This window comes from Weissella bombi (genome assembly GCF_900094835.1).
Lineage (GTDB): Bacteria > Bacillota > Bacilli > Lactobacillales > Lactobacillaceae > Weissella > Weissella bombi.
On the sequence record NZ_FMAO01000002.1, the window covers coordinates 57,672 to 173,014 of the forward strand.

A 115,343-nucleotide genomic window follows, 5' to 3' on the forward strand; every position below is an offset into this window, starting at 1 on the left:
CGAGATTTGGCAGTCACGTTAATTGTTAGCACACGAACTGTGCAAAATGCGATTAATCAATTGGTTGCTAATGATTTAATTGTGACAAAACGTGGCCAAGGGAACTTTGTTACTGAAGATTTAACCAAAATTAATGTTATAAAGGCTGATAAAAAGATTGCGATTACCCAAAAGTATATTGATAATGTGATGCACGTTGCAGAAGTTAATGAAATACCAGAATTAGTCGCACATGCTATTGCCGCATATGACGCACAAAATAGGGAGGCATAATGCTACAAGTTAATAATTTACATTACACAAAAAGCCGTCATGTCATACTACGAGGAATAAGTTTTAAAATTCCAACACACCGTACCGTAGCTTTATTAGGCGAAAATGGGGTTGGAAAAACTACGTTGATGCGGTTGATTGCAGGGTTAATTGAACCTAATCCACATTCAGATATTATGATTGATGGTGTGATGGGTGCAAAAATTAAATCAAAGTTGTCTTATGTGGCAACGTTAGACTGGGCGAATAATTATGATCGGGTTAGTGATATTGTGGCGTATTTTAAGCAAGGATATCCAGACTTTAATGAAGCTCGGATGGATGAGTTAATTAAATTTATGCGTATTGATCGTAATCGTCGTATAGCAAAGTTATCAACTGGAACGATTGAAAAATTATTGATAGCTTTGACTATTTCACGAGATACTGCCGTTTACTTGTTAGATGAACCATTTGGTGGTGTTGATGTTTTAGCGCGTAAAAAGATTATGCAGTCGCTATTGCATTGGCTACCAGAAGATGCCACTGTTTTGATATCAACGCATTATATTCAAGAAATTGAAAGTTTAGTTGATGATGCCATTATCTTGAAAGATGGTCGTTTGTTGACGTATCAATCTGTTGAAAATATTCGACAAACAGAAGGGTTATCATTGGAGCAGTATTATACGCAGCTTTATATTGAGGATAATGGAGGTCGTGAGTGATGCTAAAAAATACACGACTTTTTAAAATTTTTGCGAAAGATTCATTGAACCATGCACTGTTTATCATGGGAATTGGTGCCATAGTCGCAATTTTAATTTTTATTTGGCAATTATTACCATTTGTACCACATGATAATTTTACGGTTAATGGTGATGGTGTGACAGTGTTCAAGGATCGTGTCGTAGTTTATGAAGGCGTCTGGGCATTTATAGTTGGACTTGGTTTAGGGTTGCGTATGTTTATTTCTTCATCTAAATCATGGAATAAGTCCAAATATGTTTTGTTGCCGGCTCGAATCGATCAATTTATGGTCTGGAACTTAGTTGGTCGCTTTGTTGTAAATATCTTTGCCATATTTATTGTTGGTGTCGTTTTCTTAGGCTTGGAGTGGCTGATGAATTCGTCTTACCACGACAATATTGTTGATGTACTAATGTCGGTGAAGTTATATCATATCGGTGTTGGCTTTGATAGCTTGATTGCATTATATTTATTCGTCAATTTAGCAGTTGTAACCAATAACTGGTTAATGGGCTTTGTGAGTGACAAATGGCAACAACGTGTTAAAGTATTTGGTCTTATTTTAATGATTTTTATTATGGGGTATGGATTATCATGGTTGCCTGATAATGTATTTATGGACATCCTAATTGATCTAGGAATGCTAGGGTTAATATGGTATTTGTTAAGATATCATAATGAAGCAAGATAATAGACAAAAAAATCTCATTACGCACTGTGCGTAATGAGATTTTTTTATGTAATTTAATTAAGCGGCACCAATATGTGTTAATTTGTGGTCTAAATGACTAAAAATGATGTGGTCAGCATAACCTACAAATAATCCTTGGAAGAAGAATGAGAATAGGGTACCGATGTTAAGGGCAACGATTTCACCAGAAGCTAACCAAACCACCAAAGAAATAATCATTGGAAATGAAAAGTTAAATGTTTGTGAGATGGCAGCGTTGCCTTTGAAAAACATGAAACGGGTTAAATTAGTTAAATCATCCATTGGATGCAAAATGAATTGTAGTCGTTGCGTGATTGAAACGCCCATGGCAACGAAAATAATACCAATGCAGTCAATGATGGTTCGCCATATAATTGGTAAATGACCTAATGAAGATAGTTGGGTGGCGACGATACCGATGACGCTACTAAAAACAATTAAGAATAGTAAGTTACCAAAAATGTGGGGCCAGTCAATTGATTTTTGTAGAATACAAGTAATGATGGCGGCAATAACCCCATAAATTAGTAAAAACACGCTGATTGAAATGCCAGTGACGTTGGCAAGATTTGCAGCAGACGCAGTCCATGGTGCTGATCCCATGTTGGTAGCAACGGTAACACCATTGCCGAATGCGTTAAAAATTAAACCAGCGATAAAATAAATAAAAAGTTCAGATGCGGACAATTTTCTTAATTGTCCATGATTGTTATACATAACATACCTCTAATTAATAATAAGTTCCTTTTTCATTCTAACAAACTTTACTATCTCTGACTGATGAGTTTTAAATCTTAATATTTACGTAAAGGGATAATTTGGTTAATGTTCGGAAAAAATAAGATAAAGTTCGCTTTTTGTGAATGAAAATAGACGTTTTACGAAAAAAATAAGATATTCTTTGATTTTTGACGGCTGTTTATACTACAATAGGAAAGTTGTTTAAAAATTGAATTATTAATTAAGGGGTCTAGTTTCATGTTTGAACGTTATTTCAAGCTTTCTGAATCTGGAACGTCAGTTAAAACAGAATTTCTTGCTGGTTTAACAACGTTCCTTTCGATGGCTTATATTTTATTCGTTAACCCTTCAGTTCTTAGCGCAGCGGGGATGGACAAGAGTGCCGTCTTTGTTGCAACAGGGCTAATTGGTGCTATTGCCACTGTCTTTATGGGGGTTGTCGCAAAGTATCCATTTGCGATTGCGCCTGGTCTAGGAATTAATGCCTTTTTCGCATACAGTGTTGTCATTGGTATGGGTGTTAGATGGCAAACAGCTCTAGCTGGTGTCTTTGTCGCTGGTGTGATTTTCTGGATACTAACTGTTTTTAAAATCCGTGAAATTATCATTAATGCTATTCCAGCTGATTTGAAGGCTGCTATTGCTGGTGGTATTGGTTTGTTTATTGCCATGATCGGTTTGGTTGATGGTGGTATTATTTCAGCTAATAAGTCAACAATTATTGGCTGGGGTGATTGGAGTGATCCTAAAGTTTTGCTAACCATCGCCGGTGTGCTAATTACTTTTGCTTTGTACGCACGCAAGGTTCCTGGTGCAATCTTTATCGGTATGGTTGCAACATCAATTATTGGTTTGGTAACTGGTTTGATTCCAATGCCTTCATCATTTGTTGCTGGTGTACCAAGCCTAGCACCAACCGCAGGTCAAGCAATCTTTGGTTTGAAAGATGTGTTTACCTGGGACATGGTGCCGGTTATACTAACGTTCTTGTTAGTTGCCTTCTTTGATACGGCTGGTTCATTAATTGGTATCGCTCGTTCAGGCGGTTTCTTGGTTAACAACGAATTACCACGAGCAGGTAAAGCTTTGATGGCTGATGCAATTGGTATGTTGGGTGGATCATTATTAGGAACTTCACCAACTACAGCCTTTGTTGAATCATCTACTGGTATCGCCATTGGTGGTCGTACAGGATTAACATCAGTCTTTACAGGATTGTTCCTATTATTGTCATTGTTCTTCTCACCATTATTGGTTGTTGTTACATCAAATGTTACAGCAGCAGCTTTGATTATTGTTGGTGTGTTGATGGCAAGTAACTTTAAAGCGATTAATTGGGATGATTTCCCAGTTGCCGCTGCATCATTCTTAACAATTATCGGAATGCCATTATCATATTCAATTTCTGATGGTATTGCACTTGGATTTATTGTTTATCCATTGTTGATGATCGTTACGGGTCGTGCAAAGAAAGTTCATCCAATTATGTATGGACTAGGATTATTGTTTATTTTGTTTGTCTTTATCTTGCAAACAAATGGGTAATAGTTTCATGTGAAACATTTAAAAATCGATACATGTTTTCGTTATGAAAAACATGTATCGATTTTTTGTGTTTAAGAACAAAAAAACCACTGAACGGGTAGTGCGACCGCTCAGTGGTTAATATGTAGAATAGTCTTTCTTATCAATAACTACATTATATCGGGTATTTTAAATAATGACCAATAAAAGCTATTGGTCGCTTAATTTAATTCGTGCTCGCTTGTTTGACCAGCGATAATTGTTAACATATCATGCATTGAAATTTCGACCATATTACGGATAGCGTTATCTGTATAAAAGCCAATGTGTGGTGTAATAATCGCATTGGGCATTGCTAAAATGGTTTTAAGATAATCATTGTCAAAATCACTATCAGAGAAATCATTGCTGAAAATGTCCGCTTCGCCTTCAATTGTATCTAATCCAGCAGCAGTAATCGTGTGATTTTCTAGGGCAGTAATTAGAGCTGGGGTATCAACAACACCGCCACGTGAAGCATTGATGAAAATTGCACTAGGTTTCATTTGCTTAAACACAGATTCATCAAATAAATGATACGTACTGTCGAGTAATGGTGTGTGTGTTGTGATAATGTCGGCAGTTTTAAATACCGTTTCATGATCAACATAAGTTAAAACACTGTTTAATTCAGGTCGATGAATAGGGTCAGCAGCGATAACTGTTGCACCGAGTGCTTTGAAAATGCGAGCCACTTCACTACCAATTTTACCAGCACCAATGATACCAACTGTTAAGTCATGAATTTCACGAGCTTGAAGACCTTCCCAGGTAAAATCATGTGCTTGGTTGCGTTGTTGTGCAGTATTTAAATGGCGGAGTAACCACATTGCCTGTGTTAACACCATTTCAGATACGGAACGTGGTGAATAGGCAGGTACGTTGGTCACTTTGAGGTCGTTTTTGTTTGCTAAATCGAAATCGATGATGTCGTATCCAGTGATACGGAGTGTGATTTGTTTAATACCAAACTCATGCAATTTTTCATAAACAATCGGGTCATCAATAAGATTATCTTGTTCAGTTGAGATACCATCATAACCCTTAGCTAAATCGACTGTATCAGGGTTAAGGGTAACATCATTCCAGTCAATGTGAACATCTGGACGGTGTTTTAACCACTCTGTGACAACGATTTTTTCATCATCCATAATGTTATACATTAAAATTTTGATCATTAAAATTTCTCCTCAGTTAAAAAGTTAACTTTTCAAAAGCATTGACAGCCGCTTCTAAGGTTGGCATATCTTGCGTAACGGCAATGCGGACGTAGCCACTACCAGCGGCACCGAAAGCACGACCTGGGATAACTAGAACACCAACTTGTTCTAATAGGTAATTACTGAAGGCAACGTCATCCATACCACTTCCTGAAATGTCAGCAAAGAGATAGATGCTGCCGGCAACAGGTAAGATACTTAACCAAGGTAATTTATTTAATTCCGTCGCAACATAGTTTAGTCGCTTACCAAATTCCTCTTGAAGTTCTGGTGTGAATTCATCAATGTGATTTAAAGCGTAAGTACCAGCCGCTTGAGAAGTACTTGGTGCAGAGAATGTGATACCTTCGTTTAATAAACCAGCAGCCGTGATAACATTTTCAGGACCAGCTAAGTAACCAATTCGGAAACCAGTCATTGCGAACACCTTTGATAATGAACCGGCAACTAATGTATGTTCAGGTGCTAGTTTTTCAAGTGGAATAAATTCATGGTCACCGTAGACAAATGGCCAGTAAACTTCATCGGCAATTAGATAGAAGTCGTGTTCCTTAGCCAAATCAGCTAAAGTTTGTAGTAATGCTTGGTCGTAAACAGCACCAGTTGGATTATTAGGTGTGTTTACTAAGATAGCCTTGGTTTTATCACTGATAGCGGCTTTAATAGCTGCTTCTGTTGGCTGAAAGCTATTTTCAGCGGTACAACTAACAATGACAGCTTTACCACCATTAGCTTCAATTTCTGTTTTGTAGGGTGAAAAGTAAGGTTCAAAGATAATAACTTCATCGCCAGGATTAAGAATGGCACCAAAAGCTAGGTAAGTTGCGTGACCGGCACCAACTGTTGCACGAACGTTTGCCATTTCATAATGGATGCCGAATTTGTTTTGGTAGAAATCGATGATAGCTTTTAGATATTCTGGGTCACCATCGCTAGCTGAATAATGGGTATCACCAGCTGTTAAGCTGTCTTTAGCCGCATCTAGAATGGGTGCGGGCGTTGTCATATCTGGATCACCAATTGATAGGTTAATGATATTTTTCATTAAAGCAGCGGTTTTTCCAATTTCTGACATGATATTTTCTGACGGTTGACTAAATAAATTAGCTAGACTACGTGACATGTGAAGCACCTCTTACTTTCTCATTATATTTTAATGTTATTATACATGTAATATGTGTGTTGTACAGATAAATTTATATATGTTTTGCTAATTGAAAAAATTGCACAAAAATAACCGCTTATCAATATACGATAGCGGTCATTTTGTTATTAAGGATTAACGATAAATTTAGCTGAATTACCTTGATCGACTAAGATAACGTTGTCAGCAACAATTTTAGCCATTGCATCACGTGCTTCAACCGTTGCGTTTCCAATATGAGGCGTTAAGATGACATTCTTTAATAATTTGAAACCGTCATTAACGTCTGGTTCATTTTCATAAACATCCAAAGCTGCACCAGCAATTTTGTCTTTGGTAAGGGCGTTTAGCAATGCTTTTTCGTCAATGATTGGTCCACGACCAACATTAATGATTGCTGCAGTAGACTTCATTGCTTCGAAAGCTTCTGTACTAAATTGATGGTAATTTTCATCAGTTTGGGGTGCATTAATCGTAATAAAATCACTTGTAGCAATTAATGTATCAAGTGGGGCGTACGTTACTTTCATTGAACGTTCTTCAGGATCAGATAGTGGTGTGCGCTTGTAGTATTGCACGTGCATTCCTAAAGCATTTGCTTTACGAGCGACATCACTACCAATATTTCCTAAACCGACAATTCCTAATGTTTTACCGGCAATTTCATGCCCTAGGAAGTACAAAGGTGCCCATCCAGGGAAACCCTCGCGACGCATTTTTTTATCACCTTCAACAATGCGGTGACTAAGCGCTAGAATAAGCCCAATTGTAACCTCAGCAACAGCGTTGGTTGAGACCTTAGGCGTATTAGTAACGACAATGCCTTGTTCTTTAGCATAGTCAGTATCAATATTATTAAAACCGGCACCAAAATTAGCAATTAATTTTAGATTGGGTGCAGCGTCAATAATTTCACGATCAACTTTAGTAGAAAGGGGTGTAATCAAAAAATCGCTGTCTGCTACATTTTCCAATAATGTGGCGTGTGAAATTAGGTCGTTACCGTTATACACAGCGACCTCAAAACCAGCATCGATTAATTTTTCTGTGGCAATCTCAGGTAATTTGGCTGATAAATAGACCTTACTCATGATATTCTCCTTTATATTTGGTTACGCTTACATTATCTCTTTATTTGGTAGAAAGTTCAAATAAGTTATTTGATGGTTTTCTGGCTTTTTTTGTTACATTTAGATACAATAAAACTTAAAAATGCATTTGGGGGATGACATGAACACACGTTATATACGATTTTTAATAAGAATAGTATCCGTGATTATGTTGATCTTGTTAGGCTGGTTAATTGTTCGTTTATATCAAATCGGTATGTTTAATGATACGGATACTTTGATTAACGTTTTGAAAAAGTATGGTATCTGGGCACCCATTATCTTTATTTTTATACAGATTATTCAAGTCGTGATTCCAATTTTACCAGGTGGTGTGTCGTTGGCAGCCGGCGTAGTTATGTTTGGGCCTTGGTTAGGATTTTTGTACAATTACATTGGTATTGTTTTGGGTTCAATGATTCTGTTTTGGTTGGGACGACGTTATGGACGACGGATTATTGATATATTTGTCAGTGAAGATACGTTAAACAAATATATTGGACGCTTGGATTCTAAAGGTTGGCATTGGACGTTTGCGTTACTAATCTTTTCACCGGTAGCACCGGATGATGCTTTGGTATTGCTTACAAGTCTAACTAAAATGACTTGGCGTGAATTCACATTAATTTTGCTGATTGGTAAGCCACTTTCTATTTTTATATATAGTTTGGGGATGTTATATGGTGCTGATTGGTTATTAAGAATATTAGGTAGTTAAAAAGAGGTTGGAATTTTTTCCAACCTCTTTTTGTTATTTATTCTTTAACCGTTTGATTAAGTTCCTTGGCTTTATAGTAATCAGGGAATACTTTGGCACTTTTGACACCCCAGTAATAGAAAATTAATGAGACGACAACAATAACGACAAAGTCCCAAGGATAGTGAATCCAATTGATACCATTAAATTCGTGACTACCAATGAATGAGATTATTGAAATAAAGATTAGATAAACGATTAACCACAAAGCTGATTTGAAAGCTTTAAGGGTATCGTTGTGCTTTGCTTTATATTCATAATAAAAGTAAATTGGTAGTCCTAACATGATGACAATGATAACTTCTACTGTGGTAGGCCACATTGACCAATAAATGGCTAATGAAGCTAATACGAAAGCTAATGGTGCCATAATTGATATGAAGCGTAATTTAACTGGACGTTTGAAATCAGGAGCTAAGTGCCTGAAAGCAACAGTTGTAACTGGACCAGTTAAGTAAGCAATTAACGTTGAGGCACAGACAACAGTTGCCAGTACTGACCAAGAACGGAACACTGAGACCATCAACATACTGATAACTAAATTAGTTAACATAGCAGCATGTGGCATATGGAATCTACCACTTAATTTACCTAAGAATTTAGGCACATGCTTGTTACTTTCCATAGCAAATAGGACACGTCCAGTAGAAGCAGCAAATGATACACCAGTACCAACTGGCGAAATAAAGGCATCTAGATATAATAGAACAGATAACCAATGAATACCTAACAAGATAGCTAAGTCAGCGAATGGTGAACTAAAGTTAATCCCACTCCAGCCATGTTTTGCTAAGGTTGCCGGATCAATTGCTGTAATAAATGCACTTTGAATAAGAACATAGATAATACCACTAATTAACAATGATAAGAAGATACCACGGCTGATATTCTTTTTAGTATTTTTAATTTCACTTCCCATATTGATAACAGTTTGAAAGGCATTAAATGAGAAAACAATTCCTGCGGTTGCTGTTGCTGAGAAAATAGGAGCAGAACCATAAGGCATGAATTCATGTAATGAATGTCCATAGTTACCAGTATGAAAACTTGAAAGTGTCAACATAATAACGGTAAGTGTCGGAATTCCAATTTTGAAAATTGAAATAAAGTTAGTGAATCGTGTTAATAATGTCACTGACCAAAAATTAATTAAGGTGAACAAGAGCATGAATCCAAAAACTAGAAATAGTCCGGCAGTCGTAATTTCACCATTACTAAAGAATTGTTTTGTCCAATTAGCCCATGACCAAGGCCATGAACTCATATATTGGACTGCTGCAACAGCTTCGATTGGAATTAATGCAATCAAAGATACCCAGTTTGACCAAGACGATATGAATCCTAGTAAAGGTCCGTGTGAGTATTGCGCATAACGACTCATACCACCAGCCTCAGGGAACATTGTTCCTAACTCAATGTAGTTGTAGGCGATAGAAGCGATGACGATACCACCAATAACCCATGAGATGATTGCGGCTGGTCCAGCAACGCGGGTTGCCTCCCAAGATCCAAATAGCCAACCTGAACCAATCAGTGATCCAAGCGTCAGCATAACAAGTTGAAATAAGCCAATCTTTTTTGTTTTCTTTGACTTCATAAATCCTCCTTCTGGTAATAGCAACTATTGTAACAAAATTAGGAAATAATACCAAATTGAAGAAAATTTACACAAAATTTACCTACTTAAAACATATATATTTAATATTTTTCAATGAAAATAAATGTGAAAGCGCTTCTGTAAAGATAGAATTACTAGGTGATATAGTATCAATAAGGCATAAATAAAACATAAAATTTATTGTAAAGATTATTACAAGTAATTTATTAACAAAATTAATGTTTTGTGTTACAAAGGTTCGCTATATGTCGAACCTTTGACATTGTTACTGTAAAAGTATTTGATTTTTAAAAAATAGTGACTAAACATTAATAATTTAAAGGCGTTATGTTACGAGAAAATTGTTGCGTATTGATTCAGATTTCTTGATAATATAATTGTGTCTTTATTATTTTTTGAGAATCAGATTAAGGAGATCAACCATGATTTTTAAAAATCGTCATGATGTAACAATTACAACGGCAAAGTTGGCCGTGTTGTTAGTACCAGTGATGACATTATCAGCTGGGATAACATCGTTAATGGCTGCTAAGTCATATGAAATAATTAGACTAGCAAATGCCAATGGTAAGGCAATCGAGGAAGAGAAGAAACTGCATGATTAATCGTATCTTTACGTACCTAAAAAGCGACGTGATGTTTACTGTTAGTATGTTATTAGCAGTCATAACGTCCTTTTTTGTGGTACCAGACTTTGGTGCTGTTAATTGGCACACCATTTTTAGTTTAATGACAATGATGATTTGGGTAAGCTTACTAGAGAATGCAGGTGTGTTACACGCTGTGTCGGTCTGGTTAGTTAGCAGAAGTCATCATGCGCGAGCGTTAATGACCAGTGTGACATTGTTGTCATTCTTTGGTGCGATGTTATTGTCAAATGATATTGCTATCTTAACGTTAATGCCAATTTATTTGCGTTTAGCATCTGATTTATCAAATCAATTAAAAATTATTGGCTCGACTTTGATTGTTATGGCGGCCAATTCAGGGGCAATCTTGTTCCCGTTTGGTAAGTCACAAAACTTGTTCTTGTTTGGACACTATGGTGTTAGCGTAGGTGAGTTCTTTAAGTGGTCAGGAGCATTGACAGTAGCGTCGTTGATTCTGATGTTTATTATTACAAGATTCATTAAAGCAACACCGCTATCAATTAATTTAAAACCTGCAGAACATATTGAAAATCGATCACTAGTTTTCTTGATTATCACAGGTATTATTTTAATTGTTACAATTTTTGGTTGGTTACCATTTAATGTAATTGTGCCAATTATGTTGATTGTGTTCTTTATTTATAATCATAAGATATTTAAAATGGTCGATTATGGCTTGTTAACAACATTCTTTTTCTTTTTTGTTGCTACTAATAATTTAGCAAACATACATATTGTGCAGAGTTTGATTAGTACTTTATTTGATACACCATCACACGTGTTATTCGGTAGTTTCTTGTTGAGTCAAATTATTTCTAACGTACCAGCAACGATTTTGATTTCAACATTTACGGATCATGCACACGAATTGTTCTTAGGAACTAACATTGGTGGGTTAGGAACGATGATTGCTTCAATGGCTAATTTAATTGGGTTTAGAGTTTATCGTCAAATTGAACCAGATTCATCATCATCATTTTTGAGACTATTTATGGTTTTGAATTTTGTGATGGCTGCAGTATTGTTAGTTTTGTTTGGTCTCTAATTAATAAAAAAATTAATCGGTTGGGTGCCACTTGGTTTACCAGCTGTAAATAGAAGCAAGTTACTGATAGATAAGTTGGTAACTTGCTTTTTTTAGATATAACTATCTAATTTTGAATAAAACAATTATAATAAAGAGGAGATTTTTGGTTTTTATGGTGAGTCGGAGAGAAAAATGCATAAAAAACTAGACGAACCAGATATTGAAGCTTTGGCAAAAAAGGACATATTTGAAAAAGTAGCTGCCGGGGATTGGTACCAATATGGTAAGGAACCACAACTACAGGCAATTGTTAAAGCAAGTACTCAGGCTTTCCAACGCATTGATCAAATTGCTGTGAATGATTTTGATGAAGCGTTACGCCAAGTACATGAGTTAGCCCCAAATGTGGCCGATGATGTTGAGTTTTATTTTCCAATAACGAATATTGAATATCCTGAAAATTTGTATATTGGTGAGGGAACATTTATTAACGTGAACTTTACTATCTTAAGTGCTGGTAAAGTGACGATTGGTAAAAATTGTTTCTTAGGACCTAATACACAGTTATATACACCTAACCATCATCCGCGAAACAAAGAGTTACGCCGTGAAGGTTGGCAGTATGATTTACCAATTACCATTGGGGATGATTGCTGGTTTGGTGGGTCTGTTATTGTCTTACCAGGTGTAACGATTGGGGACAATGTAGTTGTTGGAGCTGGTAGCGTTGTGACGCATGATGTACCTAGCAACACGGTTGTTGCAGGTAATCCTGCTAGGCCGATTCGACATGAATAATAAAAAAGAGGTAATCTATCCCGTTTTCACAGGGTGGATTACCTTTTTTTATAGTGTTTTTTTACTTAAACAAAATCTTGGCCGACAAAACCAGTTTTGTCATCTTCAGTAATTTTGCGTAATACGTGACAAGGGTTACCAACAGCAACAACATTACTTGGAATATCGTGTGTGACAACACTGCCGGCACCGATGACAACGTCATCACCGATAGTTACGCCAGGTAATACGGTTACGTTTGCAGCTAACCAGCAACGATTTCCAATGGTAATTGGCTTTGCAATGCAACCACCAATTTCACGTTCGCGCGCATCAAAAGAGTGATTACTGGTATACAAGCCAACCTTAGGGCCGAATAAAACACGGTCACCAATAGTCACTTTGGCACCATCTAGGATTACAGAATCATAGTTGGCGTAGAAGTGATCACCCACGTGGATATTGCGACCAAATTCACAACGGAAATTTGGGTTTAAGTCGGGGTGAACACCAACGCTACCAAATAAATTTCGAATTAATTGTTCTTTTTTATCTGAATCCGTTTCGCTGTTAATTTCGGTTGTTAATTTAGTTGATCGGTCACGAGCTGATACTAAGATTGGATCTAGGTCATTATATGTTTGACCGGTCGCCATGTAGGCAAATTTTTCATCTAAATTCATTAATGTCCCCCCCTTTTGGATTAAATGTTTCACATGAAACATTAGTTACTACGTGCCGGTAGTTCAACTGATGCTGATGCCAGAACATGTCCTTTTACGGCACGACGGAAGTCATTTAAAAAGTAACCGTCATCTAGGTCTAGTTGAGTATCTACTGCGAGTACTTTAAGTGTGTAATCATGTGTTTTATCAGGTGGTGTTGGACCAACATAATTTTGCGTTAGTGCCGGATTGTCTTGACGATATTGGGCATACTTTGAATTAGTGCCGTGTGTATATGAAACATCACTGTGTACTAAATCTTCAGGTATATCAGCTACAGGTAGGTTAGCTGCTAACCAGTGAATCCATACAAATCCCGCTACTGGGACTGAGTCGTAATCAACAAAGACAACGGCTAGTGACTGTGTTCCGTCAGGTACTTCGTCAACCGTAATTGGAAAGTTTGTAACTGGCGTATCGTTTAGTCGGTTTTCTGCTGGGGCAAATTTAGCATATTTGTCCGGTAAGAAGTTGTTGTCATCTAGTGATACATTAATTTTCATAAAAATAGCCTCCATTCTTTAGTCATCAAGTTTAATCTATCATGAAGATAAACGGCATGCAATTTATCTTCATTAGTTACTTGATTCATTAAATTTAAATTGTCCTTGTACTGAATCGCTAATAAGGTAAGTCATTTTGTCACCACGAACGATCATTTCTGAAATTTCTATGGGGATGTCACTTTGATTGGCAGCTACTTTATTAACAACAAAAACAGGAGTGGTTGCTTCTATATGAAGTAATTGTTGTTGTTCATCATTGGGAAGGCTAACGTTTAATTCTTTTTGCGAGTGTTCTACTAAGGTGTTATAACGCGTTGCCAATGTTTTATAAAGGGACATTTTTTCTGAGACTTCTGTTAATAGATTTGGAAAAAATTTAGCAGGTAACCAAGCTTGGTCGATCATTAACGGTTCTTCATTTAATGTGAGTACGCGTTTAATGAATAATAAATCTTCATTATGGTTAATACCTAATTTTTCGGCGATGTTTTTATCGCGCACAATTTCACGCTTTAAGATGATGCTTTTGTGGGTACTGCCTTGGGCTGAAGCAAAATCACTAAAGCTAGCAGGACCCACCATTTTACTACGCACTTTAGCATCGGGATTAGCGAAAGAACCTTTACCTTGTATTTTAATAACCCAACCCTCTTCAGTTAGTAAGTCTAAGGCTTTTCGGATTGTAATACGACTCACGTTATAAATTTGGCATAGTTCATTTTCGCTAGGCAATTTTTCAGACTGTGAAAGAGTGCCGTTAATAATGGTTTGTTTTATTTCGCTATAAATTTTTTGATATAGCGGCTTCATAACACCGATTGTTTCGCTCATAGAAGTGCTCCTGTTGTGTTGACATGATGGGTAAAAGAATTTTCAAATGTATTATACATCCGCCTTCTTGTTATAACAAGTGGACGGATGTTTGTCTATTACGAATTAATTAATCATTAATCCTAATGTTCGCGTTTTAATCGTCTTGTTTCACGTTAAATTAGAAAATGAATAGAAAAATGAGTTTAATGTGTTGACTTAATGAGCGATAAACTTTATATTAGCATATAACATCATATAACAAGTGGTGAAATAATTATTCAAGTTCAAGGAGAATGTCATGAAGGATCAATTTAAACAAGAGATTAAGACAGTCATTGAAGCAACACAAGCCAAGGGAGATATCGACAGTATTTATTTGGTTGCCTGTGGTGGCTCACATGCATTTTTGCAACCAGCCGAATATGTATTAACTAAGGAAACAACAATTCCAGCAACCGTTTTGCCATCACGTGAATTTATTACACGCGAACCTAAGGCATTGGGTGAGCATAGTTTGGTAGTTAGTTGCTCACATTCTGGAACAACACCTGAAACAGTTGCCGCAACTAAGTATGCCCGCGAACAGGGCGCTTTGACAGTTGCCTTCGCCTTTGCAGATGAATCACCACTTGAAGAAGAAGCTGAATACACAATTCATTATGCATGGGGCCCAGAAACTGATGCCTCAGACTTAAACACAGGTGTTTTGTACGGTTGGTTGTTTGCTTACCTAAATGTTATTAACCCAAGCGAAAAGTATGACCGCGCTTTGAAGGCTTTGGATGTTTTGAATGATGTTACAACAAAGACACGTGAACAATACACACCAATTATTGCAAAGTGGGCTTCAGAGTTGAAGCGTGAGCCACTTGTATACTCAGTTGCTTCAGGAATTAATGCCGGTCAAGCATATTCATTTGCGATTTGCTGGTTACAAGAAATGCAATGGGTAAATAGTGCTTACATTCATTCTGGTGAATACTTCCACGGACCATTTGAAATTACAGACTTTGATGTACCATTCATCATGTGTGAAGGATTAGGCAAGGCACGTGCAATGGATGAACGTGCTGTAGACTTTGCTAAGAAGCACAGTGACAAAGTATATGTTATTGATAACAAGGACTTTGACATGTCATTAATTGACGAAGATTTGCAAGATTACTACTCACAAATCGTATCAGGTGTCGTTTATCGTTTGATTGCAGAGTCATTTGCTTACGAACGTGGTCACTCACTAGATGTTCGTCGTTACATGTGGAAGCTAGAGTACTAAAAGTGGTGGCGCCCATGAAATTAATTACGGTAGGAGATAACGTTGCCGATACGTACGTTGATAGTCACATTTTTTATCCAGGTGGTAATTGTGTGAATGTAGCAGTTGATGCTAAAAAGGCCGGTGCAGAAGCCGTTGGTTATATGGGGGTGTTTGGTAACGACAAACAAGCTGAACATATTCAAGAAGCTTTGCGTGATGAAAATGTTGATTTGATTAATTGTCGTCAAATATATGCACCCACTGCACAACCAAGCGTCTTTATAACGGCAGATGGTGATCGTCAATTTGCTGCTGGACCTAAAGGGTCGGCACAACATTTGGTTAAATTACGATTAACACCGGAAGATGTGCAAAATATTTCAGAATATGATGTTTTGCATACTGGAATTGACGCTAACATCGACCAGGAACTTGTGACTTTAAAGTCATCAGTGAAAATTGGTTATGATTTTTCGGATGTTAAAGATGAAGAATATTTAGCTGAAGTATTGCCAAACGTTAATTATGCGTTTTTCTCAGGGTCAGAAATGACAGATGAAATGGCAGAAGAGTTTGCTAAATCATGTTTAGCCCAAGGACCGGATATTGTGGTCGTAACACGTGGCGGACAACCAGCATTGGTAATGAGCAAGGATGCTTATTGTTATCAAGAACCGCAGTTGGCTGACATTGTCGACACAATGGGTGCGGGTGATAGTTTTATTGCCGGATTTTTAGTTGCTTATACTGATACACATGATTTACAAGCAGCTGCCTTGGCGGCTAGTCAAAGTGCGGCTAATACTTGTGGTGTTAGTGGTGGTTTTGGTCACGGGCAAGCTTATTAATAATTAAATAAAGAAGTTCGAATCGTACAGCGAAGAGTTGTGCGTATCGAACTTAAGCATCAGGTCGTCAACTTATTGAGGGTCTGATGCTTAAGTTCCATAAGGGCAGTTCTATGCTGATGTCCGTTAGAAAGGGGGATGTGGTTAACATGACTTATAAGAAAAAAGTATTAATTACCGTGGGAACACTCGTTGTTGTTGCCGGAGCTGCAGGTCTAGTCGTTAACCACGCACGCAACATTACGCGTGGTAGTACAGAAAAATTCACAATGGTGCAAACGTCACCGATTGATTCTTTGGATCCAATATTAGGATATAACCCAAGTTCAGGAACGGTCGTTGGTAACACATATGAAGGTTTGTACTCGGTGGATGACAAAAATAAGGTGCATTTGGCGTTAGCATCTAAAGTAGAAACTTCTAAAGATGGTAAAACTAAGACTTTTACAATTAGAAAAAACGCTAAATGGAGTAATGGCGCACCAGTAACGGCTGATGATTTTGTCTTTGCTTGGCGCCGGTTGGCTAATCCTAAAAATGCATCCGGGTTTAACTTTCAACCAGGAGCAGCTGGGTTAAAAAACGCCGATGATATTGTTGCTGGTAAGAAACCTGTATCAAGTCTAGGTGTTTCGGCTGAGGGAAAGAAAAAACTTGTACTACATTTAGATCGTAAAGTACCTTATTTGAACAAGTTGCTATCATTTAATGCATTTGCACCTGTAAACGAGCAGTTTTATAAAAAAGAAGGTAAAAAGTTTGCCCAAAGTGACAAGAATTTGATTAGTGCTGGTCCTTATAAGGTAAAGGATTGGAAGCTAGGTGATAATGAAATCACTTTGGTTAAGAATAAGGGTTACTGGGATGCAAAGCATGTCCAAGCTAAGACCGTTAAAATGAATATCATCACTGATCCGGAAAAGGCAGCAATTGCATTTAAGGATGGTAGTGCTGATTACACACCAATTAGTGGCCAATTAGCAACGAAGTTCAGAGAAGATAAAGCCTTTAAAACTGAATTAGGTCCTTTCACACAATATTTGATGATTAATTTGAAGAAAAAGGGCTTGGACAATGCAGATTTGCGTAAAGCCATTAATAGTTCTATCGATAAAAAAGTTATTACTAATCATATTTTGAAGGATGGTTCTGAACCAGCTAAGTCGATGATTATGAAGGGCTTGTATAGAGATACAGCTAATAATGGTAAGGATTTTGCGGACGAGTCGGCAAAAGGTTATACGTATTCACCAACTAAGGCGAAAACTTATTGGCAAGCTGCAAAATCAGAAACCGACTTACGTGCATTTACCATTACGTATGACGATAGTGATCCATCATATGCTAACGTAGCTGCTTATATGAAATCACAAATTGAAAAGAACTTACCAGGTATGAAAGTCACGCTACAACAACTATCTAAGAAGACACGTGTCGATAAGATGGAATCAGGTGACTTTGAAACCGTATTAACACGTTGGGGTCCTGATTACGCTGATCCATCAGCAATCTTGAGTATGTATCAGTCTGACAATGTCAGCAATTACCCTAAGTTCAACAGCCCGGAATATGATCAATTACTAGCAGATGCGGCAACAAAGTATGCAAATGACACTGCTAAGCGTAATGATGCGTTGCAACAAGCTAATAATTTATTGATTGATAGTGCATCATCTGCACCATTGTATCAATCAGGTGCACCCGTTTTGCAACGACAAAATATTCATGGCTTAATTCAACATATTTCAGGTGTACCTTATACGTTTAAGTATGTCACTTTGAAGCGATAAATTTTATTGCTGGTATCACATGATTAAAGAAATATTGCGAATGGTAACTTGTTAAAAGGCGGCCGGATGCTAATAATAGGTCGCCTTTTTGTTATATAACGGATTACTTTTTGAGAAAAAGGGGTTATTGTATGAAAAAATACATCTTAAAGAGAATTTTGATTGCTATTGCCACACTTTTCTTGATTACATTTATTCTATTTTTGATGGAGAAAGCCATGCCGGGTTCACCATTTAATGATGAAAAAATGACTCATGAACAAGTGCAAGCATTGTATGCAAAATATGGCTTAGATAAACCTGTTCTAGTACAATTTTGGAACTATATTAAGAATATGATGATGGGTGATTTTGGTGTTTCATATTCTCTCCAGGTAAATACACCAGTTACACAAATCATTGCACAGCACTTCCCAGTGTCACTAACTATTGGACTACTCGCTACCGTTGTAGGTGCAATTTGTGGCTTTGTTATGGGAATTGTAGCTGCTTTGAAGCACAATACGATGATTGATAGTCTAATGACAGGAATTTCAGTTCTTGGTGTTAGTTTGCCAAACTTCGTTGTTGCTTTGATTCTATCAATTATCTTTTCATTCCAATTGTATTTGTTGCCAGCTGTCTATTCAGCGGACCGGCCGTTTATCTCTATTATCTTGCCAATAATTGCGTTGAGTACGTTTACGATGGCGAGTGCTGAGCGGTATGCACGATCAGAAATGATTGAAATCATGCATTCTGATTATATTCGTCTAGCTGATTCAAAAGGAATTTCACGTCGACAATTGGTATTAAAGCACGTCGTCAGAAATACATTGATTTCCGTCATTACGGTTTTGGCACCATTAATGATTGACCTAATCGCCGGTAGTATGGTGGTTGAAAAAGCGTTTGCGATTCCTGGTCTAGGAACCACATATATTTCAGCTATCCAAGCCAATGATTACAATGTTGTCTTGGGAATTACATTCTTCTATGCAATTTTGTTTATTGGTATTATGCTGTTTGTTGATATTTTGTACGGAATTATTGATCCGCGTGTCAGATTGGATAAGGGGTGATTGAGATGATAAAAAATATGCAATCAACTACCAATAATAACGACTTTTCTTTAGCTCACCGTGAGCAAAAGGTTGATCATTATTCTGGTGAATCACTATCATTTATCCAACTTGTTTTTAGGAATTTTGCTAGAAATAAAGTCGCATTAGTTAGTGTATTGGTCATTATTTTAATTGCGTTAACCGCATTTTTAGGACCACAATTAAGTCATTTTAATCCTAATACGCCAGATCCACAGAACTCTAATTTAACACCAGGTCAAAATGGGCATTGGTTTGGTACTGATAACTTAGGACGTGATATCTTTACACGTGTGGCAGCAGGGACGGGTATTTCCCTTGAGGTAGCATTTGTTGCGATGATTATCGATTTAATTATTGGAACAACATATGGATTAATATCAGGTTACTTTGGCGGCAAAGTTGATATTATTATGCAACGTGTTACTGAAGTGTTAAGCACGATTCCAATGATTATTATTGTGACATTGCTTGTTTTGGTTATGAAACCAGGACTAATGAGTATTATTACCGCCATGATGTTAGTCGGGTGGATTAATATGAGTCGTATTGTTCGAGCGCAAGTATTAAAAATTAAGAATGAAGAATATATTCTGGCAGCCAAAACGATGGGGATGCCAAATAGTAAGATTATTTTTTCAGAAGTTTTGCCAAATGCCATGGGTCAAATTGTAACAACGTTTATGTTTTCAATTCCAAATGCTATTTTCTTGGAAGCATTCTTAGCCTTTATTGGGCTTGGTGTGCCAGCACCATTGTCATCACTAGGAACGATGATTAATGATGGTTATACACAAGCGATTGTTTTCCCACACATGGTTATTTTCCCAGTACTGTTTTTAGCATTAATTATGTTGGGATTTAACATTATTGCTGATGCCATTAGAGATGCGATTGAAGAAAGTTGAGGTTGGTTATTTATGAAAGAGACAATTTTAAAAGTGAAAAACTTGGCTGTATCATATACGACTTACCGAGGCAAAGTTAGATCGGTTAGAGGGCTAAGTTTTAAATTAAAAAAGGGTGAAACCTTGGCATTGGTTGGTGAATCTGGTTGTGGTAAATCAGCCTCAGTTAAGCCAATTATGGGAGAACATGAAGCTAACCAAGTAATTGAAAGTGGTGAGATCACTTTTACTTATGATGGACCACAAGGTGAAGAAACCGTTGATTTGTTAAAAATTGACGATGAGAAAATGCAGCAGGAAATTAAAGGTAAGCAAATTGCCATGATTTTCCAAGACCCAATGACATCACTGGATCCAACGATGAAGATTGGTAAGCAGATTGCGGAGGCAATTAAGACATCAAGTAGTGATTTATCATCAGAAGAATTAACGGATAAGGTACGTGAGTTGATTGATATGGTTGGTATCGGTCATATCGATACGGTTATGAATCAATATCCGCATCAATTATCTGGTGGTATGCGTCAACGTATCGTTATTGCCATCGCCTTATCTAGTGATCCTAGCTTGTTAATTTGTGATGAGCCAACAACGGCTTTGGACGTTACAATTCAAGCACGTATTCTTAATTTGATTAAGAAGTTACAACGAGAGCGTGGGCTATCAGTTATTTTTATCACTCACAACTTGGGGGTGGTTGCCAACGTTGCTGATCGTGTTAACGTTATGTACGCTGGTAAAATTATTGAAACTGGTAGTAGCGAGGATATTTTCTTCGATCCAAGACATCCATATACTTGGGGCTTGCTGTCAGCGGTTCCTGATGTCCATGATAATGAAGAGAAATTGCCAACCATTAATGGAACGATTCCAGATTTAACGAAGGAAATCGTTGGGGATGCTTTTGCACCACGTAATCCATATGCGTTAGAAATTGATTTTAAAGAAGAGCCGCCAATGTTTTCTGTGAATGAGCATCATGAAGCAGCAACTTGGTTGTTAGATGAACGAGCACCTAAAATTGAGATGCCTGAATTACTACAACAACGCATTATGAGAATGCGAGGTGAAGTTTATGACTGATAATATTTTGGAAGTACATCACTTAAAACAATACTTTCCAGTATCTAGGCAAGAAGTTGTGAAAGCGATTGATGACGTTTCTTTTAATATCGAAAAAGGTGAAACGTTTGGCTTGGTAGGTGAATCAGGAAGTGGTAAAACAACGATTGGTCGAGCAATTATTCGTTTGCATGATCCAACTGAAGGAAAAGTTATTTTTCAAGGTGAAACCATTTCAGGTAAGTTGAACAAGAAGAATCAAGAGATGTTGCGTTCAGATATGCAAATGATTTTTCAAGATCCAATGTCATCATTAAACCCACGTAAAAAGATTAGCGATATTATCAAAGTTGGTTTAGATATTCATCGTCGCGATTTACGTGAACCTGAAAAAATGAAATTGGTGTATGAGGTGTTACGTACAGTTGGTTTGGATGAATCCTTTGCGGTACGTTATCCTAAAGAGTTGTCTGGTGGTCAACGACAACGTATTGGGATTGCACGTGCAGTTGTCATGAATCCACAATTAATTATTGCTGATGAGGCGATTTCAGCACTGGACGTTTCAGTTCAAGCACAGGTTGTTAATTTGTTAAAGCAAATTCAAAAAGATACAGGTAGTGCTTTATTGTTCATTGCGCACGACTTGGCAATGGTCCGCCATATTTCAGATCATATTGGTGTTATTCATCTAGGACATCTAATTGAATTGGGTACGACGGAACAAATCTTTGAGAATCCGTATCATTCATATACGAAGAGTTTGCTAGAATCGATTCCAGTAGCAAATCCGGTTACAGAAAGAGGTAAGCAACCAACAACTTATAGCGCAACTAAAGCTGATTATGAAAATCAATCAATGGTTGAAGTTGAAGCAGGTCACTGGGTGTTAACTGAAAAGTAAAAAGATTAAGCTTAAAGGCCGTCAATCGAGTTAGATTGACGGCCTTTATGATGTGCTAATTTATTTTAAAGTAACTTCTTCGCGAGCATGAATCAACTCAGTAATCAGTTCATTAGCGGGCGTTGGAATACCTAATTCTCTACCCATAACGGCGATTGCACCATTTAGATAATCTATTTCAGTACGACGCCCTGAGGCAATATCCTGGTGCATTGATGGATAATGGTCACCAGCTTGATCTGGTGCGAGCGCAGCATTAATGGTCGTTAAAGCGAGTTTCTCGGTTAGTGGAATGCCCTTGGCTTTTGCTACATCTTGGAATTCAAGAACTACCTTATCTTTTAAAGTAGCGACATATTCGCTCTTATTTAGGTCCATTACTTTACAATCTAGTAGGGTACAGAAAGAATTTAACACGCTGTTAAGACAAGCTTTTTTCCAAATTGATAGTAAAACGTTGTCACTTTCACGTGGATTTAACTGAGCTTCTGCTAATGTGTCATTAATCGCTGTTAATGTTTCATGTGAAACATTTTCAATTGATTGGAATTCAATGTAACCTGAACCGTTCAAGATAACGGAACCTGGACCTACTAGTTCACTAGTCCATAGAGTAGTACCTACTAGTAATGGTGACTTTGGTGCAAATTTTTGAATTGTTTCAAGGTTACCGATACCGTTAGATAGGCAAAGGATTGCCGTTTCCTTATCTAGTAAGTGAGAAATCTTTTGCAACATATCTTCAAGTTGCATTGCTTTGGTGAATAATAAAATCAAATCATAATGATCGTGAACATCCTTAGGGAAGGCAGCCGGAATTTGAACAAACTGTTGTTTACCGTTAGTTTCCACAGAAAGTCCTTTATCGTTAATTGCTGCAATATGTTCTGGCCATAAGTCTAGCAAAGTAACGTCATTGCCTGATTGTTGAAGCATGTAGCCAAAACGACTACCCATTGCACCACTACCTGCAATTGCTATTTTCATGATATCCTCCAATTTATTTGGTTGTTTCACCAATAAGTAATTTAGAAATAAAATATACAGAACTGCCTTTTTAATGATAATTATAACATCTGTTAGATAATGTTCTTTCAAAGCCGTTCAAATATACATTATGATAGTTAATTTAAATTAAAGTTGGAATTTTTTATTAAAAAATTATTTTTAATAATTAGCATAAGACAACCGTTTGTACTGTTAACAAAACCATTTATGACTAGATAATTACCATTCAATATTATTTAGAAATTTAATGGTAATAGATACTATATAATGATGACATTAACTTAATAAGTTAAGGGAAAGGGGGAAATAAATTGAAAATTAATTTTTTTATAGATGAGGAACAGCCAGAACATATTGATTTTCATGTAAGAAAAGTAACTGAGGAAATGAAAGATATAGCAGCAACACTTAAACAAAGCGATATACAAATTTGGGGTTATCGAGATAGAGAAGTGGTGCCTATAAAAATTGATGATGTAGTTAGAATAAAAACGGAATCAGGTGAGGTTTATATTCAAACAGATCGGGATATTTATAAGGCGAAAAAACGAATATATCAGTTTCTTGAATTGTTGCCGAAAAAATTTATTCAAATTTCTAGTGGCGAAATTATTAATTTTGAGTTTATTGATCATTTAGAATTAAGTGGTAACGGGACTATTAAGTTAATTTTATTGAATAAGAATGAAGCGTACGTATCACGCCGATTTGTAGCAAAAATTAAAAGGAGTCTGGGAATATGATTAAGCGAATAATAAAAAATATTTTCATTGGGATACCTATAGGAATTACATTTGGTTTGTTAGTTTCATTGTTTTATTCATACCAAGTAGGTGACGGATTTTATCAACCATCTCAACAGATGTTCATTACGCATTTTTCTAATCAGGTAAATGCATTAACTGTATCAATAGTACTGTGGGGGTTGCTTGGTTCACTTTTTTCAGTTACTGTATTAATTTTTAGTATAGATAGTTGGAGCTTGGCTCGACGAACATTGATACATTTTGGATTAACAGTTTTAGGATTTTTGATTATTGCATATTTAGCTGGTTGGTATTCATTAAGTTTGAGACAAATCTTTGGTGAAATTATGACATTCGTTATTATTTATGTTTCAACATGGTTATATAGTATGTTTCGCACAAAGAAAAATATCGATGCTATAAATCAGAAAATTAATAGTAGTAGATAAGCTGTTTATTTTTAATTTACTTATTGACAACTTTACCTATTCAGATTATCATTAATGGCAAGTTAATAAGTATTTGCTAAGAAAAGATGAGTAATCGATGAGAAACCTTTTGCAGAGAGTCATGGTAGGTGTGAAATGACAAGGAAGTCATGATGAAGATGGTCTTGGAATGCAAACAAACGGTGAGTTTAAGAATGAGCCGTTTGCGGTTCTGCCCGTTAACGCGGAAAGGTATAGCAAGTATTGTGTACCTGATGAGAATATTGTCTGTGAAGATGATGTTGTAAGTGGGTGGTACCGCGTGAAGTTGATATTGTTAATAACACGCCCCTAGAAAATGACGAGAGTTGTTTTCTGGGGGCGTTTTTTGTATAGAAAAGGAGTAATTGATATGGTTAGTCAAACAGCAACAAAGTTACATTATGATATTGTCGGAAGTTTTTTACGACCAGATAAATTAAAGCAAGCACGTGAAGATTTTACATTAGGTAAGATTGATCATAGTCAATTAACAGCAGTAGAAGATGAAACGATTCGCGATTTAGTCGCTAAAGAAATTGATGCTGGCTTAAAAATAGTTACTGACGGTGAATTTCGTCGGAGTTACTGGCATTTAGATACATTTTGGGGATTTGCTGGTATCAAGCACACACAACCGGAACATGGTTATTTCTTTCATGATGAAGAAACGCGTGCCGATTCAGCACAAGTTGTTGGGAAAATTTCATTTGATCCAGAACATCACGATTTAAAGGCTTTTAAATTCTTACGAGATTTAGTTGCCGATGAAGATGATGTAACAGCACGTCAAAGCATTCCAGCTCCTGCTCAGTTTTATGCAGAATTGGTACGTGGTGATGAAAATGTTGCCGCACTTAAAAAGGTTTATGATAATCAAGATGATTTGATTGCTGATATTGGACAAGCGTACCATGATTTAATTATTGCTTTGTACGATGAAGGTTGCCGTGATGTTAAAATTGATGATTGTACTTGGGGAATGGTTGTCGATCATGATTTTTGGCAAAACATGACCAATGGTGATTTTGATTTGAACGAGTTACAAGATATTTATTTGCAATTAAATAATGCCGCTTTGACGGATTTACCAGCTGATTTACGCATTAGCACCCATGTTTGTCGTGGTAATTATCATTCTACATGGGCTTCTAAGGGTGGATATGCACCGGTTGCTAGTCATTTATTGGCTGGAGAAAACGTCGATGCATTTTATCTAGAATTTGATGATGATCGTTCTGGTGACTTTGCACCATTGGCTGAAGTACCGGCTGGAAAGCAAGTTGTTCTAGGTTTGGTTACAAGTAAGCGACCAGAATTGGAAGCTAAACAAACGTTGATTGATCGCATTAAAGAAGCGACAGAATTTGTACCATTAGAAAACTTATCACTTAGCACGCAATGTGGTTTTGCTTCAACTGAAGAAGGAAACAAGCTAACAGAGCAACAAGAGTGGGATAAAATTCGTCTTGTCGTGGAGACTGCACAAGAGGTTTGGGGTGCTTAAGGCACTTATCTTAAAAAAAGAAATTAGAAAATATAATTATTAGTCAACCATTGGTGTAATAGCTTTTGTGGTTGGCTTTTTTTATTATGCGTGTTGCTTACTAATACAAAAAAATATACAAATTTGATTTAAGTGTTACAATTAGTCGTGTACGATTGATTATAACAATTTAGGAACTTAAGCATAGGTTCTAAGCTATTTTAGAGGAGGATTTTATGACTGATTTTGATTACGATGTTGTATTTATTGGTAGTGGACATGCAGCTTTTCATGGTGCGTTTAAATTGTTAAAAGCTGGTAAAAAAGTGGCTCTAATTGAAGAAAGTAAGCTTGGTGGTACTTGTCCTAATTACGGTTGTGATGCTAAATTACTTTTGGATGGTCCTTTTGAAGTAATTCAAGATAGTCAAAATTATCAAGGATTTGGACTTGATACAGCGCCTCAGTTAAATTGGGAAGATTTGATGGCCTATAAACACGAATGGATTGATCGTCTACCAATTATGATGAAAGAGCTTATTCCTAAGGTTGGTATTGATGTGTATGAGGGACATGGTAAGTTGCTTGATGCTCATCGAATTGACACCGGAGATAAGAAGATTACGGCTGACAATATTGTTTTAGCAACTGGTGCGCATGATTCTGTATTACCAGTGACTGGTAAAGAGTATATCCATGACAGCAAAGATTTCTTATCTATTCCACATTTACCAGAATCAATTGTTTTTATTGGTGCTGGATTGATTTCTCTTGAATTTGCATCGATGGTTATGAAAACTGGTGCCAAAATAGAGGTTATTGAATTTTCTGATCGTGCTTTAGCACAATATGATCAAAAATATGTTGATAAAGTGGTCGCAAGACTTGAAGCAGAAGGCGTTAATTTTCATTTTAACGAGGCTGTTAACGGCGTACAAAAGAATGATAATGGTTATGTTGTTACAACTGAGTCAGGTTTAGAGTTTGCCACTGGTTATGTCTTTGGAGCTACGGGTCGCCAAGCTAATACGCAAGGATTGGGCTTAGATGAGGTTGGCATTGCTTATACCAAGAATGGTATTTCTGTTGACGATCATTTACGGACAAGTTTGAAGAATGTTTATGTTAGTGGGGATGTTATTGATAAGCAAATTCCTAAGTTAACACCAACTGCAACTTTCGAATCGAATTATATTGCGAGTCAAATTTTGGGTGAAGATGATCAGCCAATTAATTATCCAGCCGTACCATATGTCGCTTATACATTGCCACGTATCGCACAAATTGGTGTAACACCAGAGCAAACACAAGCTGCATCCGATAAATATGAAGTTAAGGTTTTGCCATATGGGCAAGGCTTTGATACTAGACATGATACTGATGCTGAAATGACGGTTATTTTTGAAAAAGAAACTCAAAAGGTTGCGGGAGCTGTCATTTATGGTGGTCAGGCAGCTTCATTAATTAATATTTTGACGTTCGTTGTTGATAAAGGATTAACTAATGATGATTTGGAGCAAATGATTTTTGGGTTCCCAGATGTGACTTATTCGGCCTTGACGATGTTAAGCCCTAATGGTTTTATGGGTTAATTGATTTGTAGAATAAGTTTAAAAAGCAAGTTACCAATATAATGGCAGCTTGCTTTTTTAGTTTACTATGTGCTCAGAATAAATAATATTATCTGGGGTTGGTTATTCATAATGTGAATGATGTATGTTTCATGGTATATTTATTTAAATGTAAAGATTATTTTCATGAAAGGAGACGATTAATTATGGTAGCACACGAGATAGATTTAGCAAATCAACTATGTTTTTCAATCTATAATGCTAATCGTCTTTTTGCGAAGTTTTACCAACAGGCACTAGACGAATTTCAGTTAACTTATCCGCAATATTTAGTTATGTTAGCATTGTGGGAGAATGAACCGATTAATTTACGCGAACTTGGTCAAAAATTGCATTTAGCAAGTAATACATTAACGCCATTACTTAAACGATTAGAACAAAATGGTTGGTTAACACGGGTACGTCCAACAGAAGATAAGCGTCAGTTAGTTGTTAGTTTGACACCTAAGGGGCAACAATTAAAACCTTTAGTAGAAGAACGTTTAGCTGAATGTGTTAAAGACATGGGCGGATTTGATACTGATGAGTATCAAAAGATGCTAGATGATAACCAAAAATTAATTACGACTTTATTGAAGTTGGTATAAGATAAACTTTTAAAAAAGCAGGCGTTGGGACAAAAAAAGATGTCTCAACGCCTGCTCTTTAATTTGTGTCGATTTAAATAACATTATGCTTATTAGCAAGGATTTTACGACGATAAATAATAATAATAACTAATGAAATATCTAATAATAATAGATAAATTGTAAATGCGACATTACTAAATGACCAGTTAGCGGTTGCCGCTATAATACCGGTTATTGTAGAAATGATACCACCCATGTAATAGATGGGTGTTTCAGAATTTGGGTAGTGCCAAGCCTTGAGAATAGTTGGTAAGGCAGCAACGGCATCACTAATAATTGAAAAAATAATTGCTAAGATGGGATTGCTTGTAATGTACCAAATAATTAACGCAATGATGGCGATGAATCCACATAAATAATCAACAGGCTTAAGTTGCCAATAAGACCCTTTGTTAAACATTGCTGTAATGAATACTAAAAGAGGCATGAATCCAGACATGAAGACAGGCAAAATAGCCCAATCTAGACCAGTTGCGGTAATAGTCGCAAAAAATGATATTAAAGGTGAAATAGCCCAAAGTAACCAAGTGATTTTATTAGGCTGAACCTTTCCCTGAACGGTAGCAATAAGATAGAATGATCCAAAAAAAGCGGAACATAGGGCACCAAAAATAACTAAGTACTGCACAATTAGTGACCTCCATCTAATATCATGTCGATATGTGGAATATTATCTTCTAGATAAACATCTGAAACGGCTTTGAAACCAAATGATTCGTAAAATTGACGTAAATAGTTTTGTGCACCAATCTTAATCATTTTATCTGGATAGAGACGATTGATTTCAGCGATAGTTGCTGAAACAATTTGGCGACCGTAGCTATTTTTACGGTAAGCTATTGGTACTAAAACACGACCAAAGCGTACATAGTTATCGTCATTGTCTGCAATAATACGCGTGTATGCTAGTAGGTGATTTTCAGATTTTAAATAAACATGTTTGGCATTAAAATCAGCGTCATCAATTTCTTGGTAAGCACAATTTTGTTCAACAACAAAGACCTTTGTCCGCTCTTGCATAATGGTTAGTAGCTCTGATGGTGTTAGTTCAGTTGTGTTTTTAATAATTAATTCTGGTTGTTGCATCATAACTTTCCCCTTTATTTATTAGCGACTTTTTATAGCCGCTAATTCCTAATGTTAACATATTCATGAAAATATACTGCTAATTATTAGAAAAAAATGATTTTTCTGAACAATTAGCTTGACGATTATCAATAAATTCCGTAATCTGTAAAGAAAATAAACAAAAGAGTGGGGAACTTTCTGATGAAGAACGTATATTTTAATCACGACGGTAATGTTGATGATTTAGTATCATTGTTATTATTGTTGCAAATGCCAGATGTTAATCTGTTAGGAGTAGGCGTTACCGATGCTGATGGGTATGTTGATCCTTCTGTTTCAGCATCACGCAAGATTGTTGATTTGTTTGGTACTGAAGGCCGTAAGCCTTTGGATATTGCTAAGTCAAATTCACGTGCTATTCACCAATTCCCGGATGCATGGCGTTTGAGCTCATTTTCATTTGATGATTTCCCAATGTTAAATGAACATGGTGCACCTAAGACACCTGTCGCAGCAAAGCCTGGTCATTTGGATATGATTGATAAGATTAAGGCATCAGAAGAAAAGGTAACGCTTGTTATGACTGGTCCTTTGTCAGATTTGGCACGTGCCTTAGAAGTGGACCCAAGTATTACTGAAAACATCGAAAGCTTGCACTGGATGGGTGGTGCACTAAATAGCAAGGGTAACGTTGCTGCACCAGGTGCTGATGACACGATGGAATGGAATGCTTACTGGGATGCAGAAGCAGTAAAGCGTGTTTGGGATTCTGATTTGAAGATTGTGATGGTTGGATTAGATAGTACTGATCAAGTACCATTGACATCAGAATTACGTTTGCGTTGGGCAACACAACGTCAACACCGTGCATTGGACCTAATTGGTCAAGGATATTCATTGGTACATTCTTTTGAGGCTAACTCAATTTATTATCTATGGGATGTTTTGACGACACTAGCTAGTCGTTATCCGGAATTGGTTGAATCAATTCAAGTTAAGACAGATGTTATTACAGAAGGTGAGTCAGAAGGTCGCACTTATCAAACAGATGAGGGTCGTGAGATTACATTCATCACAAGTGTTGATGCTGATGCATTCTACGATAAAATCGATGAATTAGCAATTTCTGCTGATTAATAAATAAACAAACAATTGAGATTACGATAATCCATATGGGTTATCGTAATTTTTTTGCATGTTACAATGGACTAATATGAATATTCAAAAGGGGAAATTGATAATGGATAAGCAAACATTTATGTCGAAAATTGCTGGGGGATTGATTGTTTCATGTCAGGCATTACCAGGAGAACCATTGTATACAGAAAAAGGTGGTGTTATGCCACTATTAGCGCTAGCTGCACAGCAAGGTGGTGCAGTTGGAATTCGCGCTAATTCTGTACGGGATATTAAAGAAATCAAGGAGCAGGTCGATTTACCTGTCATTGGTATTATTAAACGAGATTATTTACCAGAAGAACCTTATATTACGGCTACAATGCGTGAAGTTGATGAACTTATGACAGTACAGCCAGACGTTATTGCTTTTGATGCAACGTTGCGTCCACGGCATGATGAATTAACAATTAGTGAATTCATCGGTCAAATTAGAGCAAAATATCCGGATCAATTATTAATGGCTGATACGGCAACATTTGCTGATGGTATCAATGCATGGAAGGCTGGTGTGGATTTTGTTGGTACGACATTGGCTGGTTATACGGCTGATAGTGAAGTAATCGATGGACCTAACTATAAGTTTATTCAGCAGTTAGTAGATGCTAGTATTGATGTTATTGCAGAGGGTAAAATACACACACCGGCTGAAGCAAAGAAGATTCAAGATATGGGTGTTGCTGGTGTCGTTGTTGGTGGCGCTATTACAAGACCTAAGGAAATTACAGAACGCTTTATTCAGGGGATGCAAGCAGAATAAAACGAAATATACTGGTTTAATTTTAAAAAGGGCCGGCAATCTAACCATTTTGGTAGATTGCCGGCCCTTTTTAATAAAAATTTATTTGAAGTAAATGTCATGATGTAATTCGCATCTAGGATTAAATTCATGATGACAGACAGGACAAGCGTTTTGCGAGTAAGCTTCGAAATCCATAACATGGTAACAATTACCACATAAAATTGCTGAATTGCCTTGGTCAGTAGGCACAAATTGATGATCTCTTAACGCGTCATGACATGAGTAACAGGCAAAATATTGTTGGCATTGTGCACAAGCTAGCGCAACAATATCTTGTTCAGAATGATAATGGCGGCAACGACCGCTACCATCTAAATCTAAACCGTATATTTTATATTTATTGGACATAAGTTTTAGTTACTTCACCGCTGGTAAATGATTTTGTAACGCCATCTTCATCTTCAATGACTAAACCACCATCGTCAGCAATTTGTTTTGCAGTGCCTTGGATGGTTTGGTTACCAAGTTTCAAGGTTACATGTTTACCAATGACATTTGATCGGTGACGATATTCTGTTAATAGGGCAGCAGAGTCACCATGATAGTATGCATCGAGAATGTTTTTAACGAGTGTTGCTAGCAAAAGATTGCGATCAACTGAAGCAGTTTCGTCGATACCACGTGCAATATCTGTTAAATGATCAGGGAAATCTTTAGTGGTGAGATTTAGGCCGGTTCCCATAATAAAAGCAGAGGCTGAACTTGATTCAAGCTCAATGTTAGCTTCTGTGATAATACCACCGACTTTTTTCTTACCGATGAACAAATCGTTAACCCACTTTAAGTCAATATGTGCATTCGGGAAAAAGGTTTCCAAAGTTTGTGCGATAACAACAGCCATATTAGTTGTAATTAGGCCAACTTGATCCCAATGATTAGTCGTGTTAGGCAAAATGACAGTGAAGTAAAGACCGCTGGCGGCCGGCGTATAGAAGGGACGTCCTCGGCGTCCATAACCTTCTGATTGGGCTTCGGCTGCGAAAAATACGGGCTTATCAATTTGATGGGTTGTTAGATATTGTTTTGCTAAATGTTGTGTAGAAGTAACTTCTTGTTCGATAAACATGTCATCGACTAATTCTTCATCTAAATAATAATGAACAATGTCTTCATCCAAAAAAGGTGTACCAATGTATTGATACCCAAGATTTTTGCGACTCTCAATTTGGTGATTTTTCTTTTTTAATGAATTGATTGCTTTCCAAATACTTTCGCGACTAATTTCTAAGTCTGCAGCGAGTTGATCACCAGATAACCAGTCACCTTTATGTGTTAGTAATTCAAATAAAACTTGTTGTTTTGTTGTTGTCAAAATAATACTCCTTTAGATTAGCCCCTGTAGATGGGGAAGCTTTCTCAAGCGACGTGCTAAGAAAACAGATAAACCTGCTTTAATAATATCACCTGGTAGGAAGGTAATGTTAGAAAGTAGTGCCGCTGACATTGGCATGTGTGATTGGATAGCTAACCAGATTGAGCCAATCGTATCAATGAATAATACACCGGCGACGATAACGACAATCAGCTCTAGCCACCATGATAAATCTTGATGACGATTTAAAATATGCAAAATAGTTCCTAAAACGAGTGGCGCTAAAAACCATCCCAGAATGTACCCACCAGTTGGTCCCATGAAAACGGCAAAGCCACCACGACCACCAGATAGGATTGGTAGACCAAATAGTGCTAATAAAAGAAATAAGCAAATTGATATGAAACTATACTTAGGACCTAATAATTCGATAGTTAATAAAATGCCGAGATTTTGAATAACAATAGGAACCGGAATAAAACCTAGAGGGATTCCGGGAAAGAAACCCAGAACAATTATAATTGCAGTCATCATGGCCGCTAAAGTAAGCATTTTGGTTCGTTGATTTGTCATATGTTAATTAACCCAATCTTTAAATTTTAGAACAAGTTCATTATAGATTATAGTAACCCTTAATTCAATGATAGGGTTACTATAAAGATAACACGAACTATTTTTAATTAAAAAGCGGATAAAGTTAATTATTCGTTGGTAATTTTGATGAAATAAGTGCTTATTTTTGATATAATTCCATATATTACAAAAATAAGCATAGATTCTGGGGTGAATATTATCTATAAAACAGTATTAAAAGGTGGGTATTATACTGCCATTGATAAAAATCAAATTGATTATCAAGCAGATAGTTTAATTTGTATTGATGAAAACGGTCAGATAGCTAATATTGTTTGTCCGATGGACGAAGATTATGAAACTATCCAACTGGAAGCGTCACAACAAGATAATTTAGTAGTGTTAGCTGAAGATCAAGTAATCTTACCTGGTTTTGTGGACTTACATGTTCATGCACCACAATGGCCCAATGCCGGGTTAGCGTTAGATCGGCCGTTGTATGAGTGGTTAGATCAATATACTTTTCCGCTAGAAGCTAAATTTAAAGATGCAAATTACGCCCATTTAGTTTATGACAATTTAGTGGAGACTTTATTAGCAAATGGTACGACAACGGCACTATATTTTGGTTCTGTTGATAATACCGGAAATGTCGAGCTAGCTAAGGCTTGTTTGACACATCACCAGCGTGGCTTTGTCGGAAAAGTTGTGATGGATAATCCAGAACAAACACCGGATTATTATCGTGATGAATCTGCACAAACAGCATTGGATGAAACAGAAGCATTTATCCATGAAGTTGAACAATTAAATAAAGACCAAGCTATTCCTGTTACGCCAGTTATCACACCACGCTTTTTGCCATCTTGTACAGATGAAGTGTTAGTGGGGTTAGGTAAGCTAGCTGCACAATATAATTTACCAATTCAATCACATTGTAGTGAAAGTGATTGGGAAAATGGTTATGCACTTGAAACGCATGGAAAGCGTGATGCAGCAGTATTAGATGAATTTGGTTTATTAACTGATAAGACTGTTTTGGCTCATGGTACGTTGTTAAACGATGAAGACCTTGATCGTTTTAAGAATCGTGGTGTGGGTATTGCGCATTGTCCTATTTCAAATGTGTATTTTGGTAATGCCGTTATGGCAACGCATAAAATTTTAGAAAAAGATGTCAAAGTGGGGATGGGAACTGATATTTCAGGTGGTTTTGATCCAAGTATTTATCAAAATATTCGCCAAGCAATTATGTCGTCTCGTATGCTTGAAGATGGTGTAGATAGCCAATTATCTCCTGAAGTACGTGGACAGAAGTCGTCAGCAATTACAGCAAAAAACGCTTTTTATATGGCAACTGTTGGTGGTGCAAAAAGCCTTAATTTACCTACAGGACAAATAAAAGAGGGCTATGCCGCTGATTTGCAAGTAGTTCATACAAAATATCCTACTTTTGGTCATCAAAAACCAGAGGAAACATTCGAAAAAGTGATGTATCAAACGACAGCGTCAGAAATTGATCATGTTATGACGCAAGGTGTATTTGTTAAATAAATGTTTCACATGGAACATTCGAAATTAAATTATAGAAAAGAGAATAATTGATGTCTGAAAAAGATAGCGGATTACTAATTGGTGCAAATGATAAGGTACCAGTAGCCGAAGCAGGACTATTAGGATTGCAACACGTTTTGGCAATGGATGTGTATGTACCGCCGCTTATTATTGCAGGATTGTTGTCGATGAGTGCTACCAAAACGAGTGGCTTTTTACAAGTAGCATTTTTAGCATGTGGAATTGGAACACTATTTCAAACATCATTATTTCTAAAAATGCCAATGTCACAAGGTCCATCATATGTACCGATTGGCGCAATTGTTGGTGTATTTATGGCTAATGGTGCTGGGCATGGCGGTATGGCGACTGTTATTGGATCAAGTATCGTCGCTGCGATTTTGTTAATCCTGTTAGGGTTCTCTGGCTTTTACCAAAAGATAGTTAATACTCTTGTACCATCAATCGTTGGTGGAACGATTATTACTTGTGTAGGGTTATCATTAATACCTTCAGCTTTGAACGATAATATTTTTGAAGCGAGTGGTAATATTTATCAAAATATTGAACTAGCAGTTATTACAATGATTGCGTTATTAGTTTCAATTGCTATTGGAACGTATGTACCAAAGTTGCAAAAGATTTTTAAGATTGGTTCAATTGTTATTGCTTTGGCAGTAGGGACAATTGTTGCAAGTTTTAAGGGACTAATGAATTGGTCATCAGTTGCTAATGCAGATTGGTTTAGTTTTCCAAAGTTTACAGCGTTGCATTACGGTATTGATTTTAATTTATCAGCAATTATAACGTTCATCATTATATTTATGGTGTTAACGACGGAAACTACTGGTACATGGTTTGCTATGAGTGCCGTAACGAAAGAAAAGATTAGCAACAAACAATGGAATCACGGTATTATCGGTGAAGGAATGAGTTGTTTGGTTGCAGCATTACTTGGTAGTACACCGATGACAGGTTACTCAACTAATGCTGGTGTTGTCTCAATTACGGGTGTTGCTAGTCGACGTGTCTTTGTTGCAGCAGGATTCTGGTTCATTTTGTTAGGATTTTTTGGTAAGTTATCAGCATTACTAGCTGCAATTCCATCAGCAGTAGTCGGTGGAGTATTCGCTATTATTGTTGTGATTATTATGTTGAGTGGTTTAAATGTTATTGGTGATTTGAATATGACTGGTAATAAAGGATACGTTATTGGCGTACCAATTGTCATGACTTTGGCGCTTGTATTCTTACCAGATAAGGTGGTTAATGATTCACCACAAATGATTCAATATTTGCTAGGATCACCAATTACAGTTGCTGCACTTACAGCAGTTATTTTGAATTTGATACTAAATAATAAAGGAACCAAAACGGTCAATTAATTAGAGATGAAAAGGAGTAGATTTTTCTACTTCTTTTTATTTTGTAGACGTATTATTCATGTTATTTTTATGAAAAAATGGGGTATAAAATGGTTAAAATTTTTATTGCTTTTAACGGGTGAAATCATTTGTATACAAGTATTTTAAATGTTAATATGTCAATGTTGAAAGCGCTTTCTTTTGTTGCCGGGATGCCATATAAGAAAGCATAAATTGGGAGGAGTTATATTATGTTTAATTTTTTAAAGCCGTTGCCTGACGCAACGACCCCTGTGCCACCAAATAAGGTCGAATCGAGTTATAAAAAATGGCAGTTTCGTGTCTTGTTATCGACATCGATTATTTATATTGGCTATTATATTATTCGTTTAATTTTTACGGCACAGCAGAATGAAATTCGGGCAGCTTATGGTTTTTCTTTAACACAAATGGGATTTATCTTATCGATGTTTGGAATTGGCTATGGGGTTTCCAAGTTGATCATGGGAACTTTAGCAGATCGTTCAAATGCTAATCGATATATTGCATTCGGTCTGTTGGCTAGTTCAGTTATTAATGTCGTGCTGGGATCGACTAAAAGTTTTACATTAATTCTCTTGTTAATGTTGATGAATTCGATTCTGCAAGGAATGGGTGCTGCGGCAGCTCAACGAAGTATTTCGTTGTGGTTTGGTAAAAATAAAAAAGGTTCTTTCTTAGCCCGTGGGACGGCTTACTCAATTTGGTCAAGTGCTCACAATTTTGGAGCCTTTGCTGCTGTTGCAAGTATTAACTTATCAGCATTGATGTTTGGACCAAGCGTTGCCTTTTCATTTTACACGGCGTCAGCAATTTCTGTTTTAATTGCAATTATTTCATTATGGTTAGGTTCAGATCGACCAGCAACACAAGGTTTGCCAACAATTGAAGAGTATTCAGGTGAAGCAGTGGTTGTTGAAGGTGAAATTGTTCAAAGTGAGCTTACTGATGATTCTGTTTTTAAGGTTTTTATTAAGTATATTTTGAAGAATAAGCTAGTGATGATCATTATTCTAGTATCGTTGTCATTGTATGTGGTCCGTTTTGGAATTATGTCATGGATTCCGGGTTACTTAACAGAACACAAAGGATTCAGTCAGAGCGAAGCTAAGTGGTTATTTGGAATATTTGAATTAGCATCGGTACCAGGTGTTATCTTGTTAGGATATATTTCTGACCTATTGAAGGGTCGACGTGCATTAGCAATGATTGGATCTTTGGTGTTGTTAGCAATCGATTTGACAGCTTATTTCTACGTAACAAATCATGCAGCTTTAATTGTTATCTTGCTATTGTTGGGAAACTTGATTTATGCGCCAATCACAATTATTGGATTGATGGTTAATGAAGCCGTTCCTAAGTTCGCCGTTGGTATGTCAACAGGTGCGATGGGATTTGCACAATATGTATTTGGTGAAGTTATCGGTACATTAGGTGTTGCTTCAATTGCACAAACATATGGTTGGGCAGCCGCAGATGTTGTTATCTATCTATTTACGGCGATTGCAGTTGCTGGAGCAATTTACATTATGATTAAGCAAAATAGTATGCTTAAGGAAGTTTAAATGGGTTATGAGAAGCGATATAGTCGCTTCTTTTTTTACATAAAAAAACGAGGATCAATGAATTTTCATTAATTCTCGTTTACATTAAGCTAGTTATTCATCAGGTAATTGATACCTTAGATAGTACGTATTATCCTTACTGAAGTAATACATGTGACCATCAATGTAGTGGTATCCCTGAACGGCACGACCATCATTTTCTACGTAATAGGTATGTCCGTATGCTGATACCCAGCGGTTAGTTTGTAGGACACCGCCTTCATAGTAGAAGAAGCCGTTATCATGGTTTCTGAATCCAGTGTACAACTGACCATTTTCAATCCAGCGCCAGCCGACACCTTCAATATTTAAATAACCATTAGGAACGGTTTCACGAAGATAGAACGTATTGTCCGAACCAAAGTCGTATGCACGACCACTAATCCATTGGTAACCTTGAACAGCACGTCCATCGTTATCAACGTAGTAAGTTAAACCATAAGCGTGTTCCCATTGATTATTCTGGCGAACACCGTTGACGAACCAGTAATATGAACCAGCGTAGTAACGAAGTCCCGTAAATGGTTGGCCATTTTCTAACCAGTTATAACCACCATTAGCTGTAGAAACTTCGGGCGAATAAACGTACCCAGTACGAGTGTCTTTTTGTGTACTTGTTGTTTGGATGCTTGCAGTAGTATCTGCAGAAACAGGCGTTGTTGTTGTGATAGCTAGTCCACCAAGAACAGCACCACCTACTAAGGCGGATACTAATGAAGCTTTACTAAATCGTTGCATTCTCATTATGTGTACCTCCTTTGTATATTAATAATTTTAGCGTAAAACGTTGGATAATGTTACTAATATGTATCGAAAATGTGTCTAAATCATTACTTTAAACGCTGCAAAATGGTGTTAAGTTAGTCTGAAAGCATGTTTTATTAGAATTTTTTTGATGACACCGTATTGGTGTGTTGATAACGAATTATACAATACTACTTGCATCGTAAAATTTATGGTGTTAGAATGCTTTTAAATTAAAAAATAATTAGAAATATGAAAAGAAGAGTAATTATGATTGCGTCCTTAACAGAGAGCCTCATTGGTGAAAGCAGGCAGGACTCGGTCATTTTGAAGATGAACTTGGATGATTTTCAAGAAGTTAACGCAACTTGAACGGGTGGCACCGTTATGACGCCAATGAGGCACCATATTGATTATGGTGTGAATAGGGATGGTAACGCGAATATTCGGCCCAAAGGCAATATAATTTGTCTTTGAGTCGAATATTTTTTTATTTTAAAAGGATATTTCGGGGGATTAAGAATATGACAGTAGCAACAACAAATCAAGTTAAGTTTCCAAATCGTTATGATATTGTAGGAAGCTTTTTAAGAACAGATGCATTAAAAGCAGCCCGTCAACAATTTGAAGCGGGCGAGATTACTAAGGCACAATTAACTGAAGTACAACATGCTGAGACTAAGAAAATTGTTGATAAGCAAGTTGCACTAGGTTTGAAGGATGTTACTGACGGTGAATTTAATCGTTCTTGGTGGCACTTGGACTTTTTGTGGGGCTTGGAGGGAGTTGCTACATACGACTATCATGAGAGTTACAAGTTTAAGGGTGGCAAAACACGAACTGATAATGTGGAATTAGTCGGTAAAGTTGCTTATAATCCAGATCACCCATTTTTTGATAGCTACAAATTTTTAGCATCAATTACTCCTGAAGGTGTAACGCCTAAGCAAACAATTCCTTCACCAACAATGTTGTTCCGTGATAATCGTAGTGACAATTGGTCAAAATATTATGATACGTATGATGAGTATTTGACAGATTTGGCAACAGCATATCACCAAACCGTTCAACATTTTTATGATTTGGGTGCCCGTTATGTGCAATTGGATGATACGACTTGGGCATTTTTGATTAGTAAGTTACATGAAACTGAATCAGATGCAGAGGAACATGAAAAGTATGTCAAAATGGCAGAGGATAGTGTGAAGGTAATTAATGGTGCTTTAGCTGATTTGCCTGATGATTTAACAGTGACAACTCATATTTGTCGTGGTAATTTTCAATCAACATATTTGTTCGCTGGTGGGTATGATGACGTTGCATCATACTTGGGGCAATTAAACTATGATGGTGTCTTCTTGGAATTTGATGATGATCGTTCAGGTTCATTTGATTCGTTAGGTGAGATTTGGGCAGGAGATACAAATAAGCGTATTGTGTTAGGCTTAATTACATCAAAGCGACCTGAAATTGAAGATCAAGATGCTATCATTGCACGTGTGAACGAAGCTGCTAAGATTGTTCCATTAGAAAATCTAGCGCTATCAACACAATGTGGTTTTGCTTCAACGGAAGAAGGTAACAAGTTAACGCAAGACGAACAGTGGGATAAGTTGAGTTTCGTTATTGAAACAGCTAATAAAATTTGGGGTTAATGATGTAATGTAAGCGCTTAAATAATGTGTATGGAACTGGTATAATGAATGTAACGATTAAATATTAGGCAGACTGGTTTTGGGGAAAGGATGAGTATAATGACGTTAACACCGCGAATATCAATTGCAACTATGATGACGGTTTTACCATTGAAAGGTGAAATTTTCTTTAAAAAGAATGAAGAAGGTTTTTTTACAACGTCTGACTTAGGTCCCAAATTAGTCATCACGCTTAAAAATCCTGCTGAAATTGAACAAATGCTGACAGAATTTAATTTTATGATTGATGAACATTCAGTTGATGCAGATAATAATGAATTAATTCGCTATACTGATTTATCATTAGTTGAAGCGTAAGGTAAATGCTAATTGATAGTTTTTGACTGTCAATTGGCATTTTTTATTTGAAAGTATGTGGGGATATATTTTCATATAGTGTGGTTCGGGTTATATTTATAGTTAAGAGAAAATAATAGGAGTAATGAAACATGACTGGAATTCAAAGGCAAGAAGCCATTAAAGCGGCTTTAAGTAATCCAGACGCTGTAATTAGTGCAAATCAGTTTGCGAAACAACTCATGGTATCGCGACAGACAATTGTGGGAGATATTGCCTTATTACGCGCTAGGGGTGAGCAAATTGTTGCTACACCACAAGGATACCGTTATCAAGTTAAACAACAACACAGTACAATGATTGTTGTGCAACATAATGCACAACAAATTGAAGCTGAATTAATGGCATTAGTTAATGCAGGCGTGACAGTTGCGGATGTCCAAGTTGATCATCCAGTTTATGGATTGTTAAAAGGTGAATTGGCAATTCAGTCTGTTGCAGATGTTAAGCAGTTTGTTTATCACTTGAGTAAAACAAGTGGGGAACCCTTGTCATCGTTAACTAATGGAGTGCATATGCATTGTCTTGAATACGAAGATAGCGCTAATTTAGAAAAAGCAAAAATTGCGTTGCAACAATTACATATTCTTTATGAAGCCTAATTTAGGTTGACAAGACACCCCTTTGGACTTATGATATTAGTCATTAAAGGGGTGTCTTTACACCTTGGATAGGAGTAATTGATTATTAAGTAATCAATATTGTGAAGTGGTGTGAGTAAAATACATAAATTGTTGACGGTGACCGGGTTAGCTTGGTTGTTTGATGCCATGGATGTTGGATTATTATCATTTATATTGGTGGCCATTCAACAAGAATGGCACTTGTCTGCTGTACAAGTCGGTTGGGTTGGATCTATTAATTCAATCGGATTAGCTGTTGGTGCAGTTGCTTTTGGTATTTTGGCTGATCAAAAAGGTCGTAAAAATATGTTGATGATGACGTTATTGATTTTCTCAGTAGCGACTGGTCTGTCGGCATTTACATTTGGTCTTATTGGATTTATGGTGTTACGCTTTTTTGTTGGTGTTGGTTTAGGTGGCGAATTACCAGTTGCGACAACGTTGGTTTCCGAACACGTTGAAAAAGAAAAACGTGGTCGTACAATTGTCTTGTTGGAAAGCTTTTGGGCCATTGGTTGGTTGATTGCTAGTTTGTTAGCATACTTTGTTATGCCACAATTTGGTTGGCGTATTACGTTAATTATTTCAGCATTAACGGGATTTTATGTTTTGATTCTACGTCGTCATTTGCCAGACGATAAGCATAAAAAGACGGTCAAAGCACCAAAGGAACCAATTAGTGCTAAGTTGGCAAAATTGTTCCATAAAGAACATCGTAATCAAACTATTATGTTGTGGGTAGCATGGTTCATGATAATGTTCTCTTATTACGGTATTTTCTTGTGGTTACCAAGTGTGTTAGTTGGTAAAGGATTTAGTACTGTTAATAGTTTTGGATATGTTGTCATTATGACGTTAGCGCAACTACCGGGATACTTTACGTCAGCATGGTTGGTTGAAAAATGGGGACGTAAACCAGTCATCTCTGTGTTCTTGCTAGGAACGGCTATTTTTGCAGCAGTATTTGGTTTCTCAACTAATTTGACGATGATTATGATTTCCGGTATGTTATTGTCGTTCTTTAACCTAGGAGCATGGGGTGCTATGTATGCTTATACACCTGAATTATATCCGGCAGCAATTCGTGCAACGGCGAATGGTTTTGCTGAAGGCTTTGGTCGTTTAGGCGGTGTTCTTGGTCCATTGTCAATTGGGTTCTTCATTGGACACGGCATGTCATTTGCAAATATTTTTAGTGTATTTAGTGTTGCCCTAGTCATTGCGATTGTTGTTATCCTATTTTTAGGTAAAGAAACTCGTGGACAGGCAATTGATTAATTGAATATAAAATAAACGTCTATTCCTAAAATTACTGGGGATAGGCGTTTTTATGCGTATTATTGTTAATTAGTGCAGACTTTTTTCTATATTTAAAATATTTAGTTGACCTTAACGTTACGTTACCCCTTATTATGGTTTTATCGCGAAAGGAATGTTTTGGGTTATGACATATACAATTAAAACAGTAGCTAGATTATCAGGCGTCAGTACAAGGACGTTAAGGTACTATGATGAAATTTCGTTATTGAAGCCGGCAACGATTAATTCATCGGGGTATCGCTTGTATGGGGATGAAGAGATTAATCGATTACAACAAATTTTATATTATCGTGAATTGGATTTTAGCTTAGAAGAAATCAAATTAATTTTAGATAATCCTAACTTTGATATAAAAAAGGCACTACAAATACAATATCAGCAGCTCTTGTCCCGTAAGGAACGAATTGAAAATCTATTATTAAATATTAAGAAGACGATGCAGTACTATCAAGGAGAAATTGAAATGACAGCTAGTGACAAATTTTCAGCATTTAAAGTAGAACAAGTTACACAGAATGAACAACAGTATGGAGATGAGATTCGTTCAAAATATGGTACCGATCAAGTGAATAAGGCTAATAAAAAATATTTACGATTAACACAGGCAGATATGGATGAAATGAAATTAGTTGAGAAGCAATTGTTTGAACAATTGGCAGTCTATATTGAAAACCCTGATGTGCAGGGAAAGGTAGCGCAGAAAATATTTGAATTACACAAATTGTGGTTGAGCTTTACGCTTCCAGAGTATTCTTCAGAAATGCATAAAGGTATTGTAACTATGTATGTTGAAGATGAACGTTTTAAGATGTATTACGATGAAAAAGAACCAGGAAGTGCAGAAGCTTTGTACCATATTATTCAGCACTATGCGAATTGATAACTTCTAGATGTTGTTTCACGTGGAACAATAAAGAAAGCCACAAATTACCAAGATATAGTAATTTGTGGCTTTTTCACACTCTATTTTATTCAGTTGGATAAATCTTTTTCAGATTATTAATATCTTGTTCTGACAGTTCCGTGACACCTTGATCGACAGGGTACATAACGGAAGTTTTATCTTTTACATGATCTAACCCAAGCGCGTGTCCAATTTCATGAATTGCGGCTGACAAACGTGGTGAATAAGCAGTGTTTAATGTTGCTTTACCGTGATTATAGTCAATATTAACGAAACCAGTTTGTGAGTAAATTTTGGGTCCACCAACACCTAGTTCTTGGACGTTACTTTCGCTTTGAGCAGTCTTATTGTAAACGCCTAATGTAAGTGTGTTTTTTGAATTGTCTTGTTCTTGGGCAGTGATTTTTACAATACCAGTAGCATTGTAAACGTTGATAGCTTGCAAAAATATTTGTTGGGTCTGCTCAGGGACGTTGTTATCAAACTTGTAAGTGTAGACGTTAGATAGTTTTTTACCACTTACAATTGATTCAATACCGTCATTAGTAGAGGAGCTTTTGTCAGGCTGGGTAGTTGTTTGTTTTTTAGTAGCAATCGGAAGCTCATCTGCCCAGGCTTTTAAGTCGGAAACTAGGGCAGTTAATTGACTATTAATTTGTTGGCTAACCGTTGGCGTTGTTACCCAATTGTAGCCAACTATAGCAACAATGATGAGTATAACTCCTTTAAAAAGTTTCATCTGGTTACCCTTTCATTGAAATGTGTTGTTTTTAATAACTTGCATTATAGTATATCAAGTTAAATATAAACTTATAAATTATAAGTTTATAACATATTATTAAAATGAGAAAATGATTAAGATTATTAAAAGTTCTATTTACAAGACACTAAATTAAAAATATTATAATAAAATAATATTTTTATGAGAAAGAGGGCGTTTATGGAATTTTTAGGGGCATTTTTAATTGTCATGATATTTATGTTTGTGGGTGAATGGGTTTCATCTTTAACTAAAGCATATGTACCATCAATCTTTATTTCGGCAGTATTATTTACAATTGGCTTTTGGACGATATTACCTAAGGACATTGTTGCTAAGGCATCATTTGGAAGTCAATTCGTTGGTGTCTGTATCCCAATCTTATTAGTTCATTTAGGAACGATGATGAATATTCGCCAGTTGCTGAATCAATGGCGTGCAGTAACCATCGCTTTAGCAGGAACATTAGGAACAATCATCTTAACATTAACTGTTGGAACTGTTTTGTTTGATTGGCATACAGTTATTGCGGCAATTCCACCATTAACTGGTGGTTTAGTATCAGCATTGCTTATGACTGATGGGTTAAAAGCAGCTGGATTATCAACATTAGTTGCATTGCCGGTTTCAATGTTCATTATGCATAGTATGATTGGTTATCCACTAACATCAGTGATGTTGAAAAAAGAAGGTCGTCGCTTATTGCGTGAACACCGTGGTAATCCACAGGTAGTGGCTGCTGAAAAGGAAGTTGTTGATACAGAGCCGAAAGCATTATTTAAATTACCAGCAAAGTATAATACTAGTGCTTTTATGTTAGCTAAAGTTGGTGCAGTTGGTTTGCTATCAATTTGGGTGGCTGGTTTGATGAACGATGCGATTAATGCAAATGTGATTGCACTTGTTCTAGGTGTTATTGGTCATCAAATTGGTTTTCTAGAAAAAGAAGTTTTGAATAAGACTAAAGTCTTTAATTGGTTGATGTATGGTTTGATGGCATACGTGTTGTCACAACTAAGCGTGACAACGCCAGATATGTTGGGTACAATTCTAATCCAAATCGTGGTACTGATTATACTTGGTATTTTTGGAATGTTCATTGCTTCATGGATTTTGTCAAAGCCAATGAAGATGAGTAAAGAAATGGCGTTTGCTTCTTCACTAACAGCGTTGTTTGGTTTTCCGGCCGACTATGTGTTAACGAATGAGGTTATTGGTCATTTGACAACTGATGAAAACGAACGAGCTTACTTAACCAGCCATATGATGCCAAAGATGTTGGTTGGTGGTTTTGCAACCGTATCGGTAGCATCAGTAATTATTGCGTCAGTATTTTTGAAGTTATTGTAAATTTTGGGGGTAAATATGAAAGTCTTATATAAGAATGCAAATGTTTTTACAGGAAATAATACAGATTTTGAAGAGGGTATTGATTTTGTTGTTGATACGGAGACTGGGGAGTTTGTATCAGATACAGATGTTGATCAAGAAGTAGATTTAGCCGGTAAGTATGTTATGCCTGGGATGATTAATGCGCACACGCATATTGTTGCAGATCCATATGAAAAGATTGCAACATTAGGTGATAAAGATGTTACTGCAGCAACATCAACATTCTTAGCATTAAAGAATTTAAATGCATTGTTGACGGATGGTGTAACTTATATTCGTGATGTTGGTTCAGTATTCGATGTGGATATTGAATTATCAGCACTTGAAGAAAGTGGTGAATTAGTTGCACCAGGTATTATTGCTTCTGGAAATCCGCTAACGATGACGGGTGGTCATTTTAGTAATGGTAGTTACGAAGTTGATGGTGTCGACGAAGTTAAAAAGTTTGCACGTTTGGTAATGAAAAAGGGTGCACGCAATGTGAAGATGATGGCTACTGGTGGTGTATCATTTAGTGGTGAAACACCTTGGGATGTTCAGATGACAGAAGAAGAGTTACGAGCAGGTGTTATTGAAGCCCATCATAAAGGTCGGACAGCTTGTGCCCATGCGCAAGGAACTGAAGGAATTCAAAACGCATTACGAGCAGGTGTCGATTCAGTTGAACATGCTATCTTCTTGGATGATGAAACAATTCAAATGTTCTTAGATAAGGGTATCTACATTGTCCCAACTTTGACTGCACCATGGGCAATTAATCAAAATGCTGATGAATTACCTGACTTTATGGTAAAGAAGTCATTAGCTGTTGAAAAAGCTCACCGCAAGAGCATTGGTGAGGCAGCTAAAGCCGGTGTTAAATTGGCAATGGGAACTGATTCAGGAACTGCTTACAATAATTTTGATAAGAATTCATCAATTGAATTAGCAATGATGGTTGATACTGGTGCAACCAACTTGCAAGCTTTGCAGGCGGCAACGATTAATGGTGCTGATTTGTTAAAGATTAGTGATCATGCCGGATCGATTGAAGCTGGTAAGTTAGCTGACTTTATTGTGTTGGATGATAATCCAATGCAAGATATCAAGGCTTTGCAAGCTGATAAGGTTGTTTACAAAAAGGGTCATGTTGTTGCTTAAACTGGATCATAGCGTCTCTTTTACTTGACCTCAAGTGAACTTAATGGTTTATGATAAACATATCATGACATTTAGGGGGATGAATAAATGACAATTCCAAATATTACGCTTAATAATGGTGTTGAAATGCCTCAAGAAGGATTTGGGGTTTATCAAATTGCAGACTACGAAGATTGCAAGCAAGCGGTTAAGGATGCATTATCAGTTGGATATCGGGCTATTGATACAGCGCAAGCCTATCATAATGAAGAAGCGGTTGGTCAAGCAATTGCTGAAAGTGAAGTTGATCGGCAGGATATTTTTATTACAACTAAAGTATGGATTACTAATTATGGATATGAAGCAACCAAACAATCAGTGCTAGATTCATTAGATAAGTTACAGACTAATTATTTAGATTTAGTCTTATTACATCAACCTTATAATGATTATTACGGTGCTTATCGTGCTTTAGAAGATTTGCAGGCTGAAGGTAAGCTTCGTGCCATTGGTGTTTCAAATTTTTATGCAGATAGGTATGTTGATTTAGTAAAATTTAATCGAGTTGTACCACAAGTTAATCAATTGGAAACGCACGTATTTTATCAACGTGAAGAAGATAATGAATATTTAAAGAAATATGGTACACAAATTGAATCTTGGGGCCCATTTGCAGAAGGACGTAATAATTTCTTTGATAATGAGACGTTGCAAAGGATTGGTGATAAATACCATAAATCAGTTGCGCAAGTTGCTTTACGCTTTTTGACACAAAAAGGTGTTGTGATTATTCCAAAATCAACGCATAAGGAACGTATGCAAGAAAATCTAGATATTTGGGATTTTGAATTATCATCAGAGGATATGCAGGAAATTCAAAGTCTGGACACAAAGCAAAGTTATTTCTTTGATCATGAAGATCCAGAAACGGTTGAATCAATTACTGCGTCAACGTTGTAAGCATAATCTATCTATGATTTAATAAACGTATGAAAAAATTATTAGGTAAGGTTAAACAGTTCGTTAAGGATCTTTGGGAAACAACAACAGAGTCATTTATCATTAGCGTGGTCGCATCAGCATTTGTAGACTTGTTTAATTATTTGAAGAAAAAATTTTAGTATATAGTTAAGGACCATCAAAACGTATCGTTTTGATGGTCCTTTTAGTTTGCTATTAGCTATAGAACATTTTTAGATTAATGTCTTGGTCATAGTTACCAAATCCTTTACCAAATATTGTGCAGCCACCTTGATTAGCCGCATCATTTTTAATAGCAAAGCGTATCTTAAACGTTTGGCTAGAAATATCAATGTCTGATAAGGAAATAGGTGTAAATGGTTGTCCATCTAAATAAGTTCCGTGGTCGGTAATACGAAGAATTTTTTGGGTACCATATTGATTAACGTTATCAGGAACCCAGTCTGGTGTGTATTTACCACGAGTATCAGAAAAGTCACCTTCACTAGTCCAAGTACCAATTTCGACATCATTTACATAAAAAGTAATGTCTGAAGGCCAGACATTATTTGAAAATGGAAATTCGGAACCTAATTCTACGGAAATATCTAGCATTTCAAGATGCTCGTTCTGTGCTAAGTAATTGGGTGATTGGTATTCGATAAAACCGTTTGAAAACCAAATCATGCCAGCCTGAATACGCTTTGGATCCATAAAGTAGGCGGGATTGTCGACTTTACCAATGTAATCATTTGGTCCGGCTAGACCACAAGATGGTTCTACAGAAAATTCTGTGTAATGTCCAACAGGTATGTTGGTTTCATGAACGTCAAAAGAGGGATAAATACGTTCAGGGAAGCGGACATAAATATTATCAACTTTTAAAGCTGATATTTTATTGTGTCCACTTTTTTCAAACGCAATAATACCGGCATCCGCTAAAATTTGTAAATGCTTTAATGTGATGGTATTGCTGACGTTTAGCTCACTAGCAATATCTTTTACATTTAATTTATTGTGGGACAAAATTTGAATGATTTTTAAACGTAGTGGATTGGCTAATGCCTTGTAAACGGGTAAAGAATTATCGGATATATCTAGCTGCATAATAAGGTCTCCTAAGATAACTAAAAGGTTTTTATTATATTTAATAATAACATAATTGTTGTTTTTGATAAACGTTAGGACTAATTTCCCCTAAAACGATTAACGTATATGTTTATCGTTCAATAAAAAGTCAAGTTAAATTAATAAAAAAGTGTTGTAAGCGCTTACGTTCTGATTTAGAATGTAATTGTTGAAAAGTAAATCACAAGATTAAAAAGGTGGTACAAAAATGACTAGCAAGTATATTAATCCGCTAATTATTCAACGAGCGGATCCTTATATTTATAAACACACAGATGGTTACTATTATTTTACAGCATCTGTGCCAGCTTATAATTTAATTGAAATTCGCCGGGCGAAAACCATAAATGGTTTGGCTCATGCTATGCCAAGAACAATTTGGCGTAAACATGATAGTGGTGAAATGAGTCAATTAATCTGGGCGCCCGAAATTCATTATATTAATGATAAGTGGTATATCTATTTTGCAGCAACCGATACAACAGAGTTCGATGATCAAGGAATGTTTACACATCGGATGTATTGTATAGAATGCGATAGTAATGACCCAATGATTGGGGAGGAAGTTTGGACTGAAAAAGGACAAGTCTTAACGGATAAAGATACGTTCTGTCTAGATGCAACAGTGTTCGAACATAACGATAAACTATATTATGTTTGGGCGCAAAAGGATAAGGCGATTAAAGGAAATTCTAACTTGTACATCGCTGAAATGGTTAATCCTTGGACGTTGAAAACAGACCCTGTTATGTTATCTAAACCTGAATTTGATTGGGAAACTAAGGTTTTCTCTGTTAATGAAGGACCTGCGGTATTAAAGCGCAACGGTAAGATTTTTATTACTTTTTCTGGTTCAGCGACTGATGAAAATTATGCGATGGGAATGTTATGGATTGATGAACATGAAGATGTTTTGAATGTTGATAACTGGCATAAACTTGATCATGCAATCTTCCAATCAGATATGGAGAATGGACTATATGGTCCAGGACATAATTCATTCACGGTTTCGGAAGATGACACAACTGATTTACTTGTATATCACGTGCGTAATTATTTAGATATTAAAGGCGATCCATTATATGATCCAAATCGTCATACTATGGTTCAACCATTTTCTTGGGATGATGAAGGTTTTCCAGTGTTTGGTAAGCCAACGCCGTTTTCATTTGATTAGTGTATGACAGGGGGGTCATAAGATGAGTAACATGGTAAAGGAAAGTCGTCACTTTTGGGGATTTGCACTTTCAGAATTTAGTTATTTCTTTGTTTGGGCAATTACATATGGATTCCTAACATTATGGTTAGAAAAGGTTGCTCACGTTACTGGTTCACAGGCAGGAATTATTTTTTCATTGATGGCAGGTATGTCATTAATATTCCAACCAATATTTGGGGTGGTTTCTGATAAGCTTGTCTTCAGAAAGAACCTACTACTAACAATTTCGATTGCAGCTATTTTAACTGGACCATATTTCCAATGGCTATTTATGCCGATTTTCAATGTTAGTCCAATTTTGGTTTCAGTTGTTACAGGTGTTTTCTTAGCATTTATCTTAAACGGTGGTGTTTCAGTAATTGAGCAATATGTTGAACGTGCTTCAATAGCAAATAAGTTTGAATATGGTCATGCTCGTATGGGTGGATCTGTTGCGGGAGTTATTGCTGCCATTGTTGCTGGACGTCTGTTCTTGTGGGAGCCAAATGCAATTTGGTGGGCTACTTCAGCAGCGGCAGTGTTCTTGACACTATTGTTGATATTCTCAACTAAAATTAATTTTAAAAATGCAGCAGCCGTTATGGGAGACAATAAAGATGAAAAGATGACAAAGAAAGATATCTTTTCAATCTTTAAGTTACGTAACTTTTGGATTTTAGCCCTATTTTACATGGGTGCTTCAGCTTTGTTTGATGTGTTCGATCAACAGTTTATCGTTTTCTTCAAGTCATTCTTTGAAACCGATGCGCAAGGAACAATGGTTTATTCATATATGGGTTCTGCGCAAACAGCATTAGAATTGGTTTTGATGATTCCAATGCCATATATTATTAACAAGATTGGTGCACGTAATGGATTGATTATTTATGGTTTCCTAACTTGCCTACGAATCCTTGGATCTGCACTATCACCTTCATGGATTTGGATTGTGTTCTTCCGTTTGTTAGCAGGTCTTGAAATGCCACTATTGCTTGTTTCAATTATGAAGTATATTTCTGAAGCATTTGATATTCGTTTGTATGCAACAGTTTATGCATTGGCTTCAAACTTTGCTAAGCAAATTTCTGTATTTATCTTCTCTTCAGCTGCCGGTTCAATGTATGATGTTATTGGTTACCAACACACGTATCTAATTTTGGGTGGTATTGTTTTCGTCATTACGTTAATTGCTGCTATCTTCCTTGAAAAAGGTCATAGTTTAACGGCAACCAAGGATAATGATGGTGGTGGCACCGTCGCAAATGAATGACGACCGTCAATCTAAAAGGGGGAATATTTTATAATGAAAGCAACATTATCAGTAAATGTGAATGATCAAATTTCTAAAATTGACCCTAGATTATGGGGGTCATTTATAGAACATGTTGGTCGCAGTGTTTACGAAGGTATCTATCAACCAGATCATGAGACGGCTGATGAAAATGGCTTCCGTAAAGACGTTATTGATGCCGTAAAGAAACTTAATGTACCGGTAATTCGTTACCCGGGTGGTAACTTTGTTTCGGGTTATAATTGGCAAGATGGCATAGGACCTAAAGATCAACGTCCGGTTAGACTTGATTTAGCTTGGCGTAGCATTGAGACAAATCAGTTTGGACTTCATGAATTTATGGACTGGTGCAAAAAGGTTAATGCAGCACCCGATATGGCGGTTAATCTTGGAACACGTGGCATCGATGAAGCACGTAATTTAGTTGAATATTGTAATTTTCCTAAAGGGACTTATTGGAGTGATTTAAGACGCCAAAATGGGGCAGAAGAACCCTTTGATATTAAGCTTTGGTCGGTTGGTAATGAGAAGGATGGTGATTGGCAAATTGGCCATCAAACAGCACATGAATATGGGCGCTTGGTCCATGAAACGGCCAAAGTTATGCGTTTAGTCGACGATAGCGTTGAATTAGTCGCTTGTGGTAGTTCTAATCATCAAAACGAAACATACGGTGATTGGGAAGAAACAGTGCTAGAACACGCTTATGACGATGTTGATTACCTATCGTTGCATCAGTATTATGATAATTATGAAGACAACTTAGCAGAATTTTTAGGTAAATCAGTTGATTTTGATAATTTCATTTCAGAAGTCGTTGCTATTTGTGACGCTGTTAAAGCACGTAAGCATAGTGATAAACAGATTAATTTAGCATTTGATGAATGGAACGTTTGGTATCATTCAGTGGGTGCAGATGATGAAAGTGAGCCTTGGGGACAAGCACCACACTTGTTAGAAGATCATTATGACTTTGAAGATGCTTTGTTACTAGGCAGTTTAGCAATTTCGCTAATGCGCCATGCAGATCGAGTTAAAATTGGATGTTTAGCACAACTTGTTAATGTAATTGCACCAATTATGACTAATGAAGATGGTGTTTGGTATCAAACCATATTCTATCCATTTATGCAGGTATCAAATTATGGTCAAGGAGTCGTATTGACACCTAATCAAACGGTATCAACGTACCAAGCTAAAGATTATCAGGTTCCTTATATTGATTCCATAGCAGTTTATAATCCTGACACAGCAGAAATTGTGGTATTTATTGTTAATAAAGCCCAAGAACAGATGGATTTTAAACTAAATATTGATAATGCGGAATTAGGACCTGTTGTCGCAGCTACGCAATTTGCAGGTTATGATATTCACCAAACGAATGAAGATCAGTCGATGGATTTGCAAATGCTAGAAGATGTGACTGTTTCTGGTAATCAAGTTAGTGCAACATTAGAACCACTTTCTTGGAATATGATTCGAATTAAGAAAGAGGCTTAGTGGTATATTAGCCGATAGCCCTTTTGAACTAAAAAATTTTATATAAAACAACGATAAAAGAAAAGACGTTGGGACAAAAGAAAATGTCTCAACGTCTTTTTTTAAATGTATTAATTATAAGTCTGTAAGCTTTATAGCATAAATGCGTACCAAAAGTCTGAAGCCTTAATGATGTTATGCATGAATTAAAGGAGCAATCATTAATTCCTTTCCTTTAGCGTAATTTGCTTCACGTTCGCTTTGTGGCATCATGCTACCACCGGTTGCCCAGACAATGTGGGTAGCATGATTAGAATTAAATGCAGGCATATTTTTGATGGTTGGTGCAATACCTGTAAATCCAGCAGCAGCTGAAGGTTCAACGGTAATACCTTGCGTGTCTTGTAACTGCGCAACATAGCGATAAATATCGTTGTCTGGGAAGGTAACACTACCAAATAGCAGTGTACGCATGATTTTACCAGCTAAACGTGATGGCCGACCAACAGCGAGACCGTCAGCAGCGGTCAGACCATCTAAACCAATGTCGTAAACTGAAATACGATTATTTAATTGTGTCATCATACCAAGTGTGACTGATGGCACGTGTGTTGGTTCGCAGAAAATAGCGTGCACGTTTGGACCTAAGATGGTTTTTAACCCAAAAGTAACACCGCTTGGACTACCACCAACGCCAGCTGGTAAATAAACGATAACGGGATGCTCTTGATCAACCTTAATCTGCTGATCTTTTAGTTGTTTTTGTAGACGTACGGCCGCAACAGCGTAACCTAAGAACAAGTCGTTAGAGCCTTCATCGTCGACGAAATGGCAGTTGGGGTCTGCTGCGGCAGCAGCTCGCGCTTTTGGCATGACGGATGAAAAATTTGTGTTAAATTCTTTGACGGTCACGCCGTTTTCACGTAACTTATCTTTTTTCCATTGCCGTGCATCATGAGACATATAGACTGTGGTTTTAAAGCCGAATGTGGCGGCGACGATGCCAACGCTTAATGCAAGGTTACCAGTTGAAGCAACAATCACACTATAATCAGAAAATAATTGGCGGAATTCAGCGGAAGCTAAGATACTATAATCATCCATGTAAGCTAAGTTACCATGCGTAATTGCAATTTTTTCGGCAAATTTCAGTACTTCATAGATGCCACCACGTGATTTAATTGAACCTGAAATTGGCAGTGCATTATCGGCTTTTAAATATAGACTACCAGCAAGATCTTGTTGGTTTTGTTGTTCCCAAGTTTTTTGCATTTCATTTAATGAAATTAGGGGGGATTCGATGATGCCGTTTGTCGCAGCTGTCTCTGGGAAAACCTTCGCTAGGTATGGGGCAAAGCGTTCGAGGCGAGCGACAGCATCAAAAATATCGGCTTTTGAAAAAGGCAGCTCAGCTTTCTGAGCATAGTCTGGATTGCGCCAAAAGATTGGTTGTTGATTGATTAAATCTTTGATTTGGGGATGTTCTGTTACCAACGTTTCTAAATTCATGTGCTATCAATCCTTTCGCCTTTAAATTTAGAATTATTATAACGCGAAGCAATAATGCTCGGTCAAAATGTGTTAGGTAACGTAACATGTAGAGATTTATTTATAGCTATTTTATTTTCATTTATTATTGTAGAATTATGATAAAACTTAATGAAAATGGAGGCAATTCGCATGAAGTCGAGTCGTCGCATGGGAAATGTTTCGCGTGTTGTTGTAAAAATTGGTACAAGTTCTTTAATGCATTCAAATGGTAAATTGAATTTACAGGCAATTGATCAATTGAGCTATACCTTAACTGGCTTAGTTAATGAGGGTAAGCAAGTTATTTTAGTTAGTTCAGGTGCTATTGGAGCGGGTATGGGTCAACTAGGATTGACAACTCGACCGGAAGAAATTACCAAGCAGCAAGCATTAGCTTCGATTGGGCAGAGTGAGTTGATGACGGTATATCAACAGCGTTTTGCTACTTACGGTCAAAAAATCAGTCAGGTGTTGTTGACACATGACGTTCTCGATTATCCACAAAGTCGTGAATATGTTCATAATACAATTGAACAATTACTAGATTGGGGGGTTATCCCCGTCGTTAATGAAAATGATACGGTGGCAGTTGATGAGTTGGATCATCGGACAACTTTTGGTGATAATGATCAATTATCAGCGATTGTGGCGGTTCGATCACACGCCGATTTGTTGATTATGTTGTCAGATATTGATGGCTTTTATACCGGCAATCCTCATAAAGACCCACATGCGCAATTGATTAAGGAATTACACCAAGTAACTGATGATTCATTAAAAAGAGCTGGTGGTGCGGGTACGGTATTTGGTACAGGCGGTATGGCAACGAAGTTAAAAGCAGCGGCTAATATTTTAAACCACAACCAAATGATGGTTTTAGCGAATGGTGCCAATCCTTCAATTATCTTCAATATTATGAATGGTGAAGAAATCGGTACGTTATTTATTGCGGAAAATAACAATGAGGAGTCGGATGATGACGGAATTATTAAATAAAATTGGTCAGCAGGCAAAAGCAGCATCTCAGGTGTTAGCACAATTGTCTACGACAACTAAAAATCAAGTTTTACGTGCAATGGCTGATGCTTTAATAAACAAGACGCCAGAAATTTTGGCAGCCAATCAAGAAGATTTAGCTGATACAACAGGTTTGGCAGATAAATTTATTGATCGACTAACGCTAACTGCAGATCGGCTTGCAGGTATTGCAGATGGTGTTAGAAAAGTGGCTGATTTGCCAGAGCCAATTGGTAATGTTGAGCGTGGTTGGACAACGGAATCGGGATTACAAATTAGTCAGAAACGGGTACCGCTGGGCGTAGTTGGCATTATTTATGAAGCACGACCAAATGTGACAGTTGATTCAGCAGCTCTTTGCTTTAAGTCGGGGAATGCCGTAATTTTACGTGGTGGTAAGGAAGCATTACAGACTAATATTAAAATGGCAGCAGTTTTGCGTGCTGTTTTAGCTGAATTTGATTTGCCACAAGATGCTGTTCAGATGATTACAGAAACATCACATGAACTAGCCCAACAATTTATGCGCTTGAATCAGTATGTGGATGTTTTAATTCCACGTGGTTCATCACGATTAATTCAGACGGTTGTACAAAATGCAACGGTACCAGTTATTGAAACGGGTGCTGGTAATTGTCATATTTATGTTGATGAAACGGCTAATTTACATATGGCCGAAGACATCATTGTTAATGCGAAAACGCAACGTCCTTCCGTCTGCAATGCAACCGAAAAATTATTAGTTAATGCAGCAATTGCACCTGAATTTTTGCCACAAGTTGCACAAGCTCTTGCTGATGAGCATGTCGAAATTCGTGGTGATGAGCAAACTTGTCAAATCTTGGGTGACCAAGCAAAACCAGCTCAGAAAGCAGATTGGGATACTGAATATAATGACTATATTATTGCGATTAAAGTGGTGAATACGTTAGAAGAAGCGATTGATCACATTAATCAACATAATACAAAACATTCTGAGGCAATCATCACGACTAATTATGAGCACAGTCAACAATTTACCCAACAAATTGATGCAGCTTGTGTTTATGTTAATGCTTCAACACGTTTTACAGATGGTTTTGAATTTGGTTTTGGTGCTGAAATTGGTATTTCAACGCAAAAGTTGCATGCCCGTGGACCAATGGGATTAAAAGAACTCACAACAACGAAATATGTGATATTAGGTCAGGGACAAATTAGAGAATAAAAAGACAGTTTGCTACTAGATAATTCTAGTGAAGTGCCATAAAAAAGTTAGACATGTAAATAATTCTTAACTACCTAAGACCTGTTTCCGGTATGCAATCGGAGGCAGGCCTTTTGTTTTTAATGAAAGTTGTATATTTATAGTCATAGAAAAATACCCGATAATCGTTAGATTGTATATCTAAAAATTATTGGGCACTTCATAGTGGTCGGCTGTTTTTTATTTTTGCTGGATATTAACAAGAGGTTAACGATATTAAAATATAAATTATTACTTTATGTGACACGGAAAAAGAAACTTACAGGGTGTATTCATTCCACAACGTTATTGCTTTACAATAAAAGATTATTGTTTTACAATAATTTAAGTTAATCAATTGATGATAAGTTTTTTAAAAACAATAACGAGATTATCTATCATCTGGATCAAATCTTATTATTATTTAAATTTGAAAAAAGCTTATGCAAATTTAAGTTAGTGATAGCAATTAATTAATAGGAGGAAGTTTTATGCCAGAGCAAGCGAATACCTCTCGTTTTGGAAAACTGAATACATTTGATCTAAAAGTAATTGGGATTATACTCATGGTAGTTGACCATTTTCACGAAATGTTTGCATCTTTTGGTGCGCCGGCATGGATTGACTGGTTCGGTCGTCCTGTCGCAACTATTTTCTTTTTTACAAGTGTTATCGGTTTTTCACATACACATAGTAAAAAAACATACATGCTGCGTCTCTACATTAGTATGGTGATCATGACGCTATTAATGAATGCGACTCAAAGAATTATCGGGTTCGATGAGGTGCAATTGATGAATAACATATTCCGTGACCTTTTTGTGGGAACTTTGTTTATGGCGTCTATTGATCAATTTGCAGCTATGAAAAATGGGCAGGCAGTAAAACATTGCTTACTTGGGATTTTAATTTTTGCTATCCCGTTCATTTTTACACTCATTATGATTCCGCTTTTATCTATAGATGTAACTGGATTTGCTAATCAAATGATATTACTATTTGCTAGTGCATTTAGTCCAGCTATCATATTGGCGGAGAATGGTCTGATGATTTTGCTAATTCCTGTGATGTATATTTTCCGAAACATTCGTTGGGCACAAATGTTAAGTATTGCCGTGGTTGCTTTACTATACGGTTTGAGTGGTAGTACACAATGGATAATGATTTTTGCTATTATTCCGCTGTTATTATATAACGGGGAAAAAGGTCGTGGCATGAAGTACTTCTTTTACATCTTTTATCCAGCCCACATTATTATTTTGTATCTTATTGCCGCAGGAATACGGTTTCTATAAAATGGATATCTATTGGTCACATGGTACTGATAATAAAATAATTTAATTGAATAGCTTAAATATCAAGCAACTAAGTTTTTTATGAATTTGGTTGCTTTTTTATATAGAATTATTAAACAAAAAAATACCAACAGCTAATCTACAAGATTAGTTGTTGGTACTAAATATTTTAGAAGTTATTTGTTTTATTCCCACTCAACAGTTGCAGGTGGCTTAGCTGTAATATCGTAGACTACGCGGTTAACGTGGGCAGTCTCATTTACGATACGACGAGAAATCTCTTCTAAGACATCCCATGGTAGCTTAGCAAAGTCAGCTGTCATACCATCAACAGATGTGATGGCACGAATGGCGATGGTGTGATCGTAAGTACGTTCATCTCCCATAACACCAACTGAGCGAACGCCTGGCAAGACTGTGAAGTATTGCCATACTTCGCCGTCTAATCCTTGCTTAGCAATTTCATCACGCAAGATAGCATCAGATTCGCGAACGATTTCTAGCTTATCAGCAGTGATTTCACCAAGAACACGGATTCCTAGACCAGGACCTGGGAATGGTTGGCGCCAAACAAGTTCGTGTGGCATACCAAGCTTTTCACCAAGTGTACGAACTTCATCCTTAAACAATTTATTCAAAGGTTCGATTAATTGGAATTGGATGTCATCAGGCAATCCACCAACGTTGTGGTGTGACTTGATGGTTTGAGCCGTGTCAGTACCTGATTCGATAACGTCAGTGTACAACGTTCCTTGAGCAAGGAAGTCAATACCATCAAGCTTAGCAGCTTCTTCGTCAAAGACGCGAATAAATTCATTACCAATGATTTTACGCTTCTTTTCAGGGTCAGTTACACCAGCAAGCTTATTCAAGAAACGGTCTTGAGCATCAACTTTAATGATGTTTAGACCGAACTTATCACCAAGTGCTGCCATAACTTCGTTTGCTTCGTTCTTACGAAGTAGACCGTGGTCAACGAAAATTGATGTTAATTGGTTACCGATGGCTTTGTGCAATAGGACACCAACAACTGATGAATCAACACCACCTGAAAGTCCAAGCAAAACACGCTTGTCGCCAACTGTTTCACGAATCTTTGCGATTTGTTCATCAATGAAATCATCCATTGACCAGTCACGGTTAGCGTGAACGGCATTGTCGATGAAGTTTTCCAAAATCTGCATACCATAAACGGTATGACGGACTTCAGTGTGGAATTGAACACCATATAATTGACGCTCTTTATTTTCCATCGCAGCAATAGGTGTGCTATCAGATGTAGCAACTGCAGTAAAGCCTTCAGGAACAGTACCAACATAATCACCGTGTGACATCAAAACGGTTTGTGTCTCAGGTGTGTCGGCGAATAGGGTGCTGTTTGCATCCAAAACTTTAATCTCAGTTTCACCATACTCAGATGTATTGTTAGCAGGTAGTACTTCACCACCAGGCAACATATGTGCCATAAGTTGCATACCATAGCAAACACCTAAGATTGGAATGTTTAGATTAAAGATTTCTGGATCAACAGAAAAAGCACCATCAGCGTAAACTGAATTAGGACCACCCGAAAAGACTAGGCCTTTAGGTTGAAGTTCTTTAATTTCAGCTGCGGTGATAGTGTGTGGCTTTAGTTCAGAATAAACACCCAACTCACGAATGCGTCGTGAAATTAGTTGATTATACTGAGAACCAAAGTCCAATACAAGAATACTATCGTGTGTATCTGTGTTGGCCATGATATCCTCCATTTAATTTATAATTCTATTATACGTAGTTTATGATAATTTTCAATGTACTTTTATAGTAACGTTCGTACTTGACGATAAGCAGGATTGGTAAAATTATCCTATTTTTTCACATATTAAACTAATTTTTATTAATGGTTTTATCATTCAATAAATTGTCGTTAAATAGGCTAAAAAATAGTCTTGCATTCTCGGTTTGAGACAGCTATAGTAATTAACATTATTATATTTTTAAGAACTCTTAAGTGAGTGGTTGGGTCGAGGGATTAATACTTGGAGGTATTTAAAGATGGTTTCACGTCGGCTAATGGTTGTTGGTGGTGTTGTAGTGGTTGCACTTGCAGGAATTGGTGTTGCATCAATGAATGGTAGCAAGTCAGCTACTAAGGACCAATTTACGGCAGCTATGGTATCAGATACGAATGGCGTTAACGATAAAGGATTTAACCAAAGTGCATGGAGTGGTTTGCAAAAATGGGGTAAAGCTAATAATTTAACCAAGGGTAAAGATGGTTACAATTATTTCCAACCTAAGACAGTTGCTGACTACGATACACAACTAACGCAAGCTGCTACTGCTAAATATGATTTGGTTGCTGCTATTGGAAATACGTTTAAAGATTCTGTTGAAACAGTTTCTCAAAAGCAACCAAAAACTAAGTTTGTTTTGGTTGATGAGCAAGCGGATAAGAAATACAAAAATGTCGCTTCCGTTAAGTTCCACTCTGAACAATCTTCATACTTAGTCGGTGTTGCTGCTGCTAAAAAGGCTCAAGAAGTTGGTGATAAGACAGTCGGCTTCATTGGTGGTATGCGTAATTCAGTTATCGAATCATTCTTGGCTGGTTACCAAGCCGGTGTGAAATCAGTTGATCCAAGTATTAAAGTAGATGCAACTTTTGCAGGTACTTTTTCAGATCCAGCTAAAGGACAAACAATAACAAAGGCTAAAATGGCAGAAGGTGAACATGTTATCTTCCAAGCCGCTGGTGGTGTTGGTAATGGTGTGTTCCAAGCTGCTAAAGACCAAAGTTCTACTTTGCCATCTGGTTCAAAGGATAAGGTTTGGGTGATCGGTGTTGATTTAGATCAAACTAACATGGGTGACTACAAGACTAAAGATGGTAAGCAAGACAACTTGACGCTAACATCATCATTGACGGGAATTGGCCGTGGTTTGCAATTAGTAACAAAGCAAGCACAAAAAGGTAACTTCCCAGGCGGTAAGACTGTTTACTATGGTCTAAAAGAAGGCGGCGTTGGTGTTGTAACCAAGAACCTAAATGATGACGAAAAGAAAGCTGTTAACGATGCTAAGCAGCAAATTGTTGACGGTGATATTAAAGTCTCAGCTATTCCAGCTAAGTAATAAAATAAAGTTAGTTGGGAACTCCTATGAGTTTCCGATTTTTTATATGAAACAAAATGAATTTTAATAATGTTGCGAAATAAAACTTTCGAAAAAATTTTTATAGTTCAGTATAATGGAGCATAAAGCAATTAATTTATGTAATGCATAAGGAATGTTAAAGATGAATTTAAGAAGAAATACAATGAGTGTTAAGAAAATTCGCCAACTGATTGGTGATGATGGTGAATATGGTTGGATTGCTAATCAATTAACACAAATTGCGCAGATGTACCAAGTGTATGAATCGGCACAAAATGAAATTGCAACTAAGTTAGAAAATTTGGATGCGGAGTTTGAATTAAATTATAATCACAATCCAATTCATCATATTGATGGTCGCATGAAAGATCCACAAAGTTTAGTGGGAAAAATCAAAAAGAAAAATTTGTCACCTAATGTAACGGCTGTAAAAAATAATATTTTTGATATTGCTGGATTACGAGTTATTACTAACTATATTGATGATATTTATACAGTTGAAAAGTTATTATCACAACAAGATGATGTTGAAGTCATTAAACGTAAGGACTACATTGAGCATCCTAAAGCAAGCGGCTACCGTAGTTTACATTTGGTTGTTAGAGTACCAGTTTTTAAGGCACATGATGTCGAATCAATTCCGGTGGAAATTCAAATCAGAACGATTGGTATGGATATGTGGGCAAGTCTAGAACATGAATTGCGTTATAAAACGGATGTTGACCGTGCGGAAGAATTTGCGGATAATTTAGTAGATAACGCTGATGCATTATTTGCTATTGAACAAAATTTCCAAGACATTCATCATGCATTATAATCAAAAAAGAAAGAGCTATTGTAGAACGAAATATGGAAAATAAACAAAAGAATCGCACACATGATTATAAAAATAAACATGTTTCACGTGGAACAAAGAAACAAAATACAACACCAGTAAAAGTTGAAATTGGTGACCATCTATTGATTACCATTAAGCGACTAGGTATTAATGGTGAAGGAATTGGTTACTACAAAAGAAAGATTACATTTATCCCGGGAGCATTACCAGGGGAAGTTGTAGAAGTTGAAGTAACTAACTTTACGAATAAGTTTATTGAAGCAAAAGTGCTTAAGTTTAAGCAAACGTCTAAGCAACGTGTGACACCAGTTGATAATCAAGAAGTTGGTGGTGTTGAACTAGCCCATTTGTCATATGAAGGACAATTGAAGTTTAAACAGGACGTTATTCGCCAGGCTTTGGAAAAGTACCGTCCTGCAGGCTATGCTCACTACAAATTATTGCCAACAATCGGTATGGATGATCCAACTGGTTATCGAAATAAAGCGCAATTCCCCGTACGTGAGGTAAATGGTAAGTTAGCAGTTGGTATGTACAAACGTCAATCTCATAAATTGATTGATTTGCCAGTCATGACAACTCAACATCCGGCTACATTGAAGGTTGTGCGCACTGTCCGTGATATTTTGGCTGACATGAAGCTGTCAATCTATGATGAACGCCGAAACCGTGGTTCAATTAAAACATTGATTGCACGTGTTTCAGAGTCAACTGGTGATGTGCAATTGACGATTGTAACCAATGGTCGTTCATTACCTGAAGCTGACGAATTAATTGCACGAATTCATGCTGCGCTACCAGAGGTAGTTTCAATTCATCAGAACATTAATCGTGGTGATTCTTCATTAATTTGGGGTGATGATACTCGTCAAATTTGGGGAGAAGATTACATTACGGAAGAAATTAATGGTAAGACTTTTAAGTTATCACCGCGTGCTTTCCTACAATTAAATCCACGACAAACACAACGTTTGTATCAGGAAACAATTAAGGCTTTGGATTTAACTAAGGCTGATAAGTTAATTGATGCTTATTCAGGAGTTGGGACTATTGGTATTTCATTAGCTGATCATGCTGGTGAAGTACGTGGTATGGATACGATACCTGAATCAATTGATGATGCAACTGAGAATGTTATTGATAATAATGTTTCTAATGCGACTTATTATGTTGGTGCTGCTGAAGAATTAATTCCTCAGTGGGCTAGTGAAGGTTGGATTGCGGATGCTTTGGTTGTTGATCCGCCACGTACAGGGTTGGATAGTGCATTACGTCAAACTATTTTGGCTACTAAACCAGAAAAGTTTGTGTATGTTTCATGTAATGCCTCGACATTAGCTCGTGATTTGGTTGATTTGGCAAAGGTTTATCGAGTTGATTACATTCAATCAATAGACATGTTCCCACAAACGGCTCGTTGGGAAGGTATTGTAAAGTTTACTAAGAAATAAAAGTTGACGATGATGCTATCATATTAGTATGTTGGTTATCGAGCATAAAGATAAGATGAGAGAAACGACAATGCTAACATAGTGTAGTATTGTCGTTTTTTACATCAATTTGTCAGGCTATAATAAAGGAGAAGATTATGAAACAACGTAAGGGATTATCAACACGTTCAGTTGTTGCAACTGGTATTGGAGCCGCTGTATTTTTAATTTTATTTAAATTCGTTGCTATTCCAACAGGGATTCCTAATACCCAAATCAACGTTGCTGAAGCTTGGTTGTCATTACTTGCAGCTATTTTCGGCCCAGTTGTTGGTGGGTTGGTTGCCTTTATCGGTCATGCCTTGAATGACGCAATTTCTTATGGTTCTGTTTGGTGGACATGGGTTATTGCTGATGCGCTATTTGGTGTTATTTTAGGATGGGCTGTAAAGAAGATGAATTTAACCAATGGTGATTTGACCACTAAAAAATTGGTTGGGTTTAATGTTTGGCAATTAGTTGCTAATCTGATTGCTTGGAGTGTCATTGCGCCTTTAGGGGATGTGTTAATCTACAGTGAACCTGCTACCAAGGTGTTCTTACAAGGTTTTGTATCAACTGGTATTAATTTCGTATCAGTTGGTATCTTAGGAAGCTTGTTACTTGTTGCTTACAATAAAACACAAGTTAAGCAAGGATCATTAAAAGAAAAAGATTAAGCAATTTTGAGTGGGGTAAACCTACTCATACATATAAAAAATAGTAGAGGTAGTTGGCTAATGACATTAGCAATTAAAATGAGCGATGTAACATTTAAATATGACTCACAATCAGAGCCAACTTTACATCACATTAATTTAAATATTGAACAAGGAGAGCGTGTGCTGTTATCTGGACCATCAGGGTCTGGTAAGACCACTTTAGGGCAATTACTTAATGGTTTAATTCCGCACGCTTACCAGGGAGAAATAACTGGTGACATTACCATTAATGGGCATAACATTAAGGATATGTCTATTTTTGAGCGTTCTTTTGATATCGGTACGGTGTTACAAGATACTGATACCCAATTCGTTGGCTTAACGGTTGCTGAGGATGTGGCTTTTGCTTTGGAAAATGATAATGTTGCACATAATGAGTTGTTTACTAAGGTACAACAATGGGCAGAAATTATGGAGCTAGAGGATTTGTTGCGTGCAGCACCGCAAGAATTATCTGGTGGACAGAAGCAACGTGTCGCAATGGCGGGCGTTTTGATTGATGATAGTCCTATTTTATTGTTTGATGAACCGTTAGCAAGTTTAGATCCAGCAAGTGGACATCGTATGTTAGCTTTGTTGGATGAGCTACAAGAAAAATACCATCTGACTGTTATTATGATTGAACATCGTTTAGAAGATGTTTTACAGCACCGTTTAGATCGTGTTGTTGTGTTGGATAAAGGTATGATCACTTTTGATGGTACGCCTGATGAAATTTTAAAAACGCAAGCGTTAGCGCAATATGGACTAGCAATGCCGGGCTATCTGCAATTATTAAAATTAGCTGGTGTTTCATTTGATGGGCTTGCTAATATTACTGATCCGGCACGAATAGCGGGACCGGATGTACAGGAAAAGTTACAAGTGTTAGACAACAGCGTAAATCAACAAAATCAGAGGGATAGCTCAGTTGCAGAGCCAATTTTAACCATACAACAATTGGCGTTTAAGTACGGTAAGCGGGCACTATTTGAAAGTGTTGATGTTACCTTGTATGAGGGTGAATTAGTTGCTCTGGTTGGTAAAAATGGTTCAGGAAAGTCTACACTAAGTAAATTAATTGCCGGATTTATAAAGCCAACAGCAGGAACGATGACATTAACAGGTATTGGTGATTTGTCAGGCCTATCAATTAAAGAGCGCGCTGATTATATCGGCTATGTTTCACAGAACCCCAATGAGATGATTACACAGTCGATTATTTATGATGAAGTTGCGAGCGGTCTACGTTTGCGTGGTATGTCTGAAGAAGAACTTAAGCCACGCGTTCACGATTTGCTTAAATTGGCCGGGTTGTATGGTATGCGTGAGTGGCCAGTGACAGTATTGAGTTATGGTCAAAAGAAGCGTTTAACAATTATTGCAGTTTTGGCATTAGCACCGAAGATATTAATTTTGGATGAGCCAACTGCTGGACAAGATTATGCAAATGCACAGGCTATTATGAATTTTGTGCAGGATTTGAATAAGCAATTTAATACGACAGTAATGATAATTACGCATGATATGTCATTGATGTTATCGGCAGCGGAGCGGGCCTTAGTATTAGTGGATGGACAATTGTTGGCTGATCAATCACCCGCAAGCTTGTTAAATAATCAGCAGTTAGTTGAACAGGCTGATTTATCAATAACAACAGTGCATGAGTTGGCGCAACAATATGGATTAAGTAATCCAGCTGCATTAACGGCATTAATTGGGAAAGGATAGGTTATGAATAATATATTTGGTTATCAGCCGGGAAAGTCTATTATTCATCAATTAAGTGGTGGTACTAAGCTGTTGCTATTTTTATTGCTTACGATTAGCGGTATGCTAAGCTTTGATGTTCGTTACTTAATTTTATTGATGATTATTGCTGTTGTTGGTTTAAAGGTTGCCGGCATTCGTTGGAGAAACGTGTCGACTATTGTTAAATTTGTAGCTGTATTTGCGGTTATGAATTTATTGTTGATTTATTTATTCGCACCACAATATGGTGTGAAATTATTTCATAGTCAAACCATTTTATTTGGGTCGGGTCGATACGCATTAACGTTAGAGCAATTATTCTATGAATTCATTGTATTAGCAAAATATTTCTTCAGCTTGCCGTTAGCATTGATATTTTTACTAACGACTAATCCAAGTGAATTTGCAGCTGGATTGAATAAAATCGGTTTATCTTATCGTATTTCATATGCAGTTGCTTTGACGTTGCGCTACATTCCAAGTGTGCAGCAAGAATTTGTGATGATTAGTCATGCGCAACAAGCTCGTGGATTTGATATGTCATCTAATGTACCGTTAAGGCAACGTATTAAAGGTGCTTTTGGTATCATGATGCCACTTGTTTTTTCATCGTTATCAAAAATTGATGAAGTCAGTCGTTCGATGGATTTACGACGCTTTGGTAAAGAGAAAAAACGTAGTTGGTATTATGAGCAAAAGTTTAAAAAACAAGATTGGTGGTTTTTATTAGGGATCGTTGTACTTGTCGTTATTGAAATGCTACTGATCAAAGTAACGGGTAGTCGCTTTTGGTATCCATTTTCATAATCACTAAATATAAAATGTGAGATAAATGAGATTATTTTAATTTAATGATTGACTTTTCATAATACGCGTTTTACCATAATATGAGTAAACACGATGAATGGGTGAGTAGTTTGTGATGGATACGCAAAGCGAGTTGTAGATAGTGTAAGGCAACCGATTCAGCAAATGAATTTTGGCCCGGGAGTGAATGGAATTATGAGTAGTTAATATAAGTAATTTCCGGTGTGCGCGATATAGCATGTAAGTAATTCATGACTTAGTGAGCAATTTGCAGTGATGTAAATTGAAACACGGGTGGTAACGCGATTTCAATCGTCCCGTCGTTCCGTATTTTTTATGGAGCGACGGGATTTTTTTATTTAGAGGAGCAATATGACAATGACAAATTGGGGGTCTTTGCAATTGCCAGATGGTGAAATTGCATTAGACGAGCAAACAAGAGCCGAATATGGCGCAAATGATTATACACAAGAAATTACAACCAAGGTGTTACCAGATGCAGTAATCTTTGCATCTTCAATCGCTGATGTTCAAGCAACGGTAAAATTTGCGGCTGCAAATCAAATTGCGGTCGTACCACAGGGTGCTAAGACATCTATTGTTAACAGTGCGGCTGGGTTGGCCGGCAGTGTAGTTTTAAATCTATCACGAATGAACAAAATTTTAGCGATAGAACCAGAAAATCAGGTTGCTATCGTTCAACCGGGTGTGTTGAATGGTGATTTGGACACACAAGCACGTCAGGTCGGTTATTTTTACGCACCTGATCCAGGTTCAAAACCAATTAGTTCAATTGGTGGTAATATCGCCACCAACGCTGGTGGTATGTCTTCGTTAAAGTATGGTACGACGAAGCAGTCAGTGTTAGGACTAAAAGTGGTTCTGGCAAATGGTGAAGTCGTTACATTTGGTGGTAAAACATTTAAAAATAATACAGCATACGATTTAACGGATTTGATGATTGGTTCAGAAGGAACTTTGGGGGTTATTGTCGAGGCAACAGTCCGCTTATTACCAGTTCCTTTGGGACAACCAGTTACAGGATTGGCAACTTTTCCAACTATTCATGAGTTAATGCAGGCGGTTCAAGCAGTTCAGGCTAGTGGGGTGAACCCATCAATGCTAGAAATCTTAAATCGTGTATCGATAGAAGCACTTGATGAGTATGAAGGCAGTCATTTGGGAAGTCATGGGGAACAAGCATTGTTGGTTTTCCAAATTGATGTTGCTGCAGCGGATGCTTTAAGCACAGTTGAACAAGTATTACATACATATGGTGCAACGAAGATTGATGTTACTGAAGACCAACAACGTACTAGTGAAATTATTAAAATTCGCCAGGATATTTTTGCAGCTGGTGCACAGTATGGTCGTTTAATTGTTGAAGATGTGGCAGTTCCATTGGGACAATTAGCCAAGGTAGCAGACAAAGCAGAGGAATTAGCAAGCAAGTATGATCAACGATTATTATTGTTAGGTCATGCGGGGGATGGTAATTTGCACCCAGATATTATCTTAGAAGATAAAGATGGGGCTTTACCAGAAGAAACGCAACGATTTATTGATGAACTATTAGCGTTTGTCATTGAAGTAAAGGGGACTGTTAGCGCGGAACATGGTATTGGTAGCTTGAAGAATGCATGGGTACCAAAACAATTAGATGCAAGCGTTAGAATTCTACAAAAGCAAATTAAGCAAGTCTTTGATCCATTGGGGATTTTAAATCCAGGACGCAAAATTTAAAACAAGTAGGGGTAAAAATATGGGCGTAAATAAACGAGTTGCAGCAATCCAGCCGAATGCTATTCGAGCATTTGATGATCAAACTAGTGACGTAGAGGATATTTTAAAACTAACACTTGGGGAACCTGATTTTTCTGTCCCACAACATGTTAAGCAAGCAGCAATTGATAGTATTAGTAGTGATGATTCACATTATGCACCTTCTAAGGGAAGTGTGGCTTTGCGTAAAGCAATTCGTCATTTTATGATAGATCGTTACGATTTGTCATACGATGCTGAGACTGAAATCGTTGTAACTTTGGGTGCAACGGAAGGGATTTATGACACATTAACAGCCTTCATTAATGATGGTGATAAGGTGTTGTTACCAGCGCCTAATTTTTCAATGTATGATCAAACCATTGCTTTAGCCGGTGGGGATGTTGTTTATGTCGATACATCAAAATCTGATTTCTTATTGACCCCTGAACAATTGCAAGCAGCAGTCGATCAATACGGTGATCAGTTAACGACTGTGTTGTTGAACTATCCTTCTAACCCAACTGGCGTGACTTATACGGCAGAACAATTAGCAGCATTAGCGGATATTTTGCGGGGAACAGATATCACTGTTATTGCGGATGAAATTTACTCAGAGTTAACGTATGACGTTGAGCATTATTCAATTGCAAAGTTATTGCCAGAACAAACAGTCATCTTGAATGGTGTTTCTAAGTCACATGCAATGACTGGTTACCGAATTGGATTCATTGTTGGACCAGCAGAATTAATAGCACCAGCAGCAACGTTGCATCAGTTTACGGTAACGTCTGCTTCAAATCCGGCAATGGCCGCTGCAGCCGAAGCGTTGGGCTCAGCACAAGGAAAGTTGGATTCTAAGAGGATGCGTGATGCATATCGTGAACGACGTGATTATCTAGTACCAGCTTTGCGACAATTAGGTTTTGAAATACCACAACCTAATGGAGCTTTTTATGTCTTTGCGAAATTACCAGCTAATGTTGACCAAGATGATTATGCGTTTGGTATTGATTTAGCTAAGCGCGGCAAGGTTGCCGTTATTCCGGGTTCAATTTTCAACATTGGTGGTGAAGGTTACATCCGTATTAGCTATGCGGCATCAATGGAAACGTTACATGAAGCAGTAAAGCGCATTGGCACATTTTTGGCAAATTACTAAACATATTAGAGGGGTAGTATCATGACACGAAAAGTGGGATTATTGGTTTAGGTCATGTTGGAGCAGCAGTTGCACATAGTTTGTCTGCACAAGGTGCAGTAGATGAATTTGTTTTTATTGATAGTGATAAAGCCAAAGTAACCGCTGAAGCGTTGGATTTTGAAGATGCAAAGGCGAATTTAGAATATAACGCTAATTACGTTGTTAATGATTGGGATGCTTTGGCTGATGCTGATGTCGTAATTTCTTCAGTTGGTAAGATTTCATTACAGGGGACAGTTAAAAATAAGGATCGCTTCGTTGAATTGCAATTTACAAAGCACCAGATAAAGGGCGTTTCTGAAAAATTAGTTGCATCAGGATTTAAAGGTATTTTGGTTGTCATTACGAATCCAGTTGATGTTATCACAACAATGTATCAACATTTTACTGGTTTTCCAAAAAAACGAGTTATTGGAACAGGAACCCTTTTGGATACGGCGCGATTGCATCGCGCTGTTGGACAAGCATTGCAGGTCCATCCAAAGTCAGTACAAGGGTACAATGTTGGTGAACATGGGAATTCACAGTTTACAGCTTGGTCGACAGTGAAGGTTAAAGGACAACCCATTACCTCATATGATTTGCCATTATCAGAATTAGATGAAGCTGTTAAAACCGGTGGCTTTACTGTGTACGATGGTAAGAAATTTACTAGTTATGGTATTGCTAGTGCAGCTAGTCGACTAACGAAGGCTATTTTGACTGATAGTCATGAAGAATTACCAGTCTCTAATTAATCGACCAGAATATGGTGTTTATGTATCATATCCGATGATTGTTGGTCGTGCAGGGATTGTTGATGAGGTTAAATTGAATTTATCAGCTGATGAACAAGATAAGTTAGATGCATCAGCAAAATTAATCCATGACCGATATGATGAAGTTATTGCTGAATTGGAAAATGAGTAAATTGTATAAATATACAATTTTACGAATAATTAAACAATAAAAAGAACCACCAATTTACCATTTTAATGTGGTAGATTGGTGGTTCTTAAATATGTTCCAAAAGACTGAATCCTAAATGATGTTACAACCGGATTCAAGACGTCTTTTGTTACACTCTGTTTTTAAACGTGCTCCAAAAGACTGAATCCTAAATGTAACAACATTTAGGTATATCACAACCTACGCGTTGCTACGGTCGTAATACACCTAAACGATGTTACAACCGGATTCAAAGCGTCTTTTGTTACACTCTGTTTTTAAAATTCAGTTTGTGAAGCTTCTTGGTGCATACCAGCAACACCTTCTAGTTGATCAAGTGCAGACATTTCTTCATCTGTTAGGGTGAAGTCAAAGACATCCGCATTTTGCTCAATTCGTTCAGCGTGTGTAGACTTTGGTAATGGTAGGAAACCATGTTGTAGTGACCAACGTACCAATACTTGGGCTGCTGACTTATCATGCTTTGCGGCAATATCATTAATCTCAGTTACTGATAGCAAAGAACCAGTTCCTAATGGTGAATATGCTTCTGTTAGAATGTCGTGCTCATTGTTAAAGGCAACAATGTCCTTTTCCAAATCAGAAGGGTTCACAAATAGTTGGTTAACCATTGGGGCGATTGTTGCTGTCTTTAGCAAAGCTTCAACGTGTTCGATTTGGAAGTTAGAAATACCAATGGCACGGATTTTACCTTCTTTGTATGCGTCTTCCATGTAACGCCAAGCTTCAGTATTAGCCTTGTCCCAGTCACGACGGTTAATCAATGGGTTAGGCCAGTGAATTAGGTACAAATCTAGGTAGTCTAAGCCAAGTAGCTTCAATGACTTATCCAAAGCGATTTTAGCAGCTTCATAACTGTGGCTATCATTCCACAACTTTGAAGTAACGAATAATTCTTCACGTGGGATACCTGAGTCTTTAATGGCCCGGCCGACTGAAGCTTCGTTACCATAAGCAGCAGCAGTGTCGATGTGACGGTAACCGGCCTTTAGTGCATCAAGCACACTTTGATAGGCAACATCCCCATCAGGCGTTTGCCAAGTACCAAATCCTATAACTGGGATTTTAACACCGTTATTTAAGGTAAATGTATCGGTTAATGATGAAATGGTCATATACTTACACCTCTTATTAAATATATTTCAGTTAGTTTTAGCTGATAATTCATTTTCTAGTATAACAAAGAATAATGATAAACTAAAATTATATAGTTTATATACTTGATACAGTTGGGTATAATATTAAGGATAATAAAGTGAGAAAGGAAAGTGAAATGTCAAAAGTTACAAAGGAAGCAATTTTTGAAGCAACGCAAGCTGTGTTGATGGAAAAAGGCTATGAAAAAGCACGTCTTGCTGATGTTGCGCGTAAACTGACAATTACGCCAGCTGCGTTGTACAAACATTTTGCCAACCGTGACGCCTTATTCCAAGAAATGGACGAGGATTGGTTGTTACATGTTGATGCACCAATCTTAGCGGCTAGTGAACGTGCACCAGAACAAGATCGGGTGCAGGCACTACATGATTGGTTATGGCTACTCTCAACGCGTCGTCAACAAAGTTTTGCTGACGCTCCAGAAATGCTAGCTTTTTATAAATATGAGTTGGGGAAACATGATAGTTTGATTGAACCTCGACTTAAAGAATTTGCGTCTGCTGTTGAAAAAATCATGGCTTGGGACACGTTCCGTCAGCAACGTGGTCAAACTGTTATGCAGACATTTACTTATTTTTATCATCCGTTTTTTGCAGGTCGTTGGGATGATAATTTCTTTAAAACAATTTTTGAAACAACATGGCAAGAGATGTTACCCGTTGTTCAACAAGGATTGACGCAACAGCCTGAAGAATGACAATTTAAAACCCAACCAGAATTTACTGGTATAAGGTGTATGTACCCTGAAAGTTAAAGTGAAAATTTAACTTTCAGGGTATATTTGTCTAGAACGGCTAATTGTTTTCGCTAATATATAAAAAATCGCTTATCTTTACGTTTTATTTGGTAAAACTTCATGATAATATACAAAAAATAAATGTATTTCAAAATGAGGATGAAATTATGGCGAAATATAAATTGTTAAAACAATATATTTACACAGTTGGTGGTCAATCCCTACCTAAGAATATAATTGCTGATCAAGAATATAATCGTCGTATTAATGGAAACTCTACAACAGTGACGCAAATGCGACCTAAAACAATGAACGATGAAGAAGTTTTTAGCACAACGTACCCAATATTTTTTGTTGAGACTGTTCGAATTAATGAATTAATTTCAAAAATGTATCGTAATTCAAAGCAAATTATTCTTTTAGAAGATATATTACCAGGGGTAGCTAAGACTAGTTTTATTAACACATTACTAATTAATGAAATTCATTATACAAATGAAATAGAGGGTGTAAACACAAATCGTGAAGAAATAGGAACAATTGTAGGAAATAATAAAAAAAACACGAAAACAAAAAGATTAGTTTCCACCGTAAATCTGTATATTGATACTATCAATGAAGAATCAAAAAGGATATTACAATTAAGAGATTTTAGAGCTATATATGATGAGCTTTTACAAGGCGAAATTACAGATAAAGAAAAACCAGATGGACGATACTTTAGAAATGGATTTGTACGTATTGGGAATTCGTTAGAAACGGTGTATATTCCGCCCGTTAATGAAGAGGAAATATTTACGGCATTAACAAGTTTAATTGCTTTTATGAATTCTGATAATATAGATCCAATTTTAAAGGCTTTAGTAACGCATTTTATGTTTGAAAATACGCATCCATTTTATGATGGTAACGGTAGGATGGGGCGGTATTTACTCTCCTCATATATCTCTTCAAAAGTAGACATATATTCAGGTCTATCGATTGCAACGGCTATTAGGAAACATAGTGATAAATATTATCGTACGTTTAAACAAGCTGATGATATGTTTAATCGAGGCGATTTGACAATATTTTTAGAGGACATGTTAAGCATATTAGTATCTGGACAGCAGGATGTTATACAAGATTTAAGGGGCAAAAAAGAGAAATTAGACACAATAAAACATAATCTTGCACAACGAGAACAGCTTTCGGATTTAGATAAAGGTATATTATTTATAATTTCTCAATCACAGTTGTTTAATATTGTTGAATCAACATCAATCAAGGATAACGAGATAGTAGAGATTATTAATAAAAGAAAAGTGGCAGTGAATAGGATAAAAGGTGCTATTAAAAATCTAACTAGTGATGGTACATTAGTTGAAATTTCAAAAAATCCTTTAAAACATATTATTAATAAGAAAATTTGGCATGAATTACTTAATTAAGTAAGTTCTCCGGATTATATAAAAATACCCCGGCAGTAAAAATTTAACTTTCGGGGTATTTTTTAATCTTTTAATTACTTACTGTTAGGCTTCACCTTGATCAAATTTAAACGCGTTTAAGAAGCGGTTAATACGCTCAGTAGGTTTGTTAAAGAATTCATCTGGCGTGCCATCAAAGTTGATTTTACCGTCTTCTAAGAATAGCATCCGATCAGCAGCGTGACGTGCAAAATCCATGTTGTGTGTCACGATAATCATTGATTGATTATCATTGGCTAAGTCGTTTAGTACACGTAGAACCTGTGCTTCTAGTTCAGGGTCCAATGCCGAAGTTGGCTCATCCAATAATAAGTAATCGGGCGCCATTGCCATTGCACGCGCAATAGCAACACGTTGGGTTTGTCCACCAGACAATTGATAAGGATAACGATCAGCCGTGTTATCTAAATCAACAGCAGCTAATAATTCGTGCGCATGTTTAGTAGCTTGTGCCTTCGATTGTTTAAGGACATGTACTGGTGCTTCAATCATGTTTCCCATGATTGTTAGGTGGTCAAACATACGTGGTTGTTGGAAAACCATGCCTGTTTTACGACGAACCCAAAGCAAAGTGTCGGTTGTTAATGGTTGGCTCAAGTCGATAGTACGATCGTCGATAGTGTATTGACCACTATCTGGACGTTCCAATAAATTTAATGAGCGTAACAAAGTAGATTTACCAGAACCAGATGGCCCAACAATAACAGTTGTTTCATGCGGGTTAAAGGTAACATTGATGTCTTGAAGCGCATGATGCTCAGTATAACGTTTATCAATATGTTCTAATTTAAGCATTATTTTTACCTCTGTTCTTTCACAAAACGGTCAGCCCAACGTTGGATATAACGTTGTGGGAATGATAAGATGCTGACAAATAGGGCGTAAATAGCGGCAACAAGTAGATACATTTGCAAAGGCTCAAAGTTAACCGCAGCTAATTGCTGTGACAAGTAGAACATTTCAACAATTGTAACAACTGATGCCAATGACGTATCTTTAACCAAAGAAACAAAAGAATTTGCTAATGTGGGAATTGAAATACGCGTTGCTTGCGGCAAGATAATACGCAAAAAGATTTGACGATCAGTCATTCCCAAGGCAGCACCAGCTTCACGTTGCGTATCAGGTATTGATGAAATTGCTGCGCGAATGGCTTCGGATGCATAGGCACCAGTGTTTAATGACAAGACCATCACGGCGGCTGACCAGCCTGATGGAGATAACCAACTAATACCTAATTTTGGTAAGCCGTAGAAAACAACGAATAATTGCACAAGCATCGGTGTTGAACGGAACACCCAAACATAAAAGCTAAGAATAAATTTTAAAATTCGCCAACCAATTTTACCTAATCCGGTAGCGTGAGGGACATAAGAACGTAAGACTGCGACTGCGGCGGCAATCACAACGGCAATAACAAAAGAAATTAATGCTAATGGAATCGTATATTTGATTCCAGCAATAATTAATTGTGGTGCATAAGTTGCAATGAATTGAAGCATGAGTCATCCTTTCAAAAAATGAACATAAAAAAAGTGCTAAACGATCCTGATAAACTCAGATGCCTAACACACTTTTTGCAGTTATTAAAATGGTGTACACCAAGATAACCTACCGCAAAAAATGCGCTAGGCATGCACAAGCAATATAGTTATTTGATGAAGCTTGTAACATAATGGGACTCCTTAAAAAATAAAATATATTATTAATCTCCTTTATTTTAGGAGTCTTACTAATTAAATGCAAGTAAATTTTTATCGGTTATTAACGTGTTGACAAAATGTTAGTAAACAGAGTATGATTTGCGTCAGTAACTAAGAGAGGTGACATTTATGGCTTTGGGGATGCGATGTTAAATTAACAGGTGATATGACGTTGAAAAATGACAAAATAAACATCAGTTAAGGAAGATTAAAATGAATAAATATACAAAAATTGCAGCAACCGCAGCTGTCGCATTGACTGTTGCCAGTACCGGTGCATATGCAGTAGTTCCAAGTGTTTCTGCTAAGGCAACACCAGCATACGAAAAGAATTTGCACAAAAAAGGTACTTTGACAATTGGGCTAGAAGGAACATATTCACCTTATTCATATCGTGATAAGTCAGGTAAGCTAACTGGTTTTGAAGTCGATTTGTCAAAAGCAGTTGCTAAGAAATTAAAGTTGAAGCCTGAATTTTCACAGACAAAGTTTGATTCACTTGTTGCTGGACTAAATGCACGTAAGTACGATGTTGTATACAATAACATGGGTAAGAACAAAGAACGTGCAAAGCACTATGTTTTCGCAGCACCATATATGTATACTAAGACAGTAATGATTACGAAGCCGGATTCAGATATCAAAACGGCTACTGATTTGAAGGGTAAGAAGTCAGCACAATCAGCTTCTTCAAATTTTGGTCAAGCTGCTAAGAAGGCGGGAACAAACGTTGTTTCAGTGCCTGGTTTTGCAGAAGCAATTGACTTGGTTAACTCTGGTAAAGTGGATGTGACACTAAACTCACAAGATTCATGGGGTGTTTATAAAAAGAAGCATCCAGAAACAAAGTTGAAGGCTAAGACAACAGATGTCTTGGGCGATACTTCTGCTTCACCAATGTTGAATAAGAAGGATAAGGCTTTAGCTAAGAAGATTACTAAGGCACAAAAAGAATTGAAGAAAGATGGTACTGTTGCCAAATTATCTGAAAAGTACTTTGGATCTGATTTGACGAAAAAACCATAGAATAACGTTATAATATGGTCCTAAGGTAAAATTACCTTTAGGACTGTTTTTGTATTTATAGGGGGAGAATTTTATGTCAATTGCTAAGAAAATTATTGTGCGTGGTCGTGTGCAAGGGGTTGGTTTTCGCTATACGACAACACAGTTGGCTAAGGAACTTGGTGTAACCGGTACTGTATGGAATGAAAGTGACGGTTCAGTTCATATTGAAGCTCAAGCTGAGGAAAGCGTACTAAAGGAATTTATTTCTAAAGTAGATGATTCACCATCACCATATGGTCGTGTTGATTCATTGAACGTAACAGATATTGCAGTGAACGAAAACCGTAATAAATTTCGTGAAATATAAACCAGTATATTAACCAGTTTGTAATGTTACATTGCACGACTGGTTTTTTTAATGTAAGCTGAGTTGTTAAGAGTTTTTAGGAGGTTTTGAAGAATGACTGTCAAAACGTGGTTAAAATTTGTTGAGGTGCAATCACTAGTAGCAAGTGTCTTACCACTAATATTAGGTAATTTATATGCCGCAATTACCTATCAAGAATTTAATGTCGGTTATGCAATTTTATTTGCAATTGTTGTATTTTCATTGCAAATGGTGGCAAATGTTTGGAATAACATTCAAGATTTTAAATCTGCGACCAGCGATGAATGGAAAAATGGTGTAAATAACATCGTTGGTAATGGCGGTATTTCACAACGTCAATCGTGGACAACGTTAGTGATTTTGATTTTGATTGCAGCTATCGGTGGACTATGGTTAGCATTCCAAACGGGATGGCCTTTGTTTATCATGGGTGTCGTTGGCTTTATTGTGACGTATTGGTATGCAGGAACACCGCTACCATTGTCACGGACACCGTTTGGTGAATTGGCGTCAGGGTTAACCATGGGATATTTGATTTTCCTAAGTGCAACATATATTAATATTGCGCCAACATTCAATGGTGAATTGGTTATTCATGCTATTATTGCTTCAGCCATTGCATGGTGTGCAATTGGTGATATTATGTTTGCTAATAATATTGGTGACTATGAAGAAGATGTTGCTGAGGGCCGTCATACATTGGTTTGGCATCTCGGAAAAGATCGAGCTGTTAAAGCATTCGGTTGGGTTTACATTGCAGGTTATGTCATGTTAATCATTGCCGTGGTGTTTGGCATTTTGCCTTGGTTATCATTAGTTGCTATTTTATCATTGCCAATTGTAATGAAAAACGTACGTGCTTTTCAAGCTAATCCCATTAAGCCTAATTTTCCATACGCGATTAAAAATGCCGTGGTTATTTCAATCACTTTGGCAATTGGTCTAGTTTTAGCTTTGATCTTTAAGTAAAACATTGTGAAAAAAGTGTTGCTTTTGAAATGATTTTAAAAGAGTATCAGACTACTGTAGAAAAAGCAGTTAGTTTGGTACTCTTTTTTTGCACACAAATGTTGGTTGTGCCCTGTGGAAAACTTGTGTATAAGTTTGTGGATAAAATTAAATTAAACTTAACAATTTTGTTATTAATTTCACAAATAATATGTTGTAGCATTAATGATGCTAGAAACTTTTTGGTACCATATTATCTGGTATAATTAGAAAAAATGAAAGTGAGGGTGTGAAGTGTTAGCAAACCTAAAACGTTCCAAACTACTTTTTTGGACGCTTGAAATATTAGCTATCGCGTTACTGATTTTAGTTGTTACACAACTACGCTTTATTTTAGAACCCATTAGTCAATTTATCGGGGCAGTTTTTGTACCGTTAATTATTTCGGGTTTTTTATATTATTTATTGAATCCTGTTGTGGTATTTTTACAAAAAATCCCGTTGGGTAAAGTAAAGCACGTTAGTCGTGGTTGGGCGATTACAATTGTGATGTTGCTGTTGGTTGGTATTTTAATAGCATTAATATTAATGTTATTACCAACATTGGTTGAACAAATTACTGGGTTGATCCGGAATATTCCAGGCTTAATCGATACAATCCAACAGTTAGTTAATGATATTAGTAAAATTAATGTCGCTAAAGAATACGGTATTAAGCTGGATTTTGATAAGATACAAGATGAAGTACAAAAGTTTGGTCAGACAGTAGTTGCTGGTATGGCAACCAGTTTGAGTTCCGTTATTGGTAAATTAACAAACGTTACAGTTACGGCAATTACCGTACCTGTTATGACAATTTACATGTTAAATGATGGTCACAAACTATCACCATTTATTCAAAAGATTTTCCCAAGTAAGCAACAAGATCGTATTTCAGATGTTTTGTCACGTTTGAATCGAACTATTGCACAATACATCAGTGGACAAGCCATAGAAATGTTATTCGTAGGATTCTTTACGACGATTGGTTATTTCATAATTGGTCAAAATTATGCGTTGTTGCTAGGTGTGTTTGCGGGAGTAACCAATATTATTCCATATGTTGGACCTTATATTGGGTTAGTACCGGCCTTATTTGTCGCAATTACTGACTCACCTTTACAAGCACTTTGGGTAATTGTTGTGGTCTTGATTGTACAGCAAGTAGATAGTAACCTAATTTATCCACGAATTATGGGTGCTTCATTAAATATTCATCCATTAACAATCATTGTGCTATTATTGGCAGCCGGTAATATTGCTGGAATTGCGGGGATGATTTTGGCAGTTCCATTCTATGCAATTATTCGTACTATTACGGTATATGCATGGGAACTTTGGCAAGTACATCGTAGAGATGATTCAGAATCAGATGAAAATGAATCTGAAATTGATGCAACTGTTTAATGAATTAAGAAACTAATGAAATCGGCCCTTGTGTGTGGTATATTCCATATACGCAAGGCCGTTTTTATTTAGTATCAATTTTAATGAGGGAAAAGATTATGGTAGATGATTTACATTTAGGACAAATAATCAAAAATAATAACTTATACAAAGAATTAATTGGTGGAAAATTCGGCATTGAATTGGAAGCACATCGTGTATCTAAGGAAGGCCGTTTGAGTAGAATTAATCATTCGGCAAAACTTGGGTCAAGACGTATGCATCCTTATTTACAAACGGATTATAGTGAAACACAAGCAGAGTTAGTAACGGAACCGGTGGGGTCATTTGAAGAAGCACGTGATCGTTTATTACAATTACAATGGGTTTTACGTCATCACATGACAGATGACGAATCAATTTGGCCATTAAGTATGCCGCCTCAATTAAAAAAGGATGATTTACAGTGGTTAGATGAAACGTTTGAACGTTCATGGGTGCAAGATTACCGAGATTGGTTGATGCATAAATATGGATCAACACACGAAATTATGACGGGATTGCATTTAAACTATTCGTTACCTGAGGATTTGGTGCAACATTTGTTTACTGCAAGTGGTGCTGATAATTTTAATGTTTTTAAAGATCGGGTTTATTTTCATTTAGCACAGCAAATTGTGGCACACCAATGGTTGTTTAACTATTTATTTGGCGCAACACCATTTAACTTAAATGATACAGATTCAAGGACGCCGCAATTTAGTCATCCAGTGCGTTCATTACGAACCAGTGAATATGGTTTTGTTAATGATCATGGTGAAAAGCTAGCTTACAGTGGTGATTATGAAAAGTACAAGCAACAAATTCAGCAATTATTATCTGAAGATAAGTTGTTCTCGGAACACGAAATTTATGGCCCAGTGCGTTTTAAAAAAATAGCAGCAGATAATCCAAGTGTTGATTATTTAGAAATTCGTTTGGTGGATACTAATCCATTTGATATTGCTGGTATTTCTGAGAATGAATTAAATTTGATTCATTTATTATTGATTTATTTTGTGATAAATGATGAAGAGTTGAGTGATAGTGTGTTGCAGGGGCAAGATGATGTTGCCAATGCAGTATCGTTAGAAAACCCAACGGATACATTAGCGAATAAACCAGCAGCGCTTAAAATTATGCAAGATATTTCGCAATTGGCTGATCACTTTGGTATGCGTTTTAATGATGGATTATCATTAGTTACAGATCGAGTGCTAACACCAAGTAAAACACCTGCAGCTAAGATGATTGCTGCTGCACCTGATGTGGCAACTATGCAAGAGTGGGCAACAAACTTAGGAAATGAACGTACGGCTTACTTCGAAGAAAATGAAACAGCATTATTCCATGAATATTTTGGCGAGAATCCATTAGGCGTTACTGTTAAAGATGCTTTGACCGTTGGTGTGCGTGTTGTGTCATATGATGGCAAGACAGTATCTTTACGGTTAGGTAGCCATGTTGAAAATTTGACGGAACCAGATGATATTTATCGTATTTTTCCGGAATTAAACATTAACTAACTTTAAATAAGTGTTATCATAACAGATGATAGTTAATAACTGGAGGCACTTAACAGTGAGAAAACAACATCCATTTAATTTTGAAAAGTGGTATCAATTTTTAGTTAATGCAGAAGGTGTTCAAATTCCTTGGGTTGAAGGTGAACACATGACAACACATCCTGTTTATGATGACCAAATGGTGTCTTTAGTACGATCATTTGAATGGTCGGATTATTATGATCAAAATTATGACCGTACTTTACATCAAAAGGGACTAGATCAGTTGCGTGAGGAAGAAGTGGATATGATTGCGCGGACGAGTCACGATTTTCGAGAATTACGGGCGGTTACTTCAGTGATTATTCACGAAGAACGCCATCTTGAAGGTATGTGGGCGGCCATGCTAGAAAAAGGAATTCTGTTGCGCTTGTTGCAACGATTGGAGAGTCAGACACCAACAGATTTTCTAGGTCCTAATTACTAGGTGAAGATTTGACTAATTTTTGTTTTATTTAGCTACAAAAAATATTAAGATAAAAACTGTGATGTAGTGAAATGATACAAATTTCGCTACATTGCAGTTTTTTTAATCTGCATAAAAATTTTAGAATTGTTAAAATTAAATTTTCTGAAATTTTGAAAAATATAAAAATTCTTATATACTAGATAATATGTATTTTTTAAATATCGTAAACATGATGTAGTTATGGAAAAGGGAGTGTGAATATGTCACAACAAAAAGGGTCCCCGCAGAAACTAGACAGAGGCTTAACAGGTCGTCATGTTGAGATGATTGCCTTAGGTGGGACAATTGGAACAGGATTGTTCTTGGGGGCAGGGCGCTCGATTAGTGCAGCTGGTCCGGTCATTTTATTTGTCTATGCAATTGTCGGGATATTTATGTTTTGGATGATGCGAGCCTTAGGTGAGTTATTGTTAACAGATCCTAATCGTTCAACATTCGTTGGCTTTATTGAAAAGTATGTCGGTCCTAAAGCGGGATTTATCATTGGATGGACTTATTGGATAGGGTGGATTACGATTGCCATGGCCGAGTTAACGGCGGTGGGAACGTATATGGAGTTTTGGTTCCCCAATATTCCAGTTTGGATATGGGAACTAATTGTTCTAGCCATATTGTATGGTATTAATATTATTGCAGTAGCGGCCTTTGGTGAAACTGAGTTTTGGTTCTCAATGATTAAAATTATCGCGATTATTGCAATGATTGTCACTGGGGTTATTATGATGGTGATGCATACTAAAACGTCATCAGGAATTACTTCAATTAGTAATTTATGGCAACATGGTTTTGTCGCTGATGGTGGTGGCCACTTGTTATCAGCTTTCCAAATGGTATTCTTTGCTTTCTTGGGAATTGAATTTGTGGGGATGACAGCTGCTGAAGCACAAGATCCTTACAAGAATATTCCCAAAGCAATTAATTCAATTATTGTACGTATTTTAATTTTCTATATTGGTGCCCTAATTGCTATTATGAGTATTCAACCATGGACTAATTATCATGCTGGTGAATCACCCTTTGTTCAAGTGTTCGCAGGAATTGGAATAACGGGGGCTGCTGGAATCATTAACTTTGTTGTTTTGACAGCTGCTGCTTCATCATTGAATAGTGCTATTTTTACAACTGGACGGATGCTTTTCTCATTATCAAAGGGTAAGGGATACGTTGGTAAGATAAATAAACGTTATATTCCAAATAACGCGATTAATGTTTCAGTATTATTGATTGCTGTAGCCGTTGTGTTGAATTTCTTCTTCCCAGCCACAGCGTTTGATTTGGTTACTTCAGTTGCATCAGCAGCATTCGTTGTGATGTATGGTGTGTTGGTGTACGCACACGTTAAGTATCGTAAAAGTGATGATTATAAGAATGGTAAAAAGTTATTTAAGATGCCAGGTTCTCCTGTAACAGATTACCTAACGATTGCTTTCTTAATTGGAATTTTCCTAATCTTGCTATTTACGAAGGATACAATGCCAACAACAGTATTAGCTATTGTATGGTTTGTAATAATGATTGTCTTAAGTTTACGAATAAAAACTAAAAAATAGTGTATTATGAAAGGATAGTTGGATAGGCAACTATCCTTTTTAATTAGGGTAATGATAGGAGGCTAATTAAGGTGACAGAAAAATTTATCGAACGTCCTTATACACGGACGTTTGCAAAAACAGATTATATTAAACAACAATGGCAAGATGTATCTTATATGGCTGGTGAGCGTCATGATTTAGATATTTATTTACCAAATGAAGGCAATGGTCCATTCCCAGTTATCGTGGATGTATTTGGTGGTGGTTTGGTATTTGGTGATAAGAGCTCACATAAACTTGACCCAGCATTGAAGTTATTGGATAAGGGATATGCGGTTGTAAGTATTTCATATACTTGGATCCAAAATGCAGCATTTCCAACACAAATCTATGAGGTTAAAGCGGCAATTCGTTTCTTACGTGCTCATGCGGCTGAGTATCAATTGGATATGGATCGAGTGGCATTAATGGGCGAGTCATCTGGTGCACAATTGGCTTTGCTCGCAGGAGTAACCGCAACGGTAGATGAAATATCTAATCGTGAGTTTGGCGAAAATGCTGACGAATCTGAACAGGTAAATGCAATTATTTCGCTTTATGGACCATATGAGTTTGATAAATTTGTGCCACAATTTAAAGAGAGTGGTATCGAACCAAATTATTCTGAAACTGGTACTGCAGAGTCATTTGAAGGTCAGATGTTTAATAAACAAGCACCAAAAGATGTACCAGATAAGGTTAAAGAATATAATCCAGCGACATATTTCAGTGCAGAAATGCCACCAATTTTGGCTTTTGTTGGTACCGCTGATGTGATTGTGCCATATCAACAAACGGTTAATATGATTGCAGCTGCTCGTCAGGTTGTGAGTGATGATCGTGCTGAAATTCATGTTATCGAAGGTAAGGGACATGGACCAGGTGCTTATATGACGCCAGAAAATACAGAGATTAAAGCTAATTTTTTGCAAAAATGGCTATAAATTGAGGTTAAAGAATGCTAGGTGCTTTTGGTAAAACATTTTTTCGAGCAACACCACAACAGTTATTTATGCAATTAATGATTGATATTTTGTGGTATTTGATTTTTCGTCCTACTGATTCATTTTCAATGTGGGTTTATATAATTATTTTGCCAGGCTTTGATTTAGTATCAGCCATTGGTAGTTTTTGGAATTATGTGAAAGATAACAAGCAACAATCAAATAAATAATGTTTCACGTGGAACATTTAATTAACAGGTTACTTTTAAAGAAAGTGGCCTGTTTTTTTGCGTTCAATAATAGAAACGTAACGTTTAATATTTTTTGTTTGTAAATGAATGAATCAATTTAAGATTAATTGATATATGTAAGAAGTTAGATTTTTAGCTAAATATAAATATTAGGACAATTTTTAGTGGACTTTTAAATCTAAAAACTGTCTTTTTATATGAGCGATTGTTGAATATAACGTGCTAGCAATATGGAGGGAAATTTGTGTTAGAGATAATAATATTAGAAGATGGGCAGCAACGATTAACTTGGATATCTAATTTTATTAAACGATATACGAAATTTGAGGAACTAGCGGTAACCATTAAGATTGCTACACCTGATGTTGAACGAATAAAGGCTTTTGTTCAAACAAGCTTGCACCAAAATTTTTTGTTTTTTATATATGTTGTAGATGATGAAGGTGTCAGATTGGGAAAATATATCAGGAAAAAATTACCAGCAGCTAATCTAGTATTTATTGCTGCGTGTGAAGAACCATTATCGTCAATATTGAAACATCGTTTAGCACCGTTAGATTATGTAGCTGATTTAACGAATGATGATTTGATTGAAGAAGCAATCCGTAAAGATATTAATATCTCTTTAAAACGGACCGTTGATCATATGTACAATAATCCAGAGAAATTTGTGTATAAATTACAGAATCGTTATTATGATGTGCCGATGTCTGAAATATTGTATATCGCTTCAAAACCAAATTATGTTAACCGTGTTATTTTATATACCAAAAATACAGTAATTGAGTTAAATGATTCATTATCAAATATTGAAAAAAGACATCCGGCATTATTTCGATCTCATAAGGGTTTTATTGTTAATTTGTCAGCCGTCAATTATGTTGATGTCCAAGCTAATCGCATTTACTTTCGTAGTCATGAAGACTTATTTTGTCCAATATCGGTGCGAAAGAAGCAACGCTTTAAAGAAATTTGGCGACAAGAGAAATTATAAATTAGCAACGAATACTAGTGAGAAATTAACGTTAAATTCTTTTTTATCTGAATTTGTAAATTAAATTTATTATTAGGAGTGTGGAAGGAGGAAATGTAGTATATCGGTACAGTCATAGTATAGGGAAAAGTAAAATGATATTTTCAAATAAATATAGTCGATTAATACCATTACACTTGTTGTTATTTATTGTTAGCTGTAATATTCCTGATTTAATTAAAACAGATCAATTTTTGTTGGAAGAAAGTATTCGTACGTACGGGGCTTTGGCTATTGTTATTTATATGGAAGTTAGGACGTACCGGAAAATAAATAATAGTCTTGGGTAGATAGGAATCTTTATAAAACAAAAAATGAAGTTAATTAAAATTAATTATAAAGTAGTGCTTACGTATGTTTTAATAATCCCGTTTAGCTTTTATTGTGCGGTTACTGTACCGTACGTTGGATTACTGACATCTTTTTTAGGAGGTATAATTTCGTTACTATTGACGCTTGGTAGTCAACAGGTATTTTTATTATTGAAACCAATGAATAAACCTTTTCTACGGCAAATGGTTAGGTTATTATTTTTAGCCTTTTTAATACGATTAGCATTAGTGTGTATGATGGTAATGTTTGATTTCCAAAATACAAGTAATGTAATTGGTAATGGATATATCACTCAGCTAGTTCATGCGAATATAGTAACAAAATTAAGTTTATTAATTTTGTTACTAATAGAAATGACGGGGGAAGAACTGTTATTAGCTAGCGTCATATTACCAATGTTTTTTTATTTAAAAAAATGGAATTACTCATGGATATTTAGTGTTTTTATGGGGAGCTTATTATTCTCTTTAATGCATCTATACGCCTATGATTTTAATATTTGGTTTTGTGTTATTGCAGGATTATCGCATATACCAATGATTCAAGCATGGAGAGTTACTAATTCTTTACGTGGAGGTATATATATACATATTTTTTATAATATGATTTCGATATTTCCAGCTTTACTGCTATAGTTTTTAATGATTTCTAGAAGAGGGATAAATATGTTTCACATTGTTATTGATCGATTTAATTTCAAATTCGTAGTTTATTGGATTATTGGAATTATTATGTTTTTATATGGTGCTGTTCTTCAGATACAAATACCCGAAAAATTACAAAATGTGATAAATTTGGCTGTTAAAAATCAATTTAAACATATTTATGTTAATCATTTGGTTGAGCTATTGCTATTTATAATTATTATTTCGTTTATAAGTCAATTACTAGTAGGTTTATCAAGCGAAAATATAATACTAAATATTAGAAATAAGCAATTTGCTCAAATTATTAAGCAATCCAGTTATAACCTTAATAAATCTTATGCTGAAATTTCTAACAGATTAACAAATGATACAGAAGCTATTGGTAGTCTATTTAGTTCAACAATACCTAATTTATGTAAGGAGGTAATAATTTTTATAGGTTCTCTTTTTTTGTTATTCAGATTAAATAAGGAATTATTTACAATACTTATGATTTCTGTCGTAATATTTGCGGTATTTATGGGTGTAATTGGAATTGTATTATCTAAATATTCCGAATTGTTTAAACAAGCAGGATCGGATTACTTGAGAGTTGTTCTGAATTTATTTGAAAATTGGAATTTAATTAAAGTTTTAAATTTAGAGCAACATGCAGTGACTCTTGAAAAAAAACAAGCCCAAAAATTATATAAATGGAGTATAAAAGGGCTCCTGCTTAGTATTTTTTCTGGGCCCATACAATTATTGTTTTTTTCTGGTCTCATTATTACCATAACCTACGTTATAGGTAAACAATTAGATGACGGTACCATGAATTATGGATCAATTGCAGCATTAATAATGTTGTTAGTTAACCTTTTACAATCATTAATTGGAACATTTAATGGTTTTCTCGAATATAAAAAAGATATTGGACAATTAAAGGGCTTACGACATATTTCTGAGATTTTAAAAAATTCAGTAAATATTAAAAATAACCTAGCAACCCATAAACCTGTTAAATATATAACGTTAAATGAAGTATGTATTAAAAAAAAAGATAAAAACATACTGAAAAATGTCTCTTATGAGTTTACAGATAATTATTACGCAATAATGGGTGAAAATGGTGTTGGGAAAAGCACTCTTGTAAAGGCTATGTTAGGACTAGAGGTCATATCATCAGGTAATATTTATATACCTGAAAATTATAAAATTGCCTATATAGAACAAAATCCAAAATTTTTCATTGGAACGATACGTGATAACGTTTCTTTTGACAAACCGATTAGTGACACAATACTTATTGAAACATTAAAAAAAGTAAATTTATGGGATGCTTTTAAAAATAGAAATGGGCTAGACACTTTGATAAGTGATACTTCCGTCTTTTCAGGCGGTGAAGCACAAAAGCTTTCTATTGCAAGAGCACTTGCTTCTAAATTTGATGTTTTAATATGTGATGAAATTACGTCAAATTTAGATAAAGCTAGTAGCATGCTAATAAACAACTTATTGCAAGATTTATCCAAAAGCAAACAAGTTATTGAAATAACACATCATGTAATAAATGACAATAATCGAAAAATATTACAAATTTCAGAGGGATTTTTACAAGAGTATGAAAATTAAAAACAAAATATCTTTAATTGTTATTCTAGTTGTTTTAATTGTTAGTGTTCTCGTCAGTTTACTCTTTGTGAAAGAGCAAAATCAGATGAAAAGTTCTGATATTTATAAAAATAAAGAAACAAAAGTTAAATTAAGACCTTATAATATGCCAGCACAACTAGCTACTGTAGATACTGTGAAGTCATATTTGCTTGCTAATTTTTTTAAAAATAACTCTTTAGTAGATGATGGTGCATGGTTAAATAAAAACCAAAAAATATCTACTAATAACATGGTGTCACCCATTGATGGTATTTTTTCATTTCAGAATGATATACCTATAATTTATTATCCTGAGTCTCGGATTTCATTTTATGTAACAGAAAATGAAATAAGTAATATTTCGATAGGCATGCCTTTAAATTTTCAGCTAATTTCAAATCCTGAAATTAAAGGGAATACTACAATTGCGTCTATTTCTGCAGTGCCTATAAATAAAAATGGAAGTATATCAAAATACAAAGTTATATCAGAAATTTTAGATCAAAGTAAATTAGACTTACGTAAAGTGAAATTTGGACAACATTTATCTGTAAAAATATTGTCCCATGAATTTATTCTGCCGAAAAAAATGATTCAAAAAAATAACGTTATAACCGCAAAACTATCAAACAAGTGGACCAAGGTTCACGTGAAGATTAACAAAGTCATTGACAATAATGTACTAATTTCTCCATCCGGTGAATTACATGTAGGCATGGAAGTTAAAAAATGAATAATTTAATATCATTTAAAAATGTAACTAAATCATATATTGATGGTGAAAATAAAAAGACAATCTTGAATAACGTTTCTTTACAAATTAAACAAGCTGATTTTGTTGTAATTGTAGGAGAGTCTGGTTCAGGTAAGACAACTTTACTTAATATAATTTCTCTATTAGATAATAATTTTGATGGAGAATATTTATTAAACAATGAAAATATTCAAAATATGTCTGATTATAAATTGTCTAAATTACGAAGAGATAGAATTGGTTTTGTATTTCAAGATTTTAAGTTATTACCAAACCTAAATGTTGAACAAAATGTTCAATTGCAAAGAGAGTATCAAACAAATCCTCAAAAAAAAGAAGATGTACGTACTTATGTAAATAAGTTATTAAAAATAGTTGGCCTTTTGGAACACAAACATAAATTTCCAAATCAACTTTCTGGAGGACAAAAACAACGTGTTGCAATTGCACGCTCACTATTTAATGACGCAGATATTGTCATAGCAGATGAGCCAACAGGTGCGCTAGATAAAGACACAGGAAAATCAATAATGGAGCTACTTAGAAAGCTTAATGGTTTAGGTAAAACAATCATATTAGTTACTCATGATTTATCACTGGCAGATTATGCAAAGCAAAAAATAGTAGTTGATACTAAAGGAGTACACAAAATTTGAATATACGAGAAAAATTAGTATATAGAATTAAAGACGTTCGTTCCTATCCTAAACAAAATGGAGCAGTTCTTGTATCTGTAATTATATCCATGATTAGTGTATTACTTATAATTGCTATCGGAAATGGTTTAGCTAACAATATAGCATCTCAATTGAAACCCATGTCTTCTAATAAATTATCATTTCTTTACACTAGCAATACTAAACAATCAATTAGTGACAAAGATTTTAGTTACCTTAATAACATTCCAGAAGTGCAAAGTTTTAATGTTTCTAGTGATGAAAAAATGAGTAACGTAGATACGTTATTAAAACAGGAACAACATTTGGCGACTATTGGTAAAATAACAGATTTTTCTACGTTTAAAATCATTAAAGGTAATAAAAATGCTTTAGATACAGATAATTCTGTATTTATAAATCAATCTGCGCTTTGGATTAGACCTAGTGTTTTAAATTCTTTAATTAACAGTAGTATCTTTATAAATGGCAAAATGTTTATCATTAAAGGTTTATATACTACTAATCTATTGGATGGTGGTAATCTACCAGATATTTTAATTAGCGCTACTCATTTTAAGAATTTGGGATTGCATATTTCTAATAACATGTTAAATGTTAACTTTGATTTAAAATCAGAACATAGTATAAAAAAATTAGAAGACACTATAATCGATCAATATGATGAATTACACTCTGGTGATGGTGGTTTAGTTGTATTGGATGATACTGTATTATCTGACAGTATGCACGGATTAGTTAGTAAAATAACAACACTAGTTGTTATAGTTGCTTCGATTTCACTTATAGTTTCTGGATTCAGTATTTCAAGTAGTATGTATGCCAACATTGCAATTAGGTCAAATGAGATAGGATTAAGACGGACATTAGGGGCTACTAGAAAGAATATTCGGAATCAATTTATTATAGAAGGTTTAATCTTATTAGTAGCAGGAGTGTTCATAGGTGATATTATTTCCCAAGTAGCAGTTCTAATCATGAAAGTTTTAGGTATTGATACTTATATAAGTGTAGAGGAAATGTTAATGGTAGGATTTATACCAATTATTATTGGTTTCATATCTAGTATCAGCCCGGCAACAATAGCCGCAAATAAAAATATAACTGACATATTGAAATCGGAATATAATTAAATGGATTATAAATATAATTTAATTTTTTTGGGTTTATTAATAAATTGTGGTATTAGTTTATGCTTTTCTTTGATAGTTTCATTTTTAAATATATTTGTTGCTATATGGAATAATAGTATATCAATGGAATATGCAATATTATTACAAAATATAATTCGTATCATAGTAGCTGGTAATTTACTGATTTTTTTCGTGTTTTATCAAGATAGCATGATGAAAGAAAAATTAGAATATAACTTGAAAATAAATTTATCAGTATTTGTGTGCATATTAATTATGCTCATTAGCATTATATTAATCGGTAGTGTTTCTGATAATCTTAAAACACCATTTTCAATAACTATAATTGCAATGTCTATGTTATTAACTGGATTTTCAGAAGAGATAGTTTATAGAATGGTAGCTATGAATTGTTATCCAAATCATTTCTGGCTAGTTATTTTATTACAAGGTATTATTTTTTCATTTGTCGGACATGGTTTATTTAATGATTTTAGTACAAATTTGTTTATTCGCCTGCCATTAGGTATAATTTTTGGTTTTATTTATAGGCATACCCAAAAAATTTGGTATGGATCTTGTTTACATGGGCTTTATGATTTTTGTATTTACGCAGAAATATTTTAATTTAAGGAGAAATAATGATTAAAAAAACTGGAAATGTACTAATAATAATTGCGTTTTTGGCAATATTGTCTCCATTATTTTATATGTCAGATAATATTTTTACATTTTTAATTGTTCAAAGTTATGGTCCAATACTTTTGTTAGGATTGGGATTGGCATTTGCTTTTGGAAGGCAGGATTGGACTAGTAATATATTACCTGTTGTTTCTATCAGTTTATTATTTTCTGTATTTACTGATTCGCTCTCTCTTTATTTGCAACCACAAATAAATGGATTAGCACAACATAGTAGTACACAAAATTTGGCTGTAAGTGTCAGTAAGCCAACGCTATCAGGCATTATTATAATGCTTATATTTGATTTTTTTGTAACATATGTTGTTTCGTTTTTATTTGTATTTGTAGCTAATAAATTTCTTTTATTTAAAAATAAGGTTAAGGAAAGGGGGTGAGAAAAATGAAAAAATTTAAATTGGCTCAAATTTTCTATTTAGGTCGTGGATTTGTAAATATCAAGTGGCATTATGCAAAGCATAAGTATATTTAGTAAGGAGATAGTTATTAGTGAGGAATAAATTCATGATAATTCCATTTTTTGCTTATGGAATTTGGAAAATAAAATGGCAATATCGTAAGGGACATTCTATTTAATAAATGATTACCTAATTTTAGTAGAATATACTTTTTAGAGGCTGAGATAGAACTCAGCCTCTTTTTGTTTTTTTCATACTTGAATTGAAAATTAAAAGGTTAAGTATCATTAGTTAAAAATGTTTAACTTAAAAATTGATACTAAAACAATGATAATCGCTTGTTATTAATGGAATAATATTTGCTATCTCTGGCAAACATTGCGATACTGAAATATATATTTAATAAAGGAGATGAACAAACATGCGACAAATACTTGTTGATGTACACCGCCTGACAAAAAAATTTCAGTTGACGCAATTACAACTATATATTAAAAGAGGCAATTTGAAGATGGTGGGACCAACCATTACTTATTATGCACTTTTGTCATTGGTTCCGATCTTGATGAGTGTGGGGGCAGTTGCGAGTTTAGTAGGGTTAGATTCGCATGATTTAATCACTTTGCTATCACAACAGTTACCTGCAAACATTATGAATGTTTTAGGTCCGATTATTCAGTCGGTGTTAAAAGGTGGCGTTGGAATTTTGTCATTTTCAATTGTGACAACCGTATGGGCAGCTAGTTCTGTTTTGGCAATCATTCGTAAATCGTTTAATGCTATTTATGATGTTCCTGAACGAGTTAGTGGGTTATTAACTCGCGTATTCAGCTTTTTATGGTTAGCAGTTATACTACTTTCGGTTGGATTAGTGATGGTAGTTAGCGCTATTTTACCTGCAATTATTGCTGCTATTCCAGGAATTGAATGGTTGGAATTTATTACTAAACAACGTTGGCTTATTACGCTAATTGGACTTTGGCTCATTATATGTTTGTTTAATATTGCAATGCCGGCTAAGCGTCTTGCCGTGAAGCCATTGATTATTGGTTCGGGTATAGAAGTTGTTCTGATGATTATTTTAAATTATTCATTTGGTTGGTATGCACAATTTACTGTTAAAAATGTTGGCTTTTATCAATCTTTGGGATCATTGCTTGTGCTAATTGTCTATTTGAATTTAGTTGGGACTATTATGGTTATTGGTCAGATTATTATTGCTTGGTTAGAAGGCATTTTTGCAACTAGTTTAAATCCGATAGACCCAGTGCCTGCGGCAGCTAAACGACCTGCTGCTAAGAATCGTCAGACTGCTACAACGCAAAATATCACAAACAAAGGCAACCGTAAAAAAAGCCGTCGTTAAGGCACTACTTGTGATTTTTATAAGGTTAAAATTAATAGATTGTGAAAAAGTTTATCCCCCTTTTTTGGAAAATGGCGTTATAATAGTGGCGTAGAATTGTTGTCGTTTTCATTAAGGGGGATATTATGACATACAAAACCACATATCCATATACTGGGGAAGTGTTGCAGACGTATGATGATGCAACTGAAGCAGATTTAGAACAAGCATTGGCAACTGGTCATGAACTGTATAAGACATGGCGTGGTACATCGGTTCGGGAACGTGCAGATGTATTGGCAAAGATTGCTGATGCTATTATTGCGCATAAGAAAGAGCTAGCTAAGGCAATGACTTACGACATGGGAAAGTTGTTGACTGAAGCTGAAGGGGAAGTTGATTTATGTGCAAGTATTGTTTCTTATTATGCAGACAAGGGTGAAGAATTCATGGCTGATACGCCATTGGAAACACCCGCAGGTAATGCACATTATATTAAGCAATCAACTGGTATTATTGTTGCTGTAGAACCATGGAATTTCCCACTATATCAAGTTGTTCGTGTATTTGCACCAAACTTTATTGTTGGAAATCCTATTATTTTAAAGCATGCTTCAATTTGTCCAAAGTCTGCACAATTATTTGCAGATATTGTTTTAGAGGCTGGTGCACCTGAGGGAGCACTTAACAATTTGTTTATTGATTATGACTTGGTATCTAAGGCTATTCATGATCCACGTGTAGCTGGTGTTTGTTTGACTGGTTCAGAACGTGGTGGATCAGCTGTTGCCAAGGAGGCCGGTGAAGCATTAAAGAAGTCAACTTTAGAACTTGGTGGTAACGATGCCTTTATCATTTTGGATGATGCCGATTGGGATGAAGTTAAGGCCGTAGCACCAGGAGCTCGTTTATATAATGCTGGTCAAGTCTGCACATCATCAAAGCGATTTATTGTAATGGCTGACAAGTATGATGAGTTTATTGACGTGTTAAAGGATGGTTTCTCAAAGGCAAAAGTTGGTGATCCAATGGATCCTGCTACTGATGTGGCACCATTATCATCAAAGAGCGCGCAAGAAAAGTTACAAAAGCAAGTTCAAACGGCGATTGATGGTGGAGCAACCTTAGTTTATCGTCAAGATCATGTTGGTGGGGATGGATTCTTCTTTGAGCCAACAATTTTGACAGATATTACTAAGGATAATCCAATTTATAATCAAGAGATGTTTGGACCTGTTGCTTCAGTATACAAGGTAAACTCAGAAGAGGAAGCAATTGCTTTAGCTAATGACTCAAGTTACGGTCTTGGTAACACAATTTTCTCAAGTGACATTGAACATGCACAACGTGTAGCAGCTCAAATCGAGACTGGAATGTCATTTATTAATTCAGGTTGGGCATCATTACCTGAGTTACCATTTGGTGGTGTTAAGAACTCTGGTTATGGTCGTGAGTTGAGTGAATTAGGATTGAATGCCTTTGTAAACGAGCATTTGATTTTTGAACCAACTAAGTAAAATAATATGAAAGAACATGCTCCGATAACTTTCGGAACATGTTCTTTTTTATTTTGAATCATTAGTTAAAACCATAAATTAGAAAAGAAAGCACCAATACCAGCGCCCTCATTAACGTTGTTAACTTGGGAAATGTCTAGGGCTATTCTAGTAAGAAATTTAGGTGCTTGGTAATTATGTTGTAATTGATAGAAATTAATGTCTGCTTTTAAATCAAGTAGAGCCTTGTTGAGATTATGATCTTTTTTTTCATTAAATTTTAGGAAAATGGCATTTAATTCTGGAGTGGATTTTGTTTCTTTTGCGTGTGCACTTTTATCAATTAAAGTAAGTAACTCACTAAGATTGTTTTTATTACTCATGAAAAAATTTACCTTTCTGGATTAATTACGTTGAAATTATATCATGCTATATATGTTGGATGATTAATTATATTGAACGTTAAAAAGGTCCATTAATCTCACCATTATGAATGGCAGATTAACGGACCTTGAATATTTTTAACTATTTTGTCGTGATAGCAATAGTATCAGATGCTTTTTGAGCAGCCCATTGCTTATCAAATTGGTCAAGTAGCTCGCGAACTTGTGTTGTATTGGTTGTATCCATCAATGCGACACGTAAATCAGAAGCATATGAGAAGTGACGGACATAAATCTTGAAGAAACGCTTTAATTTTTGGAAGTGCATTGGTCCAAATTTTGCCGTAAATTGATCATATAGATCTAATTGCATACGTAACAAAGTAAGTGTCTCATCCAAGGTGTGTTCTCTAGGGGTGATTTCAAACGCGAATGGATTTTCAAAGATACCACGACCAATCATGATACCGTCGATACCAGGGTGTTGGCGCACTAATTCAAGTCCATCTTCACGATCCTTGATATCACCATTGATTTGAAGCAAAGTATTAGGCGCAATTTCATCACGTAATGCAATTAAACGGTCGATATACTCATAGTGAGCGGGAACCTTTGACATCTCTTTACGTGTACGCATGTGTACGGTTAACAATGGAATGTCTTGCTTTAGCAAGAACGGAATCCATTCTTCAAAAGTATCGATTTGATTGAAACCAAGGCGTGTTTTAACAGACACAGCTAGACCAGCGGCTTTAGCTGCAGCAATAACATTTTTGGCATCTTCGAAATGACGAATTAAATCTGAACCACCACCATTTTTAACAACGGTTGCTGCAGGGCAACCCATGTTTAAATCAAGGGCTTCGTAACCACGTTCTTTTAAGTCATAACTAGCGGCTTCAAAATCTTCTGGACGATTTCCCCATAGTTGGGCAACCGGCATTTTTTCTGATTCTTCTACGTATAGACGTCCTTGCACCGTAAATTTTGCTTTTGGATGAGTAATACTACGGGCGTTTGTAAATTCTGTAAAGTAGACGTCAGGACCACCAGCTTTAGCGACAACGCGACGGAAAACTGAATCAGTAACAGCTTCCATTGGTGCCATTGTAAAGAATGGTATTTTTTCTAGACCGGGGACGGCCGGATGCTTTTGAGCATCATCTACGACTTTTTGCCAATAAGGCGATTTTACTTGGACCATTTCAAGTTCCTTTCATTGTTAAATATGTATTTTTTCATGTACAAAATTATTTTTTAAAACCTTATCCATATTAGCGATATTTCACATAATTTTCAAGATATTAACTTGTAAAAAGTACATAATTGTTAATTCCAGTGTGCATATGAACCTTTCTTAGAGTGGTCTTAAAGAATAAGGTGTATAATATGAGCTCGTGAATGTATATTTAAGGAGTTTGTTATGAGAATCAAGAAAAATATGGTGGCAGGAATTTTGCTGACGTTGGTGTTGGCAGTTGTTGCAAAGCTTTTAGCACCATTTTTACCAAAATTGGGCGCAGAAGCATTGGCCATGTTAGCTGGAATTGTTTTAGGAAATACAGTGTTTGCTAATCAGCGGTGGGGTGCCGGTGTTAAATGGGCAGAAAAGTATCCAATTGAGATTGGAATTGCGTTGTTAGGACTAAATGTTACTTTGCAGAATATGGAATCACTCGGATGGAGTGGAGTTATCTTCATTTTGCTACAAATGACATTAACTATTTTATTTGTTATGTGGATTGGTGGTCGTGTCTTTAAGGTATCATCACAATCAGCAATGATGATGGGTGCTGGAAATGCTGTCTGTGGATCTAGTGCGATTGCATCAGTTGCACCAGCTGTTGGTGCGACAGATGATCAACGACGGACAACAGTTGCGACAGTTTCGCTAGCTGGAGTTGTCCTACTATTTGTTTTGCCAGTAATTGGACCAGCTATTTTGCCAAATAACATGATGGTTAGTGCCTTGATTGGTGGAACCGTACAATCTGTTGGTCAAGTTTCTGGTACTGCATCTTTGGTTGGTGGTAGCGTTGTTACCTTTGCTCCAATCTTTAAAATGCTACGTGTGATTATGTTGTCAGTTGTTGTTATTTTTATGGCAAAACATGCCTCAAAGCTTTCAGCACAAACAACAACGGCATCAGCAACAAAGAATAAGTTCAGTATTCCTTGGTTTGTTATTGTATTTATTATTTTCATGTTGTTTAATTCATTTGTGACGTTACCACATGTTCTTACTAATTCAGCACAAGAAATTACAAGTTTCTTTGGAGTTGTTAACTTGGCTGGTATTGGATTAAATCTAAAGTGGTCAACTATCAAGTCATCAGGTGCTAAATTCATGGGTTACGGTTTAGTTACAATCATTTTCCAAGTTGTCGTTGCACTTGCTTTGATTTACGTATTAATGGGATAAATTATTATATTAGCAGATTATCAAAATGTGTTTTTGGTAATCTGCTTTTTTATTATGCATAAAAATAGGTAATATCAGATTAATCATATTATTGTTACAATAAAGAATAGTGGGAATTCATATATTAATTATAATGAGGGAGGCTCCAAAAAAATGTTATTTACGGATTTAGAGAATTACGTTGTGTTTGATTTGGAGATGAATGGTAGTAACCAAATTATCGAAATTGGCGCACTTAAAATTACGGGTTCAAAAAATATTGAGAAATTCTCCGTGATTGTTAATAACCCCCCAGTAGGAAGTGCGATGAAGTCGTTTAAGTACATTACCAAAGCTATGGGTAATAAGGATGGTTGGATTACGCTAGATATGATTCATCATGGTATTTCTGAAGAGCGGGCATTAAGTCGATTTATGCGTTTTGTGGGTGATTATGCTGTTGTTGGTCATGCCATTGTTGATGGGGATGTACAGTTAATTAAAGAAGGTCTACAACGTAATAATTTAGGAAAATGGGATACTCGTGGTAAGTTGTATGACACGCAACAGATTCATGGTGCGATTATGGGTAATCCGCAAGATATTTCTTTAAAAGATTTAGCAGAGTTATATCAAGTTAATGTAGGTGAGCAAAAACATCGTGCATTAGCTGATTCAAAAGAGACGCTGGCTATCTTTTTAGCGATGAAAAAGGCTTGGAGTTAATACGCTGCAAGTCTTTTTTCGTTCATGAAAAATAATAACGAAAAAAATGAGATAAATTCTTATTTAAAAAGTATTGGGTTTTATGTCATGATTTGTTAGTATAATGTTCTGCTATTTAATAATTTAGTAGCTATTAAATAAGAAACGTACCATTATTATTTTCATTAACAATGGGCACGCGGAGGAAACGATTATGTTAATGTACACTAGACCAGCACAAATGAAAGATTTTCCAGAAATTTGGGCTGCATTCCAAGATGGCGTTGCATACTTGGGCGAGCAAGGCGCATCACAATGGCAAGGTGACGGTGCGCCAAGTGAAGCTTTATTTAAAAATGATATTGAAAACGGTTGGGGCATTGTTTTAATTTATGATGGTCAAGTTGCCGGCTATGGTTCATTGGTTCCAGGTCCTGAAGATGAATATGAAATTTTACAAGGTGAATGGGTTGGTGAAGAGCCTGAATATGTGGCCATTCATCGTGTGACAATTAATTCAGCTATTCGTGGTAAAGGCGTTGGGAAAACATTAACGCGTGATTTGGTTAATTTGGCCCGTGCGCGTGGTTATCGCGATATTCGCATTGATACATTTCCAGAAAATGTTATTATGCAAAATGTTATTAAAAAGACGGCATTTACATATAGAGGTATGGTGCCATTCGAATATGGTGATCGGTTAGGTTACCAATTATTAGTAGATTAATTTTTTATGAGACTTTTTTCATAAAAAATTTGACAATATTGCAAATTGGGCTTATTATCTAGAAGGTAAACTAAAAAAAGGAAGTGTAGATTATGCAAGGTCATTTGTCATTAACGCAAGCGTTTAGTTACTTTACGTATTTCGGTTAGTCATCCGAATTATGCGTAAAGTTATTTACGTTGAGCATTTGGATGACGGTAAAGGTATCCAAATGTGTGTGTGAAATCAAAAACACCTTGATATGCATTATCTGCATATACACGTATTGGATATGATTTATTATCCAATGCGTGTTTTTTTATTATATTTAGGTATTATTGGTATATATGACAATGATTTTAGTATTAATTACATAGAAGGAGATTGCGTATGGGAATGTGGCAACGAATGTTTAAAAAAGAGTCGTTAGACACCTATATGAGTAGTGATGAAAATTTTGAGAAAACATTAAATGCAAAAGATTTAATGGCTCTTGGAATTGGGGCGGTTATTGGATCAGGAATTTTCGTTTTGCCTGGAACGGTAGCCGCAACTACAACTGGGCCGGCGATTATTTTTAGTTTTATTTTGGCAGCTTTGGTATCTAGTTTGGTTGCAATGGCCTACTCTGAGATGTCTACGGCAATGCCAGTTGCGGGTTCAGCTTATTCATATGGAAATGTTATTTTTGGTGAAGTAATTGGTTGGGTCTTAGGATGGGCTTTGATTTTGGAGTACATGCTAAGTGTGTCTGCTGTGTCAACTGGCTGGTCAGCATATTTTGCTAACTTAATATCACCGTTAGTTAAAATTCCAACGGCACTATCAGGTGCCTTTGATCCAGCTCATGGTACTTATATTAATATTGTGGCTGTTGTGATTGTATTGTTAGTTGGATTATTGTTGCGTGGTGGTATGCGACAGTCAAAGCGTGTTGAAAATGCGATGGTTGTGTTGAAGTTGGTTATCATCTTGGCATTCATTGTGATTGGCTTCTTCTTCATTAAGAGTAGTAATTACCACCCACTTATTCCAGAGCGTATTAACGGCGCATTTGGTTGGCAAGGAATTATTACCGGAACATCAATGGTCTTCTTTGCTTTCTTGGGATTTGATGCTTTGTCATCATCTGCAGCTGAAGTTAAGAACCCTAAGCGTAATATGCCGATTGGTATTATTGGTACGTTGATTGTGGCTGCTATTTTGTACGGTGCAATGGGACTGGTTTTGACGGGGATGGTACATTACTCAAAGTTGAACGTTGCTGATCCAGCCGCTTTTGCACTACAACAAGTTGGTCAAAATTGGGCATCTTTGATTATTACAATTGGTGCACTAATTGGAATGGCAACAATGATGTACACAATGACTTATGCAGCTTCACGTTTGATTTATGCAGTCGGTCGTGATGGATTACTACCTGGTGGCGTTGGAAAAGTAAACAAGCATGGTAATCCTAATCGTGCCTTGGCAGTTGCAACAATTGTCATCGCCATCTTTAGTGGTTTGGTACCATTGGATAAGTTGGTTGATTTGGTTAACGTTGGAACTTTGTTGGCGTTCGTTGTTGTATCTATTGGAATTTTGCCATTACGTCACCGTAAGGACGTTAATCATGATGGTTACAAAATGCCAGGATATCCAGTTATGCCAATTGTTTCTGCCTTGTTATCAGGATTTTTGATTACGCAATTACATGCTGAAACTTTAATTGCAGCAGGTATTTGGTTTATCATTGGAATTGTTTTGTATATGACATACGGTATTCGTCATTCAAGAATGAATAAGTAAATAAATTTAAATGAAACCAAAATGGCTATTAGTCATTTTGGTTTTTATATTGTAGTCATATATTAATAACGGAGCTTGTAGATAATGTTGGCTGTGTGCTAAGATTGATTGTTAATGGAATTATAAAAATAGGAGTGAGCGTTTTGGAAAAAGAAAAAACGAATAAAGGAATGGTAACATTCGCGCTTTTTATTGCGACGTTTTTGAGTGCCATTGAGGGAACAATCGTTTCGACAGCGATGCCGACGATTGTTGGTGACCTTCATGGTATCTCGATTATGAATTGGGTGTTTTCAATTTTCTTAATGACAAGTACTTTGACGACACCTATTTATGGAAAACTAGCTGATAATATTGGGCGTAAGCCAGTGTTTATTAGTGGATTAATCATATTTTTAGCTGGATCAATGTTAAGTGGACTTTCAGCAAGTATGCCACAATTAATTTTTTGGCGTGCTATTCAAGGAATTGGTGCCGGTGCTGTTTTGCCGATATCAAATACAATTATTGCTGATATTTATCCACCAGAGAAACGTGCACAAATTATGGGAATTAATAATTCAGCCTGGGGTATTGCATCTGTTGCAGCGCCATTGTTAGGTGGTTTGATTGTTGATAACTTTAGTTGGCGTTGGGTATTCTTTATTAATGTACCATTCGGCTTGTTATCAATGGGATTAATTATTGCGTTCCTAAAAGAAAATGCTCGTGTTGGGCACAGTCGTTTGGATGTCTGGGGTGTTGTTTGGTTGTCAGTTGCCATATCAGGATTATTATATGGTGTTGAGTTAATCAACAAGACAACGATAAACGTGTTTGCTGTTGTAATTGTGTTTGCGATGGCAATTATAGGGTTACTTTTGTTTATTAGACAAGAGAAACGCGCAGCTGATCCAATTATTTTGCTTGATTTATTTAAGAATCCGACATTTGCCATACAAAATTTTGCGGTAGGAATGATGTCAGTATTCTTGATTGCGTTTGATGTTTATATTCCATCATGGACACAAGGAATATTAGGCTTGCCAGCCACATTAGCAGGCTTTGCGACAACGCCTAGTTCAATCTTTTGGATTGTTGGATCTTTCTTTGCTGGTAAAATGTTATCAAAGTTAAAGCCACAAAAGATTTTGATGATTAGTATGGGATTGTTAGTTGTTGGTGGAACAGTTATTGCGTTATTGCCAGCAAATGTTTCATTCTATGTATTCTTATTTATCGGTATTTTCTTAGGAATGGGATTTGGTATTACTGTCACTGGCTCAACGATTATTTCACAGAGCGTCGTTGCACCACAACATATTGGAATGGCAACGTCATTTAATACATTAATCCGTAGTTTGTCACAGAGTATTTTTATCTCAATTTTTGGTATTGTTATGAACCAATCGTTACTACATGGTATATCACAACATCCAGAAGCACACTTAAATGTGGATATGTTCAATAAAATGATTAATCCACATACGGTAAATGAGTTACCTAATAAATTGGTACCAGTTATGCATAACATTTATCATTCTGGTTTAAAAAATATCTTTATCATTGCTGTTGTATGTATGGCATTAGCATTCATTTACAATTTGAAGCATCAAGATCAAGATGTTGTACAATAATCCGATGATTTTATAAATTGTAAAGAAAAAAGCGTTTCGAAATTAATCGAAACGCTTTTTCTTTATGTTGTTTTTAATGGATGGAATAAATATTACTCAAAAATCGTATGAGCGATATTTTCGGCATCAATCAAATTTTTATCCGAAATATCAGGGCGAGGTGAGAAGGTTGTAAACCATGACCAACCTTCTGTTGGAACTCCCCAGATAAATAGCCCAGGAACTTCTTGGTCGTGGGTATCGATTGCAGTTAACGTATCTTTATTCATACGCATACCACCGACTGAGTAAGTCGTACCATCTGAACGTGTATACGTTGCTTCACTCAATAATTCGTGGTCACGTAAATTAGCTAACAAAGTATTGTTTGTATTTGTTAGTGATAGTGGTGATAAATGTGCCTCAACTAGATTATCTACTGTCCAACGGTTGTGACGACTATCTGTGACAACGTAATGCGTGTCTTGAATGTCTACTTTTAGACCAGGTCCGGCAACTGTTAATAAGCCAGCTTCAATTAGTGCACGCATTTGCTCAATACGCAAAATTGGTGGGCCAACTGAAATTAATGAGTTGAATGGGTTGAAATGCTTTAAGAATTTCTCGTATTCATCGTCATTAAGATAACCAGCATCTAAATAGTGACGAATAACTGAACGGATGTCACGTAACATATCAAATGCACCGGCGTATGGTGCATCATCATTACCCTTGTAAGCATCATTGATATCCCATGTTAAGTAGTTCATCATGAAGTCGCTATATTCGACTTCTTCAGGAACATCAGCGACAGGATCAAGGATGCGCTTCCAATCCATGATGTATTCTTCGGCAACACCAAATTGGCGAGCTGTTGTATTTAAATCATCACTTTCAGCTAAAGCAGTCATAAAGTGGTTAGCATTAAATGGCCAGGTAATACCAAAATCATTAATTGTATTACGATAATGCTTATATTCTAGCTCTTTTTTCAATAATTTGAAAAAGGCATCATAAGATAATTGACCATCATTTTCGGCGGCTAACTTATCTAAATTCTTATTTGTAAAGAATAGGGGCTTATAGCCGGCATTGACTTTTTGATTGATACCACGTGCATGTAGCGGCAACCCACGGCGTGAACCAGCAATAATATGAGGCTCATTACCAGAAGGTAGATAGTACAAAACACTATTGTTATCACGTGCGAAACGACCACCGCGACCAATTGTTAGCTTGGCTAGGTAGTCAAAAAAGCTTAAACCTAATCCGCGAAGAACAACTTTTTGACGAGCTGGAATTGCATCTAAATGCGCTTCAGCTGGATGAGTTGGCGCGATGTAAAGCATATTTTTGTTGGCATCAGCGGCATCGGCAAAGGCTTGTTGTTCTGGTGACAAGACGCTATCAGTCATACCAGTTGCTAAAATAACTTTGTCGGCAATAAATGACTTACCATCTGCTAAGGTAACAGTGTATTGTGAATCTTGGCGTGCAACGTCAGTAATTTGCTTGCGCTCATAAGATAAGATAACGTTACCAGGTACCTGTGAACCTAAACGTTCATAGAACCATTGTGCGTAGGCACCGAAAAGGGCACGTGAGGTAAAACGATTAGGATTAATGCGGGCAATTTCATCTAGAAAATGTTCTTCATTAATAAATTGACGACGTTCTACATATTCTTTACCGTATGTAACGGCCCACTCGTAAAAATTAGGACCATAAGTAGCTGTGGCAGCATGATTTGGCACTGAAGGATCTGGGAATAACGTCAGTTGGCGTGTGACTGTATTCATCAAAAAAGTAGGATCTTGGTCCGGATTCCAAACACGTCCGCCAATTGGGAAGTTATCATATAAGGTAATGTCAATTGGGTCTGTAGTACCCTTAGCGTAAGACATAAGGCGTTCTAATAATGTTAAATTACGTGGTCCGGCACCGACTAAAACAATTTTCATTGGGTGCTGCTCTCTTTCTTAAAGTTTGATAATTCGTCTGGCGAATAAATACCAATATCTTTGACATAAATATTACCAGATCTTTTAAGTCCTTCGTTTTGCAAAAGGCCTTTCTTAGGATAGGCAAAGGTAACGGTTGCAGTGGCACGAATGGCTGAGCCTAAAATTGCGCCAGTTGTGGCATGTAATCCTGAAGGAATATCAACCGAAACGACTGGAATATTAGCAGAATTAACACGCTTAATCATGTCACCAAGTTTAACTGGGACATGTTTTGATAATCCAGCCCCAAATAGGGCATCAATAATAACGGTGTAGTGACGGAAATCACGCACACGACTATGTGGCATAATACCATAATTACGGGCGATGTCTAATTGTTTAGCAGTATTGGGAGTGGCGCGATGCTCATCTCCTAGTAATAGTAAATCAACGTTAACTCCTTTTTGAGCTAACATTCGGGTAACGGCAATCCCATCACCACCATTATTGCCTAATCCAGCAATGACTAGCACATTGGATAAATCAAAATTACCAGCCCCTAGTACATCAATAACAGCCATAGCTGCTCGTTCCATTAATACTAATGGATGAACACCAATTTCATCAATGGTATAGTGGCTAAATCGTTGCATTTCTTGTGCAGTGACTGACTCAATCATGAAAAGCAATCTCCTTGTAAATTTTATATTAATAATCAATTATTACGTTCACTGTTTATTATATCGCAACTGACTGTTAAAATGTTTCTAGTACAATATTTTTTAATATAAAGTAAGAAAAAAGGAGGAGAGTGACAATGGATGTTGAAAAAATTCCAGAAGATATGCAAGATGTTCGTGATCGCGTTGCATTAATGGCGGGTCGTGGATTTACTGTATCTGAAGAAGATGTCATTAAAGAAGCCTTGAAAGCCGGTTTTCAATCAATCGTTGATGAAAAAATGGATGGTAATTATTATACTGTACGCTGGGATGAAAAGTTTAATGCTTTACAAATCTTAGGTATGGATAATGAGTTAGTTGGATCAGCTGTCCCAAAGGAAGATGGACCTGATTTTATCAAGCAATTTGAGGCAAACGCAACTAACACTTGGTATGCTTTGGATAAGGAAGCTTTAAAAGTTATTGGACGTTAAGTTTAAAAATTGGTAAATAAAGCTGATTTTAAGTGCAATATTGTTATATAGTTAATGTTAGTTTATTTATTTCGTTATTAAACGAAGCAATCTCATTTAAGGAGCAATTATAGATTATGGAAAGTAATATGCGTAAATATCTAGCAGAGTTCTTCGGAACTTTGATGTTAGTCGCTGTAGGTACTGGTACGGTGGTATTAGTTGGCCTACAAACAGGTCCACTTCCTGTTGCCTTGGCATTTGGTATCGCTTTAGCAGCTGGTGCCTATGCCTTTGGCCCAATTTCAGGTGGTCACTTTAACCCAGCTGTTTCTTTGGGTGCAGCCATTAACGGCCGTATCACTTGGGGAGAATTTGTTGGTTATGTGATTTCACAATTAATCGGTGGTCTTGCAGGTTCAGCTGTTGTATGGGCAATCATGCAAAGTGTTGGTGCTAACGCCACAATGATCAAGCAAGTTGGTTTCGGTCAAACTGATTATACAGCTCCTGTATCATTTATTGGTGCAACTATTATTGAGTTGATTTTGACATTCTTGTTCGTTCTAGTTATTTTGATGGTAACTTCAAAGAAGGCTTCTGCATCTTCAGTAGCAGCTCCAATGATTATTGGTTTGACATTGGCTGCATTGATCACTGTCGGTGTTTCAGTTACTGGTGCTTCATTGAACCCTGCACGTTCATTTGGACCAGCAATCTTCTTCGCAATGTTCGGCTCAGCAACAGCATTGACTCACATTGCTGCATACTTCATCGGACCTTTGGTTGGTGGTGCATTAGCTGCACTAGTTGCTAAGTACGGTCTTGGATCAGAAGAATAATAGCGTTTAAAAATAAAGCCATGGTAAACGGAAATGTTTACCATGGCTTTTTTGTGTTTATTGCTTATTTTGTACTTTAAAACGGTAGTTATATCCGCTCTTCATAAACGCGATAAATTTTCAATCCAGGTAATATAAGCCCAATTTTGACCCAGACGCCTGACAGCGTCAGGGCACAAAACAGGTCTTATACCGGAATGTTACCCGCAGATTGGCAAGGCTCTTCCTAAACGCGATAAACTACCAGTCCGTCAAAAATAAGCAATAAATATGTCATACGCCTACGCTTTGCTCCGGCAGCATGCCAAATTTATCACTTATTTTGGACTTCAAAACGGTAGTTATATCAGCTCTTCCTTAATCATGCGCAATCCTTGCTTCCGCTGCCGCTGCAATGGCGGCCACAATATCGTCGATGAAAGTGTTAACTCGGCCACCATCGTGTTGTTCGTCATTTAATTGACCAACGATACCGGGCTTTGTGCGATCTAGATAACCAAAATTGGTCCATGAAATCGTACCGTATACGCCAAGAATTGACATTACTAATTGTTCATCAATACCATACGTTGCGTGGTCACGACTAATGCGGTCTTGTAATGGTGCAGGCAATTGATTTGCTTCAGCTAGGTCATCAATTGCTAAACCAGTCATAATTGCGTCTTGCACCTCAGTCTTGTGTAGGACGTGTTTGATAGAGTCAACGGCATCTTCGTGAGTCATATCAGGAATGTGATCCTTTTGACCGGCAACGGTTAATTCAGCGATTGCGTCTAGACTAACACCACGGTCAGCCAACATTTTAACAACATCTTCATAGTAATCACGTTCAGTAAATAACATCTTTGGGTAAACTCCTTGTTTAATGATGGCCTTATTGTATCAAAGATAGTCGGATATTAAAATTCCGTCATAGTTAATATTGTTTTTCCTTGTAATGAATGTTGACGTGCTTGTTCGTGAATATTTTGTAAGTTAGTTAAGGTAAAGGGTAAAATTTGACCGATACGAATTGTAATTTTTCCTGCTGCCATGTCATCAAACAAGGCTTGTAAGTTTGGACGTTTACCATCTGAGAAAGTGCTGGCAGCATCAATATTAAAGCTGGCAACGGCATCTTCGTCTAGACTAGCTAGGCTACGTAATACGCCACCTTTCTTTAAAATTTTAGCTGATTGAATAGAAACCTGCCCCCCGATTGTATCTAACACAGCATCGAAATCAGAAAGTTCATTTTCATAGGCAGTATTATAATCAACTGGCGTAACATTACCAAATGATTTTAAGTAGTCAAAGTCAGCAGGCTTAGCCGTTGCAAAGACTTTTGCACCAATGTTTAGTGCAGCCTGAATCGCTACGGAACCAACCGCACCAGCACCACCTTGAATAAGGACCTTTTGACCTGGTTGCACATTTAAATCGCGATGAATCATTTGGTATCCAGTTGCCGCACCAATAACAGCAGCAACGGCGTGGGCGTCATCAATATTATCAGGAACTTTAGTGGCAGCAGATTGACCAACTGGTACTAATTGCGCATATGTTTTTTGATGGCGGGTTGCAGCGATGCGATCACCAACTTTGAAATCAGTAACGTCAGAGCCAATTGCAATGACTTCACCAACAACACTAGAACCAGGAATTAAAGGCAATTCTTCGGAATTCCCCATATTTCCAGCGATAAACTTTACGTCATACGGATCGATAGCGATAGCATGATTTTTCACCAATACTTGTTTTTTTAATAATTTAGGCGTTTCAGTTGTAATGGTTGTGAGTCCAGTTACTGGACCATATTGATTTAGTTGAATTGCTTTCATGTTCATATCTCCTAATATTTATATACATCAATAGTGTAACTTAATTTTCTTTTTAAAGGCATAATAAAGAATATTAAATATGCAATATAGATAAAATTGCTTACTTTATGAGAGCAAATTAAAATAAAATTAAAAAACAGTTGTCAAACAATAAGGGCTGTGGTAATTTATTCATATACTAAATCACGAACAAAAGGAGGGCAGACCGTATGAATAAGAATAATTTAAAATTTAATATGATGACGTCCTCTGACTCAACTGTGTTACCAAACAGTTGGGTATTTTGAGGTGATTAATTAACTATCACTAATAAAAGCCATTCAACTTGGGTAATACAGGTTTACTGCTATTACCCAGGATGAATGGCTTTTTTGTTTGGAATAAAGGAGAAGATATATGGAAACAGGCAAGCATGAATTAAGGCGCTCGATGGGCGTGTGGACGGGGATTTCGGTTGTAATTGGAACAGTCATTGGGTCAGGGATTTTCTTTAAACAAGGACAAGTTTTAGAGACAGCAGGGGGCACAAATGCTGGTTTAGCAGCATGGTTAATCGGTGGTTTGATTACATTAGCGGGTGGTTTAACAGTATCAGAAGTTGGATCAAGAATTCCTGAAACTGGTGGCATTTATGTTTATATGAAGAAATTATACGGTGAATTTGTCGGCTTTTTGACAGGTTGGACGCAGGTTGCCATTTATGCACCAGCAATTATTGCCTCAGTGACTGCATACTTTTCACAATTATTTGCAGACTTTTTTGGGATTCCGATGCAATGGGTACCTGTCATTGGCATTATTACATTAATCTTGATTACGACAATGAATTCATTTGATAATCGTATTGCAAGCGCCTTTCAAGTTACGACAACAAGTATTAAGCTAATTCCGATTGCTGCATTAATTATTTTTGGTATGTTTTTTGGTAAGGCAGATGCGTTGGGACAAACGGTAGCTCATGTTACGTCAACAGCGTCTGGAAACTTTGGATTAGCTATTTTAGCAACACTATTTGCTTATGATGGTTGGGCAACGTTGGCAAATTTGGGTGGTGAGTTAAAAAATCCAAGTAAGAATTTACCAAGAGCAATTATTTTTGGATTGTTGATTGTTATTTTAGCTTATGTTGGTGTGACTTATGGTATTTATCAAGCAGTTCCAGCAAATCAAATTGTTGCGCTAGATAGTCAGGTGCCGTATACCGTTGCAAAACAAGCTTTTGGTCAAGTAGGAGGTAAGTTACTAGCGATTGGTATTTTAGTTTCAATGGCAGGAACGTTAAATGGAAAAATGTTGGCATTTCCACGTATGGTCTATGCAATGGCTGATGAGGGCGTTTTACCTCGCTTTTTAAAGCGTATTAATAAGGCAAAGGAACCAATTGCGGCATTATGGACCACGGCTGGTTTAGCTATGATTCTAATTGTCATTTCAGGTGCTGATTGGCTGTCAGATATGGCTGTGTTTGTTATTTGGTTGTTTTATGCGGCAACATTCTGTGGTGTTTTTATTTTAAGAGTACAGGATCGTAAAAATGGTGTTGAGCAGGATGCAACTTTATTTAAAGTACCGTTGTATCCATTGGTACCTATAATTGCAATTGGCGGTGCTTTGTTTGTGTTAATTAATACTCTGATTGCTAGCTTTTCAATGGTTTTGATTTCGTTTGTTTTTGTTGCTATTGGTATCCCAGTTTATTATTATTACCAAGTTAAAAATAAATAATACTGATGAATTAACTACTTATAGGAATACGTAAAATTACCTGCTTATTATAAAAGTATGCGATAATAAATGTACAAGTATAATTAGTAGGGAGTGCATTCGGATGGGAAAATATCATGTGACAAATTATGAACAAATGTCGTTTGATGATTTTAATCAACCAACTGGTTTACCAATTAATCGAGATAATCGATGGGTTGTGCGTGCTGATAATATGCCATGGCATGATTTGGAAGGGCAATATGCGATGGTTTTTACGAGTAATCGTGGACCTAAACCCTTACCATTTCGATTGGTATTTGGTGCTTTGATGATTCAACAGTTGTTAGAATTAACAGATGAAGAAACATTGGAACAAATTAAAGAAAATCCGTACCTACAATATTTTGTCGGTTTACCTGGTTATGTGTATGAACGGCCGTTTAGTTCATCAACATTAAGTCGTGCGCGACAACGTATTGGTGATACGGAAGTTTTGACCATGGTGAATGAAATGGAAGATTTAATGGCGCAAAAAGGCATTACTTCTAAAATTGGTAGACAACATTAGTTATAAAAATAAAGCTCTGCGCTTGTCGAATCGGCAAACGTAGAGCTTTTTAGTTAATCTATTTGTTTATTATTAGATTTACGTGCTTGAATGAAGTAGATAATTGATAACAAAATTAGGAAGCCTGCACCAATACTTACCGAAATACGTGTATCAGGATTGATAAACATAAAAATGACGATGACGATTAATGCTAGTAGGGCAAAGTAATTTGTTAATGGGTAAAGTGGCATTTTAAATGGATGCTTTTCCATCAAATTTTTATTAGCAGCTCTAAAGCGTAGCTCTGAAACTAGAATAACGAACCAAGGTACCATACCTGGTAGCACACTAGAACTATAAACTAACACAAATAGGTCAGCAGTTGATTTGCTATAGGCTGTGAAAACTGTGTTTAAAATAAGACCAAGTAAGATACCACCAGAAATGGCTAAGATAGAAACATAAGGTACTTGATGTGAAGAAATTTTAGATAAAACCTTCGTTGTTTGACCATCTCTTGATAATTTGAATAACATACGACTTGAACTGTAAATACCTGAATTTGCACCAGACATAGCAGCAGTTAGCACAACGAAGTTAATAATTCCGGCCGCTCCTGAAATTCCGACTTTAGCAAATGTTTCAACGAATGGTGATCCAACAGCATCCAGTTGATTCCATGGATAAATTGTTACGATAACAAAAATAGCACCAATATAGAAAATCAAAATACGCCAAACAATTGAGCGAACAGATGCGATAATGGCATGTTTTGGATGTTCAGCTTCACCGGCTGTAATACCAAGAACTTCAATACCTTGGTATGAACCCACAACGATTGATAGGGCGAAGATAAATCCTTTAACACCACCCGTAAAGAAACCACCATGAGCCCATAGGTTAGATAAACCAACAGCATGCCAGTTATTACCCAGTCCTAAGAAGATAACCATCAAACCAAGTACAATCATGATGATAATTGTAACAACTTTAATCATTGCAAAATAAAATTCCATGGTACCGTATGCTTTGGCTGAAGCAAGATTAGCTAATGTTAGGGTAGCAATAACAACCACACCAGAAATCCAACCTGGTAAATGAGGCCACCAATAATTTAAATAAGTGCTAACAGCAACAACCTCACTAATACCAACAACGATATATTGGAAAACATTACTCCATTTTGTTAGATAACCTGCTAAAGGGTGGATGTAATTTGAAGCATAGTCAGCGAATGATCCGGTTGATGGGTTGATAAAAATCATCTCACCTAAGGCACGCATGACTAAGTATAGTAGGATACCTACAAATGCGTAAGCTAATAGAACTGAAGGACCAGTCCACTGAATGGTTGAAGTAGAACCCATGAACAGGCCGACCCCGATTGTTCCCCCCAGGGCGATCATTTGCATCTGACCACCCGTTAAGGACCGTTTTAATTCTAATTTACTTCTGTCTTGCTTCATAAGCTTTTCTCCTTTTTGTTTAAAGAGTATACAAAAAACCCATCCAATTAACCTGCACCGCGAAAAAAGGGTGTCGAGCTGATTGGATGGGTTGCTAATAATCAATAGTTTATTAATAGCACGCTAAATTCCCCAACCAGCCAAGATGGTGGTTGAGGTGGTGGTCGTTATTAAATTGTTATTTTCCATTTTAGACTTAAACATAATGAATGACCTCCATGCGTTAATTAATAACTAGAAGAATAGCATTATTATTTATTAAATTCAAGGGTTATTTTGAAATAATGAAAATTATCGACTTGTTTATTAATCAAATAATAAGAATTTAGTCAGCATTTTCTAATTTTTGATGAGAAAATTTTATCAGTTATATGCCGCTGGTTAATAAATCAGGTGGTGAATAATAATAAATTTTTGCAAGAGGAAAACAATGCGTAAATTAACATTATGGCAAAAAATGTGTCGGTGTGAGAGTCCACAACATTATGCGGATAAAGATGGTAAATTAAAAGCAGTATTGGGTAAACGAGAAATGATTGCGATGGGGATTGGAACTGTGATTGGTGCAGGTGTCTTTACCATGCCCGGAATTGTAGCTGCTGAATATGCTGGACCTGCGGTTGTTATTTCGTTTATTTTGGCTGCCTTAATTGCTGGACTGGCAGCTTTGGCTTATGCCGAATTGGCATCAGCAATGCCTTTTGCGGGTTCAATTTATTCTTGGGCTAACGTTATTTTTGGTGAATTTATTGGATGGTTAGCTGGGTGGGCAATTTTGGCTGAATATTTAATTGCATTAGCATTGGTATCTTCGGCCTGGTCATCATATTTTCAAGGCTATTTAACGGGGTTCGGGTTCGAATTACCGCAATTTTTTCAAGCAGCGTTTAATATTAATAATGGAACTGGATTTGATTTGTTTGGTGCGTTAGCAATTTTATTAGTTGGTTATTTAGCGTGTCGCGGTTTAAAAAATATTGCTCGCATTGAAAATTGGTTGGTGATTGGAAAAATTTTAGTTATTATCTTGTTTATCTTAGTTGGACTGACAGCTGTGCAAGTGAATAATTGGGTGCCCTTTGTACCACAACATCAACCGGGGACACATTTTGGTGGGATGACTGGTATTTTAGCAGGTGCAACACAAATATTTTTTGCATACATTGGCTTTGATACGATTGCCGCTAATTCAGCTGAAGTAAAAAATCCACAAAAAACAATGCCTCAAGCAATTATTGGGACATTAATTATTGCAACAGCCTTGTTTGTTGGTGTTGCGGCAGTACTAACGGGAATGTTTCCATATGAAAAATTTTTAAATAATGCTGAGCCAGCAGCTTGGGCATTACGAGAATCTGGCCATTTATTTACAGCTAATTTGTTGTCGGTCGTTGCATTGGTAGGGATGTTTTCAGGGTTAGTAGCATTGCTAATTGGTGGTTCGCGTCTTATTTATTCATTTGGCCGTGATGGGTTAATGCCCCGACAGTTTGCAAGGATGGATCAAAAGGGATTACCTAAGACAGCTGTTATTATGATAACGATTATTGCGATTATTTTAGGTGCAGTTTTTCCAATTGGCATGCTTGCTAACTTAGTTTCAGCTGGCACATTATTAGCATTTATTGTGGCTGGACTTGCGGTTTTGCGATTACGAAAGCGACAAGATATTGTACACAATGGCTTTAAAATGCCCTGGTTTCCTATTTTACCAATTATGACGGTGTTAGCCTCATTTATCTTATTGTGTTCATTAAACATGGCCGCCATTTGGTTAATGATTGCTTGGTTGGTCGTTGGTATGTTGGTATATTTTTTTTACGGTAGTCAACATGATTAAAAAATAAAATTATTTATTGGAAGCCCAAAGGGTGAAGGCCCTTTAGAGGCTTTATTTTTATTTAACGGTATATTGAGAAAAGTAAGTGTGCGATAATAAGCAATAAGATACGTTTAGATATGGGAGAAAGCCGATGAAAAAATTATTGGTTTTAACGACAGGTGGAACAATTGCCTCTACCAAAACAGAGCAAGGTTTAGCACCTGGGATGACAGCTGATGAATTGATGACTTATGTTGTTCCACGGGATAATGTTCAAATGTCAGTTGAAAATATTATGGGAAAAGATTCAACCAATATGCAACCGGAAGATTGGTTGATTATTGCTGGTCGAATTTTAGAACATGAGGATGAATTTGATGGCTTTATTGTGACTCATGGTACTGATACTATGGGCTACACAGCTGCGGCATTGTCATATTTATTGTATGGCGTTAAAAAGCCAGTTGCACTAACAGGTTCACAGATTCCGTTGGGAGAGTTACAAACGGATGCGATTCGAAATTTGGACGATGCTGTGACGTTTGTTAGTCAAACTCATTTAACCGGGGTTTATTTAGTGTTTAATGGTTTGGTTATGATGGGAACGCGAGCTGTGAAGACAAAAACTAAAAGTTATGATGCGTTTGAAAGTATTAATTATCCATATTTAGCTAGTGTGAATGCTGGCGAAATGGTGTCATTATATGAACCAGAACATGAAGAACATCAGTTGAAATCGCACGCTTCATTAGATCCAAATATATTTGTACTAAAGGCCTTTCCAGGATTGTCAGTTGATATTTTTGATTATTTAGTAGACCATACCCATGGTGTCATTATTGAAAGTTTTGGTAATGGTGGTTTACCATTTCAAAGACGTAATTTGATTCCTGGTATTGAAAAATTAATTGCAGCAAATATTCCAGTTATTATCACAACACAGATTTTAGAAGAAGGCCAAGATATTAATTTGTATGAGGTTGGTAAACGTGTTGCTGATGCAGGCGGCGTGACTGTTGGTGATATGAATACAGAAGCTGTTGTTGCTAAGTTGATGTGGGTGCTAGATCAAACACATGATCCGCAAACAATCACAAAGATGATTCAAACACAAACATCACATGATATCGGTTTCGTTTAATTAGTATGCTTTAGGAGGGACAAATGGCAAAATTATCATATGATATTTTAGAAAAATTTGGTTCACTATCAACTAGCAAGAGTGGTTGGGAACTACAATTGAATTTCGTACAATGGGGTGATAATAAACCTAAGTTTGATTTGCGATCATGGTCACCCGACAATAGTAAAATGGGTAAAGGATTGACGCTGTCACATGAAGAGATAGTAGCCTTGAACAAGTTATTAACGGAGATTTTATCTGCCGAACATGCGCCTATTATCGATAATACGGTTGTTGAAGAACCCGAAGAAAATGAAGAAGGTCATCCTAAATGGGGTCGTTTGGACGATATGTAATTAATGGGTTGGGATACCTGAAATCCTGTTTTTTATTACATTTTTAAGGACATCAGTTCACTATTTGGTGAGTTTGGTGTCTTTTTTATTATGATGAAAAAAGTTAGTTAATGATGTTATTGTTGCACGTTGTTTTGTTGTCTACACTGGTAACAGCGCTTTTGAAATGGGGACAAGACAATGAAATTTGCGATTATTGATGGTATGCTTGCGCAGCGTCAACAATTAGATGTGGTAGTTGTAGCAAATTGGTTAAGTAATCAGGTTAATAAGGTTATCGTTTTAACAGATTTTATGATGTTTGGTTATGCCAAACAACTCTACCAAGCATTGCAAGACAATGATGATACTTGGCAATTTGTACAAAAAGAAAGCATCGTAATGATGCATAAAGAAAAAACGTTCCGCAGTTTGGAACGTCAATTAATAGGTAATGGGACATTACATATTTTTGATTTTAGTCAGATGACAGTTGTTGTGCCTTATGTTGATAGGAAGAGTTCAGAACATTTTTCTAATCAAATAGAACAAATTTCTGATTACTTGTATGGACAGATGAAACCAATGTGTTTATTGCCACCACAACATATTGTTGAGCATCTGGTTACTAAAGGTTGGCGTTATGCCAACGCGCAGACTAATTTAGGACCGATAACTTTAACTGACGCAACTACGACTAGTAAAGTGAATAAAATTGTATATCATAATCAACCATTACCTAATAGTATTTTGTTGACTTTATTAAATTAAGGCTTGCTAGTAATCATAATAGTAACGGTTGAGGTGGCAGTTTTTTGTTGAGTTTCTTCTATAAAAATGTCGACTTGCCAAGTTTGAATACGATG

General features: G+C 36.3%; 112 protein-coding genes and 1 pseudogene (2 of these 113 cut by a window edge). 83 read left to right on the forward strand and 30 right to left on the reverse strand.

The genetic code is table 11. The features are described from left to right. The 3 genes in view from GA0061074_RS02415 to GA0061074_RS02425 are tightly spaced (each overlapping or abutting the next) and all read left to right on the forward strand, a layout consistent with a single transcriptional unit that may run on beyond the window. Window positions 1-273, forward strand: the 3' portion of a protein-coding gene (locus GA0061074_RS02415; RefSeq protein WP_092461519.1) for a GntR family transcriptional regulator. The gene continues 105 nt to the left of window position 1, outside the view; only the last 273 of its 378 coding nucleotides appear in the window; its start codon lies off the left edge, out of view; the stop codon is at window positions 271-273. After that, window positions 273-980, forward strand: coding sequence for an ATP-binding cassette domain-containing protein (locus GA0061074_RS02420; protein ID WP_092461520.1), 708 nt, complete (start codon window positions 273-275; stop codon window positions 978-980). The genes GA0061074_RS02415 and GA0061074_RS02420 overlap by 1 nt, the downstream gene beginning before the upstream one ends. Continuing rightward, window positions 980-1,693, forward strand: coding sequence for a hypothetical protein (locus GA0061074_RS02425; RefSeq protein ID WP_092461521.1), 714 nt, complete (start codon window positions 980-982; stop codon window positions 1,691-1,693). Before GA0061074_RS02420 ends, GA0061074_RS02425 begins: the two co-directional genes overlap by 1 nt. 57 nt (window positions 1,694-1,750) lie before the next feature. On the opposite strand, the gene GA0061074_RS02430 is transcribed toward GA0061074_RS02425, so the two are convergent. Then, window positions 1,751-2,431, reverse strand: a complete 681-nt coding sequence (locus GA0061074_RS02430; protein ID WP_092461522.1) for a DUF6198 family protein — start codon at window positions 2,429-2,431, stop codon at window positions 1,751-1,753. Between the two features lie 261 nt (window positions 2,432-2,692). Here GA0061074_RS02430 and GA0061074_RS02435 point away from each other — a divergent pair, with 261 nt between their 5' ends. Next, on the forward strand, window positions 2,693-4,000 hold the full coding sequence (locus GA0061074_RS02435; protein ID WP_092461523.1) for an NCS2 family permease: 1,308 nt from the start codon (window positions 2,693-2,695) through the stop codon (window positions 3,998-4,000). Between the two features lie 200 nt (window positions 4,001-4,200). On the opposite strand, the gene GA0061074_RS02440 is transcribed toward GA0061074_RS02435, so the two are convergent. The 3 genes from GA0061074_RS02440 to GA0061074_RS02450 all read right to left on the reverse strand — a co-directional run bounded on the left by GA0061074_RS02440 (window position 4,201) and on the right by GA0061074_RS02450 (window position 7,473). Beyond that, window positions 4,201-5,196: a D-2-hydroxyacid dehydrogenase gene (locus tag GA0061074_RS02440; RefSeq protein WP_174855270.1), complete on the reverse strand. Its 996-nt coding sequence runs from the start codon at window positions 5,194-5,196 to the stop codon at window positions 4,201-4,203. Between the two features lie 16 nt (window positions 5,197-5,212). After that, on the reverse strand, window positions 5,213-6,361 hold the full coding sequence (locus GA0061074_RS02445) for an aminotransferase class I/II-fold pyridoxal phosphate-dependent enzyme (protein WP_092461524.1): 1,149 nt from the start codon (window positions 6,359-6,361) through the stop codon (window positions 5,213-5,215). 149 nt (window positions 6,362-6,510) lie between these two features. After that, window positions 6,511-7,473 carry a 2-hydroxyacid dehydrogenase family protein gene (locus GA0061074_RS02450; protein ID WP_092461525.1) on the reverse strand — a complete coding sequence of 321 codons (963 nt, stop codon included), beginning with the start codon at window positions 7,471-7,473 and terminating at the stop codon, window positions 6,511-6,513. Window positions 7,474-7,612: 139 nt separating this feature from the next. On the opposite strand from GA0061074_RS02450, the gene GA0061074_RS02455 reads away from it, so the two are divergent. Beyond that, window positions 7,613-8,209, forward strand: coding sequence for a TVP38/TMEM64 family protein (locus GA0061074_RS02455; RefSeq protein WP_092461526.1), 597 nt, complete (start codon window positions 7,613-7,615; stop codon window positions 8,207-8,209). A gap of 37 nt (window positions 8,210-8,246) precedes the next feature. On the opposite strand, the gene GA0061074_RS02460 is transcribed toward GA0061074_RS02455, so the two are convergent. Then, a complete protein-coding gene (locus GA0061074_RS02460; RefSeq protein WP_092461527.1) occupies window positions 8,247-9,845 on the reverse strand; it encodes an APC family permease in 1,599 nt (532 codons plus the stop codon). Between the two features lie 443 nt (window positions 9,846-10,288). Here GA0061074_RS02460 and GA0061074_RS02465 point away from each other — a divergent pair, with 443 nt between their 5' ends. The 3 genes from GA0061074_RS02465 (at window position 10,289) to GA0061074_RS02475 (ending at window position 12,341) form a co-directional block, all read left to right on the forward strand. Beyond that, window positions 10,289-10,471 carry a hypothetical protein gene (locus GA0061074_RS02465; RefSeq protein WP_092461528.1) on the forward strand — a complete coding sequence of 61 codons (183 nt, stop codon included), beginning with the start codon at window positions 10,289-10,291 and terminating at the stop codon, window positions 10,469-10,471. Then, a complete protein-coding gene (locus GA0061074_RS02470) occupies window positions 10,464-11,561 on the forward strand; it encodes an SLC13 family permease (protein ID WP_092461529.1) in 1,098 nt (365 codons plus the stop codon). Before GA0061074_RS02465 ends, GA0061074_RS02470 begins: the two co-directional genes overlap by 8 nt. Before the next feature lie 174 nt (window positions 11,562-11,735). Further along, window positions 11,736-12,341: a sugar O-acetyltransferase gene (locus GA0061074_RS02475; protein ID WP_092461530.1), complete on the forward strand. Its 606-nt coding sequence runs from the start codon at window positions 11,736-11,738 to the stop codon at window positions 12,339-12,341. Between the two features lie 65 nt (window positions 12,342-12,406). Here the strand turns inward: GA0061074_RS02475 and GA0061074_RS02480 are convergent, their stop codons facing one another. From GA0061074_RS02480 to GA0061074_RS02490, 3 genes are all read right to left on the reverse strand, one after another. Next, window positions 12,407-13,003, reverse strand: coding sequence for a sugar O-acetyltransferase (locus tag GA0061074_RS02480; RefSeq protein ID WP_092461531.1), 597 nt, complete (start codon window positions 13,001-13,003; stop codon window positions 12,407-12,409). A gap of 41 nt (window positions 13,004-13,044) precedes the next feature. Continuing rightward, window positions 13,045-13,548 carry a YbhB/YbcL family Raf kinase inhibitor-like protein gene (locus GA0061074_RS02485; RefSeq protein ID WP_092461532.1) on the reverse strand — a complete coding sequence of 168 codons (504 nt, stop codon included), beginning with the start codon at window positions 13,546-13,548 and terminating at the stop codon, window positions 13,045-13,047. A gap of 72 nt (window positions 13,549-13,620) precedes the next feature. Then, window positions 13,621-14,382: a GntR family transcriptional regulator gene (locus tag GA0061074_RS02490; protein ID WP_092461533.1), complete on the reverse strand. Its 762-nt coding sequence runs from the start codon at window positions 14,380-14,382 to the stop codon at window positions 13,621-13,623. A 280-nt stretch (window positions 14,383-14,662) separates the two neighbouring features. On the opposite strand from GA0061074_RS02490, the gene GA0061074_RS02495 reads away from it, so the two are divergent. The 7 genes from GA0061074_RS02495 to GA0061074_RS02525 all read left to right on the forward strand — a co-directional run bounded on the left by GA0061074_RS02495 (window position 14,663) and on the right by GA0061074_RS02525 (window position 22,216). Next, on the forward strand, window positions 14,663-15,640 hold the full coding sequence (locus GA0061074_RS02495; RefSeq protein WP_092461534.1) for an SIS domain-containing protein: 978 nt from the start codon (window positions 14,663-14,665) through the stop codon (window positions 15,638-15,640). A 14-nt stretch (window positions 15,641-15,654) separates the two neighbouring features. Continuing rightward, window positions 15,655-16,470 (forward strand): PfkB family carbohydrate kinase, encoded by an 816-nt coding sequence (locus tag GA0061074_RS02500; RefSeq protein ID WP_092461535.1) that lies wholly within the window; start codon window positions 15,655-15,657, stop codon window positions 16,468-16,470. Between the two features lie 149 nt (window positions 16,471-16,619). After that, a complete protein-coding gene (locus GA0061074_RS02505) occupies window positions 16,620-18,260 on the forward strand; it encodes a peptide ABC transporter substrate-binding protein (RefSeq protein ID WP_159426644.1) in 1,641 nt (546 codons plus the stop codon). A gap of 131 nt (window positions 18,261-18,391) precedes the next feature. After that, complete coding sequence (locus tag GA0061074_RS02510; protein WP_092461537.1) at window positions 18,392-19,321, forward strand: ABC transporter permease; 930 nt, start codon at window positions 18,392-18,394, stop codon at window positions 19,319-19,321. A gap of 5 nt (window positions 19,322-19,326) precedes the next feature. Next, entirely contained in the window at window positions 19,327-20,250 is a 924-nt protein-coding gene (locus GA0061074_RS02515; protein ID WP_092461538.1) for an ABC transporter permease, read from the forward strand. Window positions 20,251-20,262: 12 nt separating this feature from the next. Beyond that, a complete protein-coding gene (locus GA0061074_RS02520; protein ID WP_092461539.1) occupies window positions 20,263-21,333 on the forward strand; it encodes an ABC transporter ATP-binding protein in 1,071 nt (356 codons plus the stop codon). Beyond that, window positions 21,326-22,216, forward strand: coding sequence for an ATP-binding cassette domain-containing protein (locus GA0061074_RS02525; protein ID WP_092461541.1), 891 nt, complete (start codon window positions 21,326-21,328; stop codon window positions 22,214-22,216). The genes GA0061074_RS02520 and GA0061074_RS02525 overlap by 8 nt, the downstream gene beginning before the upstream one ends. 60 nt (window positions 22,217-22,276) lie before the next feature. On the opposite strand, the gene GA0061074_RS02530 is transcribed toward GA0061074_RS02525, so the two are convergent. After that, complete coding sequence (locus GA0061074_RS02530; protein WP_092461543.1) at window positions 22,277-23,203, reverse strand: ketopantoate reductase family protein; 927 nt, start codon at window positions 23,201-23,203, stop codon at window positions 22,277-22,279. Between the two features lie 332 nt (window positions 23,204-23,535). Here GA0061074_RS02530 and GA0061074_RS02535 point away from each other — a divergent pair, with 332 nt between their 5' ends. From GA0061074_RS02535 to GA0061074_RS02555, 5 genes are all read left to right on the forward strand, one after another. Next, entirely contained in the window at window positions 23,536-23,967 is a 432-nt protein-coding gene (locus GA0061074_RS02535; protein WP_092461545.1) for a LytTR family DNA-binding domain-containing protein, read from the forward strand. Further along, entirely contained in the window at window positions 23,964-24,419 is a 456-nt protein-coding gene (locus GA0061074_RS02540; protein WP_092461547.1) for a DUF3021 domain-containing protein, read from the forward strand. Before GA0061074_RS02535 ends, GA0061074_RS02540 begins: the two co-directional genes overlap by 4 nt. Before the next feature lie 391 nt (window positions 24,420-24,810). After that, window positions 24,811-25,944, forward strand: coding sequence for a 5-methyltetrahydropteroyltriglutamate--homocysteine S-methyltransferase (locus GA0061074_RS02545; protein ID WP_092461549.1), 1,134 nt, complete (start codon window positions 24,811-24,813; stop codon window positions 25,942-25,944). A gap of 215 nt (window positions 25,945-26,159) precedes the next feature. Further along, window positions 26,160-27,515, forward strand: a complete 1,356-nt coding sequence (locus tag GA0061074_RS02550; RefSeq protein ID WP_092461551.1) for a dihydrolipoyl dehydrogenase family protein — start codon at window positions 26,160-26,162, stop codon at window positions 27,513-27,515. Window positions 27,516-27,700: 185 nt separating this feature from the next. Further along, window positions 27,701-28,141, forward strand: coding sequence for a MarR family winged helix-turn-helix transcriptional regulator (locus tag GA0061074_RS02555; protein ID WP_092461553.1), 441 nt, complete (start codon window positions 27,701-27,703; stop codon window positions 28,139-28,141). Window positions 28,142-28,214: 73 nt separating this feature from the next. Here GA0061074_RS02555 and GA0061074_RS02560 read toward each other — a convergent pair whose 3' ends face one another. Continuing rightward, window positions 28,215-28,811: a hypothetical protein gene (locus tag GA0061074_RS02560; protein WP_092461555.1), complete on the reverse strand. Its 597-nt coding sequence runs from the start codon at window positions 28,809-28,811 to the stop codon at window positions 28,215-28,217. A gap of 2 nt (window positions 28,812-28,813) precedes the next feature. Continuing rightward, complete coding sequence (locus GA0061074_RS02565; RefSeq protein WP_092461557.1) at window positions 28,814-29,272, reverse strand: GNAT family N-acetyltransferase; 459 nt, start codon at window positions 29,270-29,272, stop codon at window positions 28,814-28,816. Window positions 29,273-29,452: 180 nt separating this feature from the next. Here GA0061074_RS02565 and GA0061074_RS02570 point away from each other — a divergent pair, with 180 nt between their 5' ends. Both GA0061074_RS02570 and GA0061074_RS02575 read left to right on the forward strand, forming a co-directional pair. Then, a complete protein-coding gene (locus GA0061074_RS02570; protein WP_092461559.1) occupies window positions 29,453-30,388 on the forward strand; it encodes a nucleoside hydrolase in 936 nt (311 codons plus the stop codon). A gap of 103 nt (window positions 30,389-30,491) precedes the next feature. Beyond that, window positions 30,492-31,187 carry an N-acetylmannosamine-6-phosphate 2-epimerase gene (locus GA0061074_RS02575; protein WP_092461561.1) on the forward strand — a complete coding sequence of 232 codons (696 nt, stop codon included), beginning with the start codon at window positions 30,492-30,494 and terminating at the stop codon, window positions 31,185-31,187. A gap of 81 nt (window positions 31,188-31,268) precedes the next feature. On the opposite strand, the gene GA0061074_RS02580 is transcribed toward GA0061074_RS02575, so the two are convergent. From GA0061074_RS02580 to GA0061074_RS02590, 3 genes are read right to left on the reverse strand one after another with little or no spacing between them, the layout of a single operon-like run. Continuing rightward, window positions 31,269-31,577: a CHY zinc finger protein gene (locus tag GA0061074_RS02580; protein WP_092461563.1), complete on the reverse strand. Its 309-nt coding sequence runs from the start codon at window positions 31,575-31,577 to the stop codon at window positions 31,269-31,271. Further along, window positions 31,567-32,541, reverse strand: a complete 975-nt coding sequence (locus GA0061074_RS02585; protein WP_092461564.1) for a biotin--[acetyl-CoA-carboxylase] ligase — start codon at window positions 32,539-32,541, stop codon at window positions 31,567-31,569. Before GA0061074_RS02585 ends, GA0061074_RS02580 begins: the two co-directional genes overlap by 11 nt. 12 nt (window positions 32,542-32,553) lie before the next feature. Beyond that, window positions 32,554-33,114 carry a biotin transporter BioY gene (locus GA0061074_RS02590; protein ID WP_092461566.1) on the reverse strand — a complete coding sequence of 187 codons (561 nt, stop codon included), beginning with the start codon at window positions 33,112-33,114 and terminating at the stop codon, window positions 32,554-32,556. A gap of 210 nt (window positions 33,115-33,324) precedes the next feature. On the opposite strand from GA0061074_RS02590, the gene GA0061074_RS02595 reads away from it, so the two are divergent. From GA0061074_RS02595 to GA0061074_RS02605, 3 genes are all read left to right on the forward strand, one after another. After that, entirely contained in the window at window positions 33,325-34,668 is a 1,344-nt protein-coding gene (locus tag GA0061074_RS02595) for an amidohydrolase family protein (RefSeq protein ID WP_371851050.1), read from the forward strand. 50 nt (window positions 34,669-34,718) lie between these two features. After that, entirely contained in the window at window positions 34,719-36,053 is a 1,335-nt protein-coding gene (locus GA0061074_RS02600; RefSeq protein ID WP_092461568.1) for a uracil-xanthine permease family protein, read from the forward strand. 230 nt (window positions 36,054-36,283) lie between these two features. Further along, window positions 36,284-37,636: an MFS transporter gene (locus GA0061074_RS02605; RefSeq protein WP_092461570.1), complete on the forward strand. Its 1,353-nt coding sequence runs from the start codon at window positions 36,284-36,286 to the stop codon at window positions 37,634-37,636. Between the two features lie 93 nt (window positions 37,637-37,729). Here the strand turns inward: GA0061074_RS02605 and GA0061074_RS02610 are convergent, their stop codons facing one another. Next, window positions 37,730-38,419: a hypothetical protein gene (locus tag GA0061074_RS02610; RefSeq protein WP_092461572.1), complete on the reverse strand. Its 690-nt coding sequence runs from the start codon at window positions 38,417-38,419 to the stop codon at window positions 37,730-37,732. A 524-nt stretch (window positions 38,420-38,943) separates the two neighbouring features. Here GA0061074_RS02610 and GA0061074_RS02615 point away from each other — a divergent pair. From GA0061074_RS02615 to GA0061074_RS02635, 5 genes are all read left to right on the forward strand, one after another. Then, window positions 38,944-40,074, forward strand: coding sequence for a vitamin B12 independent methionine synthase (locus GA0061074_RS02615; protein WP_092461574.1), 1,131 nt, complete (start codon window positions 38,944-38,946; stop codon window positions 40,072-40,074). A gap of 99 nt (window positions 40,075-40,173) precedes the next feature. Then, window positions 40,174-40,431: a hypothetical protein gene (locus GA0061074_RS02620; RefSeq protein WP_092461576.1), complete on the forward strand. Its 258-nt coding sequence runs from the start codon at window positions 40,174-40,176 to the stop codon at window positions 40,429-40,431. 131 nt (window positions 40,432-40,562) lie between these two features. Further along, window positions 40,563-41,072 carry a transcription repressor NadR gene (locus tag GA0061074_RS02625; protein ID WP_092461578.1) on the forward strand — a complete coding sequence of 170 codons (510 nt, stop codon included), beginning with the start codon at window positions 40,563-40,565 and terminating at the stop codon, window positions 41,070-41,072. 168 nt (window positions 41,073-41,240) lie between these two features. Next, on the forward strand, window positions 41,241-42,371 hold the full coding sequence (locus GA0061074_RS02630) for an MFS transporter (RefSeq protein ID WP_092461760.1): 1,131 nt from the start codon (window positions 41,241-41,243) through the stop codon (window positions 42,369-42,371). Window positions 42,372-42,537: 166 nt separating this feature from the next. Beyond that, window positions 42,538-43,293: a MerR family transcriptional regulator gene (locus tag GA0061074_RS02635; RefSeq protein WP_092461580.1), complete on the forward strand. Its 756-nt coding sequence runs from the start codon at window positions 42,538-42,540 to the stop codon at window positions 43,291-43,293. 88 nt (window positions 43,294-43,381) lie between these two features. Here GA0061074_RS02635 and GA0061074_RS02640 read toward each other — a convergent pair whose 3' ends face one another. Next, window positions 43,382-44,056 (reverse strand): matrixin family metalloprotease, encoded by a 675-nt coding sequence (locus GA0061074_RS02640; protein WP_092461582.1) that lies wholly within the window; start codon window positions 44,054-44,056, stop codon window positions 43,382-43,384. Between the two features lie 201 nt (window positions 44,057-44,257). Between GA0061074_RS02640 and GA0061074_RS02645 the strand changes: the two genes are divergently transcribed. From GA0061074_RS02645 to GA0061074_RS09285, 4 genes are all read left to right on the forward strand, one after another. Beyond that, entirely contained in the window at window positions 44,258-45,427 is a 1,170-nt protein-coding gene (locus tag GA0061074_RS02645; RefSeq protein ID WP_092461584.1) for a hypothetical protein, read from the forward strand. A gap of 15 nt (window positions 45,428-45,442) precedes the next feature. Further along, window positions 45,443-46,609, forward strand: coding sequence for a metal-dependent hydrolase family protein (locus GA0061074_RS02650; RefSeq protein ID WP_092461586.1), 1,167 nt, complete (start codon window positions 45,443-45,445; stop codon window positions 46,607-46,609). Between the two features lie 93 nt (window positions 46,610-46,702). Then, the gene (locus GA0061074_RS02655; protein WP_092461762.1) at window positions 46,703-47,548 is read left to right on the forward strand and encodes an aldo/keto reductase; all 846 of its coding nucleotides are present in this window, start codon (window positions 46,703-46,705) and stop codon (window positions 47,546-47,548) included. 29 nt (window positions 47,549-47,577) lie between these two features. Continuing rightward, entirely contained in the window at window positions 47,578-47,709 is a 132-nt protein-coding gene (locus tag GA0061074_RS09285; RefSeq protein ID WP_275668779.1) for a hypothetical protein, read from the forward strand. A gap of 55 nt (window positions 47,710-47,764) precedes the next feature. Here the strand turns inward: GA0061074_RS09285 and GA0061074_RS02660 are convergent, their stop codons facing one another. Next, the gene (locus GA0061074_RS02660; protein WP_092461588.1) at window positions 47,765-48,655 is read right to left on the reverse strand and encodes an ArsR/SmtB family transcription factor; all 891 of its coding nucleotides are present in this window, start codon (window positions 48,653-48,655) and stop codon (window positions 47,765-47,767) included. A gap of 229 nt (window positions 48,656-48,884) precedes the next feature. Between GA0061074_RS02660 and GA0061074_RS02665 the strand changes: the two genes are divergently transcribed. The 3 genes from GA0061074_RS02665 to arfA are packed head-to-tail and all read left to right on the forward strand — an operon-like array spanning window position 48,885 to window position 52,665. After that, the gene (locus GA0061074_RS02665; RefSeq protein WP_092461590.1) at window positions 48,885-49,853 is read left to right on the forward strand and encodes a glycoside hydrolase family 43 protein; all 969 of its coding nucleotides are present in this window, start codon (window positions 48,885-48,887) and stop codon (window positions 49,851-49,853) included. Window positions 49,854-49,875: 22 nt separating this feature from the next. Beyond that, window positions 49,876-51,144: an oligosaccharide MFS transporter gene (locus GA0061074_RS02670; RefSeq protein ID WP_092461592.1), complete on the forward strand. Its 1,269-nt coding sequence runs from the start codon at window positions 49,876-49,878 to the stop codon at window positions 51,142-51,144. Window positions 51,145-51,177: 33 nt separating this feature from the next. Further along, complete coding sequence (arfA, locus tag GA0061074_RS02675; protein WP_092461595.1) at window positions 51,178-52,665, forward strand: arabinosylfuranosidase ArfA; 1,488 nt, start codon at window positions 51,178-51,180, stop codon at window positions 52,663-52,665. Between the two features lie 174 nt (window positions 52,666-52,839). On the opposite strand, the gene GA0061074_RS02680 is transcribed toward arfA, so the two are convergent. Beyond that, on the reverse strand, window positions 52,840-54,153 hold the full coding sequence (locus GA0061074_RS02680; RefSeq protein ID WP_092461597.1) for a D-serine ammonia-lyase: 1,314 nt from the start codon (window positions 54,151-54,153) through the stop codon (window positions 52,840-52,842). Window positions 54,154-54,324: 171 nt separating this feature from the next. Between GA0061074_RS02680 and proB the strand changes: the two genes are divergently transcribed. The 3 genes from proB to GA0061074_RS02695 all read left to right on the forward strand — a co-directional run bounded on the left by proB (window position 54,325) and on the right by GA0061074_RS02695 (window position 57,711). Then, window positions 54,325-55,170, forward strand: a complete 846-nt coding sequence (gene proB / locus GA0061074_RS02685; protein ID WP_092461599.1) for a glutamate 5-kinase — start codon at window positions 54,325-54,327, stop codon at window positions 55,168-55,170. After that, on the forward strand, window positions 55,151-56,398 hold the full coding sequence (locus GA0061074_RS02690) for a glutamate-5-semialdehyde dehydrogenase (protein WP_092461601.1): 1,248 nt from the start codon (window positions 55,151-55,153) through the stop codon (window positions 56,396-56,398). Before proB ends, GA0061074_RS02690 begins: the two co-directional genes overlap by 20 nt. Before the next feature lie 509 nt (window positions 56,399-56,907). Beyond that, the gene (locus tag GA0061074_RS02695) at window positions 56,908-57,711 is read left to right on the forward strand and encodes a TraX family protein (protein ID WP_092461603.1); all 804 of its coding nucleotides are present in this window, start codon (window positions 56,908-56,910) and stop codon (window positions 57,709-57,711) included. A gap of 185 nt (window positions 57,712-57,896) precedes the next feature. Here GA0061074_RS02695 and guaA read toward each other — a convergent pair whose 3' ends face one another. After that, entirely contained in the window at window positions 57,897-59,450 is a 1,554-nt protein-coding gene (guaA, locus tag GA0061074_RS02700; RefSeq protein WP_092461605.1) for a glutamine-hydrolyzing GMP synthase, read from the reverse strand. A gap of 298 nt (window positions 59,451-59,748) precedes the next feature. On the opposite strand from guaA, the gene GA0061074_RS02705 reads away from it, so the two are divergent. The 9 genes and pseudogenes from GA0061074_RS02705 to GA0061074_RS02745 all read left to right on the forward strand — a co-directional run bounded on the left by GA0061074_RS02705 (window position 59,749) and on the right by GA0061074_RS02745 (window position 70,290). Beyond that, entirely contained in the window at window positions 59,749-60,828 is a 1,080-nt protein-coding gene (locus GA0061074_RS02705; protein ID WP_092461607.1) for a BMP family lipoprotein, read from the forward strand. A 163-nt stretch (window positions 60,829-60,991) separates the two neighbouring features. Then, a complete protein-coding gene (locus tag GA0061074_RS02710; RefSeq protein WP_092461609.1) occupies window positions 60,992-61,666 on the forward strand; it encodes a GTP pyrophosphokinase in 675 nt (224 codons plus the stop codon). Between the two features lie 32 nt (window positions 61,667-61,698). Further along, the gene (gene rlmD / locus GA0061074_RS02715; RefSeq protein ID WP_092461610.1) at window positions 61,699-63,138 is read left to right on the forward strand and encodes a 23S rRNA (uracil(1939)-C(5))-methyltransferase RlmD; all 1,440 of its coding nucleotides are present in this window, start codon (window positions 61,699-61,701) and stop codon (window positions 63,136-63,138) included. 137 nt (window positions 63,139-63,275) lie between these two features. Continuing rightward, entirely contained in the window at window positions 63,276-63,836 is a 561-nt protein-coding gene (locus tag GA0061074_RS02720; protein ID WP_092461612.1) for an ECF-type riboflavin transporter substrate-binding protein, read from the forward strand. Between the two features lie 60 nt (window positions 63,837-63,896). Next, complete coding sequence (locus tag GA0061074_RS02725; protein WP_092461614.1) at window positions 63,897-65,588, forward strand: ABC transporter ATP-binding protein; 1,692 nt, start codon at window positions 63,897-63,899, stop codon at window positions 65,586-65,588. A gap of 3 nt (window positions 65,589-65,591) precedes the next feature. Beyond that, a complete protein-coding gene (locus tag GA0061074_RS02730; protein WP_092461616.1) occupies window positions 65,592-66,416 on the forward strand; it encodes an energy-coupling factor transporter transmembrane component T family protein in 825 nt (274 codons plus the stop codon). 378 nt (window positions 66,417-66,794) lie between these two features. Beyond that, complete coding sequence (locus GA0061074_RS02735) at window positions 66,795-68,159, forward strand: FAD-binding oxidoreductase (protein ID WP_092461764.1); 1,365 nt, start codon at window positions 66,795-66,797, stop codon at window positions 68,157-68,159. A gap of 19 nt (window positions 68,160-68,178) precedes the next feature. Further along, complete coding sequence (locus tag GA0061074_RS02740) at window positions 68,179-69,339, forward strand: aminotransferase class I/II-fold pyridoxal phosphate-dependent enzyme (RefSeq protein ID WP_092461618.1); 1,161 nt, start codon at window positions 68,179-68,181, stop codon at window positions 69,337-69,339. A gap of 38 nt (window positions 69,340-69,377) precedes the next feature. Next, window positions 69,378-70,290 (forward strand): annotated as a pseudogene (locus tag GA0061074_RS02745) (L-lactate dehydrogenase). A gap of 296 nt (window positions 70,291-70,586) precedes the next feature. On the opposite strand, the gene GA0061074_RS02750 reads toward GA0061074_RS02745, so the two are convergent. Beyond that, complete coding sequence (locus GA0061074_RS02750) at window positions 70,587-71,444, reverse strand: aldo/keto reductase (protein WP_092461620.1); 858 nt, start codon at window positions 71,442-71,444, stop codon at window positions 70,587-70,589. 158 nt (window positions 71,445-71,602) lie between these two features. On the opposite strand from GA0061074_RS02750, the gene GA0061074_RS02755 reads away from it, so the two are divergent. Continuing rightward, window positions 71,603-72,184, forward strand: coding sequence for a TetR/AcrR family transcriptional regulator (locus tag GA0061074_RS02755; RefSeq protein WP_092461622.1), 582 nt, complete (start codon window positions 71,603-71,605; stop codon window positions 72,182-72,184). A 206-nt stretch (window positions 72,185-72,390) separates the two neighbouring features. Continuing rightward, window positions 72,391-73,653: a Fic family protein gene (locus tag GA0061074_RS02760; protein ID WP_092461625.1), complete on the forward strand. Its 1,263-nt coding sequence runs from the start codon at window positions 72,391-72,393 to the stop codon at window positions 73,651-73,653. Window positions 73,654-73,737: 84 nt separating this feature from the next. Here GA0061074_RS02760 and GA0061074_RS02765 read toward each other — a convergent pair whose 3' ends face one another. Together GA0061074_RS02765 and GA0061074_RS02770 are read right to left on the reverse strand one after the other, a co-directional pair. Continuing rightward, entirely contained in the window at window positions 73,738-74,487 is a 750-nt protein-coding gene (locus GA0061074_RS02765) for an amino acid ABC transporter ATP-binding protein (RefSeq protein ID WP_092461627.1), read from the reverse strand. A gap of 5 nt (window positions 74,488-74,492) precedes the next feature. Next, window positions 74,493-75,194, reverse strand: a complete 702-nt coding sequence (locus GA0061074_RS02770; protein ID WP_092461629.1) for an amino acid ABC transporter permease — start codon at window positions 75,192-75,194, stop codon at window positions 74,493-74,495. A 414-nt stretch (window positions 75,195-75,608) separates the two neighbouring features. Between GA0061074_RS02770 and GA0061074_RS02775 the strand changes: the two genes are divergently transcribed. The 19 genes from GA0061074_RS02775 (at window position 75,609) to GA0061074_RS02865 (ending at window position 94,174) form a co-directional block, all read left to right on the forward strand. Beyond that, window positions 75,609-76,421 carry a transporter substrate-binding domain-containing protein gene (locus tag GA0061074_RS02775; RefSeq protein WP_092461631.1) on the forward strand — a complete coding sequence of 271 codons (813 nt, stop codon included), beginning with the start codon at window positions 75,609-75,611 and terminating at the stop codon, window positions 76,419-76,421. A gap of 73 nt (window positions 76,422-76,494) precedes the next feature. After that, window positions 76,495-76,770 carry an acylphosphatase gene (locus tag GA0061074_RS02780; RefSeq protein WP_092461634.1) on the forward strand — a complete coding sequence of 92 codons (276 nt, stop codon included), beginning with the start codon at window positions 76,495-76,497 and terminating at the stop codon, window positions 76,768-76,770. 93 nt (window positions 76,771-76,863) lie between these two features. Then, window positions 76,864-77,760, forward strand: coding sequence for a prenyltransferase (locus tag GA0061074_RS02785; RefSeq protein ID WP_092461636.1), 897 nt, complete (start codon window positions 76,864-76,866; stop codon window positions 77,758-77,760). Between the two features lie 273 nt (window positions 77,761-78,033). Then, window positions 78,034-79,185, forward strand: coding sequence for an AI-2E family transporter (locus GA0061074_RS02790; protein ID WP_092461638.1), 1,152 nt, complete (start codon window positions 78,034-78,036; stop codon window positions 79,183-79,185). A 98-nt stretch (window positions 79,186-79,283) separates the two neighbouring features. Beyond that, a complete protein-coding gene (locus GA0061074_RS02795) occupies window positions 79,284-80,729 on the forward strand; it encodes a glutamate--cysteine ligase (protein ID WP_092461640.1) in 1,446 nt (481 codons plus the stop codon). A gap of 55 nt (window positions 80,730-80,784) precedes the next feature. Continuing rightward, on the forward strand, window positions 80,785-81,195 hold the full coding sequence (locus GA0061074_RS02800) for a DUF6508 domain-containing protein (RefSeq protein WP_092461642.1): 411 nt from the start codon (window positions 80,785-80,787) through the stop codon (window positions 81,193-81,195). A gap of 242 nt (window positions 81,196-81,437) precedes the next feature. Beyond that, complete coding sequence (locus GA0061074_RS02805; protein WP_092461644.1) at window positions 81,438-82,787, forward strand: amino acid permease; 1,350 nt, start codon at window positions 81,438-81,440, stop codon at window positions 82,785-82,787. A 71-nt stretch (window positions 82,788-82,858) separates the two neighbouring features. Then, window positions 82,859-83,752, forward strand: a complete 894-nt coding sequence (locus GA0061074_RS02810) for an alpha/beta hydrolase (RefSeq protein WP_092461646.1) — start codon at window positions 82,859-82,861, stop codon at window positions 83,750-83,752. A 14-nt stretch (window positions 83,753-83,766) separates the two neighbouring features. Further along, on the forward strand, window positions 83,767-83,982 hold the full coding sequence (locus GA0061074_RS02815; RefSeq protein WP_092461648.1) for a hypothetical protein: 216 nt from the start codon (window positions 83,767-83,769) through the stop codon (window positions 83,980-83,982). A gap of 265 nt (window positions 83,983-84,247) precedes the next feature. Continuing rightward, a complete protein-coding gene (locus GA0061074_RS02820) occupies window positions 84,248-84,997 on the forward strand; it encodes a LytR/AlgR family response regulator transcription factor (RefSeq protein WP_092461650.1) in 750 nt (249 codons plus the stop codon). A gap of 614 nt (window positions 84,998-85,611) precedes the next feature. Continuing rightward, window positions 85,612-86,004, forward strand: a complete 393-nt coding sequence (locus tag GA0061074_RS09355; protein WP_425274159.1) for a CPBP family glutamic-type intramembrane protease — start codon at window positions 85,612-85,614, stop codon at window positions 86,002-86,004. Between the two features lie 30 nt (window positions 86,005-86,034). Then, complete coding sequence (locus tag GA0061074_RS02830) at window positions 86,035-87,627, forward strand: ABC transporter transmembrane domain-containing protein (RefSeq protein ID WP_159426645.1); 1,593 nt, start codon at window positions 86,035-86,037, stop codon at window positions 87,625-87,627. Next, complete coding sequence (locus GA0061074_RS02835; RefSeq protein WP_092461657.1) at window positions 87,617-88,381, forward strand: efflux RND transporter periplasmic adaptor subunit; 765 nt, start codon at window positions 87,617-87,619, stop codon at window positions 88,379-88,381. The genes GA0061074_RS02830 and GA0061074_RS02835 overlap by 11 nt, the downstream gene beginning before the upstream one ends. Further along, window positions 88,378-89,058: an ABC transporter ATP-binding protein gene (locus GA0061074_RS02840; protein WP_092461659.1), complete on the forward strand. Its 681-nt coding sequence runs from the start codon at window positions 88,378-88,380 to the stop codon at window positions 89,056-89,058. The genes GA0061074_RS02835 and GA0061074_RS02840 overlap by 4 nt, the downstream gene beginning before the upstream one ends. After that, window positions 89,055-90,212: an ABC transporter permease gene (locus GA0061074_RS02845; protein WP_092461661.1), complete on the forward strand. Its 1,158-nt coding sequence runs from the start codon at window positions 89,055-89,057 to the stop codon at window positions 90,210-90,212. The genes GA0061074_RS02840 and GA0061074_RS02845 overlap by 4 nt, the downstream gene beginning before the upstream one ends. Further along, a complete protein-coding gene (locus GA0061074_RS02850) occupies window positions 90,213-90,839 on the forward strand; it encodes a CPBP family intramembrane glutamic endopeptidase (protein ID WP_092461663.1) in 627 nt (208 codons plus the stop codon). It begins immediately after the preceding gene. A gap of 14 nt (window positions 90,840-90,853) precedes the next feature. Then, complete coding sequence (locus tag GA0061074_RS02855) at window positions 90,854-91,291, forward strand: hypothetical protein (protein ID WP_092461666.1); 438 nt, start codon at window positions 90,854-90,856, stop codon at window positions 91,289-91,291. A gap of 442 nt (window positions 91,292-91,733) precedes the next feature. Beyond that, the gene (locus GA0061074_RS02860) at window positions 91,734-92,678 is read left to right on the forward strand and encodes a YihY/virulence factor BrkB family protein (protein ID WP_092461668.1); all 945 of its coding nucleotides are present in this window, start codon (window positions 91,734-91,736) and stop codon (window positions 92,676-92,678) included. A 125-nt stretch (window positions 92,679-92,803) separates the two neighbouring features. Next, on the forward strand, window positions 92,804-94,174 hold the full coding sequence (locus GA0061074_RS02865; protein WP_092461670.1) for an NAD-dependent succinate-semialdehyde dehydrogenase: 1,371 nt from the start codon (window positions 92,804-92,806) through the stop codon (window positions 94,172-94,174). Window positions 94,175-94,239: 65 nt separating this feature from the next. Here GA0061074_RS02865 and GA0061074_RS02870 read toward each other — a convergent pair whose 3' ends face one another. Continuing rightward, complete coding sequence (locus tag GA0061074_RS02870; protein WP_092461672.1) at window positions 94,240-94,536, reverse strand: hypothetical protein; 297 nt, start codon at window positions 94,534-94,536, stop codon at window positions 94,240-94,242. 142 nt (window positions 94,537-94,678) lie between these two features. Beyond that, window positions 94,679-95,740, reverse strand: coding sequence for a tRNA dihydrouridine synthase (locus GA0061074_RS02875; RefSeq protein WP_092461674.1), 1,062 nt, complete (start codon window positions 95,738-95,740; stop codon window positions 94,679-94,681). A 219-nt stretch (window positions 95,741-95,959) separates the two neighbouring features. Here GA0061074_RS02875 and GA0061074_RS02880 point away from each other — a divergent pair, with 219 nt between their 5' ends. From GA0061074_RS02880 to GA0061074_RS02900, 5 genes are all read left to right on the forward strand, one after another. Beyond that, entirely contained in the window at window positions 95,960-96,958 is a 999-nt protein-coding gene (locus GA0061074_RS02880; RefSeq protein ID WP_092461677.1) for a YeiH family protein, read from the forward strand. Window positions 96,959-97,111: 153 nt separating this feature from the next. Continuing rightward, entirely contained in the window at window positions 97,112-97,663 is a 552-nt protein-coding gene (locus GA0061074_RS02885) for a 3'-5' exonuclease (protein WP_092461679.1), read from the forward strand. Window positions 97,664-97,856: 193 nt separating this feature from the next. Beyond that, window positions 97,857-98,369: a GNAT family N-acetyltransferase gene (locus tag GA0061074_RS02890; protein WP_092461681.1), complete on the forward strand. Its 513-nt coding sequence runs from the start codon at window positions 97,857-97,859 to the stop codon at window positions 98,367-98,369. A gap of 369 nt (window positions 98,370-98,738) precedes the next feature. After that, window positions 98,739-100,139 carry an APC family permease gene (locus GA0061074_RS02895; protein WP_092461683.1) on the forward strand — a complete coding sequence of 467 codons (1,401 nt, stop codon included), beginning with the start codon at window positions 98,739-98,741 and terminating at the stop codon, window positions 100,137-100,139. A gap of 143 nt (window positions 100,140-100,282) precedes the next feature. Then, window positions 100,283-101,755: an MDR family MFS transporter gene (locus GA0061074_RS02900; RefSeq protein WP_240005830.1), complete on the forward strand. Its 1,473-nt coding sequence runs from the start codon at window positions 100,283-100,285 to the stop codon at window positions 101,753-101,755. Between the two features lie 92 nt (window positions 101,756-101,847). Here GA0061074_RS02900 and GA0061074_RS02905 read toward each other — a convergent pair whose 3' ends face one another. Next, window positions 101,848-103,695, reverse strand: coding sequence for an FAD/NAD(P)-binding protein (locus tag GA0061074_RS02905; RefSeq protein ID WP_092461685.1), 1,848 nt, complete (start codon window positions 103,693-103,695; stop codon window positions 101,848-101,850). Beyond that, on the reverse strand, window positions 103,692-104,357 hold the full coding sequence (locus GA0061074_RS02910; RefSeq protein ID WP_092461687.1) for an NAD(P)H-hydrate epimerase: 666 nt from the start codon (window positions 104,355-104,357) through the stop codon (window positions 103,692-103,694). The genes GA0061074_RS02905 and GA0061074_RS02910 overlap by 4 nt, the downstream gene beginning before the upstream one ends. A gap of 137 nt (window positions 104,358-104,494) precedes the next feature. Here GA0061074_RS02910 and GA0061074_RS02915 point away from each other — a divergent pair, with 137 nt between their 5' ends. Both GA0061074_RS02915 and GA0061074_RS02920 read left to right on the forward strand, forming a co-directional pair. Continuing rightward, on the forward strand, window positions 104,495-104,833 hold the full coding sequence (locus tag GA0061074_RS02915) for a hypothetical protein (protein WP_092461689.1): 339 nt from the start codon (window positions 104,495-104,497) through the stop codon (window positions 104,831-104,833). A 116-nt stretch (window positions 104,834-104,949) separates the two neighbouring features. Then, on the forward strand, window positions 104,950-105,654 hold the full coding sequence (locus GA0061074_RS02920; RefSeq protein WP_174855268.1) for an MIP/aquaporin family protein: 705 nt from the start codon (window positions 104,950-104,952) through the stop codon (window positions 105,652-105,654). A 357-nt stretch (window positions 105,655-106,011) separates the two neighbouring features. Here the strand turns inward: GA0061074_RS02920 and GA0061074_RS02925 are convergent, their stop codons facing one another. Both GA0061074_RS02925 and GA0061074_RS02930 read right to left on the reverse strand, forming a co-directional pair. Beyond that, entirely contained in the window at window positions 106,012-106,497 is a 486-nt protein-coding gene (locus GA0061074_RS02925) for a phosphatidylglycerophosphatase A family protein (protein ID WP_092461691.1), read from the reverse strand. Window positions 106,498-106,553: 56 nt separating this feature from the next. Then, window positions 106,554-107,474, reverse strand: coding sequence for an NADP-dependent oxidoreductase (locus tag GA0061074_RS02930; protein WP_092461694.1), 921 nt, complete (start codon window positions 107,472-107,474; stop codon window positions 106,554-106,556). Window positions 107,475-107,870: 396 nt separating this feature from the next. On the opposite strand from GA0061074_RS02930, the gene GA0061074_RS02935 reads away from it, so the two are divergent. Both GA0061074_RS02935 and GA0061074_RS02940 read left to right on the forward strand, forming a co-directional pair. Beyond that, entirely contained in the window at window positions 107,871-109,199 is a 1,329-nt protein-coding gene (locus GA0061074_RS02935; protein ID WP_092461696.1) for an APC family permease, read from the forward strand. Between the two features lie 103 nt (window positions 109,200-109,302). Beyond that, on the forward strand, window positions 109,303-109,749 hold the full coding sequence (locus GA0061074_RS02940) for a transposase (protein ID WP_092461698.1): 447 nt from the start codon (window positions 109,303-109,305) through the stop codon (window positions 109,747-109,749). A 53-nt stretch (window positions 109,750-109,802) separates the two neighbouring features. Here GA0061074_RS02940 and GA0061074_RS02945 read toward each other — a convergent pair whose 3' ends face one another. Beyond that, complete coding sequence (locus tag GA0061074_RS02945) at window positions 109,803-111,197, reverse strand: amino acid permease (protein WP_092461700.1); 1,395 nt, start codon at window positions 111,195-111,197, stop codon at window positions 109,803-109,805. Window positions 111,198-111,627: 430 nt separating this feature from the next. Between GA0061074_RS02945 and GA0061074_RS02950 the strand changes: the two genes are divergently transcribed. The 4 genes from GA0061074_RS02950 (at window position 111,628) to GA0061074_RS02965 (ending at window position 115,248) form a co-directional block, all read left to right on the forward strand. Continuing rightward, a complete protein-coding gene (locus tag GA0061074_RS02950) occupies window positions 111,628-113,037 on the forward strand; it encodes an APC family permease (RefSeq protein ID WP_092461702.1) in 1,410 nt (469 codons plus the stop codon). A gap of 133 nt (window positions 113,038-113,170) precedes the next feature. Beyond that, a complete protein-coding gene (locus GA0061074_RS02955) occupies window positions 113,171-114,160 on the forward strand; it encodes an asparaginase (RefSeq protein WP_092461704.1) in 990 nt (329 codons plus the stop codon). A gap of 23 nt (window positions 114,161-114,183) precedes the next feature. After that, window positions 114,184-114,498: a YdbC family protein gene (locus GA0061074_RS02960; protein ID WP_092461706.1), complete on the forward strand. Its 315-nt coding sequence runs from the start codon at window positions 114,184-114,186 to the stop codon at window positions 114,496-114,498. Window positions 114,499-114,678: 180 nt separating this feature from the next. Continuing rightward, window positions 114,679-115,248 carry a hypothetical protein gene (locus GA0061074_RS02965; protein WP_092461708.1) on the forward strand — a complete coding sequence of 190 codons (570 nt, stop codon included), beginning with the start codon at window positions 114,679-114,681 and terminating at the stop codon, window positions 115,246-115,248. Here GA0061074_RS02965 and GA0061074_RS02970 read toward each other — a convergent pair. Then, window positions 115,245-115,343, reverse strand: the end of a protein-coding gene (locus GA0061074_RS02970) for a PaaI family thioesterase (RefSeq protein WP_092461710.1). The gene runs 276 nt beyond the window's last position; 99 of the gene's 375 nt are visible here — the last part of the coding sequence; the start codon falls outside the window, past its right edge; its stop codon occupies window positions 115,245-115,247. The genes GA0061074_RS02965 and GA0061074_RS02970 overlap by 4 nt on opposite strands.

Bases quoted from the DNA above. Each gene is read 5' to 3' on its own strand.
- GA0061074_RS02420 (WP_092461520.1), top strand. From the start codon at position 273: ATGCTACAAGTTAATAATTTACATTACACAAAAAGCCGTCATGTCATA.
- GA0061074_RS02425 (WP_092461521.1), top strand. From the start codon at position 980: ATGCTAAAAAATACACGACTTTTTAAAATTTTTGCGAAAGATTCATTG.
- GA0061074_RS02430 (WP_092461522.1), bottom strand. From the start codon at position 2,431: ATGTATAACAATCATGGACAATTAAGAAAATTGTCCGCATCTGAACTT.
- GA0061074_RS02435 (WP_092461523.1), top strand. From the start codon at position 2,693: ATGTTTGAACGTTATTTCAAGCTTTCTGAATCTGGAACGTCAGTTAAA.
- GA0061074_RS02440 (WP_174855270.1), bottom strand. From the start codon at position 5,196: ATGATCAAAATTTTAATGTATAACATTATGGATGATGAAAAAATCGTT.
- GA0061074_RS02445 (WP_092461524.1), bottom strand. From the start codon at position 6,361: ATGTCACGTAGTCTAGCTAATTTATTTAGTCAACCGTCAGAAAATATC.
- GA0061074_RS02450 (WP_092461525.1), bottom strand. From the start codon at position 7,473: ATGAGTAAGGTCTATTTATCAGCCAAATTACCTGAGATTGCCACAGAA.
- GA0061074_RS02455 (WP_092461526.1), top strand. From the start codon at position 7,613: ATGAACACACGTTATATACGATTTTTAATAAGAATAGTATCCGTGATT.
- GA0061074_RS02460 (WP_092461527.1), bottom strand. From the start codon at position 9,845: ATGAAGTCAAAGAAAACAAAAAAGATTGGCTTATTTCAACTTGTTATG.
- GA0061074_RS02465 (WP_092461528.1), top strand. From the start codon at position 10,289: ATGATTTTTAAAAATCGTCATGATGTAACAATTACAACGGCAAAGTTG.
- GA0061074_RS02470 (WP_092461529.1), top strand. From the start codon at position 10,464: ATGATTAATCGTATCTTTACGTACCTAAAAAGCGACGTGATGTTTACT.
- GA0061074_RS02475 (WP_092461530.1), top strand. From the start codon at position 11,736: ATGCATAAAAAACTAGACGAACCAGATATTGAAGCTTTGGCAAAAAAG.
- GA0061074_RS02480 (WP_092461531.1), bottom strand. From the start codon at position 13,003: ATGAATTTAGATGAAAAATTTGCCTACATGGCGACCGGTCAAACATAT.
- GA0061074_RS02485 (WP_092461532.1), bottom strand. From the start codon at position 13,548: ATGAAAATTAATGTATCACTAGATGACAACAACTTCTTACCGGACAAA.
- GA0061074_RS02490 (WP_092461533.1), bottom strand. From the start codon at position 14,382: ATGAGCGAAACAATCGGTGTTATGAAGCCGCTATATCAAAAAATTTAT.
- GA0061074_RS02495 (WP_092461534.1), top strand. From the start codon at position 14,663: ATGAAGGATCAATTTAAACAAGAGATTAAGACAGTCATTGAAGCAACA.
- GA0061074_RS02500 (WP_092461535.1), top strand. From the start codon at position 15,655: ATGAAATTAATTACGGTAGGAGATAACGTTGCCGATACGTACGTTGAT.
- GA0061074_RS02505 (WP_159426644.1), top strand. From the start codon at position 16,620: ATGACTTATAAGAAAAAAGTATTAATTACCGTGGGAACACTCGTTGTT.
- GA0061074_RS02510 (WP_092461537.1), top strand. From the start codon at position 18,392: ATGAAAAAATACATCTTAAAGAGAATTTTGATTGCTATTGCCACACTT.
- GA0061074_RS02515 (WP_092461538.1), top strand. From the start codon at position 19,327: ATGATAAAAAATATGCAATCAACTACCAATAATAACGACTTTTCTTTA.
- GA0061074_RS02520 (WP_092461539.1), top strand. From the start codon at position 20,263: ATGAAAGAGACAATTTTAAAAGTGAAAAACTTGGCTGTATCATATACG.
- GA0061074_RS02525 (WP_092461541.1), top strand. From the start codon at position 21,326: ATGACTGATAATATTTTGGAAGTACATCACTTAAAACAATACTTTCCA.
- GA0061074_RS02530 (WP_092461543.1), bottom strand. From the start codon at position 23,203: ATGAAAATAGCAATTGCAGGTAGTGGTGCAATGGGTAGTCGTTTTGGC.
- GA0061074_RS02540 (WP_092461547.1), top strand. From the start codon at position 23,964: ATGATTAAGCGAATAATAAAAAATATTTTCATTGGGATACCTATAGGA.
- GA0061074_RS02545 (WP_092461549.1), top strand. From the start codon at position 24,811: ATGGTTAGTCAAACAGCAACAAAGTTACATTATGATATTGTCGGAAGT.
- GA0061074_RS02550 (WP_092461551.1), top strand. From the start codon at position 26,160: ATGACTGATTTTGATTACGATGTTGTATTTATTGGTAGTGGACATGCA.
- GA0061074_RS02555 (WP_092461553.1), top strand. From the start codon at position 27,701: ATGGTAGCACACGAGATAGATTTAGCAAATCAACTATGTTTTTCAATC.
- GA0061074_RS02565 (WP_092461557.1), bottom strand. From the start codon at position 29,272: ATGATGCAACAACCAGAATTAATTATTAAAAACACAACTGAACTAACA.
- GA0061074_RS02570 (WP_092461559.1), top strand. From the start codon at position 29,453: ATGAAGAACGTATATTTTAATCACGACGGTAATGTTGATGATTTAGTA.
- GA0061074_RS02575 (WP_092461561.1), top strand. From the start codon at position 30,492: ATGGATAAGCAAACATTTATGTCGAAAATTGCTGGGGGATTGATTGTT.
- GA0061074_RS02580 (WP_092461563.1), bottom strand. From the start codon at position 31,577: ATGTCCAATAAATATAAAATATACGGTTTAGATTTAGATGGTAGCGGT.
- GA0061074_RS02590 (WP_092461566.1), bottom strand. From the start codon at position 33,114: ATGACAAATCAACGAACCAAAATGCTTACTTTAGCGGCCATGATGACT.
- GA0061074_RS02600 (WP_092461568.1), top strand. From the start codon at position 34,719: ATGTCTGAAAAAGATAGCGGATTACTAATTGGTGCAAATGATAAGGTA.
- GA0061074_RS02605 (WP_092461570.1), top strand. From the start codon at position 36,284: ATGTTTAATTTTTTAAAGCCGTTGCCTGACGCAACGACCCCTGTGCCA.
- GA0061074_RS02610 (WP_092461572.1), bottom strand. From the start codon at position 38,419: ATGAGAATGCAACGATTTAGTAAAGCTTCATTAGTATCCGCCTTAGTA.
- GA0061074_RS02615 (WP_092461574.1), top strand. From the start codon at position 38,944: ATGACAGTAGCAACAACAAATCAAGTTAAGTTTCCAAATCGTTATGAT.
- GA0061074_RS02620 (WP_092461576.1), top strand. From the start codon at position 40,174: ATGACGTTAACACCGCGAATATCAATTGCAACTATGATGACGGTTTTA.
- GA0061074_RS02625 (WP_092461578.1), top strand. From the start codon at position 40,563: ATGACTGGAATTCAAAGGCAAGAAGCCATTAAAGCGGCTTTAAGTAAT.
- GA0061074_RS02630 (WP_092461760.1), top strand. From the start codon at position 41,241: ATGGATGTTGGATTATTATCATTTATATTGGTGGCCATTCAACAAGAA.
- GA0061074_RS02635 (WP_092461580.1), top strand. From the start codon at position 42,538: ATGACATATACAATTAAAACAGTAGCTAGATTATCAGGCGTCAGTACA.
- GA0061074_RS02640 (WP_092461582.1), bottom strand. From the start codon at position 44,056: ATGAAACTTTTTAAAGGAGTTATACTCATCATTGTTGCTATAGTTGGC.
- GA0061074_RS02645 (WP_092461584.1), top strand. From the start codon at position 44,258: ATGGAATTTTTAGGGGCATTTTTAATTGTCATGATATTTATGTTTGTG.
- GA0061074_RS02650 (WP_092461586.1), top strand. From the start codon at position 45,443: ATGAAAGTCTTATATAAGAATGCAAATGTTTTTACAGGAAATAATACA.
- GA0061074_RS09285 (WP_275668779.1), top strand. From the start codon at position 47,578: ATGAAAAAATTATTAGGTAAGGTTAAACAGTTCGTTAAGGATCTTTGG.
- GA0061074_RS02660 (WP_092461588.1), bottom strand. From the start codon at position 48,655: ATGCAGCTAGATATATCCGATAATTCTTTACCCGTTTACAAGGCATTA.
- GA0061074_RS02665 (WP_092461590.1), top strand. From the start codon at position 48,885: ATGACTAGCAAGTATATTAATCCGCTAATTATTCAACGAGCGGATCCT.
- GA0061074_RS02670 (WP_092461592.1), top strand. From the start codon at position 49,876: ATGAGTAACATGGTAAAGGAAAGTCGTCACTTTTGGGGATTTGCACTT.
- arfA (WP_092461595.1), top strand. From the start codon at position 51,178: ATGAAAGCAACATTATCAGTAAATGTGAATGATCAAATTTCTAAAATT.
- GA0061074_RS02680 (WP_092461597.1), bottom strand. From the start codon at position 54,153: ATGAATTTAGAAACGTTGGTAACAGAACATCCCCAAATCAAAGATTTA.
- proB (WP_092461599.1), top strand. From the start codon at position 54,325: ATGAAGTCGAGTCGTCGCATGGGAAATGTTTCGCGTGTTGTTGTAAAA.
- GA0061074_RS02690 (WP_092461601.1), top strand. From the start codon at position 55,151: ATGACGGAATTATTAAATAAAATTGGTCAGCAGGCAAAAGCAGCATCT.
- GA0061074_RS02695 (WP_092461603.1), top strand. From the start codon at position 56,908: ATGCCAGAGCAAGCGAATACCTCTCGTTTTGGAAAACTGAATACATTT.
- guaA (WP_092461605.1), bottom strand. From the start codon at position 59,450: ATGGCCAACACAGATACACACGATAGTATTCTTGTATTGGACTTTGGT.
- GA0061074_RS02705 (WP_092461607.1), top strand. From the start codon at position 59,749: ATGGTTTCACGTCGGCTAATGGTTGTTGGTGGTGTTGTAGTGGTTGCA.
- GA0061074_RS02710 (WP_092461609.1), top strand. From the start codon at position 60,992: ATGAATTTAAGAAGAAATACAATGAGTGTTAAGAAAATTCGCCAACTG.
- rlmD (WP_092461610.1), top strand. From the start codon at position 61,699: ATGGAAAATAAACAAAAGAATCGCACACATGATTATAAAAATAAACAT.
- GA0061074_RS02720 (WP_092461612.1), top strand. From the start codon at position 63,276: ATGAAACAACGTAAGGGATTATCAACACGTTCAGTTGTTGCAACTGGT.
- GA0061074_RS02725 (WP_092461614.1), top strand. From the start codon at position 63,897: ATGACATTAGCAATTAAAATGAGCGATGTAACATTTAAATATGACTCA.
- GA0061074_RS02730 (WP_092461616.1), top strand. From the start codon at position 65,592: ATGAATAATATATTTGGTTATCAGCCGGGAAAGTCTATTATTCATCAA.
- GA0061074_RS02735 (WP_092461764.1), top strand. From the start codon at position 66,795: ATGACAAATTGGGGGTCTTTGCAATTGCCAGATGGTGAAATTGCATTA.
- GA0061074_RS02740 (WP_092461618.1), top strand. From the start codon at position 68,179: ATGGGCGTAAATAAACGAGTTGCAGCAATCCAGCCGAATGCTATTCGA.
- GA0061074_RS02750 (WP_092461620.1), bottom strand. From the start codon at position 71,444: ATGACCATTTCATCATTAACCGATACATTTACCTTAAATAACGGTGTT.
- GA0061074_RS02755 (WP_092461622.1), top strand. From the start codon at position 71,603: ATGTCAAAAGTTACAAAGGAAGCAATTTTTGAAGCAACGCAAGCTGTG.
- GA0061074_RS02760 (WP_092461625.1), top strand. From the start codon at position 72,391: ATGGCGAAATATAAATTGTTAAAACAATATATTTACACAGTTGGTGGT.
- GA0061074_RS02765 (WP_092461627.1), bottom strand. From the start codon at position 74,487: ATGCTTAAATTAGAACATATTGATAAACGTTATACTGAGCATCATGCG.
- GA0061074_RS02770 (WP_092461629.1), bottom strand. From the start codon at position 75,194: ATGCTTCAATTCATTGCAACTTATGCACCACAATTAATTATTGCTGGA.
- GA0061074_RS02775 (WP_092461631.1), top strand. From the start codon at position 75,609: ATGAATAAATATACAAAAATTGCAGCAACCGCAGCTGTCGCATTGACT.
- GA0061074_RS02780 (WP_092461634.1), top strand. From the start codon at position 76,495: ATGTCAATTGCTAAGAAAATTATTGTGCGTGGTCGTGTGCAAGGGGTT.
- GA0061074_RS02785 (WP_092461636.1), top strand. From the start codon at position 76,864: ATGACTGTCAAAACGTGGTTAAAATTTGTTGAGGTGCAATCACTAGTA.
- GA0061074_RS02795 (WP_092461640.1), top strand. From the start codon at position 79,284: ATGGTAGATGATTTACATTTAGGACAAATAATCAAAAATAATAACTTA.
- GA0061074_RS02805 (WP_092461644.1), top strand. From the start codon at position 81,438: ATGTCACAACAAAAAGGGTCCCCGCAGAAACTAGACAGAGGCTTAACA.
- GA0061074_RS02815 (WP_092461648.1), top strand. From the start codon at position 83,767: ATGCTAGGTGCTTTTGGTAAAACATTTTTTCGAGCAACACCACAACAG.
- GA0061074_RS09355 (WP_425274159.1), top strand. From the start codon at position 85,612: ATGTTTGATTTCCAAAATACAAGTAATGTAATTGGTAATGGATATATC.
- GA0061074_RS02830 (WP_159426645.1), top strand. From the start codon at position 86,035: ATGTTTCACATTGTTATTGATCGATTTAATTTCAAATTCGTAGTTTAT.
- GA0061074_RS02835 (WP_092461657.1), top strand. From the start codon at position 87,617: ATGAAAATTAAAAACAAAATATCTTTAATTGTTATTCTAGTTGTTTTA.
- GA0061074_RS02840 (WP_092461659.1), top strand. From the start codon at position 88,378: ATGAATAATTTAATATCATTTAAAAATGTAACTAAATCATATATTGAT.
- GA0061074_RS02850 (WP_092461663.1), top strand. From the start codon at position 90,213: ATGGATTATAAATATAATTTAATTTTTTTGGGTTTATTAATAAATTGT.
- GA0061074_RS02855 (WP_092461666.1), top strand. From the start codon at position 90,854: ATGATTAAAAAAACTGGAAATGTACTAATAATAATTGCGTTTTTGGCA.
- GA0061074_RS02860 (WP_092461668.1), top strand. From the start codon at position 91,734: ATGCGACAAATACTTGTTGATGTACACCGCCTGACAAAAAAATTTCAG.
- GA0061074_RS02865 (WP_092461670.1), top strand. From the start codon at position 92,804: ATGACATACAAAACCACATATCCATATACTGGGGAAGTGTTGCAGACG.
- GA0061074_RS02870 (WP_092461672.1), bottom strand. From the start codon at position 94,536: ATGAGTAATAAAAACAATCTTAGTGAGTTACTTACTTTAATTGATAAA.
- GA0061074_RS02875 (WP_092461674.1), bottom strand. From the start codon at position 95,740: ATGGTCCAAGTAAAATCGCCTTATTGGCAAAAAGTCGTAGATGATGCT.
- GA0061074_RS02880 (WP_092461677.1), top strand. From the start codon at position 95,960: ATGAGAATCAAGAAAAATATGGTGGCAGGAATTTTGCTGACGTTGGTG.
- GA0061074_RS02885 (WP_092461679.1), top strand. From the start codon at position 97,112: ATGTTATTTACGGATTTAGAGAATTACGTTGTGTTTGATTTGGAGATG.
- GA0061074_RS02890 (WP_092461681.1), top strand. From the start codon at position 97,857: ATGTTAATGTACACTAGACCAGCACAAATGAAAGATTTTCCAGAAATT.
- GA0061074_RS02895 (WP_092461683.1), top strand. From the start codon at position 98,739: ATGGGAATGTGGCAACGAATGTTTAAAAAAGAGTCGTTAGACACCTAT.
- GA0061074_RS02905 (WP_092461685.1), bottom strand. From the start codon at position 103,695: ATGAAAATTGTTTTAGTCGGTGCCGGACCACGTAATTTAACATTATTA.
- GA0061074_RS02910 (WP_092461687.1), bottom strand. From the start codon at position 104,357: ATGATTGAGTCAGTCACTGCACAAGAAATGCAACGATTTAGCCACTAT.
- GA0061074_RS02915 (WP_092461689.1), top strand. From the start codon at position 104,495: ATGGATGTTGAAAAAATTCCAGAAGATATGCAAGATGTTCGTGATCGC.
- GA0061074_RS02920 (WP_174855268.1), top strand. From the start codon at position 104,950: ATGGAAAGTAATATGCGTAAATATCTAGCAGAGTTCTTCGGAACTTTG.
- GA0061074_RS02925 (WP_092461691.1), bottom strand. From the start codon at position 106,497: ATGTTATTTACTGAACGTGATTACTATGAAGATGTTGTTAAAATGTTG.
- GA0061074_RS02930 (WP_092461694.1), bottom strand. From the start codon at position 107,474: ATGAAAGCAATTCAACTAAATCAATATGGTCCAGTAACTGGACTCACA.
- GA0061074_RS02935 (WP_092461696.1), top strand. From the start codon at position 107,871: ATGGAAACAGGCAAGCATGAATTAAGGCGCTCGATGGGCGTGTGGACG.
- GA0061074_RS02940 (WP_092461698.1), top strand. From the start codon at position 109,303: ATGGGAAAATATCATGTGACAAATTATGAACAAATGTCGTTTGATGAT.
- GA0061074_RS02945 (WP_092461700.1), bottom strand. From the start codon at position 111,197: ATGAAGCAAGACAGAAGTAAATTAGAATTAAAACGGTCCTTAACGGGT.
- GA0061074_RS02950 (WP_092461702.1), top strand. From the start codon at position 111,628: ATGCGTAAATTAACATTATGGCAAAAAATGTGTCGGTGTGAGAGTCCA.
- GA0061074_RS02955 (WP_092461704.1), top strand. From the start codon at position 113,171: ATGAAAAAATTATTGGTTTTAACGACAGGTGGAACAATTGCCTCTACC.
- GA0061074_RS02960 (WP_092461706.1), top strand. From the start codon at position 114,184: ATGGCAAAATTATCATATGATATTTTAGAAAAATTTGGTTCACTATCA.
- GA0061074_RS02965 (WP_092461708.1), top strand. From the start codon at position 114,679: ATGAAATTTGCGATTATTGATGGTATGCTTGCGCAGCGTCAACAATTA.